The 96,937-nt window shown below is 39.1% G+C and carries 91 protein-coding genes and 2 tRNA genes (1 of these 93 running past the window's edge); 55 read left to right on the top strand and 38 right to left on the bottom strand.

What is annotated here, in order from left to right; translation table 11 throughout:
• Nucleotides 1-142: 142 nt before the first annotated feature.
• Both JXQ92_RS14625 and JXQ92_RS14620 read right to left on the bottom strand, forming a co-directional pair.
• Nucleotides 143-448 carry a GIY-YIG nuclease family protein gene (locus tag JXQ92_RS14625; protein ID WP_421987365.1) on the bottom strand — a complete coding sequence of 102 codons (306 nt, stop codon included), beginning with the start codon at nt 446-448 and terminating at the stop codon, nt 143-145.
• 19 nt (nt 449-467) lie between these two features.
• Nucleotides 468-542 (bottom strand) — tRNA-Val (locus tag JXQ92_RS14620).
• 158 nt (nt 543-700) lie between these two features.
• Between JXQ92_RS14620 and JXQ92_RS14615 the strand changes: the two genes are divergently transcribed.
• Genes JXQ92_RS14615 through JXQ92_RS14600 form a run of 4 tightly spaced genes read left to right on the top strand, consistent with a single transcriptional unit; the run spans nt 701 to nt 5,810 of the window.
• Nucleotides 701-1,192 (top strand): RNA polymerase sigma factor, encoded by a 492-nt coding sequence (locus JXQ92_RS14615; protein ID WP_421987364.1) that lies wholly within the window; start codon nt 701-703, stop codon nt 1,190-1,192.
• 13 nt (nt 1,193-1,205) lie between these two features.
• Nucleotides 1,206-2,108 carry a FecR family protein gene (locus tag JXQ92_RS14610; RefSeq protein WP_421987363.1) on the top strand — a complete coding sequence of 301 codons (903 nt, stop codon included), beginning with the start codon at nt 1,206-1,208 and terminating at the stop codon, nt 2,106-2,108.
• Nucleotides 2,108-4,810, top strand: coding sequence for a TonB-dependent receptor domain-containing protein (locus JXQ92_RS14605; RefSeq protein WP_421987362.1), 2,703 nt, complete (start codon nt 2,108-2,110; stop codon nt 4,808-4,810). The genes JXQ92_RS14610 and JXQ92_RS14605 overlap by 1 nt, the downstream gene beginning before the upstream one ends.
• 52 nt (nt 4,811-4,862) lie before the next feature.
• Complete coding sequence (locus JXQ92_RS14600; RefSeq protein WP_421987361.1) at nt 4,863-5,810, top strand: FecR family protein; 948 nt, start codon at nt 4,863-4,865, stop codon at nt 5,808-5,810.
• Nucleotides 5,811-5,906: 96 nt separating this feature from the next.
• On the opposite strand, the gene JXQ92_RS14595 is transcribed toward JXQ92_RS14600, so the two are convergent.
• Nucleotides 5,907-7,193, bottom strand: coding sequence for a UDP-N-acetylmuramoyl-tripeptide--D-alanyl-D-alanine ligase (locus JXQ92_RS14595; protein ID WP_421987360.1), 1,287 nt, complete (start codon nt 7,191-7,193; stop codon nt 5,907-5,909).
• A gap of 103 nt (nt 7,194-7,296) precedes the next feature.
• Here JXQ92_RS14595 and JXQ92_RS14590 point away from each other — a divergent pair, with 103 nt between their 5' ends.
• Nucleotides 7,297-9,456 carry a T9SS type A sorting domain-containing protein gene (locus tag JXQ92_RS14590; protein WP_421987359.1) on the top strand — a complete coding sequence of 720 codons (2,160 nt, stop codon included), beginning with the start codon at nt 7,297-7,299 and terminating at the stop codon, nt 9,454-9,456.
• An 83-nt stretch (nt 9,457-9,539) separates the two neighbouring features.
• Nucleotides 9,540-9,845: a hypothetical protein gene (locus JXQ92_RS14585; protein WP_421987358.1), complete on the top strand. Its 306-nt coding sequence runs from the start codon at nt 9,540-9,542 to the stop codon at nt 9,843-9,845.
• Here JXQ92_RS14585 and JXQ92_RS14580 read toward each other — a convergent pair.
• The 3 genes from JXQ92_RS14580 to JXQ92_RS14570 all read right to left on the bottom strand — a co-directional run bounded on the left by JXQ92_RS14580 (nt 9,842) and on the right by JXQ92_RS14570 (nt 14,751).
• Entirely contained in the window at nt 9,842-10,621 is a 780-nt protein-coding gene (locus tag JXQ92_RS14580) for an amidohydrolase (RefSeq protein ID WP_421987357.1), read from the bottom strand. The two genes, JXQ92_RS14585 and JXQ92_RS14580, sit on opposite strands and share 4 nt — an antisense overlap.
• Before the next feature lie 216 nt (nt 10,622-10,837).
• Entirely contained in the window at nt 10,838-11,980 is a 1,143-nt protein-coding gene (locus tag JXQ92_RS14575; RefSeq protein ID WP_421987356.1) for a methionine aminotransferase, read from the bottom strand.
• Between the two features lie 14 nt (nt 11,981-11,994).
• Nucleotides 11,995-14,751 (bottom strand): prolyl oligopeptidase family serine peptidase, encoded by a 2,757-nt coding sequence (locus JXQ92_RS14570; protein ID WP_421987355.1) that lies wholly within the window; start codon nt 14,749-14,751, stop codon nt 11,995-11,997.
• Nucleotides 14,752-14,901: 150 nt separating this feature from the next.
• Here JXQ92_RS14570 and JXQ92_RS14565 point away from each other — a divergent pair, with 150 nt between their 5' ends.
• The 18 genes from JXQ92_RS14565 (at nt 14,902) to JXQ92_RS14480 (ending at nt 29,367) form a co-directional block, all read left to right on the top strand.
• Nucleotides 14,902-15,672 carry an SGNH/GDSL hydrolase family protein gene (locus tag JXQ92_RS14565; protein WP_421987354.1) on the top strand — a complete coding sequence of 257 codons (771 nt, stop codon included), beginning with the start codon at nt 14,902-14,904 and terminating at the stop codon, nt 15,670-15,672.
• An 82-nt stretch (nt 15,673-15,754) separates the two neighbouring features.
• A complete protein-coding gene (locus tag JXQ92_RS14560; RefSeq protein ID WP_421987353.1) occupies nt 15,755-16,786 on the top strand; it encodes a DUF6090 family protein in 1,032 nt (343 codons plus the stop codon).
• Complete coding sequence (locus JXQ92_RS14555) at nt 16,786-17,514, top strand: hypothetical protein (RefSeq protein ID WP_421987352.1); 729 nt, start codon at nt 16,786-16,788, stop codon at nt 17,512-17,514. Before JXQ92_RS14560 ends, JXQ92_RS14555 begins: the two co-directional genes overlap by 1 nt.
• Nucleotides 17,515-17,876: 362 nt before the next feature.
• A complete protein-coding gene (locus JXQ92_RS14550; RefSeq protein WP_421987351.1) occupies nt 17,877-18,566 on the top strand; it encodes a ceramidase domain-containing protein in 690 nt (229 codons plus the stop codon).
• 87 nt (nt 18,567-18,653) lie between these two features.
• Nucleotides 18,654-20,267 (top strand): glutamate synthase-related protein, encoded by a 1,614-nt coding sequence (locus JXQ92_RS14545; protein ID WP_421987350.1) that lies wholly within the window; start codon nt 18,654-18,656, stop codon nt 20,265-20,267.
• Between the two features lie 12 nt (nt 20,268-20,279).
• On the top strand, nt 20,280-21,506 hold the full coding sequence (locus JXQ92_RS14540) for an NAD(P)-dependent malic enzyme (protein WP_421987349.1): 1,227 nt from the start codon (nt 20,280-20,282) through the stop codon (nt 21,504-21,506).
• Entirely contained in the window at nt 21,499-21,714 is a 216-nt protein-coding gene (locus tag JXQ92_RS14535; RefSeq protein WP_421987348.1) for a hypothetical protein, read from the top strand. The genes JXQ92_RS14540 and JXQ92_RS14535 overlap by 8 nt, the downstream gene beginning before the upstream one ends.
• Complete coding sequence (locus JXQ92_RS14530; protein ID WP_421987347.1) at nt 21,711-22,160, top strand: hypothetical protein; 450 nt, start codon at nt 21,711-21,713, stop codon at nt 22,158-22,160. The genes JXQ92_RS14535 and JXQ92_RS14530 overlap by 4 nt, the downstream gene beginning before the upstream one ends.
• A complete protein-coding gene (locus JXQ92_RS14525) occupies nt 22,157-23,182 on the top strand; it encodes a Rieske 2Fe-2S domain-containing protein (RefSeq protein WP_421987346.1) in 1,026 nt (341 codons plus the stop codon). Before JXQ92_RS14530 ends, JXQ92_RS14525 begins: the two co-directional genes overlap by 4 nt.
• Before the next feature lie 3 nt (nt 23,183-23,185).
• The gene (locus tag JXQ92_RS14520) at nt 23,186-23,971 is read left to right on the top strand and encodes a hypothetical protein (RefSeq protein ID WP_421987345.1); all 786 of its coding nucleotides are present in this window, start codon (nt 23,186-23,188) and stop codon (nt 23,969-23,971) included.
• Entirely contained in the window at nt 23,971-24,369 is a 399-nt protein-coding gene (locus JXQ92_RS14515; protein ID WP_421987344.1) for a DUF2721 domain-containing protein, read from the top strand. Before JXQ92_RS14520 ends, JXQ92_RS14515 begins: the two co-directional genes overlap by 1 nt.
• 3 nt (nt 24,370-24,372) lie before the next feature.
• Nucleotides 24,373-26,319, top strand: coding sequence for a thiamine pyrophosphate-dependent enzyme (locus JXQ92_RS14510; protein ID WP_421987343.1), 1,947 nt, complete (start codon nt 24,373-24,375; stop codon nt 26,317-26,319).
• 54 nt (nt 26,320-26,373) lie between these two features.
• Nucleotides 26,374-26,655, top strand: a complete 282-nt coding sequence (locus JXQ92_RS14505; RefSeq protein ID WP_421987342.1) for a DUF427 domain-containing protein — start codon at nt 26,374-26,376, stop codon at nt 26,653-26,655.
• A gap of 1 nt (nt 26,656) precedes the next feature.
• The gene (locus JXQ92_RS14500; protein ID WP_421987341.1) at nt 26,657-26,929 is read left to right on the top strand and encodes a hypothetical protein; all 273 of its coding nucleotides are present in this window, start codon (nt 26,657-26,659) and stop codon (nt 26,927-26,929) included.
• A 2-nt stretch (nt 26,930-26,931) separates the two neighbouring features.
• Nucleotides 26,932-27,816, top strand: a complete 885-nt coding sequence (locus tag JXQ92_RS14495; RefSeq protein ID WP_421987340.1) for a hypothetical protein — start codon at nt 26,932-26,934, stop codon at nt 27,814-27,816.
• Between the two features lie 12 nt (nt 27,817-27,828).
• Nucleotides 27,829-28,737: a hypothetical protein gene (locus JXQ92_RS14490; RefSeq protein ID WP_421987339.1), complete on the top strand. Its 909-nt coding sequence runs from the start codon at nt 27,829-27,831 to the stop codon at nt 28,735-28,737.
• Between the two features lie 33 nt (nt 28,738-28,770).
• A complete protein-coding gene (locus JXQ92_RS14485; RefSeq protein WP_421987338.1) occupies nt 28,771-28,956 on the top strand; it encodes a hypothetical protein in 186 nt (61 codons plus the stop codon).
• 195 nt (nt 28,957-29,151) lie between these two features.
• The gene (locus tag JXQ92_RS14480; RefSeq protein WP_421987337.1) at nt 29,152-29,367 is read left to right on the top strand and encodes a hypothetical protein; all 216 of its coding nucleotides are present in this window, start codon (nt 29,152-29,154) and stop codon (nt 29,365-29,367) included.
• A gap of 144 nt (nt 29,368-29,511) precedes the next feature.
• Here the strand turns inward: JXQ92_RS14480 and JXQ92_RS14475 are convergent, their stop codons facing one another.
• The 7 genes from JXQ92_RS14475 to JXQ92_RS14445 form a co-directional block, all read right to left on the bottom strand.
• Nucleotides 29,512-31,215, bottom strand: coding sequence for an alanine/glycine:cation symporter family protein (locus JXQ92_RS14475; protein WP_421987336.1), 1,704 nt, complete (start codon nt 31,213-31,215; stop codon nt 29,512-29,514).
• 112 nt (nt 31,216-31,327) lie between these two features.
• Nucleotides 31,328-33,952, bottom strand: a complete 2,625-nt coding sequence (locus JXQ92_RS14470; RefSeq protein ID WP_421987335.1) for an FtsX-like permease family protein — start codon at nt 33,950-33,952, stop codon at nt 31,328-31,330.
• Between the two features lie 26 nt (nt 33,953-33,978).
• The gene (locus tag JXQ92_RS14465) at nt 33,979-34,302 is read right to left on the bottom strand and encodes a PadR family transcriptional regulator (RefSeq protein ID WP_421987334.1); all 324 of its coding nucleotides are present in this window, start codon (nt 34,300-34,302) and stop codon (nt 33,979-33,981) included.
• Between the two features lie 117 nt (nt 34,303-34,419).
• Nucleotides 34,420-34,845, bottom strand: a complete 426-nt coding sequence (locus JXQ92_RS14460) for a Dabb family protein (RefSeq protein ID WP_421987333.1) — start codon at nt 34,843-34,845, stop codon at nt 34,420-34,422.
• A 10-nt stretch (nt 34,846-34,855) separates the two neighbouring features.
• The gene (gene def / locus JXQ92_RS14455) at nt 34,856-35,416 is read right to left on the bottom strand and encodes a peptide deformylase (protein WP_421987332.1); all 561 of its coding nucleotides are present in this window, start codon (nt 35,414-35,416) and stop codon (nt 34,856-34,858) included.
• Between the two features lie 2 nt (nt 35,417-35,418).
• Complete coding sequence (gene ruvX, locus JXQ92_RS14450) at nt 35,419-35,829, bottom strand: Holliday junction resolvase RuvX (RefSeq protein ID WP_421987331.1); 411 nt, start codon at nt 35,827-35,829, stop codon at nt 35,419-35,421.
• On the bottom strand, nt 35,829-36,581 hold the full coding sequence (locus JXQ92_RS14445; protein ID WP_421987330.1) for a hemerythrin domain-containing protein: 753 nt from the start codon (nt 36,579-36,581) through the stop codon (nt 35,829-35,831). The genes ruvX and JXQ92_RS14445 overlap by 1 nt, the downstream gene beginning before the upstream one ends.
• Before the next feature lie 167 nt (nt 36,582-36,748).
• On the opposite strand from JXQ92_RS14445, the gene JXQ92_RS14440 reads away from it, so the two are divergent.
• The 5 genes from JXQ92_RS14440 (at nt 36,749) to JXQ92_RS14420 (ending at nt 42,418) form a co-directional block, all read left to right on the top strand.
• Entirely contained in the window at nt 36,749-38,395 is a 1,647-nt protein-coding gene (locus JXQ92_RS14440) for a S41 family peptidase (RefSeq protein ID WP_421987329.1), read from the top strand.
• A 65-nt stretch (nt 38,396-38,460) separates the two neighbouring features.
• Nucleotides 38,461-38,958, top strand: a complete 498-nt coding sequence (locus tag JXQ92_RS14435; RefSeq protein ID WP_421987328.1) for a nuclear transport factor 2 family protein — start codon at nt 38,461-38,463, stop codon at nt 38,956-38,958.
• A 70-nt stretch (nt 38,959-39,028) separates the two neighbouring features.
• Nucleotides 39,029-40,246, top strand: coding sequence for a sialidase family protein (locus JXQ92_RS14430; RefSeq protein WP_421987327.1), 1,218 nt, complete (start codon nt 39,029-39,031; stop codon nt 40,244-40,246).
• 366 nt (nt 40,247-40,612) lie between these two features.
• On the top strand, nt 40,613-41,374 hold the full coding sequence (locus JXQ92_RS14425; RefSeq protein ID WP_421987326.1) for a DUF6503 family protein: 762 nt from the start codon (nt 40,613-40,615) through the stop codon (nt 41,372-41,374).
• Between the two features lie 108 nt (nt 41,375-41,482).
• On the top strand, nt 41,483-42,418 hold the full coding sequence (locus JXQ92_RS14420; protein ID WP_421987325.1) for a carbon-nitrogen hydrolase family protein: 936 nt from the start codon (nt 41,483-41,485) through the stop codon (nt 42,416-42,418).
• Between the two features lie 41 nt (nt 42,419-42,459).
• On the opposite strand, the gene JXQ92_RS14415 is transcribed toward JXQ92_RS14420, so the two are convergent.
• The 5 genes from JXQ92_RS14415 to JXQ92_RS14395 all read right to left on the bottom strand — a co-directional run bounded on the left by JXQ92_RS14415 (nt 42,460) and on the right by JXQ92_RS14395 (nt 46,394).
• A complete protein-coding gene (locus tag JXQ92_RS14415) occupies nt 42,460-43,068 on the bottom strand; it encodes a LolA family protein (protein WP_421987324.1) in 609 nt (202 codons plus the stop codon).
• A 138-nt stretch (nt 43,069-43,206) separates the two neighbouring features.
• On the bottom strand, nt 43,207-44,142 hold the full coding sequence (locus tag JXQ92_RS14410) for a hypothetical protein (RefSeq protein WP_421987323.1): 936 nt from the start codon (nt 44,140-44,142) through the stop codon (nt 43,207-43,209).
• A gap of 28 nt (nt 44,143-44,170) precedes the next feature.
• Nucleotides 44,171-44,965 (bottom strand): hypothetical protein, encoded by a 795-nt coding sequence (locus JXQ92_RS14405; protein WP_421987322.1) that lies wholly within the window; start codon nt 44,963-44,965, stop codon nt 44,171-44,173.
• 4 nt (nt 44,966-44,969) lie between these two features.
• The gene (locus JXQ92_RS14400) at nt 44,970-45,839 is read right to left on the bottom strand and encodes a DUF4097 family beta strand repeat-containing protein (RefSeq protein ID WP_421987321.1); all 870 of its coding nucleotides are present in this window, start codon (nt 45,837-45,839) and stop codon (nt 44,970-44,972) included.
• A gap of 18 nt (nt 45,840-45,857) precedes the next feature.
• On the bottom strand, nt 45,858-46,394 hold the full coding sequence (locus JXQ92_RS14395) for an RNA polymerase sigma factor (RefSeq protein WP_421987320.1): 537 nt from the start codon (nt 46,392-46,394) through the stop codon (nt 45,858-45,860).
• 313 nt (nt 46,395-46,707) lie between these two features.
• On the opposite strand from JXQ92_RS14395, the gene JXQ92_RS14390 reads away from it, so the two are divergent.
• The 3 genes from JXQ92_RS14390 (at nt 46,708) to JXQ92_RS14380 (ending at nt 48,817) form a co-directional block, all read left to right on the top strand.
• Nucleotides 46,708-46,881 carry a hypothetical protein gene (locus JXQ92_RS14390; protein ID WP_421987319.1) on the top strand — a complete coding sequence of 58 codons (174 nt, stop codon included), beginning with the start codon at nt 46,708-46,710 and terminating at the stop codon, nt 46,879-46,881.
• 3 nt (nt 46,882-46,884) lie between these two features.
• Complete coding sequence (locus JXQ92_RS14385) at nt 46,885-47,856, top strand: MBL fold metallo-hydrolase (RefSeq protein ID WP_421987318.1); 972 nt, start codon at nt 46,885-46,887, stop codon at nt 47,854-47,856.
• 133 nt (nt 47,857-47,989) lie between these two features.
• Nucleotides 47,990-48,817 carry a mechanosensitive ion channel family protein gene (locus tag JXQ92_RS14380; protein WP_421987317.1) on the top strand — a complete coding sequence of 276 codons (828 nt, stop codon included), beginning with the start codon at nt 47,990-47,992 and terminating at the stop codon, nt 48,815-48,817.
• 241 nt (nt 48,818-49,058) lie between these two features.
• On the opposite strand, the gene tsf is transcribed toward JXQ92_RS14380, so the two are convergent.
• The 9 genes from tsf to JXQ92_RS14335 all read right to left on the bottom strand — a co-directional run bounded on the left by tsf (nt 49,059) and on the right by JXQ92_RS14335 (nt 56,270).
• Nucleotides 49,059-49,889 (bottom strand): translation elongation factor Ts, encoded by an 831-nt coding sequence (gene tsf / locus JXQ92_RS14375; RefSeq protein ID WP_421987316.1) that lies wholly within the window; start codon nt 49,887-49,889, stop codon nt 49,059-49,061.
• Nucleotides 49,890-49,984: 95 nt separating this feature from the next.
• Nucleotides 49,985-50,755, bottom strand: coding sequence for a 30S ribosomal protein S2 (rpsB, locus tag JXQ92_RS14370; RefSeq protein ID WP_421987315.1), 771 nt, complete (start codon nt 50,753-50,755; stop codon nt 49,985-49,987).
• A 24-nt stretch (nt 50,756-50,779) separates the two neighbouring features.
• The gene (rpsI, locus tag JXQ92_RS14365; protein ID WP_421987314.1) at nt 50,780-51,166 is read right to left on the bottom strand and encodes a 30S ribosomal protein S9; all 387 of its coding nucleotides are present in this window, start codon (nt 51,164-51,166) and stop codon (nt 50,780-50,782) included.
• Nucleotides 51,167-51,176: 10 nt separating this feature from the next.
• Entirely contained in the window at nt 51,177-51,620 is a 444-nt protein-coding gene (gene rplM, locus JXQ92_RS14360; RefSeq protein WP_421987313.1) for a 50S ribosomal protein L13, read from the bottom strand.
• A 176-nt stretch (nt 51,621-51,796) separates the two neighbouring features.
• On the bottom strand, nt 51,797-52,507 hold the full coding sequence (locus JXQ92_RS14355) for an RluA family pseudouridine synthase (protein WP_421987312.1): 711 nt from the start codon (nt 52,505-52,507) through the stop codon (nt 51,797-51,799).
• A gap of 23 nt (nt 52,508-52,530) precedes the next feature.
• On the bottom strand, nt 52,531-53,625 hold the full coding sequence (locus JXQ92_RS14350) for a sensor histidine kinase (protein WP_421987311.1): 1,095 nt from the start codon (nt 53,623-53,625) through the stop codon (nt 52,531-52,533).
• A gap of 2 nt (nt 53,626-53,627) precedes the next feature.
• Nucleotides 53,628-54,317, bottom strand: coding sequence for a response regulator transcription factor (locus JXQ92_RS14345; RefSeq protein WP_421987310.1), 690 nt, complete (start codon nt 54,315-54,317; stop codon nt 53,628-53,630).
• Between the two features lie 62 nt (nt 54,318-54,379).
• Nucleotides 54,380-55,186: a DUF3108 domain-containing protein gene (locus JXQ92_RS14340; RefSeq protein WP_421987309.1), complete on the bottom strand. Its 807-nt coding sequence runs from the start codon at nt 55,184-55,186 to the stop codon at nt 54,380-54,382.
• A 43-nt stretch (nt 55,187-55,229) separates the two neighbouring features.
• A complete protein-coding gene (locus JXQ92_RS14335) occupies nt 55,230-56,270 on the bottom strand; it encodes an aminopeptidase (RefSeq protein ID WP_421987308.1) in 1,041 nt (346 codons plus the stop codon).
• 91 nt (nt 56,271-56,361) lie between these two features.
• Between JXQ92_RS14335 and recA the strand changes: the two genes are divergently transcribed.
• From recA to JXQ92_RS14295, 8 genes are read left to right on the top strand one after another with little or no spacing between them, the layout of a single operon-like run.
• Nucleotides 56,362-57,381, top strand: a complete 1,020-nt coding sequence (gene recA / locus JXQ92_RS14330; protein WP_421987307.1) for a recombinase RecA — start codon at nt 56,362-56,364, stop codon at nt 57,379-57,381.
• A 10-nt stretch (nt 57,382-57,391) separates the two neighbouring features.
• On the top strand, nt 57,392-58,057 hold the full coding sequence (locus JXQ92_RS14325) for a 2-C-methyl-D-erythritol 4-phosphate cytidylyltransferase (RefSeq protein ID WP_421987306.1): 666 nt from the start codon (nt 57,392-57,394) through the stop codon (nt 58,055-58,057).
• Between the two features lie 51 nt (nt 58,058-58,108).
• Nucleotides 58,109-58,891 (top strand): 3-keto-disaccharide hydrolase, encoded by a 783-nt coding sequence (locus tag JXQ92_RS14320; RefSeq protein ID WP_421987305.1) that lies wholly within the window; start codon nt 58,109-58,111, stop codon nt 58,889-58,891.
• Nucleotides 58,892-58,937: 46 nt separating this feature from the next.
• Nucleotides 58,938-60,167 (top strand): MFS transporter, encoded by a 1,230-nt coding sequence (locus JXQ92_RS14315; protein ID WP_421987304.1) that lies wholly within the window; start codon nt 58,938-58,940, stop codon nt 60,165-60,167.
• Nucleotides 60,168-60,170: 3 nt separating this feature from the next.
• Entirely contained in the window at nt 60,171-61,307 is a 1,137-nt protein-coding gene (locus JXQ92_RS14310) for a Gfo/Idh/MocA family protein (protein WP_421987303.1), read from the top strand.
• Between the two features lie 5 nt (nt 61,308-61,312).
• The gene (locus tag JXQ92_RS14305) at nt 61,313-62,365 is read left to right on the top strand and encodes a sugar phosphate isomerase/epimerase family protein (protein ID WP_421987378.1); all 1,053 of its coding nucleotides are present in this window, start codon (nt 61,313-61,315) and stop codon (nt 62,363-62,365) included.
• Entirely contained in the window at nt 62,362-63,093 is a 732-nt protein-coding gene (locus JXQ92_RS14300; RefSeq protein ID WP_421987302.1) for a 3-keto-disaccharide hydrolase, read from the top strand. Before JXQ92_RS14305 ends, JXQ92_RS14300 begins: the two co-directional genes overlap by 4 nt.
• Nucleotide 63,094: 1 nt before the next feature.
• Complete coding sequence (locus JXQ92_RS14295) at nt 63,095-63,439, top strand: DUF1801 domain-containing protein (protein WP_421987301.1); 345 nt, start codon at nt 63,095-63,097, stop codon at nt 63,437-63,439.
• Between the two features lie 176 nt (nt 63,440-63,615).
• Here JXQ92_RS14295 and JXQ92_RS14290 read toward each other — a convergent pair whose 3' ends face one another.
• The gene (locus JXQ92_RS14290) at nt 63,616-63,828 is read right to left on the bottom strand and encodes a response regulator transcription factor (protein ID WP_421987300.1); all 213 of its coding nucleotides are present in this window, start codon (nt 63,826-63,828) and stop codon (nt 63,616-63,618) included.
• Between the two features lie 236 nt (nt 63,829-64,064).
• Between JXQ92_RS14290 and JXQ92_RS14285 the strand changes: the two genes are divergently transcribed.
• Genes JXQ92_RS14285 through JXQ92_RS14275 form a run of 3 tightly spaced genes read left to right on the top strand, consistent with a single transcriptional unit; the run spans nt 64,065 to nt 66,951 of the window.
• Nucleotides 64,065-64,553, top strand: a complete 489-nt coding sequence (locus JXQ92_RS14285) for a hypothetical protein (RefSeq protein WP_421987299.1) — start codon at nt 64,065-64,067, stop codon at nt 64,551-64,553.
• A gap of 6 nt (nt 64,554-64,559) precedes the next feature.
• Nucleotides 64,560-66,308: a tetratricopeptide repeat-containing sensor histidine kinase gene (locus tag JXQ92_RS14280; protein WP_421987298.1), complete on the top strand. Its 1,749-nt coding sequence runs from the start codon at nt 64,560-64,562 to the stop codon at nt 66,306-66,308.
• Nucleotides 66,301-66,951, top strand: coding sequence for a response regulator (locus JXQ92_RS14275; protein WP_421987297.1), 651 nt, complete (start codon nt 66,301-66,303; stop codon nt 66,949-66,951). Before JXQ92_RS14280 ends, JXQ92_RS14275 begins: the two co-directional genes overlap by 8 nt.
• 74 nt (nt 66,952-67,025) lie before the next feature.
• On the opposite strand, the gene JXQ92_RS14270 is transcribed toward JXQ92_RS14275, so the two are convergent.
• The 4 genes from JXQ92_RS14270 to JXQ92_RS14255 all read right to left on the bottom strand — a co-directional run bounded on the left by JXQ92_RS14270 (nt 67,026) and on the right by JXQ92_RS14255 (nt 71,150).
• Nucleotides 67,026-67,649, bottom strand: coding sequence for a gluconate 2-dehydrogenase subunit 3 family protein (locus tag JXQ92_RS14270; RefSeq protein WP_421987296.1), 624 nt, complete (start codon nt 67,647-67,649; stop codon nt 67,026-67,028).
• Between the two features lie 3 nt (nt 67,650-67,652).
• Complete coding sequence (locus JXQ92_RS14265) at nt 67,653-69,404, bottom strand: GMC oxidoreductase (protein ID WP_421987295.1); 1,752 nt, start codon at nt 69,402-69,404, stop codon at nt 67,653-67,655.
• 171 nt (nt 69,405-69,575) lie between these two features.
• A complete protein-coding gene (locus JXQ92_RS14260) occupies nt 69,576-69,797 on the bottom strand; it encodes a DUF2795 domain-containing protein (protein WP_015329640.1) in 222 nt (73 codons plus the stop codon).
• 120 nt (nt 69,798-69,917) lie between these two features.
• The gene (locus JXQ92_RS14255) at nt 69,918-71,150 is read right to left on the bottom strand and encodes a DUF349 domain-containing protein (protein ID WP_421987294.1); all 1,233 of its coding nucleotides are present in this window, start codon (nt 71,148-71,150) and stop codon (nt 69,918-69,920) included.
• A gap of 100 nt (nt 71,151-71,250) precedes the next feature.
• On the opposite strand from JXQ92_RS14255, the gene ettA reads away from it, so the two are divergent.
• A complete protein-coding gene (ettA, locus tag JXQ92_RS14250) occupies nt 71,251-72,930 on the top strand; it encodes an energy-dependent translational throttle protein EttA (protein ID WP_421987293.1) in 1,680 nt (559 codons plus the stop codon).
• 51 nt (nt 72,931-72,981) lie between these two features.
• A complete protein-coding gene (locus tag JXQ92_RS14245; protein ID WP_421987292.1) occupies nt 72,982-73,710 on the top strand; it encodes a hypothetical protein in 729 nt (242 codons plus the stop codon).
• On the opposite strand, the gene JXQ92_RS14240 is transcribed toward JXQ92_RS14245, so the two are convergent.
• Nucleotides 73,694-74,098 (bottom strand): OsmC family protein, encoded by a 405-nt coding sequence (locus tag JXQ92_RS14240; RefSeq protein WP_421987291.1) that lies wholly within the window; start codon nt 74,096-74,098, stop codon nt 73,694-73,696. The two genes, JXQ92_RS14245 and JXQ92_RS14240, sit on opposite strands and share 17 nt — an antisense overlap.
• 59 nt (nt 74,099-74,157) lie before the next feature.
• Here JXQ92_RS14240 and JXQ92_RS14235 point away from each other — a divergent pair, with 59 nt between their 5' ends.
• From JXQ92_RS14235 to JXQ92_RS14220, 4 genes are all read left to right on the top strand, one after another.
• Nucleotides 74,158-74,883 carry a hypothetical protein gene (locus JXQ92_RS14235; RefSeq protein WP_421987290.1) on the top strand — a complete coding sequence of 242 codons (726 nt, stop codon included), beginning with the start codon at nt 74,158-74,160 and terminating at the stop codon, nt 74,881-74,883.
• A 67-nt stretch (nt 74,884-74,950) separates the two neighbouring features.
• Entirely contained in the window at nt 74,951-75,835 is an 885-nt protein-coding gene (gene lipA, locus JXQ92_RS14230) for a lipoyl synthase (protein WP_421987289.1), read from the top strand.
• A 122-nt stretch (nt 75,836-75,957) separates the two neighbouring features.
• Nucleotides 75,958-76,299, top strand: coding sequence for a PadR family transcriptional regulator (locus JXQ92_RS14225; RefSeq protein WP_421987288.1), 342 nt, complete (start codon nt 75,958-75,960; stop codon nt 76,297-76,299).
• A complete protein-coding gene (locus JXQ92_RS14220; RefSeq protein ID WP_421987287.1) occupies nt 76,296-76,886 on the top strand; it encodes a hypothetical protein in 591 nt (196 codons plus the stop codon). Before JXQ92_RS14225 ends, JXQ92_RS14220 begins: the two co-directional genes overlap by 4 nt.
• Nucleotides 76,887-77,021: 135 nt before the next feature.
• Here JXQ92_RS14220 and JXQ92_RS14215 read toward each other — a convergent pair whose 3' ends face one another.
• Nucleotides 77,022-86,042 carry an Ig-like domain-containing protein gene (locus tag JXQ92_RS14215; RefSeq protein ID WP_421987286.1) on the bottom strand — a complete coding sequence of 3,007 codons (9,021 nt, stop codon included), beginning with the start codon at nt 86,040-86,042 and terminating at the stop codon, nt 77,022-77,024.
• 333 nt (nt 86,043-86,375) lie between these two features.
• A complete protein-coding gene (gene gcvP / locus JXQ92_RS14210; protein WP_421987285.1) occupies nt 86,376-89,273 on the bottom strand; it encodes an aminomethyl-transferring glycine dehydrogenase in 2,898 nt (965 codons plus the stop codon).
• 182 nt (nt 89,274-89,455) lie between these two features.
• On the opposite strand from gcvP, the gene JXQ92_RS14205 reads away from it, so the two are divergent.
• Nucleotides 89,456-90,931, top strand: a complete 1,476-nt coding sequence (locus tag JXQ92_RS14205; protein WP_421987284.1) for a M28 family peptidase — start codon at nt 89,456-89,458, stop codon at nt 90,929-90,931.
• A gap of 70 nt (nt 90,932-91,001) precedes the next feature.
• Nucleotides 91,002-91,916, top strand: coding sequence for a hypothetical protein (locus JXQ92_RS14200; RefSeq protein ID WP_421987283.1), 915 nt, complete (start codon nt 91,002-91,004; stop codon nt 91,914-91,916).
• 20 nt (nt 91,917-91,936) lie between these two features.
• Here JXQ92_RS14200 and JXQ92_RS14195 read toward each other — a convergent pair whose 3' ends face one another.
• The gene (locus JXQ92_RS14195) at nt 91,937-92,812 is read right to left on the bottom strand and encodes a DUF4097 family beta strand repeat-containing protein (protein WP_421987282.1); all 876 of its coding nucleotides are present in this window, start codon (nt 92,810-92,812) and stop codon (nt 91,937-91,939) included.
• A gap of 73 nt (nt 92,813-92,885) precedes the next feature.
• A complete protein-coding gene (locus JXQ92_RS14190) occupies nt 92,886-94,157 on the bottom strand; it encodes a DEAD/DEAH box helicase (RefSeq protein ID WP_421987281.1) in 1,272 nt (423 codons plus the stop codon).
• A gap of 116 nt (nt 94,158-94,273) precedes the next feature.
• On the opposite strand from JXQ92_RS14190, the gene JXQ92_RS14185 reads away from it, so the two are divergent.
• The 4 genes from JXQ92_RS14185 (at nt 94,274) to JXQ92_RS14170 (ending at nt 96,818) form a co-directional block, all read left to right on the top strand.
• Entirely contained in the window at nt 94,274-95,611 is a 1,338-nt protein-coding gene (locus tag JXQ92_RS14185; RefSeq protein ID WP_421987280.1) for a dihydroorotase, read from the top strand.
• A 76-nt stretch (nt 95,612-95,687) separates the two neighbouring features.
• Nucleotides 95,688-95,763 (top strand) — tRNA-His (locus JXQ92_RS14180).
• Between the two features lie 307 nt (nt 95,764-96,070).
• Nucleotides 96,071-96,415, top strand: coding sequence for a hypothetical protein (locus tag JXQ92_RS14175; protein WP_421987279.1), 345 nt, complete (start codon nt 96,071-96,073; stop codon nt 96,413-96,415).
• Nucleotides 96,416-96,485: 70 nt separating this feature from the next.
• Entirely contained in the window at nt 96,486-96,818 is a 333-nt protein-coding gene (locus JXQ92_RS14170) for a hypothetical protein (RefSeq protein ID WP_069833627.1), read from the top strand.
• Here the strand turns inward: JXQ92_RS14170 and JXQ92_RS14165 are convergent.
• On the bottom strand, nt 96,815-96,937 hold the 3' portion of the coding sequence (locus JXQ92_RS14165; RefSeq protein ID WP_421987278.1) for a tetratricopeptide repeat protein. The gene runs 1,200 nt beyond the window's last position; 123 of the gene's 1,323 nt are visible here — the last part of the coding sequence; its start codon lies off the right edge, out of view — the gene reads right to left on this strand; it ends in the stop codon at nt 96,815-96,817. The genes JXQ92_RS14170 and JXQ92_RS14165 overlap by 4 nt on opposite strands.

Genomic DNA, 96,937 nt, shown 5'->3' with positions numbered 1-96,937 from the left:
GTTTCCCCAATGTAAAATCGGTCAATATTGATAGAGTATATTATATAAACAAAGTGCATAGAAACAAAAAAAGCAGCCATATCTGACTGCTTTTTGGTGTGGGCGCTGAGGGTCCCGAAGCTTCGGGACGAACCTCATTTGATCAAAGATGTCTGTCAGTGATGTCTTTCTGCATGTTTTCATTGTCACTTAGGCGTTTTATAAAAGCCGTGCTCTTTTGCTTTTTAATAAAAGCCTCTACTCTGCGAGCGTGTGATCTGTCCATGCACTGAAGTGTCAAGTAAAATGACCAATCTGATGCTTGAGATGTGAACGATCCTTTGAAAAACGAACTGTTGTGCTGATCTAGCCGAGTATCTAAATCTTCCGTTTCCCCAATGTAAAATCGGTCAATATTGATAGAGTATATTATATAAACAAAGTGCATAGAAACAAAAAAAGCAGCCATATCTGACTGCTTTTTGGTGTGGGCGCTGAGGGATTCGAACCCCCGACCCCCTCGGTGTAAACGAGGTGCTCTGAACCAACTGAGCTAAGCGCCCTTGTAATTGGGTGTGCAAAGGTAATATGGGTTTTCATTTATGCAAATCCTTGACTCAAATTATTTCAAAAAAATAAAGACATTAATCTCTAACCTCCTTTTAACAATCGGAAACCGTATTTTTCACTATCTTGCTTGTCACCAAACACTGACTGCTAAATGACGCTTGCCGAATTCAAGGGCATTTTTGATCAATATCGTACGCCGATCAAAAATTTCTTGTATTACAAATCGGGAGATTTAGACCAAAGCGAAGACCTTACACAAGATGTCTTTATAAAGCTTTGGGATAAGCGAGATGAAATACAGATGGACACTGTAAAAAGTTATCTGTACACCATTGCTAATAATATGCTACTTAACAAAATCAGACATGACAAAGTGGTAATTAGTTTCGCCGAGAAGAATAAAAATCAGCAAGAGGCTTACTCTCCAGAATTTCAACTTGAAGAGAAGGAGTTTAAAGAAGAATTAGAACAAGTCATCGGCGCAATGCCCGAAAAACAACGCGAAGTATTCTTAATGAATAGAATCGAAGAGATGACTTATAAAGAAATAGCAGACAGACTTGAATTAAGCGTCAAAGCCGTAGAAAAGCGAATGCATGGCGCATTAGGGCATTTAAGAGAGCATATCAAATATAAAATTTGATTATTTATCACTGGTGAAAGAGGACAACATCATAAAACAATGGCTCCAAGAGGAAAAAACAGCTGACAACTTTCAGCAGTTAGAAAAAGCTATTGCCCTTTCTCAAAATTTAGAAGTGCCTTCTAATAAATCACATGAAGATGCTTGGGCAGATTTACTCAATAATATCAATACAAAAACAACGGACAACGAACACCTCTTCGTTCCACAGTCAAAAAATTACAAACAGTTTTTCTACTACGCGGCTAGCATTGTCGCTATTATTTTCATTGGATATTTTGGTTTACAAAACACGCCAGAACCAACTGTCTATAGTACTGGCTTAGCTGTCACCGAGACGCAGTTTCTACCTGATAATTCTGAAATAACGATAAACGCTAGTAGTTCCATTTCTCTCATGGAAGAAAAATGGGCTGAAGAAAGAACATTGAGTCTAAGTGGCGAGGCCTTCTTCGATGTAATTCCCGGAAGCAAATTTACAGTACTTACAGAATTAGGAGACATCAGTGTGTTAGGAACTTCTTTTAATGTATTTGTAAGAGAAGACATACTCAAGGTTTCTACTTTTTCTGGTAAAGTGAGAGTAGAGAGTGGTGAAAATTCGACGATTCTGCTGAAGGGAGATGAACTTGTTTTTGATAGTAACAAAGACGAATGGAATGTGAAAAGATTTAGTGAAAATCAGACCGCAACGTGGCGATCGGGCAGTTTTCACTTTGAATCCACTCCGCTCGACAAAGTTATCGAAGCGCTAGAAAGACAATTTGCCATTGAAATAGAAGTTGATAGAGATGTTGACCAGAATATTTACTCGGGTTATTTCAGTAAAACTGACTTAAAAGAAGCATTACAACTCGTATTTACCCCTATGGGAATGCAGTTTAAGATCGACGGTAATAAAGTAAATGTTTATTAGTGAGAACACTTCTTTGCTTTCTCTTTGCACTTATTACATGTTGCCTCTTAGCACAAGACGTAAATAGGATCAAGATTACAGAACGCCTAGACGATGTGTCATTAGGAAAAGTTCTCCGATTGCTTCGCAACAAGTATGATCTGAAAATTGCATATGATGATGCACTAATCACTGGAATTACCGTAGACGGTGCTTATACCGGTCTTTCCGTGACGAACTTTTTAGATCAAATTCTAAAAAACAAAGGCATTGATTATCAGCTTTTGAATGGCAAAATATTGCTTACTCCCAAACGCGTCGATCTCGATATCAATACGCCTAGTCTTTATGACCTTACTGTATTTGGTTCGGTGGTAGATGCCAACACTGGCGAGAACCTGCCCAATGCTCTAGTGCGGGTGCGAGGCTCCACCAAAGGCACATCCACCAATAAAGACGGCTACTTTATTCTACCAGAAGTACCAACGGACACCAGTACGATTGAAGTATCTTACTTAGGCTTTAAAAAGGCCGAAATCAAACTAGCTCCTGGCAAAAATAAGAGTACTCTAAGGTTCTTAATGGAAGAAAGTGCTTTGGAATTATCAGAATTTGTTGTGGTTGAAAACCTGAGAAAAACCGTAAGTTATGGTGATGAAATTTCTCAGATGACTATCGATCCAGAGAATCTTTCTGCACTACCAAGCTTAGGTGAATTCGATATTTTCAGATCACTACAATTACTTCCAGGCATCAGCGGAACGGATGAAACCTCATCCGCGCTGACAATTAGAAACAGTCCATCTGCTCACAACCTAGTGCTCTTCGACGGTTTTACCATTTACCGTCTTGACCACTTCTTTGGAGTATATAGTGCCGTAAACGCCGATGCTGTTAGAAACATTCAAGTGTACAAAGGTGGTTTCGGAGCTAAGTACGGAGGGCGTGTTTCTGGCGTGGTAGATATTACCGGTAAAACAGGTAGTTTTAATGAACCCAATTATTCTTTAGGGGTGAACTTACTAAGTGCCCGCTTTAGTGCCAACGTTCCTATCGATGGTGGACAGGGTGCGCTTCACTTTAGTGCCAGAAGAGCTTATACCGACATTATTCGCAGTAAGCTCTTTGAAAACTTATACCGCAATTTTAGGGATGGATCGAATGATTTAGATGGCATAAACGCTGCGGATGTCTTGCGCCCAGATTTTCATTTTTATGACATGAACTTGAAAACGACTTATAAATTCAGTGATAAAGATATCGTGAGCTTATCGGCCTATCGAGGGAAAGATATTTTGGATGCAAACTTTGAGGATATCTTCAGAGACGACAATAATAATATCACGAGGATTCAAGAGGTAGAAGAACATGCTGATTGGGGTAATACTGGCCTAGGTTTGATGTGGTCGAGGAATTGGGGAGCTAATTTTAATTCGAACTTACAACTAGCCTATTCAAATCATTTCTATCGGTACAATTATTCTGATACAACCAGTGATGCCAACGGAAATGTTAGACGTTCATATGATTTAGATAGGTTTAACAATGTAAGAGATATTCAAGTAAACCTTAGAAATGAGGCATTTTTAGGCAATAAGCACAAAGTAGATTTTGGCGTTAACTATTCTAATTTGGATGTAACCAGTGAGCTGATGATTAACGACCAAGAAAGACTATCGGGAAGGCTTTTTAATGGAGGCGGAAGTTTGCTTTCACTTTATACTTCTGACAAGTACTATCTCACCGGAAAGCTGCTTATTACCCCAGGGATTAGGTACAATTTATCAAGTGTGTCGAACAAAGGATTTCTTTCACACCGGCTTGCTGCTATTTATCAATTCAATCAACACTTTGAAATCAAAGCATCAACCGGTAAGTACTATCAAATCATAAGAGAACAGACTTTTGATGACCCCTTCACGAATGCGCAAGATGGCTGGATAATTTCTGACCAAGACAATCAATCTACCCCAAATAGTTTGTCAATTTTAGATGCAAATCATTGGATTGCCGGATTCCAATATCAGAAAAACAACCTCACGATTGATGTTGAGTTTTACTCCAAACAAATTAGTGGTCTTAACGAAAATATTGTCTCCTACATCTACAACCCAATTACCGATACTAGGAGTCCGAGGATAAACGATGCAGGGGGAACGAGCAACATTATTGGGGTTGATTTCTTAGTTCAAAAAGAAATTGGCAATTATCAAGGTTGGCTCTCCTATACGCGCAGTAAGGCAACCAATCAATTTGCGAGTATTAACGATGGTGATGAGATTCCTGCAAGAGAAGACCAGAGGAACGAACTAAAGCTTGTAAACATTTTGGAGTTAGCTGACTGGAACCTTTCTGCCACTTGGACTTACGGTAGTGGACGGCCTTTTTACGAACCTCAAATTACCTTTATTACCGATAGCCAAGGGAATACCATAAATTATGATGTAAACAACAGAACAAAAACAATTACTCGACTACCTGCTTATCACCGATTGGATGTTTCAGTGGCTAGAAAATTTGAGAATGAATACATGAAAGGAGAATTCGGTATTTCTATCCTCAACGCTTATAATCGACTCAATATCCAAAGTCGTAGATTGAATAGAGAGGCTTTAAATAACCTTATCGATGAGAACCCAAGTGGGGCACTTCCCGCGAACCTATATCGCAACATTGCCTTGCTCGATTTCACCCCTTCGATCTTCCTAAATCTTTATTTCTAAATTTTAAAAAAATAGGTAGGGTACGCTTTACTTTCCGTGTACTACTATTGAAATGGGAAACAACCAGCACCTTGACCAATGGGAGCGCTCATGGCTAGAAAGAGAAATTTCTTCGGCTGAAGCGTCGAAAATGGCCTCTAACGAGGACAATTTCGAGTTATTGGACAAGTTTGTCTCAGCAAGTGCTGGCTTGAAAGTTGAAGAAACAACTGACCATCAGCAAGCATGGGAAAAATTAGAGGCTGCCATTAGTCAACAGGAAGAAACTAAGGTTATTCCAATCTATAGAAATTATTGGCTCAGAGGAATTGCAGCGTCACTCCTACTCATTGCAGCAACATTCTTCATTTTAGATCCTTTCGCACCAAACACTATTGAAATAGACACAGCGCTAGCTGAAACGGAAAAAGTTTATTTACCAGATAGTTCAATCATTCACCTAAATGCAGAATCTAAAATATCTTATGTCTCAAATAATTGGGATGAAGATCGAATTGTGGAATTAGAGGGTGAAGCTTTCTTTGAGGTAAAACGAGGAAGCAATTTCATGGTGTCAACTAGTCATGGAACCGTTGAAGTTTTAGGTACTAGTTTCAATGTCAGGTCTCGTGGAAAACAGCTCATAGTAGCCTGTAAAACTGGCAAGGTAAGAGTAACCTCATTCGACAAGGGCACGCAACAAATTTTAACGCCTGGTCTTCAAACCAGAATAAAAAACAACGAAGTAGAAGTTCCAGAAGAAACTAATCTCGGTGCCATTGATTCTTGGAGAAAAGGCGAGTACTTCTTAGAAAGCGTTTCTATAAGAGAGGGTTTTGAAGAACTGGAAAGAATTTTCGATTTGGAAGTTGTTCACGAACTTCCGGAACTAGAACTAGAAAGACCGGGGAACTGGGATTTCGATAAAAATAATTTAACAGAATCAATTCAGACGATCACAGTCACCATGGGCTTGACGCATAGATTCGAAGGCAACAAGATAATATTCGAGAAAAAGTGATATTAAAGATAAGGTGATCAAGGACTTTGATTAAGCAGAACTTGACACCGATTCTTAGGTTGAGGTTGAGGGATGGGTGGTGCCATCCCTCTTTTTTTATGCCAAATGATCTAAAAGTGTTTCTAAGCTCATTCCACGAGATCCTTTAATCAATATGGTGCTGTTTGAAATCGGATTTGACTTTAAATAGGCTTGAAATGCTTCTTTGGTTTTCCAATAATGTGCTTTCTTATTGCCCAGTATTCCAGCCTGCATTAATTCACCGCACAAATGAACCTGATCAAAACCGAGCGTTTTAGTTAGCAAGCCAACAGCTTCATGCTCTTTTGGAGCATCCTCTCCTAGCTCAAACATATCACCCAGAATCACCACTTTTGACTCGCTCTTCAATTCTGCAAAATGAGATAAAGAAGCAGCCATAGATGAAGGATTGGCGTTATACGCATCGAGTATAATCGTATTGGAATCCTTTTTTATAATCTGAGATCGATTATTATCTGGGTCATACGCAGCTACTGCCTCCAACGCACCTATGGCGGGTACTTCAAAGTATTTACCAATGCAAAGTGCCGCACACATGTTTTCAAAATTGTAGGCACCTGTTAAATGCGTTTCAGCTTCAAAACCATCTTCCGTTTTCAACTTTAAAACTGGCTGACTACCTAGCAACTCCGCATGAAAATAATCTCCTTTCGAAGGATAGTAATAAGGTGATTTCATCCGCCTCTTCGCAATATGAGATAGAACCTCGCTATTAGAATTAACAAAGATTACGCCTTCTTTTTTAATAAGGTGATAATACAATTCAGACTTGCCACGGATTATACCTTCCACTCCACCAAAACCTTCTAAGTGGGCCTTGCCAATATTGGTGATCATGCCATGAGTGGGATCAGCTATGCCACACAACTCAGCAATGTCGCCCACCTTGTTGGCTCCCATTTCTATAATGGCAATTTCCACCGACCGATCGATTTGTAAAAGGGTTAGCGGAACGCCAATATGATTGTTGAAATTACCTTTGGTGGCGTGAACTATATATTTCTTCGCCAATACATCTCTTAAGAGTTCTTTGGTAGTCGTTTTTCCATTCGATCCGGTAATGCCTATAAACGGAATTGAAAACTGATTCCGATGATGGTTTCCCAGTTTCTGTAGGGCTAATAGGGTATCATCAACAACAAAATAGCGATCATCTTTAGCAAAAGCTTCATCATCAATAACAACAAGCCCTGCACCTTTTTCTAAAGCTTGGTCAGCAAAACGATTGGCATCGAAATTTGGTCCTTTAAGTCCGAACCAAATATTGCCAGATTTTATAGTCCTAGTGTCTGTTGACACGCCCGTACTTTTCAAAAAAGCAGCGTAGAGTTGATCAATCATAAAACTTTGTTGTAAAGATTGAAGCAAGATAATACACAGAAAGGCAAAAACTGCGTTGAATAGAATTGAAACGACAGAATTTTCGCTTTACCTTGTCACATCAATGAGATCGACCCTTCTCCTATTCCTATTCCTGCTGCCAATTAGCCTGAAAGGTCAGTTTGAATTTCGGTATAGAACCGACATTCCGGTTTCTGAAAATGGTGCTTTAAAGACTCGCGCATGGGAAGGGGGATTAAATGCCGCCCAATTCCAAACCTTAGACTTAAACGATGACGGCACTTTAGATTTGGTGATTTACAATCGTATTTCGAGAGATATTGAAACGTATTTAAATGTAAACGATAGCTATATCTGGAGTCCGCAATTCGCCTATCAATTCCCATCTGATGTAGTTCATTGGCTAATTCTAAAAGATTATGATTGCGATGGCCTTAAAGACCTCTTTACCAGCACGGCCTTGGGCATAAAAGTTTATAAAAATACGAGTGCTGGAGGCGAGCTATCTTGGGAAGAGGCCGAACCCTTTCTCCGATTCGATGCTGGGACGAATATTCAAGTAAGCCCTTCAGATATTCCAGGTATTGTAGATGTAAATGGCGACGGTGCTTTAGACATTCTGACTTACCGGTTTGGAACAGCCAGCAGTGTAGATTATTTCGAAAATACAGGCGTTTGTGGCGATTTAACTTTTACGCGTGCTGAAAGGCAGTGGGGTGGTTTTGAAGAATGTGATTGCGACAGTTTTGCTTTTGGTGGCACGGCCTGTCCTACTACCAACGCGGCAAATGTTCCATTCGATGCAAGCGATCAAGAAGCCATTCAACATGCAGGTGGTAAAACTATTTTGCCATTCGATGCAGATAACGATGGAGATATTGACATTATCAGTTCGGATGAATTTTGTGAAACCCTTTACTTTCTAGAAAACGTAGGCGATCAGAATAACGCTGTCATGAGCTCCGTTTTGAGCTATCCCATCAATAACCCTGCGGCCTTTAGTATTTTCCCTAGTGCCTTTTTAGCCGATGTCAATTTTGATGGTTTAGAAGACCTTTTAATCTCTACTAATGCCGATGAGAATATTGGTAATCAAATAAGACTCGACAACAATATTAAAGTTTATAGCAATATAGGTTCGGCTACAGTTCCCGATTTTGATCAAGTTTCTACCCCATTTCTTCAAAATGAAATGATCGATTTGGGCGAAAATGCTTATCCTGCTTTCGTAGACCTAGATAGTGATGGGGATCAAGACTTAGTTGTAGGTAATAAAGGCACATTATCAGGAAATACGGTTCAGGCTAATATGACCTTTTTCAATAATGAAGGAAATCAATTCTCTCCCGATTTCAACTTATTCGACAACGACTTCCTCGGTTTTTCTGCAGCTGAAGTCAGCCATTTGAAACCACAATTTATCGACGCTGATGGTGACGGAGACCAGGATCTTTTCTATCAGGCAACAACCAACGGAAATGACACACGAATTTTCTATCGAGAAGCTTCAACCGCAAGTACATTCGGCTTACCCATTGAAATTTTCTCAAATTCAACCTTAGATGATAACCCGTTCTTCTATGACGTCAATGACGATGGTGATCTGGATTTGCTTATAGGCAGAAGGCTTGGAAATTTATCGCTATTTATAAATCAAGGTGGTTTTAATTTTGGAACAGAATTACCTGATTTTGGAGGTATCACTACAGATTTCCAAGGGCTTAACCTTTGGCCTCATATAACCGACCTTAATGGCGATGGTGTTGATGAATTCATTACGATTAATTCATCTGGCGTACTTAGTATTTATAATGGCCCAATAGATGAGAACTTTGTGGCAAACAACCCGATTGAGAATGTTTTAAACATTAATAATGAGACTTTTTCAACCGGCTTTGGCAGGCAAAATAGTATTGCAAGTGGCGACATTTTCAACACAGGCAGACCAGCCTTAATTATTGGCAGTGGTAAAGGTGGTTTATACCTTTTAGAGAATTTGAGCACTGGCGGTAATGGAGGTGATGATATTCAGGTTGCCGTTTCCCCTAACCCTACTAGCGATAGAATTTCGGTAATTACCAATGTGAATGGTGTAGCAGAGGTTTATAATATTCTCGGTCAGAAGAAGTTTTTCAACATTAATATCCAAAGTGGGCAAGCCAAATCACTTGACTTAAGCAGCCTTTCAATCGGCATATATATTCTAAGAATTGTAAGTAGTGAGAATCAATCTACCACGAAGAAAATACTCGTTTACCGATGATATTATACCTCTACTTACAGATAAAACCCCTTGCGCAAATCAATTTCGCATCACCTTTAGGCACATGGATCAAGTCAAAGAATATGGACGTTTTAATCGCTGAATTGGACAATCATTCCGAAACTTATTTAACAAGTCAGGCCCTACCGCTAATCGAAAGAGCGGAGCAAGTTATACTCCATATTGAATGTCTTAACAAGGAGGAACTAGGCCCTTTAAAAGTGCTTTTTGAAGGCTTAAGAAAACATAAAAAACTCGCGAATTGTGTGTTTTCTGGAGAACACGCTGGACTAGAACAAATGCTGAAAATGCTGAGGATACCTTATAAGCCTTATGAAGGTTTAGAAAGCGCTCAAAAGCTTATTGAAGGAATTCTGACGGATTCTTAATTCAATGTAAAAGCATCTGCATCGAGCTGGGCTGGAAATTTAGCTCTAAAAGCATCTAATTCATCCTTACTCAAATTGATCGTAATAATCTCCTCTTTGTCCGAGAAAGCCAAGGTATCGCCTTTAAAAGAATACGCTCCTGAATGGCCGTTGTATGGGATGTCATTTCCATCAGAACCCACACGGTTTAGTCCAATAGCATAGGATACGTTTTCTATTGCACGAGCCTTTAATAAAGCATCCCATGCAGAAACGCGAACCGCCGGCCAATTGGCCACATAGAGTACTAAATCATAGGCCAGATTTACATTTCTAGACCAAACCGGGAAACGCAAATCATAACAAATTAGTGGGCATATTTTCCACCCTTTCCATTCCACTATTAGCTGATCTGTGCCTTCAGCAAAATAATCATGCTCATCGGCCATTCTGAAAAGATGACGCTTGTCGTAAGACTTGTATTCACCATCTGGCTGCATCCAGATCAATCGATTATATACATGTCCTTTTTCACGTACTATATAGGACCCCGTAACCACTGCCTTTGTCTGTGCAGACATCTGCCTCATCCACTTAAACGTGGTTAAGTTCATAGGTTCACTTACCCCTTCATACTCCATGGTAAACCCGGTCTGGAACATCTCAGGCAAAACAATGATATCCGTTTGCCCTTCAATTTCCCATATCTTCTCTTCGAACATGGCCAAATTAGCCGCTGGTTGCCTCCAATAGATATCGGATTGTATCAAAGTAAGTCTTAGGTCTTGATTTTGCACACAGCAATATTAGAAGCTCATTCGTGAAACGCAAAGTAAAAATTAAATGTAAACCTATCCATCTCGGAGGGCAGGCGTCCACGGTCAGCGTGACCATCGACTAAAAACTGCTTTTAATCACCAAAAAAGCCACCTCGATGGTTTTGACGGTGGCGATCTTTTCTTTTGTTACTTTTCTTTGGACGTGCAAAGAAAAGTAAGGAATGCTAATACACGTTAAAGCTTACAAAGCTTTTTGGCAGCTGCAGCGAGCGTTTCCTCTCCTTTCGCGAAGCAAAAACGAAGCACTTTATTGTCCTGTTTGTCTTGATAAAAGACGGACATAGGAATAGTGGCTACGCCAATTTCTTTTGTCATCCATTCAGCAAATTCAACATCCCCTTTATCGCTAATAGCCTTATAATTCATCAATTGGAAGTAAGTCCCCTTAGCCGGAATAGGTTTGAAATTAGAGCTCGCCATTTTATTCAAAAAGAAGTCTCTTTTTTGCTGATACATCGGGGCAACAGATTCATAATTCGAAGCATTCGATAGATAATCGGCAATGGCATACTGCGTGGCTGTGTGAATGGTAAAAGTATTGTATTGATGCACCTTTCTAACCTCGACTATAATTTCAGAAGGTGCAATAAGATATCCCATCCGCCAACCTGTGGCGTGAAAGGTCTTTCCGAATGAAGAAGTTACTATACTCCTGCTTCTGAGTGCCTCTGAACGCAATACAGACTGATGCAATTCACCGTCAAAAACGATATGCTCATATACTTCATCAGACAAAATGAAAATATCCGTACCCGCGGTCAGGCTTTCTAGGTTCCTTAAATCATCCTCAGAAATTATAGCCCCACTTGGGTTGTGCGGCGAATTGATCATGATCATCTTCGTTCGATTTGTGATCTTCTTTCGCACCTCGTCCCAATCTATGCTATAATCCTCTTTTCTCAATGGCACACCGATCGCCTTGGCACCTTGTAAATTGACAATAGGCTCATATGCATCATAAGCAGGATCCATAATGATAACTTCATCATCAGCATGAATTAAAGCGTTTATGGTACTATTAATAGCCTCAATTGCCCCACAAGTCACCGTAATTTCCTGATCTTCATTTGGTCGCCAGCCATAGCACCTCTCGGTCTTATCGGCAATAGCCTTTCTAAGCACAGGCACCCCCGGCATTGGTGCATATTGATTAAAACCTTGTTGCATATAATAGTGAACCCGATTAATAAGTTCTGGAGAAACAGGGAAATCCGGAAAACCTTGTGCTAGGTTGATAGCATTATAGTCATTGGCCATTTTCGACATGATCGAAAAAATGGTAGTGCCGACGTTAGGCAACTTGGAGTTGATTTGCATAAAATTTCTACCGTTTATTTATGATCAGTAAGTTCCAAGCCCTGATTAATTCCTTTTTCTATCGCTGGTACTCCTCTTTCCATCCAAACTGGCTTTGGTGCTCCTTTTAAGTAATAATCAAAAAACTGGGCCATTCGGATATTAAAGTCAAGTCGGTTTTGTCTTTTAAGTGGCCAGTGTGGTTCTCCATTATAGTTCAAAAACCAAGAAGGCTTGCCTAATCTTCTTAAGGCCGTGAACATTTCAATCCCTTGATACCACGGCACATGACCGTCAGCATCATTGTGCATAATGAGTAAAGGTGTATTAACCTTATCCATATTGAAGATTGGAGAATTCTCTATAAACCGTGCAGGGTATTCCCACGGCGTGCCGCCAATTCTACTTTGTGTATGTTCATACTGAAACTGACGGCTTAGGCCTGTCCACCAACGGATTCCGCCATAGGCACTGATCATGTTAGGTACTGGAGCTCCAGCTTCGGCCGCTTTAAAAATATCAGTTTTAGTTACCAAATAAGCGATCTGATAACCTCCCCAGCTGTGTCCTTGTACACCAATATTATCCTTATCGATAAAGCCTTTTTCTACAAGTGCAGTAACACCTGGAATGACACTATTCAAGGCGCTTTCTCCTGGATAACCGATGCGATAATTAACGTCTGGATTAAAAATCACATACCCTCGGCTAGTATAAAAACTGTAGCTAATTGTAGATCTGCCAGCTGCTGGTGGGCGGTGGGAGTACAAGCCATTAGAACTCTTTTCGTAGAAATTCACAATCATTGGGTACTTCTTGTTCGGATCGAAATTCTCTGGTTTTATCAGCATGCCAGAAAGCAATTCTCCGTCTAAAGACGTCCATTGAACCAATTCAGCCGTACCCCAGTTATACTCGACCTGTTGAGGATTGGCATCTGAAATTTGTTTAGATGATTTAAAACTAAGGTCGGAATAGTGAATATTAGGAAACGCCTCAAAAGACTGTTTAGTAAACATTACATGATCGTCGTCTTGCGCCTTTACAGGTCGGCCATAGCTAAACGGGCCTGTTAACAATTGGCTTCCGCGACCATTTCGAGCATTATAAGAATAGTAGCCGCTATGTTTATTAGTGTCGTTGAAAGTGGTCAGCAACCATTTTCCCTTAGGGTCAATAGCACGGGCTTCGTTGTCCAAACGTACGTATCGGTAAGTAATACCTGTTTCACGACCTTTGGTTAACCTTTCACCTTGACCATTTTCAGGGTTGAATGACCAGATGTCGTACCGATCGTAAACCAAGAAACGTTCATCATTTTCTGTCCATCCGGCTGAACCATATGAACTCGGGAAGTTTGGAGAGTCATTCAATTCATTATAGAAGACTTTACCACTTGTCAGATCCTGTCTTTTCCCTGTCGTAACATTATAAGTAAACCAAGTACTATCCGCCGAACTATAACCAAATGCATACTTTCCTGCTGGACTAAAACTAATACCACCTCTAATCTCTTTTAAGGCCACTTTTGCCTCCCCAGTAGATACATTTACGAGTGTGTAGTCTCTGTAAGTCCCTCCCTGCCATTGACTTTGTAGTTGATATGGTAATGAGGTATTTACTAGGGCCAGATTTGCATTTCCTTCATTTCCTAAGCTAGCATTCGGATATTCAGTTGTTGCTAACTGGACAAGCTTATTGTTTTCATTTAAATGTATGGCTGTTAAATAAGACTTTCGCTTATCGTTTTCTACTTGTAATTCCTGAACCGTATAAAGCCTAGGTTCGTCATAAGTCCAAACTTCTACATTAACTATTTCCTCGTCTATTAGAGAGGTATCTTGAATAATTGGCGGTGTTGCCAAACCGAAGAATAGTTTTGTTTCATCTTCAGAGTAGCTAATATTTCCATCTGAAGAAACACGATATCCCTTTGGCGCAGAGGTCTGGTCGACAACCTTTTCGGCCTGATCCATACCTTCTTTCCAACTGTAAAGTGCATTGGGTCTTACTAAAGCTTTTGTTGTATCCAAGTCAGCTACAAAGGCTAATTTCTCTCCAGAATTACTGATGGTCAGTTTAGAATACTTCGCTTTTTTAGCTGTAAATACTGGTTTTGGTGCTGAAGCATCCAGTTCATTTATGTATACGCCTGGGCTCTGAATTGTACTAACCCCAGTGGTTATAAAGGTTAGCCTTTTGCCTTCATTGGCAAACTTATAATCGTTCACATACTTCAGAGTATCTTGTTTGCCGGACCTTAAGTCTCTCAACACCACATGATAGCCATTTTTACTACTCGCTTTTTTGTCTTTATCGCCTCCTTTTACCGCATTGGCTGTTAGTTGATAGGCCAAATAACCTCCCCATTTCGCTGGTGTTTTATACCCTCTCACATGAGGTATTTTCAGCAAACTCTTATCATTCACGTTATAAATCGCTAAGGTATCGGTAGGCATATCGTCCCTTTTGGTTTTCTGACGTTTCAATTCCTTTACATCGGCTTGCCAAGGCTTGATCGTAAAAAACACATAGTCAGAATTAAAGTCAAAACGTCCATTCTCACTTCTCTCATGTGAAAAAAGTAGTTCGCCATTACTATCCTTTATTTTAAAATGATTATCTGCTTCACCCTTCTCTAGAGAGTAAATAATCAATTCGCCATTACGAGAAATTCGTTGGCCTTGAATAGTATTCCAGATTTCGAAATCAGGATGATCGAGTATTTTTTTCTGCCCAAATGCAGTAAAACATGTGAGCAGGCAAATGATGATTATTAAGTTGGCTTTCATAAGAATAAAGGTTTCAATAGCCCTAAGTTAAGGTTCAAGGCATAACCCCAATCTCTTTTTTTATAATTGGTGTTTTTCCAAAGACAAATCTGTGCTTCGTGTTTGTTATCAGCCTCTTAAAACTTATTTTTCCAAGGTTAAGCGCACAATATGAATGCACGGTATGTATTTGGGGTCATTCTGGCTGTTCCTCTGCTTCCCCTGATGTATTATCAAGGGAAACGGATCAAGAAAAATATACCTCGACTACCTGAGGCCAAGGGGAATTCTGGACGCGTAAACTATCCTTCTGATCAAACAATTCGTTTGCTATGCCTTGGAGAAAGCACGATGGCCGGTGTTGGTGTTAACACGCAAGAAGAAGGCTTGCCGGGAGCCATTTCCAGTGAGTTATCTCAACTATTAAAAGCCAACATAGAGTGGAAAGTCTATGCTAAAAGTGGATATACGGCTAAAACACTTAACCAAAAGCTAGTCCCAAAAATCGATGAGACACCTGATATTATAGCTATCAGCTTAGGTGGAAATGATGCGTTTACGCTGAATAGCCCTAAGAAATGGAAAAAAGACATTCAACTGCTCATCGACAACCTAAGAATTCGGTTTCCTCACACACCAATCGTTTTTATGAATATGCCCATCATTAAAGAATTTCCGGCTTTTACCCCCGCCATTAGGTTTGTGGTGGGTGGCTTAGTAGAGATTCTAGGAGATGTGCTGACTGAAGTTGTGGCTCAAAATGATGGGGTTTATTTTTCATCGGAGAAAATGGACTTGGAAGTTTGGTCTAAGCGATATAACGTAAAAGAAGACAAATCATCCTTCTTTAGTGATGGAGTACATCCGGCAAAACTCACCTATCAAGTTTGGGGGAAAGATTTTGCCCGATTTATACATAGAGTCGTTATTTCTAAACACTAATGATTTCTGGCATTTCGAAATGCCGCCTGCTTCTTACTTATCAGAAAATCATTAGTTTAGGAGACATTTTCAGCCAAAACTAATGTTTAATTTCCTCCGCAAATTCAGAAGAAACAATTCTTCAAAATACTTCAAATACGCCTTTGGTGAGATCATACTTGTTGTCATCGGGATTTTGATTGCTTTGAGCATTAGCAATTGGAATGAAAACCGTAAAAAAAGGCAAAGAACGGAGACCATACTCAGTCAAATCATAGAGGAACTCAAATTAGATATTCAGACCTTTAATGCGCTTGAAAATGAGTTCCATGAAAAGGATTCATTGATTGATGTATTTCTTCAATCAGATTTTAGCATAGCCTCTAGCCAAAATCTTGATAGCGCGGAATTCATTGATTTAATCAGGACCTATATTCCTTTTCAAATCCATAATCGTGGCTTTCAACTTTTAATGGATCATACGGATGAAATACAAGATTCTTATGCAGAAGAGGTGGAACAACTCATTATTCTTTATCAAGATGCCGCAGGAGGAATTGAAACATTTATGGATGGTTTACTTGAAGTATTAGAAGAGCATAAAAAATATAAGTACGAAAATTTCGATTGGTATGCCCAAGGAAGCCTTACTCTAATAACTCCTGACGCTGAGTATTCCTATTATATGCGGAACCCCAAGTATAGAAATTACATGGCAGTGTATCGTGAAATGTATTTTAACCTTGTCATTTATACTAGATGGTTTGTAGACCTCTCTTTTCAGTCAATTGACGATCTAAATGATAAAATGGGAATTGAAAATAAAGATACTGAAATATTTAAGCGCGTTCCTCTTGAACTAAGTCAAGTCTTGTCAGGTGATTTTTTGGACAGTGACCAGAACATCATAAAAATCATTTTAAAAGACAACAAACTGATCAATAGGACATTCGAGGAATTTCCCGAAGAATATCGTGCCAATCAAGAGCAATTCTATGTAGAAGAATTGAGGTATTTGGGAGACAGTGCTTTCTATTTTAATCCGGTTTATGACCTAAAACTTAATGCTGATATGACTTTAAGTTTGACCGAAGTATTCGATAGATCTAAAACCCTTTTCAAAAAGAAAGACTAATGTTTAATTTCCTCCGCAAATTCAGAAGAAACAATTCTTCAAAATACTTCAAATACGCCTTTGGTGAAATCTTCCTCGTTGTATTTGGGATTCTAATTGCACTAGCCATAAGTGACTGGAATGACGACCGAAAAAAAGCACAGACTTATAAAAAGTTCTATGCTAACATGGCCAAAGAGTTTCATTTAGTATTGGAGCAAATCGAAAATAACCTTTTACCCAACAATGAATTTCTAATTGAGAAATTAGAACGTTCCTTAAACGTAATAGACCAAAAGCCACCTCACTATTTGGATACATTGGGAAACCACATCGGCGCGGTAGGAACGGCTTGGCAGGCAAGATTGTCGCTACCCGTATTCAATGAATTTAAGGACGGTGCACTTTTCAATGACATTTCTGATTTTGAGCTAAAAACAAACCTCGCTGAACTTGAACAAGCCATTAACTACTTAGAAACATTCGACGAAGTTATTGTCGATCAATACCTCAATACCATTGAACCCTATATCATCAAACATTTGAATTATTCCCGAACATCGCTTCCAATATATAGTGAACGTTTTATTATTGGCGGCCCTGTCAATGATTTAGAAGAGGTAGCCACTAGTTTAGAGCTATGGAATATTCTAACGCTTAAACTCGAAGCAGAAAGTGGGAAAACAATACTTTTAAGTAGCCTTAAGACTGCCCTACAGAAATGCATAGAAAAGATTAACGAGAACTAAACATACTCAACTTCTTCAGAAAATTTCAACATTGCGAAACCAAGAATAGAAGGCTAAACACACTACTCTTTGAATTTTCTTCGAAACTCGAAACAATTTTCATCAACATACTGATTTATAGACCGTAAGCTCACTCTTCCATATCAGTAGTTTGTTGGTTTAGAGTATAAGTACTATTGATGATAATTTAGTTAAAACCACTGATATGAGCTTAAAATGGCCCTATTGACAAAAGTCTAAGGGCCATTTACTTTATTGCTCTTTTTGAATAAAAAATCATCCTTATTCTTATAAAACAGTAGTTTTTGAAAAAAGGCCAAATTACTGCAACTCTGCATGGTCTTTGATAGTTAGATAGCAGAATGATTTTTGGACCAGATCAAATTACGGATGGCGGGCCTTGGTACGCTGAAACGCACATCACCGATAACCTTATCGTTGAACCATGGAATGCATTCTCTTCCTTGGCCATTGCTGCACCTGCCATTTACTTTCTATGGAAAATCCGAAAGCGCCCGAAGCAATACGGTTTTCTATTAGCCTGTATCCCCTTCTTATTTCTAAATGGTATAGGAAGTACGCTCTTTCACGGCCTTAGAACTTCGCGCATCTTCCTGTTGATGGATTTTTTACCTGCACTAATCCTCACCCTAATGATCACCATCTATTTTTGGTCAAGGGTATTGCCAAAGTGGTGGATGAGTATAGCGGTAATCATCCCGATCTTTTTACTCCGTTTTGGGGTTATCGATCTTATACCCGGGCAAGGGGGCATTAATACTTCCTATATGATTAGTGGTGCTGCTTTCTTAATACCCGTCTTCCTAATCCTCAGAAAGTACGAATTCAAGAAATCTTGGGACATAGTATTAGGAGCCCTCTGTTTTGTTCTAGCCATTTATTTTAGGCAGGTAGACAAAGATTTTACAGATACTGTCGCATTTGGCACACATTTCTTATGGCATATATTCTCAGGTATTGGTGCCTTCTTATTGGCAGACTATCTGTATTTCATTCGTAAAAACGAACTAGCTGCAAAACCAATTAAGTAATTATCCTTCTGGTATTGTCATTTAAACTACAGCATTTCATTTTGAGAATGAATTACTTAGCTTTAGTTAAACATAGACTATTTTTTTATGCAGAAGCCAACCGTAGTCGCCACTTTTTCGGCGCTAGTTGAAAGACAACCCACGCATGCCCTTGTTTCAAAAACTGATCTCGTAGTAATCCGATATGGAGATGAAGTATCAGTGCTATATGGACGATGCCTCCACCGAGGCGCCTTACTTTCTGATGGTCATGTAGATGGCGATAATTTAATTTGCGGTTTACATAACTGGGACTATAGAATAGACACAGGCGTGAGCGAGTACAACAATAGCGAAGTGCTTAACAAATTCACGGCAGTTGTAAAAGATGACGAAGTAATAGTTGACGAAAGCGAGATTGCTGAGTTTGAGGTAGCTAACCCAGCGCCTTTTAATAGAGATCAATATTTAGGGGCTTATGCAGATACGCACCCAGAAGCTACCGAACCTTATACGCGATATATTAAAGAATTAGCACAAAATGGCTTAAAAAACTGGGGGCATCACGGCCCTACAGAAGCAATGGGTGTAGACAGAACAACGCTTCCAAAATGGGAAGACATTCAGTTCTTACCTGCCCAATTATCAAGAAGACCTTTGCTAGATGAAGAATCCGTTGGATCAAAAACCATTATTGGTCCAAACGCTAAAAAACCACTAGAATTAGACATCCCCATTTTTGTTTCTGACATGTCCTTTGGTGCGCTTTCAAGAGAGGCTAAAGTGGCACTCGCAAAAGGAGCGGAAATGGCAGGGACTGGAATTTGCTCTGGTGAAGGCGGCATGTTGCCTGACGAACAAGAAAGCAATACCAGATACTTTTATGAATTGGCCTCGGCACAATTCGGATTCTCTTGGGATAAACTAAAGAAAGTACAAGCCTTCCATTTCAAAGGAGGTCAGGGTGCAAAAACTGGTACTGGAGGTCATTTACCAGGACATAAAGTTTCAAAAGAAATTGCCGAAGTAAGAGGCCTCAACGAAGGAGAATCTGCTATTTCTCCAGCAACTTTTCCAGATTTCCATGGTGTTCAGGACTTTAAAGATTTTACTGAAAAAGTAAGAGAAGTAACTGGCGGAATTCCTGTAGGATTTAAAATTTCTGCCGCACGACTTGAAGAGGATATTGACTTTGCCTTAGAAGTTGGGGTTGACTATATCATTTTAGACGGTCGCGGAGGTGGAACCGGTGCAGCGCCGACTATTCTTAGAGATAATATTAATGTACCGACTATTCCTGCACTTGCTCGAGCGCGAAAGCATCTAGACAATAGAAAAGCGCACGGCGTAAGTCTAGTAATTACCGGAGGTTTAAGAGTAGCTGAAGATTTTGCCAAAGCCATGATGATGGGCGCCGATGCCATTGCTGTTTCGAATTCTGCCCTTCAAGCGATCGGTTGTTTAGGAATGCGGGCATGTAATACGAATAACTGCCCTGTTGGAATTGCCACTCAAAAAGAGAATTTAAGACAGCGGCTAATCATTCAATCTTCTGCGAAACAATTGAACAATTACTTCAATGCAACCAACGATTTAATGAAAGTAGTAGCCAGGTCTTGCGGGCACGATGATTTTACAAAATTTAATGCTTCAGACCTAAGTACTTTCAATTGGGATATCCATAAATTGACAGGAATCCCATATGCCGGGGTAAATCCTTAAGCAAAAAAATTAATGGACGATATATATAAGCGATCGGTTGCCTTGCACGAAGAAATGCAGGGTAAAATTGAAGTCACCAATAAAATTGCTGTAGACAGTACAGACACTTTGTCTTTAGTCTATTCACCGGGCGTAGCTCAGCCCTGTTTAGAAATTGAGAAAGAGCCGGAAAGAGCGTACGACCTAACCATGAAAGGCAATACCATTGCCGTTGTCACCAATGGTACAGCTGTTTTGGGCTTGGGAGATATTGGACCTTTAGCTTCACTTCCGGTAATGGAGGGGAAAGCCATGCTCTTTAAAAAATTTGCTGGTATTAATGCCGTGCCCATTTGCATAGAAAGTACCAATACTAGACACATCATTGAAACCATCACGCGAATTGCCCCTTCTTTTGGTGGCATCAACCTAGAAGACATCAAAGCCCCAGAAAGCTTCGAAATTGAGGAAAAACTTCAAGGGCTTGGTATCCCGGTTTTTCACGACGATCAGCATGGAACGGCTATTGTAACGCTAGCTGCCCTTGTTAATGCTGCCAAGGTGAAGAACATGAAGCTCAGCGACATGAAAGTGGTCATTAATGGCGCAGGTGCTGCTGGTATTGCCATTGCTAAGCTATTAAGGTGTTTTGATATTGATTCTGAATTATGCGTTTCGGTAAAACAATTGATTGTTTGCGATAGCAAAGGCGCTATTCATAGATTCCGTCACGATTTAAATAAGGCAAAAACCGAACTCCTTAAATATTCGAACTTTGATGATGTAAAAGGCGATATCCATGAGGTAATAAAAGATGCCGATGTTTTTGTTGGTGTCAGCAAAGGCAATTTGCTTACTCAAGAGGATATTAAGAACATGGCGCCAGATCCAGTGATTTTTGCCATGGCCAACCCAACACCAGAAATACTACCGGAAGAATGTTTTTTAGCTGGCGCCTCAATTGTAGGTACCGGCAGAAGCGATTACCCTAACCAAATCAATAACGTACTGGCCTTCCCTGGTATTTTCAAAGGTGCCTTAGCCGCCAGAGCCGCTACTATTAGTACCGAAATGAAACTAGCTGCCGCTTATGCCATTGCCAGATATGTTGAAACACCAACCAAGGAAATGGTAATTCCTTCAGCGCTTGACACTTCTCTAGCGCATGTGGTCTCTGATGCGGTTGAGCAAGCGGTTTACCGAGAAAGAGAATTAGAAAAGAAAATAGCAGCTGCAGAGGCTGGTGAAATGAATGACTGAAACACTTGCTAGCATATTATTGATCGTTTTAGGCCTATATATTCTAATTGGCCTCATCTTTTACATTCCTTTTATAAAAACGGGAGTCCATAAAATAGATGGTGGCGTTAAAGACGCACCTGTATTTATGAAAATACTGATACTTCCGGGTACAGTGGCACTCTGGCCAATTCTATTGAATAAAGTAAAGAAAGGAGAACCATCATGAATGTGAAATTGAGAAAGCGGCACCGCTATATTTGGATGGTGATGGGCATAGCCTTACCGCTGCTTTGCCTTGAGGCCATTGAAGGCATTCCGAATAATGTAATCGCCGATATTCCGAGACATTCTTGTCCAGGAAGTATTACTAGTTGTGGTGATTACAATCATTCAGATTACTATCATGCGATTCAGGTTACTACTAAAACCATCGACTCTCTTACTAACTTTAAAATTGTGGTCAAACAGCCTATTAAGTCTGCCTTCACAACTCTTTATTTAGACCCGTCAGGAGAAAAGACAACTAGTTCGATACTGATAGGACAGCTGAGCCAAATGGGGGATTACAACTACCAAATTCCAACCGATATGGTGAACGGTTCATTTACCTTATTCTTTTATGATGAGCTGAATGACAAAATTTTTCACGAAGAAAGATTTATAGAAGAATGAGTGTAAACTATGCCGGCATATTATGGAATAAGCAAAAGAAGATTTATGATACAATCCTCTTTGTTTTCGTTCTAGGCTACCTAGCGCTATACGTTGTTTTTACTGGTTTGTTCAACCCAGAACTCACCGCCGAAACCATGATCATTAGGGCTACAGCTACCTTGGCCTTGTTGCTCTTGCATGTCATTCTAGGCATTGGGCCCTTGGCACGTTTAAATTCTAAGTTCCTGCCACTTTTATACAACAGAAGACACTTAGGAGTAACCATGTTTTTTGTGGCGTTGGTTCATGGTATTTTCAGCATACTACAATTCCATTCATTGGGTAGTAAAAACCCTTTGATTTCCCTGTTTACTTCTAATGGTAGCTACAATAGTTTAGTTGAATTCCCATTTCAAGTATTAGGCTTTTTCGCACTGATCATCTTCTTTTTGATGGCAGCAACGAGTCATGATTTCTGGCTAAAAAACTTAAGCCCTAAAGTATGGAAAGCCCTCCACATGATGGTTTATTTAGCCTATGCACTGATCATTATGCATGTCATGTTAGGCGTTGTGCAATTAGAGTCATCACCCTTTATTTATGGCGCTTTAATGATGGGACTTATGGTGATTATTGCTTTACACTTTGCCTCTTCCATCAGATCGGGCCGTGGACTGCATTTAACGTCACAAGGATACTATTACGCCTGTAATTTAGATGATATTAAAGATGATTGTGCCAAGGTGATCACCCTAAACGGAGAGAACATTGCCATTTTTAAGTACGATGGTAAGTTATCGGCCATTAATAATATCTGTAAACATCAGAACGGACCGCTTGGTGAAGGTAAAGTAATTGACGGTTGTGTCACTTGTCCTTGGCATGGCTATCAATACGAGCCACACAATGGTACTTCTCCCCCACCTTTCACTGAGAAAGTTTCCACTTACTTGCTAAGACTTGATGGTGAAAAAGTATTTGTTGACCCGACACCTCAACCTGAAGGAACTGCCTTAGAACCGATAATATTTGAAGCTTAAGTTATGAAAGACGAATTCTACATCGGTTACTTACCAAAAGCACCCAAGCGGATCGCCCGATTTGTGATGGTGTTCGTGCTCCTACTTTTTGTAGTTATGGGTTCAGTATCCTTTTTTCTATCAACTTCTCACGATCATATCAATAATGGTACTTACGAGTATGGTGAACTGACCGAATTAAAGGGAGTTATTCAGATGGAACCTGTGCCGCACATCCGCGTGCTAGCGGATGACGCAGGCAAAGTAGGGAAAAATATCATGCTGATTGACTTTGGTAAGTTCGGAGCGAGAAGTTCAGTCGAGAAGATGCAAGAAAAAACTGGCGGCAATATTAGTGATTTTGAAGTCACCATTAGAGGCACATTAGTTTATCAAGACGGTTTTACCCTTCTGGAATTAACTGAAAAAGACAAAGCTTTATTGAATCACCAACCACTAAATAATTCTACTCGATACGAAGCCATTACATCTAATTCAACTTCGGTTTCTTTAATGGGGGAAATTGTTGACCCAAAATGTTATTTCGGTTCTATGAAGCCCGCACAAAACAAACCTCATAAATCATGTGCCAGTCTCTGCATCGCTGGTGGAATTCCTCCCGTTTATGTTGTTCAAACTGAACAGCAGTTAGCAGAATATTACATTATTAAAGGAGTGAATGGGGAAGATATCAATAATGAAATTCTCGATTTTGTAGCAGAGGGAGTCAATATTCAAGGTAAAGTAGAAAAACACAATGAGTGGAATATTATCTACATAGACCCTTCGCAAATTCAACGACTTAACTAATGGACAACTGGGTAATTCCTTTAACACTTTTACCCGGAATCGGCATGATGATCATGTCTACCTCCAATCTCGCTACTGCCATTAGTACCGAAATCAACAATTTGCTCGAGCGGCAAGATTGTAAACCGACACTCATAGAGAAGAAAATTTCGCAAATGTCGCTACTCAACGTAGCGATGGTTTGTCTTTACATCAGTGCAGCAGTTTTTGCTGTTGCCGGACTTATCGAAGGCATTTTTAAGCTTCGAACGGAGATGCACGATGGCACGCTTCACCAATTATTATTGGTAATTGGGATAGCGGCACTCGTGATCGCCTCATTGCTTCTCATTACTTTTTCAATGCGCGCCGTACGCATTAAACGCAACCAATTTTTAAACAGTATCCATAAAGACTGAACCATGGCTAAAAAAATGAAATGGCACAAAGTGCTCGAAAACGTTAATGATCTTCCAGAAGGTCGGGTAATGTCGGCCAACGCAGAACACCAAGTGGTATGTTTAACTCATTTTGAAGGCAAGTTTTCGGCACTCGACAACCGATGTCCTCACCAAGGCGGGCCTTTAGGAGAAGGGAGTATTGAAAACGGTCTACTTAGGTGCCCATGGCATGGCTGGGACTATCACCCGTGTACGGGTTTAGCGCCGGGCTATGACGACGGCGTAGCCACATTTCTTACTAAAGTGGAAGACGATGCCGTGTATGTAGGCATTGAAGAAGAAGCGCCACATGAAGCCACTATCTCAGACCTAATGGCTGAAACGATGGTCAACTGGGGCGTTACAAAAGTATTTGGCATGGTTGGCCATTCTAACCTTGGTTTTGCTGATGCCATGCGCAGACAAGAGGAAAAGGGCAAGTTAAATTTTTATGGAATCAGACATGAAGGCGCTGCGGCTTTTGCAGCATCTGCCTATGGAAAACTCACTGGAAAGCCAGCCGCTTGTTTTGCTATAGCCGGACCAGGTTCTACCAATATGTTTACAGGTTTATGGGACGCTAAAGTAGATAGAGCACCCATTCTGGCCTTAACTGGTCAAGTAGCTACGCAAGTAATCGGAACAGGTAACTTTCAGGAAGTAGACTTGGTAAAAGCATTTGGTGCCGTTGCAGAATTCAATCATGCCACCCAAAGTTCGAGTAAACATGCCGAACTCATGGGCACTGCAATCAAGCATGCCATTCTAAAAAGAGATGTTTCTCATTTAACATTCCCTGATGAAGTTCAAGAACTTCCTGCCCCTGAAAATACTGCTCCAGGAACACCAGATGGTCGGATGACTCCACTTAAGATTGCACCACCGCAAGAAAGTCTAGATGAGGCATTGGATTTATTTAAAAAATCAAAAAAACCAGCGATCATTGTTGGTCATGGTGCAAGATTTAATATGCCGGCGATTATAGAATTTGCAGAAAGTATTAATGCCCCTGTAATGACCACATTTAAGGCAAAAGGTCAGATTGCAGATAACCACCCATTAGGCTGTGGTGTACTCGGAAGAAGCGGAACTCCAATAGCCTCATGGTTTATGAATGAAGCAGACATGCTTTGTGTATTCGGTGCTTCTTTCTCAAATCATACGGGTATTACTGATCATATCCCAACTATTCAAGTAGACTTCGATCCGCTAGCCTTGAGTAAATTCCACAAAATAGACGTACCAGTTTGGGGTGAAATCTCAGTAACTGTTGACTTGCTAAAAAAAGGACTCGCAGACAAAACTCATGCGGTAGATAGACGGGCGGAAGTAGCCAAACGATGGGCAATCTGGAAGTCGGAAAAAGCCAAAAGATTATTAGAAGATCATGGAAACGGGGTAAGCTCAATTGCCGTCTTCGAGGCCATGAATAAGCTGACGCCAGAAAATGCCGTGATATGTGCCGACGTTGGAAACAATGCCTATTCTTTAGGTCGCTATTTCGAGACTAGACAACACACATTCTTAATGTCAGGCTATTTAGGGTCTATCGGTTTTGGCTTTCCTGCCGCTATGGGTGCTTGGGCCGCTGTCGGCGACTCCAGACCCGTGATCGCGGTAGCTGGTGATGGTGGTTTCTGTCAGTATTTAGCTGAAATTACAACGGCTGTTAAATACAACATGCCCATCAAATTGATCTTATTGAATAATTCCGAATTAGGAAAAATATCCAAAGAACAGCGCGCTGGAGAATTTGACGTTTGGGCTACTGAACTACACAACCCGAACTTCTCCGATTATGCCAATAGTTGTGGCGCATTAGGTATTAGAGTAGAAAAGAAAGAAGAATTGGAAGATGCAATGAGACGTGTTATGGAACACGATGGGCCAGCCATGTTGGAGATTATGACAGATGTAGGACTTATCTAATGGAACGTTCTCAGAGCGGGTTCGGTTTATTAGTCACTATTAAACAAATCAAAGATGAAAGCAATTTGGAATGATGAAGTAATCGCTGAAAGCAACGAAACGGTAGTAGTAGAAGGAAATCATTACTTCCCTCATGATTCTATCAATAAGGAATACTATAAGCCAAGTAATACACAGTCCAACTGTCCTTGGAAAGGAATGGCTAGCTACTATACAGTAGAAGTTAACGGTTCCGAAAATCCTGATGCCGCTTGGTACTACCCTGAAACCTCAGAATTAGCCAAAGGCATTAAGAACTACGTCGCCTTTTGGAAAGGTGTGAAGATAGAGGACTAGCATGGGACTGTTTCATTGGAAAAAGAACCCTCTTCCAACACCAGAAGGTGTTTGTCCAAATTGTTGGGGTCGCCAAGAATATGGCGGCAGAGCGATTGACCTAATGGAGGATAAACAAATAGATGTAAACAACAGTGCTTCGCGACATGCTTTTATACAAGAATTTGTCGTAAATCATGTGAGCGGTATTCAATTGAAGAAACATGGACAGGGATACGTTTGCCCTACATGCCAAACTGAATACAATAAAGAGCTCAAAGAGATAAGTAGATAATTATGAGCCTTGCTTCAATTAAATCCAATTGGTCACTATTAAGTAGCGAAGATCCAAAGAGTTTAGCTCCAGCTATTGAGCAAATTCACCGCGGTGTACAATTCATCGCCATGGCAGGAAAACACTACGTGAAAAATGTTCCTGACGATAGTCACACAAATCTAAGGTGGCTGCCACGCGAAGAAGTACTTGCAGGTAATTGGATTAGAGAACGCAATGGTAATTTTAGGTTTGCTATACGATCAAAGGACCTCACCTTGATTGTCTATAACGCGAATATGGAGCCTGCTTCAACATTTGCGCTCAATGGCAAAACGAATGAAGAAGCACTAGTATGGGTAAAAGAACAGTTGACTTCCTTCGGCAAGGATGCTGCTTTAATGAAAATGGATATTCACTACGATATTCCACCTCATGAAACCGATAACGGATCGCCATATCAATTTCAAAACGCAACACGCTTCGCGGAGACGGCAAAACATCGTGCAAACAGTGACTTAGCGCTTGCTTATTTTGCAAAGGCTTATAAAACGGCTTCTACGGTTAGAACATGGCCTCATCACTTCGATCACGGGGTATATATACCGATGGTTTTTGATGATGCAGGTAATGCCACTAAGTCGTTTAGTATAGGTATGGGAATTCCAGATCCAGCGAGCGACGAGCCTTATTACTACATTACCACCTGGTCAAAAGCAGGAGACAACGAATACAAAAACCTTCCTCCTTTACCTTCTGGTGAATGGATAAGTGCACCATTTAATGGCGCAGTACTGAAGGCTTCAGAAATTGTAAAATCAAAATCTGCAGCGCAACAATCTAAAATCGTAATGGATTTCTTGAAAGCAGGAATTGCGGCTTCGCAGAAAGTGCTTGGTATTGAATAATTCTAGGTTTTTATGAAGAAAATAGCCGCTCTCAACCTATTCACTTCTTTATTTATCTGTTTAATAACCAGTTGTACAAACTCAGAGAAGGCCAACAAAGTTGCGCTCACAGATGAAGCACAAAATAGAATTCAATCTTATTCAGAAGAATTAATTGGGAGTATCAACAATTTCGAATTTTCAATAATCAATAATAGCTGGGATTACTCGGCCTTTAGGGTAAGAGTCTCTGAAAAAATTAACAAAACTCAACGAAGTGTTTTGAATCACATTTTCGATGATAATCTGAGAATGACGATTAAATCTGGAAACCTCAGTATTGTTCATCGCATAAATTCAGAAAAAGGGCACGTCTCATTAATAAGGCTAAAACATTTCGAATATTATTCAGAACTGACATTACTATTAACTTATGACGGGTATTTCAATTTCTTTAAATATCGAATTGAATTCATTCAAAACAGTCCAAAACTGACCGATTACTACGATTACTCTGAAAACTTGTGGTATAGTGAAAAAATTAAAAGTGTACTTGAATTAAACTCAAAATACATTGCCCATTCACCTGAAAGACGACAGGCTAACCTGGCTTTAGACCAGTCCAGGTTAGCACTTCAAGCAGGAGATACATTAGAGGCGCTGTATTTATTATATGATATTCCGGACTCCCATTCTAAAGGCAATTCATTGAGCTTGAGAAAACTGGGTTTAGCAGTAACTTTAGGGGACTCAATTTTCTCAGACGTACTATTCACAGAATTTGATAGAAATCAGAGTACTTTTATGAAGTACCTCTATCACTATTATGAAAGTGACACAACTAATCTGAAACTGACCATCAATCTACTTTCAAAGCAGCTTGGCGGTTCTTCAAAGCTAGACTCACTTTTTGAACAAGGATATCTCTGGAATATCAAATAGTTAGAATATGCTGAGTCTAGTAAATAACGACAAATGAACGCACCTACCGAAATAGATGGCGCAAAGGTTCTTCTTACCATCATTTTAAATGATTCCTATGTGCCAACCGGTTTTACAACTCATTATGCAAAAGGGTTTGAAAATTTGAATAGACTTGCCATATGTAAATATGATGAAGACCCTGAATTCTATTTATTCTATTGTGATTCTGATTGGTAGTATTAAATGATACTGCTCATGATTCAAAACAACTTGCCATCCAACAAGCAGAATTAGAGTTTGAAGGAACAGCCAGGATTTGGGTTTCTAATGGATAGAAGTGTTAATTTGGGTTCCATTCCAATGTAGAAATTGAATGATTAAATCATCTTCAATCACTTCAGTTGAATACGCTTTATTATAAAAGGAAACAAATTGAAGCTTGACGATAACATATTCGAACATTTCGAGAAGTTTATCAAACTCTCTGACGAGCTAAAGGCAGCACTTGACGAGCGTTTAAAGCCTGTTATTTTCGAAAAAGGCGAAATGGTCTTGAGCGCCGATCGCGTTTGTACCGAGAGTTATTTTATTAAAAAGGGAATTCTGAGGACCTATTTCCTTAAAGATGGAAAAGAAGTAAGGATTTAATAATCACTATGAGCACAGAGTCATTGAAGGGAATCATTCGGCGCCTTTAGAACATTTAAATCTAGTTTTCGATTTTTTAGAAAAGCACTTCCCCGTTGAAAAAAATTAATAAAAAAAGCCCCTCGAATAATCGAGGGGCTTTTTTTATTCTGGTGTTTTCACATCCGGAAACTCTTTCTTAAATCCTTTCCAATAATCGGAAATGGTGGATTTCATTTCTTTTCTTAGCCAGAATAAACCGACTAAGTTGGGTAGTGTCATTAATGCGATTGTAATGCCTGACAGTGTCCAAATAATTGTGGTATCCTGAAATGAGGCCAAGAAAAAAGCAACCACATATACGATTCTGAAATACTTTACGGATCCTGAACCCCAGAGGAATGTCATCGCTCTATCGCCGTAATATGACCAAGAAATAGCTGTACTAAAGGCGAAAAGTAACAGGCCAATAGAGACGATGTACTTTCCATAGTCTCCAAAGAATCCTTTTGTAAAGGCTACAGCCGTTAATGGGGCACTGTGTATTAATGACAAGCCTTCAAAGGTTTCATCAGAATCAACAGGTCTACCATCTTCTACTAGAATAATTCCGGTAAAAGGCTCATTAACATCATTCATTACCATTACTTCCTCTGCTAAAGATCTCGCATGAATAATGGTCGCATCAGTTGTAATTTTTCCTGCCTTCACATCTAAAGGACCATTGAATAACGCTAATTCATTGACTCCTCCAATATGTTCTGCCAATTGCTTCACACCTTCGTCGTTATCATCAGTAAAACTTGATCCTGCCAATATTTCCATATCTGCAGACTGAAAAACGTTTTGATGCTTTTCATTCCACACGCCTGATGAAAGTAGTGTTAAACCTGTAATGGTACAGATAATAATTGTATCAATAAATGGCTCTAAGATGGCCACCATTCCTTCAGATACTGGCTCATGTGCTTTCGCTGATGCGTGTGCAATTGGTGCGCTACCTTGACCAGCTTCGTTTGAGAATAAACCTCTGTTCACACCACGATCGAAAGCATACCAAATTGTACCGCCAAGGAAACCACCTGCCGCAGCAGATCCTGTGAATATATCTCCTACTATAGCTGCTAATGATGGTAAGAGGTTATCTAGGTTCGCGAGTATAACTGCAAAACAACCTATGAAATAAATTAAGGCCATTGCAGGCACTAACTTCTCGGTAATAGCAGCAATTCGCTTAATACCTCCTATGATAACAATACCTAAAAGTACGGCAAGAACAGCACCTGTAATCCAAAGTTCTATGCCGAAAGTGGCTTGAATAGAAGTAGAAATACTATTTATTTGTGGTAAACTACCCGTTCCGAAAGCTGATAGAACAGTGGCTATGGCAAAGATTATTGCTAGCCATTTCATATTCACTTTTTTACCGCTAAGCATAAAGTCAGCATTCTTCATATAGTACATCGGCCCGCCCGCCATTGTACCATCCTTTGCTTTCTCTCTATACTTATGCGACAGTGTTACTTCGACAAATTTGGTGCACATACCAATTCCAGCTGTCACGAGCATCCAGAATAAGGCTGCTGGACCTCCTAAATGGAGCGCTAATGCTACACCTGCGATATTACCGGTGCCTACGGTTCCAGAAAGTGCGGTAGTAAGTGCTTGAAAATGTGATGTATCTCCTTCATCATCTTTTCTATCAAATTTTCCTTTCACCACTTTTATGGCAAAACCGAAAAATCTTATCTGTGGAAATTTAAGATAGATGGTAAAGAAAAGGCCCACACCCAAAAGAGCGAATGGAAACCAACCGGCACTACCAATATAACTATCAATTAAACTCAGGAAATCATCTACTTGCTGCATATCAACTGCTCAAATTTTACGAACGAAGCCACAAAAATAGGGATTATGCCTTCTCGGCAAAGACATAATCCCTATTGATACATTTTATCCATGACCTTTCGGCATGATACGACTAATGATCGGACAAGTATTTCACTGGATTAGCAGACGCAACTTTAAAACTTTGACCTCCAACACTAACCAAAGTAATCAGGATGGAAATTAGGCCTGCGGTTAAGAAAATTGTCCAAGAAATACTGATTGGAAAGGCAAACCCTTGCAGCCATTCTTGCATAGCCAAATAACTGAGTGGAAGTGCTACCGCCATAGCGATAAGAAAAATTAAGACAAATTGGGTACTAAACCTTGCTAGTATTTCCCCTATTGTAGCGCCTAATACTTTTCTGATACTAATTTCTCTGGAGTGCCTTTCAGCCATGAACGAGACAAGACCGACAAGGCCAAGAATTGTTAAGAAAATTCCAATAACCGAAAACCCGATCACCACCCTAACGAACTTCCTTTCATCTCCATAAAGGCTGGCAAAGGATTGATCCACAAACTGAAAATCAAGCGGCTGGTCACTGTATTCTCGCCAAATTTTATCAATACCATCTAAGGCACCCGTTACTTGATCGGTAGCTAATCGGATAATCAAGTTATCTGGACTTGACCTAGAACCTGGAGGAATTAGCACATAGGCAGTAGGTGCAACAGCTGAATGAAGGGAGTTATAATGTAAATCTTCAATGACGCCTGCCACAATTCTAGCGTCTGAATCCAACTGTACTTTTTTGGCTTCTAAATTTTCCCAGCCCGTTTTCTTAAAAGCAGATTCATTTAACAAGCACACTACAGTGGAATCCGAAACAACCTGTTTAGAGAGATCCCTTCCCATTAATAACTTAGCCTCTATTGTTTCTAAGTAATCATAATCAATTGCAACTAAATGTATTAAGGAAGCTTCTTCATCCAATTTCCCATCCCAAGCAAAGCCCATAGTATTGTTCATAGCACTAGGTAAACTTTCTCCAGAGGCTGAAATCATATTAACTCCATCTATTTTACTCATCCTCTCCTTTATTACCATTAGTTTGTCTTGCATTCCACGATCATCTACAGGTATAGAGATCAGTTGATCCGCGTTGAACCCCTTATCAAATTGATTGATATGATTCATTTGATTAACGACTATAAGTGTACTTGAAATCAAAAAGGCGGCTATCGAGAATTGTAGAAGCACTTGCACCTTCCTAATCCATGACTTAGTGCCTAGCGCACCTAACTTATTACCGCGAATAACATCGACTGGCCGGAAACGATTCATTACTACGGCTGGATACAATCCTGAGGTGACCAATATTCCTAAAAAGGTAAATCCTAAAACCGCGAGAACTGGTATTTGAAAGATATCTCCCGCTGTCATATTCTTCTCAACAACATCATTAAAAATTGGCAAAACTAATAGCGCCAAATTAACCGCTAGAAGGAGCGCTATAGAAACCTGAAATGTACACTCTATAAAGAACTGGCGAGCCACTTGCCTTCTAGTTCCACCGAAAACTTTTCGCATGCCAACTTCCTTCCCTCTTAGTGAAGATTTCGCAGTAGTTAGATTCACATAGTTGATAGATGCTGCTAACAATATCATAATGGCAACAAAGCCGAATAAGTAGATATAATCTTTGTTACCCTTTTCGGTTCTACCATGTATATCTGATGAATTTAGTCGTATATCAACAATTGGCTGGAATATGATACCATTGAATTCCGAAGAACCTTTGCTTCGGTATTTTTCAAAAAAGCCGGGCACTTTTGCTTCAACAGTGGCTAAATCAGCTTCAGACTCGAGTTTAACATAGCTTTGCAGCCAATTCAAACCCCACCAGTTGTCGAATTTCCCATACATCTCTCTAGCTGTGGACATAGAACCTAGAAAATCGAATTGTATATGGGAATTGGTAGGAATATCTTCAATTACCCCTGTCACCTTCATTAAGAACTCCTTATTACCATCGTATACTTTAATTGGGAATTGTTCTCCAACTACATCTAACCTGTCGAAGTATCTCAATGCTTTCGATGCTGTAATGACGATGCTATTTGGTTCGGCGAGCATGGTACTTCTATCTCCTTGTAGCACTTCGAAGCTGAAAAAACTCATAAAGTTCTCGTCTGCCCAATAGAACCCATTTTCCAAAAAGTTTTGCCCCGCTTGTCTAATCAGCACCCCATCTTGGCCCATTCTGGTATGCGCCTTTATTTCTGGGAAATCCGAGCCCATGTTTACTTTCCAAGGGGACGGTGCTGAATCGAACTTATCTCCAGATTTAGGGTTATGGTTTACTAGTCGATAGATGTTCTCATGATCTGCATGAAATTTATCAAAGCTCAATTCATCTAAAATATAAAGTGAAATGAGTAATGAACTTAGAATCCCTATGGTCAGTCCTGCAGCATTAAGGGATGAATACCATATATTTTTTTTAAACTGTCTGGCGGCAACCTTCAAGTAGTTTAGCAAAAGCATGTTGTTGTTTTTTTCCATTTCATTGATTCGTTTTAACCTAAAAAGCCTGAAATAGGCAATCACATCATATAAGTAAAAGAGTCTCGCCTTTCGTATTCCTTGCCGCGCTACTCTTCTATCAAACCATTCATGCAAATCGCCCTGTACTTCTTCTAAATATTTAGAAGAGCAGTACCACTCTAAAAAGCGATCGACCAAGCGTGGTGGTTTGTTTTTGTTTATTTCCATCTTATTTGTCGAACTAATAAGAAAAATTAAAATTTATAATCTGGCATCATCTTCCACATTCTGTTTCTCATTTCTTTGGCTTGACTAAGCACTTCGAAACCGGAAGCTGTAATTCTATACAATCGCTTTCTTCTACCTCCTCGTTCACCGGTTGTTCCTCCCATATAAGATTCTAAGTACCCTTTCTTTTCTAAACGATAAAGCGCTGTATGTACTGTTGAGAGTGTAATTGATCTACCTGTCTGTTCTTCTATCTCGGCCCCTATTGTTACACTATAAGCACTGTTTATCAACAAGGCACAGGTGAGCAAAACAAGCTCTTCGAATTCTCCTAGATGTGTTCCTTTCATAAAGTATAATATTCCAGTCACAAATAAACGTAACTTATTTCACTCTTATTTGTCAAACTAATATAATACAATACTCTGAAAAAAAGTATTAGTTACAAAATGGACTATAAAAATTGGCTAGTTATTGCTGATGTCAGTGACCATTACACGCTCCCAGATATCGGAGTGATCTTCGATCATTTGTAAATGAATCGGTGCTTGCTGATAGAACTCTTGAGCTTCTAAGTCCTTAAAATGAAAAACTACAGCATAGTCATAAGTATTTTCTATTACCTCCCTTGTAGTAGGTGCCGGAGCTCCTGCGTGAAAGAATTTTACGGTTTCGATTTCTGCCAAACGATCAGCTCCTTTTTTAAAGTCAGCAATTTGTTCTTCTGTTGCTGAGTCTTTGAACCAAAAGTAAGCGGTATGTACGAATGGGTTTTCTAGTCTTTCTACACTTTTAGCAGAAACAACAGAGACAGTAGCATCACTTACTTTTGCCTGGCAACCTGCCAATAAAAGGCTTATTGTAAAGGTGGAAAGGAGTATTATCTTTTTCATAGGCCAATAACTATTTCTTGATAGGAAACTTCATTCGGTACTTCACATTGACATTTCCTTTAGAGATACCAATTAATTTAGACCTCAACATTTGTTTCTTCAATCCCTTGATGTAATCTGTAAAAAGCACACCGTCTAAATGATCATACTCATGTTGGATCACACGGGCTGTTAAATCATCAAATTCTTCTTCATGAGGGTTCCATAACTCATCGTAATAGTGAATCGTCAGTTTTTCTGGACGCAAAATTTCACCATGAACATCTGGGATACTTAAGCAGCCTTCTTCAAAGCTCCATTCATTGCCATATTCATCAAGGATCTCTGGGTTAATAAAAGCTCTTTTAATTCCTTTATTACTTTCTTCATCCGAATTCATCTGAGTCGAATCGATAACGAAAATACGATGTGAAAGTCCTATTTGTGGAGCTGCTAAACCAACACCATTGGCATTGTACATGGTTTCAAACATGTTTTCAACTAGCGTAGTAAGGTCTTCCGAATCTTTCGGGTAGTCTTCTGCTTCTTTTCTAAGTACGTTATCGCCAAAGGCAACAATGGGGTAAATCATATTTATCTGCTTTCTAGGTAGGATTGGAGAATAATTGTTGCACTGACTTTGTCAATGTTCCCTTTTTCTCTTCTATCCTTCTTTTTCATACCTCCTGCTATCATGGCATCAAGCGCCATTTTGGAAGTATATCTTTCGTCATGCAAATAAACAGGTTTTTCAGGAAAGTGTTTTTTAAGTAGCCTATGAAATTGTTGTACCAATGGAGTTGCATTGGTTGGCGTACCATCTAGTTTTTTAGGAAAGCCAAGTACAAACTCAGAAACACCCTCTTGCTCATCGTATTTCTTAAGAAAAGCAATGACATCCTTAGAGTGAATAGTGTCTAAAGCTGATGCAATAATTTGTAAGGGATCGGTGACCGCTAAACCAACACGCTTGGTTCCGTAATCAATGGCTAAGATTCTACCCATTAATTGAGTTTAGAAAAGTCGTAAAACTTCAATTTAGCTAGCCGTTCGAGCTGAAGTGCCTTAGGAAAAAGAATTTCATCTTCAATTTTAGCATGAATCAATAAATCTTTCTCAAATCTCTCCAATTCGGTGTATAGTACCTTAATGTGCAGGTCTGCCTCTTCACAATATTGATAGTTGTTGGTAAATTTTCTAAATCCTTCCATTTCACTTTCATGCACTTCGTGTTCCAAAGCGAATTCTTTAACAGAGAATTTCTCCATTAAGTAATATATCTCTGAAGAGGGCTTTTCATCTACCATGAATTTACTAAGTCTATTGACATAGCTAAACATGGTATCTTCTTCCTCATGAATATGATGAATAAAGTCTTCCACAAACATTGGGAAAATTGATTTCAGGTCACTAGACAACGATTTATAGCGGAAATTCACATCTTTTATTCCATCAATAAGTTGGCCGATATAAGGCAGTCGTTTTTTGATGAAGACATAATGCGCATGTTTCAGGTATTCAGTAACCAATTCTGGTGGGTACGCCTTTAGCTGATTTTGAGTGGCCGCACTTTCATCAGTCACAAGCTCTAAGCTCTTAATAACGGATTGAGCATCTAAGCCATGATTGGCACAAACGTCTTCTAAAGTTTCCTCCTTATAATCGTAAAATTTCACACCAAAATAGTAGAGCACAGAAGCTCTTACATGGTTTTCTGAAACAAGATCAGTGATGGTACTTTTTAATAAATGATTCATAAAAAAGAGGTATAAACGAAACTAACAATTTTGGCTCAGAATATTCTCAACAGCCACAAGTAAAATTATTGAACACAAACAAACAGCATCCGTTACAATCATACTATGACATTTATCCATGTTTTCGCGCCAAATGTATATTTTTACGGATTAATTAAAGGTCGAAAGTGAACGAACATAAAAACTCATCATACCACATAAGGCTTCCCATTCTATTAACTATTGCTATTATTATAGGAATAGTGATTGGGTCAGAATTTGCCGAGCCAAAACAAGACAAGAAATACCTGAGTTCAATTCAAAAATTCAGAGAGCTTCTTGAGTATATCGAAAACGACTATGTTGATTCAGTAGATACAGAATCTCTTATTGAGGAGTCTATTGAGAACATGTTGGATAAACTAGATCCACATACTGTCTACATTCCACCGAAAGATAGAGAATTGAGTGCTTCACAACTGCGTGCCACTTATGATGGCATTGGGGTAGAATTTAACTTACTAAGGGACACACTTTATGTTGTTAACCCTCTGCCTGGTGGCCCTTCAGAGAAAGCGGGAATTATTGCAGGTGATAAAATAGTGTCAGTCGATGGAGAGAATATAGCGGGAATTGGCGTGAATAATCGTGTGGTATACGACATGCTGAGAGGTCCGAGAGGTTCGAGGGTAAATGTGGGTGTAGTCAGACGAAATGAAGAAGAAATACTTGATATTGAATTAGAGCGTGGCGCAATTCCACAATATTCTTTAGACGCCAGTTATATGGTTGAAGATGGGATGGGCTATATAAAAGTCAATCGCTTTGCCGAAACTACTTATGACGAATTTAAAGCGGCGCTTGAAGAACTTAAGGCGCAAGGCATGACGAAGCTTATTCTAGACCTTCAGAATAATACTGGCGGATATATGAGCGCTGCTATTCGAATGTCTGATGAATTTTTAAATGAAGGTGAACTTATTGTGAGTCAAAAAGGTCAAAGCGTCAAATATGACAGCGAGGCTAAATCCACTGAGAACGGAATTTTCAAAGATGGCGCCTTGGTTGTATTGGTGAATGAAGGAAGTGCCTCAGCATCGGAAATCGTAGCAGGTGCTTTGCAAGATAACGATCGTGCCTTAGTGATCGGAAGGCGATCTTTCGGGAAAGGGTTGGTGCAACTCCCCTTCGACCTAAAGGATGGATCGGAATTAAGAATGACCATCGCTAGGTATTATACCCCAAGCGGTCGATCTATTCAAAAGCCTTATGATGATGGTGAAAAGAGCTATGATGCCGATTATTATAATCGCTACACTTCGGGAGAGCTGTTTGTCAAGGATAGTGTTCAATTTGATGAGAATTTGGCTTATAAAACCCTTAAAGGCCGAACCGTTTATGGTGGTGGAGGCATAATGCCTGACTACTTTGTAGCCTTGGATACTACCGATAACAGCATTTATGTGAATAGACTTGTCAACAGCAATGCCATGAGGGAATTCACCTTAGATTATCGTGATGATCATCCGGAATTGAAGGAAATGTCGTTTGAAGACTACAACGAAAACTTTAAAGTATCTGCAGACATGCTTCGTGAAGTTGTAGCCCTTGGAGTGAAAAAAGGTATTCGATTCAACAAAAAACAATTTGATAAATCGAGAGAGCTTTTGAGTTATTTAATAAAGGCGCGCATTGCTCGTGACATTTTCGATGACGATGCTTTTTATATGATTTACAACGAGACGAATGAAATTTATCGACAGGCCATTGAACTTTTTAATAATCCGGATCTGCTTAAGAACCAGACGAATGGATCACTGCTTCAGACGCGCTAGTAGATAAGTTTCAGGCGTTCATAAGAAAGTGAACCACCTCTCGTTCTCAACAAAAGGTCATTAAAATGAGAGTAATTTATTATTTAGTAGTACTGGTGCTTTCCAGTAATTTGTATGCACAGAATGGTGATAAGGAAGCCATCAATAAAGATGTTTGGTACAACTTTATGCAAGCCTATCAGGATTTAGATGCCAGTCTTTTTAATCAAATCCATACGGATGATGTGGTTCGGGTACTTGCAGACCAAAAAGAACTTTTAAATGGACAAGAATACAAGGATAAAAACCTTGATAACTTTAACCGATGGAATTCTCAACGCCTTAAACAAAGGATTGACTTTAGTTTTTACGATCGCATTCAAAAGGGCAATACGGCCTATGAAACCGGTATCTATAAGATTACACGTTATCAAGGCGGTAAGTCAAAGTCCTTCTATGGTAAATTCAATGTTATGCTGAAGAAAGTAGCTGGCATTTGGAAGATTAGCATGGATAGAGATACCAGTGAAAACAATACAATCGATGAAACTGACTTTGAAAAAGGTGATGTTTTGACTTATTGAAAGCCTTACTTTTTCAATTTCTGACCTAGTTCATTTCTCATTTGTTACTTTTACTTTAAAGTAACAGTATATGAGACAGTACTTACTCCTCTTTATCTCCCTACTACTTTTAGGATGCCAAGGCACACAAAAAGATCAGTATAGCATTGAACTAATTAATACGCCTGCTGATGAAAATGCCTTAGCACCAAGGTTATTTAGATCTGACAAAGGACAGGTATATATGTCTTGGTTAGAGAAAAAAGTCAAGAATACTCAGCTTAAATTTTCGATGCTTGAAGATGGTTCTTGGACCCAGCCAAAGCTCATAAGTGAAGGAGAAAATTGGTTCGTCAATTGGGCCGATTTCCCGTCAATCATTGAAAATAACGGTACTTTATCTGCTCATTGGCTAGAAAAGCGTGCCGAAGGAACTTATGATTATGACGTAAAAGTTTCTCAGTCGAAAGACCAAGGCATCTCTTGGTCTACACCTTTCACTCCACACAAGGACAGCATAGCAGCAGAACATGGTTTCGTAAGCATGCTTCCTCTTCATGATCAGGACAACTTTCTGACCTGGTTAGATGGAAGAAATACCAAGGCGATGAACCATGATGCACATAACGAAGGCCATGGAGGTTCAGGGGCAATGACGATAAGAGCTGGCATTTTTAATGATAATGGCGACATGCTGAATGATTGGGAACTGGATGCAAGAACTTGCGATTGTTGTCAAACGACTACTGCTTTAACCGCTAGCGGACCTATAGTGGCCTATCGCAATAGATCGGATGAAGAGATCAGAGACATATACATTAGCCGTCTTATTGACGATGCTTGGTCAGAACCGGCCCCAGTTTACAATGACAATTGGAAAATTAGTGGTTGCCCTGTTAATGGCCCGTCTTTGGTGGCAAATGGTGACAATGTTGCCATAGCATGGTTCACGGCAGCAGCGGGATTTGGTCAGGTAAAAATGGCCATTTCAAAAAATTCAGGTGCCAGCTTTAGCGCACCTACCATTCTTAGTGAAGGAAATACCAATGGACGCGTTGGAACTACTCTGTTAGAAAACGGGCATATTATAATTAGCTGGATGGAGACTAGCGCTGAACTAGCTTCAATTTTAATTGCTGAATTCGATGAAGATGGAAAAGAGTTAAATCGAAAAACCATAGCGCAAACCGACTCATCTCGAGGAAGTGGTTTTCCGGTCATCACAAATATTGATAATAATCTGGTAGTGGCTTGGACGGAATCTGGAGAAAGCTCATTAATCAAAACAGCATTTATTACGCTGAACTAATGAAGCAAATGAAAGTATTGCTCCTAGCTTTTGTAGTAGGGCATGAAGTTCAAAATGTACAAATACCAATTCGATAGTATTACTATTTCACTACCATTTTATACATAATCGTATAATTATATGATTTAGCCAGAAATATTTGTCGGTGTCAGATTTTTAAATTTCCTTCGAAATGTATTGGAAACGCTTTAGCAGTAAAGCTTTCCTTAAAGAAAATCTAGAGGTTCCATAGCCTCTGGTATTGTGTGTGTTTATTGGCCACCCCGATGATGTTGGGGTGGTTTTTTTATGCCTTCAGTTTGAGTAATTTGGAATTTTAAAGGCCATATAATTGTTAAGCCATCGTAAATATTCAAAAGCGTCACTATGCCTAAGTACTACTATTTAATGCTCATTATTCTTTTGGCTTTCTCTTGTACCTCAAAACAAGAGAAAACAGCGGCTACTGAAGTAAAATCTCAGGCTCAAAGTATAATAGACCAATCCATAGCTTTTCACAGAATGGGATCGCTGAACGATGCTTCTTTTTCGCTCACTTTCCGTGATATTGATTATACGTATAAGAATAGCAATGGCATGTATGAGTACACCAGAACTCAGACTGATTCTACAGGGGCAATCATTATTGATAGGATGAATAATGATACTTTACGCCGGACTGTCGATGGTGTGGAGCCGGAAATAGAGGATGAAAAAAGGGCGGCTTATACCCGCTCTGTAAACTCTGTTATATACTTTTTCAGACTTCCTTTTGGCCTTAACGATCCAGCGGTTACTAAGGAATACATAGGAGAAACCTCAATTAAAGGCAGGGCTTACCATGAAATAAAAGTCACTTTCGCTCAAGATGGTGGCGGTGAAGACTTTGATGATGTATTCCTTTATTGGTTCGACAAGGAAGACAGTAGTATGGACTATCTAGCTTATTTATACCATACTGACGAGGGTGGCATGCGGTTTAGAGAAGCGATCAACCCACGTAGGGTTAATGGAATGCTTATCCAGGATTACATCAATTTTAAACCCGAGAACGAAGACATTGACATAATGACGATAGACGAGCTCTTTAATGAGAATAAACTCATTGAACTTTCAAAAATCATCAATGAAAACGTGGTCATTAATTAGGATGATGCGCTAGCATCAACTTCTACCATTTTGGCTATAATGGTAAGAAGCTGACCATACAGTCAATTGTAATTTCTAATAAACTTCAAGATTGATTATAATCGAATCATGAATAAGATAGTGACCATTGGTGTTGTCCAATCCGCACCTGAATATTTAGACATTGAAAAGTCTTTAGAAAAGGTCGAAAGCCTACTAAAGGAGGCAGCTAATCAAGGAGCCGATCTTGTATGTTTTGGAGAAACTTGGTTTACAGGTTACCCTGCTTGGATTGACTATTGTGATGAATATGCCAAATGGGATTTTCGGCCAACTAAAGCAGTATTTGCCAAAACCTATGAAAATAGCCTTGATGTAAAAGGAGCTGAAGTTGCTCAGATTGGTAAATGGGCAAAAGAACTTGGTCTTACCATTGTCATGGGTATCAACGAAAAAGTTGCTACCGGAGCTGGTAACGGCACTATTTATAATAGTCTACTTACCTGGGGCGACAATGGCGAAATAGCCAATCACCATAGAAAATTAATGCCAACGCATACTGAAAGACTATTATATGGTCAAGGTGACGGTGCTGGATTAAAATCTGTTGAAACGAAATTCGGTCGCGTTGGTGGTCTAATTTGTTGGGAACACTGGATGCCATTAACACGACAGACAATGCACAATTCTGGTGAAGATATTCACATAGCCGTGTGGCCAAAAGTTCACGAAATGCTGCAAATCGCAACCCGATCTTATGCTTTTGAAGGAAGATGTTTTGCCGTGGGAGTTGGTCAAATAATGCGCGTAAAAGATATTCCAGAAGAGCTTTCACTTCCTGAAGAATTAGCAAAGCATCCTGAGCACTTATTACTAAACGGAGGTAGCTGCATAGTTGGCCCTGATGGTCATTACGTAATGGAGCCTATTTGGGATAAAGAGGGTGTTTTTACAGCAGAGGTAGATTTAAACCGTTGTATTGAAGAAAAAATGGCACTAGATGTAACCGGCCACTATCAGAGAAATGACGTTTTTGATCTAAATGTCGATAAGAAAAGAAAGTAACATATGGCCTGCTTTCCAATAAAGCAGGCGTTGCATATTTACTACTTACACCCCTTTCGTTCGTCTATTTTCTCTTCATATTCTTTTGGATTGATTATGAACTTAGTGCCAGCTGTGTTTGTACTAAAATTTGACAAGATAAATTTGTGGGCCGTACCGAAATCGTCCGTAGCGGTTATGGCAGTAAGATTACCGTCTTTGGTTTCAACAAAGACTTCAACATAAGGCATTTCATTATTTGGTCTTAACCGAATATTTAAACCTTCAATAACTCCTTTATGATCTTTGGTAAAAAATGTTGTTATCGCGCCAAAATCAACAATGGACTCTGTATTCTGACCTGCACAGAAGTAAAGAATCTGGGAATGGTCTTCCTCTTTAGTACCGATGTATTCTGTTGTACCATCATTCAACCAAGTTTCATTAGGGCCAAAAGTCATGATATACTTATCTCCTTCAACTACAAGAACGCCGTTTTGCGTATTGCTAAAACCCATTCTTTCATTTACTGACTCATAAGTCACATTGAGCTTATAGGCTGGTACTTGACCATATTTTTCAAGAATAGACATTAATCTGGCGCTGGCATCTTGGGCTTGGGCCGTTACAGTAATTAATAGAATAGCGAGTATTGAAAAACCTCTTTTCATAGAAATCATATCTTAATTGTCATTAATATAAGAAAGCGAAGTGATGGTACAACCATAGGTTGCTTGATTGAGGAATTCAAAAATAAAAAAATCCTACGAATTTTCACTCGTAGGATTCATTAGTCGTGTTAATTTTAATTAGTTCTTTCGAATATAGACATTACCATTTCTTGTCTTCATAGTAACTTTCGGTCCACCACCATTTAGATCACCTTGCACCCAGTTTTCAAACTTGATACTATAACCCCCTCTGCTTCCATTCTTATTGGTAACCGGCTCTGGCTGAGATAAGTCGAATGATTCAAAATCGGTGAATATGTCTCTGTTTGTTTTCATTCTTGCTGAAAACTTGGTACCACCAGGAACTGAGATATCTACATCACCATTGTAAGTTTCAAAACTCATCGGTGTGTCAGGTGTCACTTTATTAAAGTCAATTTTAATAGAGCCATTGTACGTCGATGCTGAAACGGCTCCTCCAACGTCCTTCATTGTTATAGGTCCGTTGTAACTTTCAATATCAAATTCTCCCGTAACACCTTCTACTACAATAAAGCCATTGTTGTAAGCGTCAAGTTTTAAGTCGAAGTTTCTTGGTACCTGAACAACAAAATCAACCCTTGTATTCCAACCATCGCTATCTACTTTAACCTTATTATTATTTTCTGAGGCATCGAAGTTGAAACCGCCATTGCTAATCAATCGCATACCGTTTTCTGATTTCTTCTGCTCGACTTTTTTACCATACTTAATGACCTTTACTTTTACAGTTGGTCCATCATAACCTGTTACGGTTAATCTTCCATTTCTCGATGCCAAATCTAGAAAACCTCTTTCTCCAGGTCTTGAAAGTGGTATTTCAAATTCTTGAGTTGCTTGCTCTTGGAGCTTCCCTTTATCCTTGTTCTTATACTTCACTTTGTCGAAGCTTTCAAAAACGTTTTCTATTGCGATTTCCGCCATTTCTTCAACACTCGCTTCAATTGCCTTCGTATCTACCTGAACATCTATTTGTTGTGCCGTTAATGGGTTGGTTAGAACACCAATTACTAAAGCACCGATTATTGTTTTCATATTATTCATTTCTAATTCCTTTTTTTGATTACATGATTTTGTTCACACTCTCACGCAACGTTGTTTTCACCTCTTCAGGGGTATACTCTCCATCAATTATACTGTTAAACTCACTTACTGCTTTAGACTCTTGCAATTGAACCATTAGTTCTGCTAAAGCCACCTGCATCAGTGGTGATTCTTGTTGGCTAATGCTATTGATCAAACCCTCTCTTATAGCCGGATCATCCGCATATTCGGCTAACAAATTCAGTGCTGCCATACGCACATTAGTACTCTCATCACTATTTAATGTTACAAACATAGCATCTGTTACTTCAGCATTCGAACTCACGAGTTCACTGCTCATTTGTACACCTTTTAATCTTTTGGTGACTGATTCTTCTTCTAACATCGACATCATCATCATTTCTTGCATATCGGCCATTTGCGCTGAAAGATCAGTCAATTGCCCTTGATATACTGAACTAGTTAACGTTCGGCCAATTACTACCCCAAAAACTAAGACCGCCATTCCGAAAGCAAGGCGCCCTCTGCTAGTTCCCAAGAAGAAATGCCAAATCGATTCCCAACTAAAATTATTTGATTGACGGTTCTGCTTCTCTTTGGCTGCATTAAGCCGGGTATAAAAACCTTCAGCCATAGCGTCGCTCGGAATGGGTTCACTTGTACTCATCATTTTGCCTTGAAGTTCACTTAAAGCTTTCACTTCTTGCATATCGATAAGCCCTTCAGCCACATAGGCATCAAACTCTTGCCTTCTCTTTTCAGAAAGACTTCCGTCGATATATTCGGTGATCAATGACATGTACTGCTCTTCCATTACCTTATTTTTTCTTGCTAATTCTGATGTCGCCATTCAAAGTCTCAAACTCGAAAGAAGGTCCACCTTCTCCAATTTGATAACCATTAGAATTTGAGATCTTATACATTGTCCCGCGTCCGGAAGATGTTTTCATCACCTTAGGCGCAACCTTGCTATCAAAGTCAAAATCACTATATACTTTACCCCATTGAGATTGGAAGTTAAAAGTAGCATTAGAACGATCTGGTGCTGAAATCAAGATATCGCCGTTTACGGTTGAAAAACTGGCAAACTCTGTTGGCATCTTAGTATATGAAGCTTCAATCACTCCATTTACTGTACTAGCCTTGGTATTGCTTTGTATATTCTCTAGTGTAATATCTCCATTTACATTACCAGCATAAACCTCACCATTCACGTTTTTGATACTTACATCTCCATCATTCACGGTAGATATCTTTACGCTGATGCCTTCAGGGACTCTTACCTTATAATCTAGCTTATAAGAATACTTAGATCGGCGTCTTTTACCATTCCAATCCCATCCGCAATCCAAAGGGTCATCCTTTTCTCTGATTTGTTGGTCAGGAAATTCAAAATTCACTTTTGCAAAGTCATCACCTTCACTAATTAGCATTTTAACTTCTTCCATACCTGTCTTAACATCAGCATTGCTTCTTGCCGATATCTGTTTCTTCAATTCTATTTCTATTGTATTTCCGTTATAAGCTTCTACATCTACGTTTCCGTTGATATTGCAAACTGCAAACCAAAACTCCTTGGAACTATCGTTGACCTTTAGACTCTTTTTGATTACCTCACTGTCACGTTGCCCTAAAAGCACCGAGCAGGACAGTATCAACAAGACCATTATGTTAAATATTTTTTTCATCGTTTTGCTATTTTGAGTTCATTTCGAATTCACAAAATCTAGCTTTTCATATTGCGTTTTTAGATCTTTCAAAGCCCTAAAAATTCGCACCTTCACAGCACTTTCAGTAATCTCCAAGACTTCCGCTATATCCTGATATCGCATACCTTGATATTTGCTCAACACCAAAACCTCGCGTTTTTCAGGACTAAGTTTCCCAAGCGCCATTTGGAGTATATCCAACTGTTCTTTTTTGATTCTTTGTGCTTCTGCATTAAAATCATCTCTGAAATATTTATCCGTTACTTCTGGATCTTCTTTGTAACCCATTTTCTTTTGCTTCTTGTAATGATCGGCAAACAGGTTTCGAGCCATATGATACATCCAAGTCGTAAACTTGCCATCCCCCTTATAGGTGTGACTGTATTTCATCATTCGAACAAACACATTCTGCACAAGATCTTCGCTAATGGCGCCATCAGAGGTCAAACGATAAAAGAACCCGTATAGAGGCCTGTTATGGCGTTCGAAAAGCAAGCCAAGTTGATCGATTTGGCCAGCCTTGACCTTGAGCATTAATGTGTTGTCTGAGAGTGAATCCAATGTTTTGTTTTGAGAATTCAGTGGGGGAAACTGGTGCTTTTAAAAATGGTTACACGAGAATTTACATTTTTTTGTAAATAACTCATTCCCTTTGATTTAAGCTAAAAAAAGATGAACCACATAATTTTATATGCCAATCAGTATTTGTTTTTATGTGAGGAAACCTTAATTTCATACACCTATCAAATACTTTTAACACTTCAAAGAATGGATTGCTTAAGGTGCATCTAACTAATGCAAAACAGCCTTACGCAGTTATTTTCGAGAAAACCCAAATAACCAACCCATGGAATTGACAAGCGAACAACTACAAACTGAAATTGATGCCCTAAATAGCAAATTGACTGGCGACATGTTTGCCGATATGGACATTAAAGACGAAATCCACAACCTGACGATGAAGTTGAACGGCATTAAGCCAATGGACTCTCATTTCGAATGCGTTGGCTGTGGTAGCTAATTTATGAAAGCGCCTTTTTCAACCTTAAACTTAGAGCCTCTTCTGGCTCTTTTTTTATTCATAGGCCTATCTGCATGTCAGACCAAGCCTGAATACGTATCGACAGATTTACCAAAAGATGAACCTTTCTTAATTGTTTTAGGCGTAGCTCAAGACGCAGGTTATCCCCAGGCTGGGCAGCAGAAAGAATGGCAACTCATTAAAGAAGGAAAAGCAAGAAAAACTTACGCCGTTTCTTTAGGCTTGATCGATCCGATTACAAAAAAGCGCTGGCTCATTGAGGCAACCCCTGATTTTAAAGAGCAACTCCAACTGATGGATCAAGTATCGACCACAAATGCTTATCCGTACGATGGTATTTTCTTAACGCATGCCCATATGGGACACTATACAGGTCTAATGCACATGGGCAGAGAAGCCATGGGCACAAAGGCTACTCATGTATATGCGATGCCGAAAATGACTGATTTCCTTACCAATAATGGACCATGGAGTCAGCTAGTCACCCTTAATAACATCTTACTAAAACCTCTGGTAAATCAAGAAGCGACAGATTTAGGGTCTTTTAAAATCACACCTTATCTCGTACCTCACCGAGATGAGTTTAGCGAAACTGTTGGCTATAAAATAGAAGCTAATAGCAAGTCCATTCTGTTTATTCCAGATATAGATAAGTGGGAGAAATGGGATATTGATATAAAAGAACTCATTAAATCAGTAGACGCTGCGTTGTTAGATGCCTCTTTCTTTAAGAATGGGGAGATTCCTGGCCGAGATATGCGTGAAATTCCCCACCCTTTTGTTGAAGAAAGTATGGCTTTATTTGAAAGTCTCAGTCCTGAAGACAAAAGCAAAGTTCACTTCATTCATTTTAATCACACCAATCCTCTGCTTTTTCCAAACAGTCCAGAGCATAAATCTGTGTTAGAATCAGGTTACCAAGTGGCTAGAGAAGGACAAGTTTTTACCTTTTAATGTTTTATTCCCAAAATTGGATTGCTGGTCAAATATGAGACAGCATTATTGTGTAAACCTAGCAAAGGCGAGCATTAAAGCTATTGTTTAGAAAGGCATACGACTTGCATCACGAGTTTGAACTAAAAAACTAATGATGGAATTCGATTTCGAAAAATACTATGATCAAGCAGTAGAATTGATCATGCAGCGTGGCCCAAAAATTCTTTTGGCCATTCTAGTCTTAATTATTGGCTTAAGACTAATAAAGTTTGTCGTCAAACTACTCAACAAAACATTTGAAGCGCGAAATATTGACATTACGCTTCGTCCATTTATTTCAAACCTGATCAACTGGATTCTCAAGGTACTCTTGATAGTTACCGTTGCAGACATGATCGGTATAGAAAACACTTCATTTGTAGCCATAATTGGTGCGGCTGGTTTGGCCATTGGCTTCGCCCTACAGGGTACATTAGCAAATTTTGCAGGAGGCGTTCTCATCCTTATTTTCAAACCATTTAAGGTTGGGGACTTAATCGAAGGACAAGGGCATCTAGGCGTGGTTGAAGAAATTGAAATCTTTGTTACTAAAATTTTAACACCAGATAACAGGTTGGTGATTATTCCTAACGGAGCCCTTTCTAACGGTAGCTTAAAAAATCTTACTGCAAAAGATAGTGTTCGTGTTGACTTAACGATAGGAATCGCTTACGATGAGAATATTAAGGAGGCAAGAAAACTCTTACTTGATGTAATGAGCAAGCATGAAAAAGTGATTCAAGAACCTGCACCATTTGTAGGTGTTTCTGAACTTGCAGATAGTGCAATCAACTTGGCTGTTCGCCCATGGTGTAACCCTGCAGATTATTGGGATGTATATTTTGATATACTAGAAGGTTCTAAAGACGCGCTAGATGGTGCTGGCATTACGATACCATTCCCACAAAGAGATGTACACTTATATGAGCACAAGTCTTAAAAAGGTATTTAATTAAATAAAAGCCCCTTCTTATTATTAAGAAGGGGCTTTTTTTGAAATAGTGTAAACTAAGAGATGAAACAAGCGCTCATACTGAAGGAAGGATGACTGAAGAGTGCAAAAGCATAATTTTTGAGATTTTTCATTTTGCTCTGCTCCTTTCAAAATGACGATACGAAAAGGCATAAAAAAAGCGGTTCCGAAATTCGGAACCGCTTTTGATTTTATTAGCTCGGAGTAATTATCCGATAGATACTCTTTTGAAAGCAGAAACTGTCAAACCTTTGTTTACAGAATCTAAGTACTGCGCTACAGACTGCTTAGGCTCTTTCACGAATGACTGGCTTAGCAAAGTGTTCTCTTTGAAGAACTTCTGTAGTTTACCTTGTGCAATTTTATCAAGGATAGCTTCTGGCTTACCTTCTTGACGTGCTTGCTCTTTTCCGATCTCGATTTCTTTCTCAACAACAGTTGCATCAACACCGTCTTTATCTAAAGCAACAGGGTTCATAGCAGCAACTTGCATTCCTACATCTTTACCAGCATCTAAAACATCCGCATCACCAGCACCAGTCATAGCAACTAGTACACCTAACTTACCATTAGAGTGGATGTAAGAAGCTACTTTCTCAGCAGAAAGACGCTCGTAAGAAGTTACGTCAAGTTTCTCACCAATTTTTCCTAGTAACTCAGTTACTTTATCCTGAACGTTAAGTTCACCAAGGCTTAAAGCTTTAAGGGCTTCAAGGTCAGCAGGAGCGTTTGCCATTGCTGCGTCAGCGATCTCATTGCCTAGCGCTTGAAAGTCTTCGTTTTTAGCAACGAAATCAGTTTCGCAAGTAAACGCAATCATGATTGCACCAGATGCATCATCATTTGTTCTTACAAAAACAGAACCTTCAGTAGTTGCTCTATCCGCTCTTTTTTCAGAAAGTTTCTGGCCTTTTTTTCTAAGGAATTCAATTGCCTTATCGAAGTCGCCGTCAGCTTCTACCAATGCCTTTTTACAATCCATCATGCCGGCACCGGTCATTTGTCTTAGTTTGTTAACTTCTTGTGCTGTAATAGCCATTTTATTCGTTTTTTATTAATTACAGATTGGTCTAAACAAAAAATGAACATCGAAGCGAATCCAATGTTCAGTTTTGTATAAGCTTTTATCAATATTTATGCTTCTTGTTTATCAGTTGCCTGATCTACAGCTTTCTTTTCTTCTTCTGCCTTCTCTCTCTCCTTCTGCTCTTTATCTTCCTTACGAGAAGACAATCCTTCTTCTATTGCTTTACCGAAAGCATGTGTGATGATTTCAATCGACTTGAATGCATCATCATTACCAGGGATAGCAAAATCAACTTGAGTAGGGTCAGAGTTAGTATCGCATAGTGCAAAAACAGGAATGTTTAATTTCTTTGCTTCTGCTACTGCGATGTGCTCTCTTTTAACATCGATTACGAAAAGTGCCGCTGGAAGTCTTGTTAGGTCAGTAATACCGCCTAATAATCTTTCTAACTTCGCCTTTTCACGAGTTTTCATAAGACGCTCACGCTTTGCTAATACTTTGAAACTATCGTCTTTCATCAGCTTATCAATACCAGCTAATTTTTTCAACGATTTCCTCATTGTGGCAAAGTTGGTAAGCATACCGCCTAACCATCTTTCAGTTACAAATGGCATGTTCAATCTTTGCGCTTCTTCAGAAACGATAGCTCTCGCTTGTTTCTTAGTAGCAACAAACATCACTTTCCTTCCGGAACGAACGATGCTCCTAACAGCATTTGATGCTTCTTCGAGGCTGTTAAGGGTTTTATTAAGATCGATAATATGGATACCATTCTTCTCCATGAAGATGTAAGGTGCCATACGTGGATCCCACTTTCTCGTCAAGTGTCCAAAATGAACACCAGCATCAAGTAAGTCTTTGTTAGTAATTTTTGACATTATATAATTTGAAATTAATTCGAATTAACGTTTCGAGAATTGGAATGATCTTCTCGCTTTTCTTCTTCCTGGCTTTTTACGCTCCACCATTCTTGGGTCACGTGTCATGAAACCTTCAGATTTCAATGCTGGTCTAAACTCAGCATCAACTTCACAAAGTGCTCTTGAAATCGCCAATCTGATAGCTTCTGCTTGACCAGTTGGTCCGCCGCCATCAACATTGATTTTAAGATCGAAATTTCCTGCTTGCTCTACCTTTACTAAAGGTTGCTTCACAATAATTTCTAGAACATCTGAGTTGAAGTAATCTTGAACTGTTTTGCCATTCACTACAATATCGCCATTACCTGACTGCATATATAGTCTTGCTACAGATGTCTTTCTTCTTCCGATTGTATTTATTACGTCCATAGTAAGGATATTATAGTTCTACTGCTTTTGGTTGTTGAGCTTCGTGCGGATGCTCAGTTCCTTCATAAACAAATAGGTTAGTGAAGAGTGTTCTTCCTAATCTATTCTTAGGCAACATACCTCTAACAGCTCTTTCTACTAATAATGTAGAAGATTTCTCCATAAGCTGTCTTGGTGTAGTTGATTTTTGACCTCCAGGGTAGCCAGTGTAAGAGAAATAAACTCTATCAGTCCATTTCTTACCTGTCATCCTTACTTTGTCTGCATTAATAACGATAACGTTATCACCGCAATCAACGTGAGGCGTATAGCTAGGCTTGTTTTTCCCTCTAATAATCTTGGCTACTTCACTTGCCAGCCTACCTAATACTTTTGAATCGGCATCTACAACAACCCACTGCTTATCTGCAGTCGCCTTATTGGCCGATAATGTCTTATAACTTAGCGTATCCACTTCAGTATATTTTATTGACTTTTAATACTTTATTCAGTCCTCCCTTAAAAAGGGACACAAAGATAGAAGTTTGCTTTTTGAATTCCAACCCTAGTATTAATAATTCTTACACACTTTTCACTACTAAAGTCAGATCGTGTCAAATCAGGTTAAGAATGCATTAAAAGGCCCTTTTACTATCTCTTATTAATGCTTAATTGTTTGTATAGCACCCTTAAATCTTTTGGATATTCAGCCTCCACTGTTACTTTTTCTCCACTACTATCAAAAGTCAGTGCATTTGCATGTAAAGCGAAACGTTTTATCAGGGGTTGTTCCTCTGTATCTCGCTTCAACTTATAGTTCCTTTTAATTTGAGATAAGTATAAATCCTCGCCCCCATACATGTCGTCATTTATAAGAGGTGCATTCTTTTTAGAGAGGTGTATTCTTATCTGGTGCATTCTGCCAGTTTTGGGAACGCAAGACACTAACGAATGGTTTTTGAATAACTCCACGGTATTCAACGTTGTTTGCGCTGGCTTTCCAATAGCATAATCAATTTTAGTAACCCCTTTATTCAAGGCATAGATCGGTAAGTCGACAAGTTCATCCCTGAATTCATGAATTCCATTGACGAAGGCATGATACAATTTCTTAATTGTTCTATGTTCGAACTGAAGTGACGCGTGCCGATAGGCCTCTTTATCTTTTGCAAAAAGTATACAACCAGACGTTTCCTTGTCCAAGCGGTGGCATGCCGACAATGACTCACTGAACTTCTTAGCAAGCTTTTGAAGATTCATCGGATCATTCCTATCTTCTAAACTTGCCATAAAAGGCGGTTTATTGACGACTAAGAAGCTGTCGTCTTCATGGATTATTAAGGATTCGAATTTGATTTTCATGAAGGGCACAAAAGTAAGAAGATCTATTGATCTTCCGACATCATTTCAAGCTCAAGACGAGCTTCTTCTTCCATTTCCGCAGTACTTTGACCAATTGGTAGTTTAAAACTAAAAACAGAACCTTCATTGACGGTACTCTGAACACTTATAGATGTATTATGAGCCTCTAATACATGTTTTACAATGGCAAGACCTAAGCCGGTTCCTCCACTTTCTTTTGACCGTGATTTATCGACCCGAAAGAACCTTTCAAAAATTCTATCTATATCTTCTGGCGGAATACCAACTCCGGTATCTCTAACAATAACTTGGATAAAGTCTTGTTCAACATTAAATCCCACCTGGATATTTCCTTTATCGGTATATTTAATGGCATTCGATACAAGATTAACGAGAACACGATAAATTCTTATTGCATCAGCATGAACGAAAATAGGATTGGGATACTCCTCATCCATACGAATTTTGAGTCCTTTCTTTTCCACTTTATTCTCAAGCTGATCGATTACTTCTCTGGCCGTTGCAATGATATTAAAATGCTCGAAATGCATCTTGATTTCTCCAGTTTCAATCTGAGAAAGGGTCAGTAAATCATGTATTAGTGAATCTAAATTATCCAAACTCTTAGCAGCCCGTTTTAAAAAGCGTTTTCTAACACGTTTATCGTTTACGGCACCGTCTAATAGGGTATGAACAAAGCCTTGTGCAGCAAAGACCGGTGTCTTCAATTCGTGACTCACATCAGCCAAAAACTCTCGCCTAAAAACCTCTAGCTTCCTTAAATCTTCTATTTCCTTATTTCGATTTACACCATAGGTTAAAATCTCTCGGTTAATACGCTTTAAAGGATTGGTACTGGTAGAAGTATCATCTTGGTCGATAAAAGAGAAGTCTTTCTTTCTCATTTTATTCAACACCTTATATATCTCTCCTATTTCCTTAAATACAAGAAACTCGAAGGTGACGTATACAAGTAAATAGGTGGCTGCAAAGGAAAGCAAACCCGCTACGAGCAAGCTTTGCATTGAAACATCAGGTACCAGAGATAAAAATGCGGTAGTAACGCCAGATACAACAGCTGCTAGAATTAATGCTACAACTCTGGAATTGAATAACATGGTTAAGCTATATCGAACTTATACCCTACTCCTTTAACAGTAGAAATATATCCTTCACCAATTTTCTCTCTTACTTTTCTAATGTGAACGTCTACAGTTCTGGCCAAAACATATACATCTGTTCCCCAAATATTTTGGAGTAACTCATCTCTACTAAAAACCTTGTTGGGGTGCTGCGCTAAAAAGTAAAGTAATTCGAATTCCTTTTTCGGAAGGGTAAATTGATCATCACCAATACTCACTGTGTAACTTGATCGGTCTATCGTAAGGTTTCCAGCCACAATCTGTGGTTTCTTCTTGCTGCTCTTGCTTTCCTTTCTGAAAAGTGCACTGATTCTACTCATAAGTGCACGAGGCTTAATGGGCTTTGTGATATAATCGTCGGCACCAGCTTCAAATGCTGCAACCTCAGAATATTCTTCAGTTCGGGCAGTTAAAAAAGTAACGTGCGCGTCGGACATATCTGGGAGCTCCCGAATTTGACGACAGGTTTCCACGCCATCTTGTTGGGGCATCATTATGTCTAACAAAATAAGGTCTGGGCTGAATTTCTTACAGATTGAAACTGCCTTCATACCGTCTTCTGCTGTTTCTACTTCATAGCCTTCCTTCTTCAAGTTGTATTTTAGAAGTTCTAGAATATCTAGATCATCGTCTACAACTAGTACTTTTGGAGATTGCTTACTTGTCATGGATTTTGCTGTTATTAAACAAAGATATACGAATTATATCCTTGTGTACAACAATTTTTAAATCACTGAACAATGGCCATTGGATGCTTCAGGTTTTGTGCCTTCTTAAGTTCCACTTTTAGATACCCTACGTAGATTTTAGCCTGAAATTTGAGAGGGATTTTATTCAAATCGTCCGACAGCCAAACTTTTAATGTATTATCTTCTTCAAAAAGGCTATCCTTTTCAATAATAGGTACAAGTACAACTGACTTCACCTTGCCAAACTTGGTTTTAATCACCTCTCGACCGGTAAATTTCACTCGGAATGGCTGCTCTTTTTCATCAAAAAAGGTTGAAACAGTGATAATTTCACCGATTTTCAATTTATCGAAATCAATAGACCTTAAATAATAATACCCTGTAACCATGTCTTGCACATGATGTGGAATGGCGTACTCTTCTCTTTTTTCTAACTTCTTTGTTTCCTTATGTAGTTTAGTGACTAGTACAGAGTCTTTATCATGATCGAAGTATAAAATCTCATTCTTTCGAAATCTGCCTTCTCTTATATATCTGTAAAACTGCTGAGGAATTAACTGAGTAGTATCGTAATAGGTACCCCAATTATCTCGAACTGGTGAGAATAGATCGAACATACCTGAAGTTTTCGCATTGATATCGATTTTCCATGTTGGCCGATCATTTACAGAATAAATGATATTGCTCACGTTAAATGATACTTCAGCGGCTTTAATAAAACCAATTGACGCTTTCATTTGGAGAAATTCTCCAGATTGAAATGGCATATCTTTGGTCAGCTGATAGTCTTGACTAAAGCCTAAGTGAAATAGGATAAGAATGTAAAAACAAAAAATACTCTTCCTCATACTCAATTTTCTGCCAAGGGTGACAAACGCCGTACCAGATTTATCATAACGACGGAAAGCGCTTTTTGAGATCTTCTAAATACGCTAGCAGATCGCTGCCATACTTGTCTCTGAATTCTGCTTCTAATTCGTCTTGTTGGGAGTTATATCGAAGCAGCGACATAAAGAAAGTATTATTTGGCGTAAAATCATCGAAATAGGTCATATAACGCTTAGACTTAAACGGAACCTGTCTGAAATCTACTTTAATCTGTTCAATCATATCATCTTTTAGAGTCTGCTTTTCCGATAACGCTATTTCTCCCATGTTTCTATATAAGGAATCTAACTTTTGAGATGCTCCCAATAAATAGGTTCTAAACAGTACCTCATCCTTGTTACTCGCAATAAAGCCAATCACCTCTTCGCTATCCTTACCATACTTTTCTTCTAAAAAAAGCACTGCACCTTTATCACCTATAAAGGAGGCAAGGTTCTCATTAAAGGTTACAGAGTCTTTAACGAACAACGTACCGTGAGTTAGTTCATGTATAATCAAACTAGCTAAATCTCCTTCCGACCTGTTGAGCATATTCGAAAGCACGGGATCTTTAAACCACCCAAGAGTAGACCAGCCTCCAGCCGTTCTAAGTCCTACATCTAACCCCTCCTCTTCTTTTATTCTGTTAGATTCTTCTACTGCCTTCTCTCTTACAAAGTATCCTTTGTATGGAAACTTACCCACAAATGGGAATTTCCAAGTTCTAGGCTTGAAGAAAAATGGATCACAGGCGGTAACCACAAACATGGAAGCCTTTCCTTCTTGATCGAAGATGGTAGAATAGTTTTCGGAAAAATTTATACCGAGTTTTTCAAATGCAAACTTTTTAGACTCTAGAATTACCTGAACCTTCTTTTTTTGCTCCGCTGTAGTTGTCGAGTCAGAAAGGAATTCTTCTAACGGAACTGACTGGTTTACAACCTTTAATTGTCCACGAAGTTGCATCATTCCATAGTTGACCAATTCAAATTGCCAAACCACAAAAACAACAATTAAAACTGCCAGTGCAATGCCTACTTTTTTTAAGATTTTCTTCACCTTCATCTAATACGAAAATTAGGGATAATGGATGGTTGTGTATTGAACTCTTTACCACTATCTTCACAAACTATTCAAGATAAAATACCCCATAAAGATGAGTGAGAATTCCGAAAAATTAAAGGCATTACAATTAACTATAGACAAGCTTGAAAAATCTTACGGCAAAGGTGCTGTAATGAAGCTTAGTGATAACAAGGTAGAAGACTTACCATCAATCCCCACCGGTTCTCTTGGATTAGACATTGCACTCGGTATTGGCGGTATTCCTAGAGGTAGAGTCATAGAAATTTATGGCCCAGAATCTTCTGGTAAAACCACTTTAACGATGCACTGTATAGCCGAAGCACAAAGAAAAGGCGGATTAGCCGCTTTTATTGATGCTGAACATGCTTTTGATAAAGGTTATGCTGAAAAACTCGGTATTGATACTGAAAATCTACTAATCTCTCAACCCGACAACGGTGAGCAGGCTTTAGAGATTGCTGAGCATTTAATCAGATCAGGTGCATTAGACATTATTGTAATTGACTCTGTAGCTGCACTGGTGCCTAAAGCAGAAATAGAAGGCGAAATGGGCGATAGCAAAATGGGGCTTCAAGCACGATTGATGTCTCAGGCTTTGAGAAAACTTACTGGTACTATCAATAAAACTGGGTGTGCATGTATTTTCATTAACCAGCTGAGAGAAAAAATTGGTGTAATGTTCGGCAACCCTGAGACAACAACGGGTGGTAATGCGTTGAAGTTTTACGCTTCAGTAAGACTTGATATCAGAAGAATAGGTCAGATCAAAGAAAGTGCTGACAACATAATGGGTAACAGAACTCGTGTTAAAGTGGTTAAGAATAAAGTTTCTCCTCCATTTAAAGTAGTTGAGTTCGACATTATGTATGGTCAAGGAATTTCTAAATCTGGGGAAATACTCGATATCGGGGTTGAATTTGAAATCATCAAAAAAGCAGGCTCTTGGTTCTCTTACAATGGCGAAAAACTTGGTCAGGGTAGAGATGCTGTTAAAAGGTTAATCGAAGACAACCCTGAACTAGCAGAAGAATTAGAAACCAAGATTAAAGCAGTTATCAACGGAGATGTAGAAGCTGCACCAGCAGAATAAGACAATAGTCTTGCAAAAATTTGCCATCATAGTAGCAGGCGGAACTGGATCACGCATGCAAAGTGAGTTACCCAAGCAGTTTATAGAACTTGCCGGAAAACCCATTTTGATGCACACTATTGAAGCTTACTACTTTGATGACATTGAAATAATTCTTGTACTTCCGGTAAATGAATTAATCCAATGGAAAAATCTTTGCATTCAGCATAACTTTAAAATCCCTCATACAATATCAGAAGGTGGTGCAACGCGCTTCAATTCTGTTAAAAATGGACTCTCGGAAATAAATAGTTCTACGGGAATAGTCGCAATTCATGACGGAGTAAGACCGCTGATCAAAAGATCTATCATTAAGCAGTCTTTCCTCATAGCTGAAGAAAAAGGTAATGCCATTGCAGCAGTAGCTTCCAAAGACTCATTAAGGGAAATTACATCGACTGGAAACAAATCGGTTGACAGATCTACCTTTCAGCTTATCCAGACGCCCCAAACCTTTAGAACCGAACTAATTACAAAGGCTTTTGAAACAGAAGAACTAAGTACCTTCACCGATGATGCTTCCGTATTAGAGCACTTTGGGGAAACCATCAATCTAATTGAAGGTGATTACCGCAATATTAAAATCACAACTCCCGAAGATTTATTGATCGCCGAATCTTTATTCAGCCATAACTAGGCACTTGAATTCAGTAAGATTTTCCCTATCTTATTGCTCTAATTTTTTAACATGAAACGCGCCTTTATAAACACCTCTTTCTTGGGGCTTGTTTTTCTTTGCCTTCTATCCTGTAATTCTAAGGAAGATGAATGGATTCAGCTTTTTAACGGGAAAGACCTTGACGGATGGACACCAAAGATCACAGGTTACGATGTCGGCGAAAACTACGGCAATACATTCCGCGTTGTTGACGGCCTTCTTACTGTTTCATATGACAAATACTATCGTTTTGAAAATCGATTTGGCCATCTTTTTTATAAAGATAAATTCTCAGATTACTTGTTAAGAATTGAATACCGTTTCATCGGCGAACAAGCAGAAGGTGGCGAGCAATGGGCATTGAAGAATAGCGGAGTTATGCTCCACGCTCAATCTCCAGAATCCATGAATAACCAGCAAGATTTCCCAATTTCTTTAGAAGCTCAATTTTTAGGTGGCTTAAACAATGGAGAAAGACCAACCGGTAGCCTTTGCACTCCTGGCACACATGTAGATATTGACAATGAGTTTACGGAAAGACACTGCATAACTTCCAATGCACCTACTTTTCACGGAGAAGAGTGGGTAACAATCGATATTTTAGTTAGAAACAATCAAGAAATCGCACATATAATTGAAGGCGATACGATTATAAAATATACCAACCCTATCATAGGAGGTGGGGTAGTGAATAACTTTAAAGAATCAGCTAAAGCGGATGGTAAAGAATTAAAAGAAGGTTTTATAGCGCTGCAAAGCGAAAGTCACCCGATACAATTTAGAACGGTGATGCTTAAAGACCTTTCAAAATAATCGCTGAGCATTTTTAGATCAGCAAAGACTACTAAAACTAATAACTATGAGTTTAAATAATTCAATTAACAAGAGTAGGCTATTTACGGCAAGTTGCATGGCTTTGACGGTTACGTCAATGACCTTTGCCATTAGAGCAGGTATATTAGGCCAACTCGGTACTGATTTTGGACTAACGGACACCCAACTTGGTTTCGTTAATTCAATGGCATTTCTTGGTTTCCCAATCGCTACAATAATAGGCGGATTGATTTATAACACCTTTGGCCCTAAGAAACTGATGCTTGTGGCATTCATTTCTCACATCATTGGTTTAGTACTCACAATTTTCGCAGGTGACTTCTGGACACTACTTATTTCTACTTTCTTTATTGGTTTTGCGAATGGTACTGTTGAAGCGGCTTGTAACCCTATGATTGCCGATATGAATAGTGGCAATAAGACTACTATGCTAAACAGATTCCATGTCTGGTTCCCAGGTGGCATAGTAATCGGGTCATTGGCTTCTAAATTTATGACTGATTTTGACCTCGGTTGGCAACTTCAGATTGCCTTGATGTTAGTTCCTACTTTGATTTATGGATACCTTTTCTTCGGACAGACTTTCCCTGTAAACGAGAGTGCCGAAAACAACACTTCTAAAAATATTAAGAGCCTAGTATCACCACTGTTCCTATTTATGGTGATTTGTATGACTCTTACTGCTACTGCAGAACTAGGTACACAACAATGGGTAGAAAGAATACTTGGAAACACTGGAGCTAGTCCAATGCTTATCCTAGCACTGGTTACTGGGTTAATGGCCGTCGGAAGGTTCTTTGCAGGTCCAGTTATTAAAAGATTCAATCCTGCAGGCGTATTGTGGGGCTCGTCAATCATTGCAACACTTGCCATCTACCTCATGAGTTCGGCAACTGGTGGAATGGTCTATGTAGCAGCTATCCTATTTGCAATTGGCGTAATGTACTTCTGGCCAACAATGATCGGTTTTGTTGGTGAATATGTTCCAAGTACCGGAGCACTTGGCATGTCGCTTATTGGTGGTGCAGGTATGTTTGCTACCAGTATTTGGCAACCTGTTATTGGAGGTTGGTTAGATGCTGAACGCGCTGTAGCCATAGATGCGGGTATGACATCAGAAGCTGCAGAACTTGCAGCCGGACAAGCCACATTAGGCAACATTGTTTATTTCCCAGCCATACTTGTGGTGTTATTTGGCCTATTATTTTTAAACCGAAAGAAAATAGAGAAACAAAGAGTACCTCAAACACACTAAGAAATGAGTAAAATAAGACTTGGAATGATTGGAGGAGGCCTCTCCTCTTTCATCGGCATAGTTCATAGAATAGCATCCTATATTGGTGAAGAATATACACTAGTAGGTGGTGCCTTCGACACTGATTATGACAACGCAATAAAGTTCGCTAATAAACTTGAACTAGACGTTAATCGAACCTACCCTAACATTGATACCTTCATTGAAAAAGAATCAGCACTTCCTGCAGACGAAAGGATAGAAGCTGTGGTAGTGGTAACCCCAAATTTCTTACACTACCCGATGGCTAAGCAGCTGATTCAGGCAGGATTTCATGTGATTTGTGAAAAACCTGTTACTAATACCGCCGCAGAAGCTATAGAACTTGAAGAACTTGTTAATAAGCACAAAGTAGTCTTTGCCCTTACCCATACTTATACTGGTTACCCAATGGTGAGGCAAATGAAATCCATGATTGCGGAAGGGATTATTGGAGATGTTCAGAAGGTAGATTCTCAATACTATCAAGGATGGATTAACCCAGTGATTCACGACCCCGAGAAACGAAAAAGTGTTTGGCGCCTAGATCCTGCAAAAGCAGGTCAAAGTTGCTGTATGGGAGATATTGGTGTTCATGCCTTCAATATGATCGAATACACTACTGGTTTAAAAACACTCAAAGTACTTTCAGACCTTAATACCCTTTACGAAGACAATCCTTTAGATATAGATGGCACGGCGATGCTTCGGTTCGAAAATGATGTTCGTGGATTAGTTCGCGCAAGCCAGATTGCCACAGCAGAAGAAAACAGCCTAAGAATTTCAGTTTATGGTACAAAAGGGGCATTAAAATGGGAACAAGAAGATCCTAATTACTTATACCATTTACAGGATGGCGAACCCGTAAGAGTATTAAAACCAGGCCATGTATATGCGAGTGAATTTGCACAACAAAGCACTAAAATGGCTCCAGGTCATCCAGAAGGAATATTCGATTCTATGGCCAACCTCTATGTAGGTGCAGCTAAAGCCATTCGAGGAGAAGATTATATAGACGGTGCCTTCCCTACCATAAGAGATGGCGTACGCGGAATGAAATTTATTGAAGCAGTACTTGCCTCAGATAAAAACGGAAATTCTTGGACAGAAATTGACGACTAACCATGATGAAAACAATCAAAGGACCAGCAATATTCTTGGCACAATTTGCCGATGACCAACCACCGTTCAATTCTTTGGCTGGAATGGCGGAATGGGCAAGCGCTCTTGGCTATAAAGCCGTACAAATTCCAACTTGGGATGCTCGCCTGATTGACCTTGATAAAGCGGCCGAAAGCAAGACTTATTGCGATGAATTGAAAGGTACACTTGCAGAACATAACTTAGAAGTGAGCGAACTATCGACTCATTTACAAGGGCAACTGGTAGCAGTGCACCCTGCATATGAAGAGTTATTTAAAGGGTTTGCTCCAAAAGGCCTAAACAAAAAACAGCGTAACCATTGGGCGATCGATCAGGTGAAAAAAGCGGCAGTTGCCTCAAAAAACCTAGGTATTAACGTACACGCTACATTTTCAGGCGCACTAGTATGGCCTTATTTTTACAATTGGCCTCAACGCCCTTCCGGACTTATAGAAAAAGGCTTTCAGGAATTAGCCAAACGCTGGATGTCTATTTTAAATCATTTCGATGAACAAGGTGTAGACGTTTGTTACGAAGTTCACGCTGGTGAAGACCTTCATGACGGTACTTCTTTCGAAATGTTTTACGAAGCCACCAATAAGCACAATAGAGTTAAACTTCTTTATGATCCTTCTCATTTCGTCTTACAACAACTAGATTATCTGGCCTACATTGATCATTATCATGAGTTCATCAGAATGTTCCATGTCAAGGATGCCGAATTTAATCCCAATGGTAAATCAGGTGTTTACGGCGGGTATCAAGATTGGGGTGATAGACCAGGTAGATTTCGCTCTATTGGCGATGGGCAAGTAGACTTCCAAAGTATCTTCTCGAAACTTACACAGTACGGATATGATGGCTGGGCAGTGCTCGAATGGGAATGCTGTATCAAATCGCCTGAACAAGGCGCCCGAGAAGGTGCAGAATACATAAAGGACTTTATAATTGAGGCTACTGAAAAAAGCTTTGATGATTTTGCTGACGCCGGTATAAGTGATGATGAATTTAAAAACCTATTAGGCATAGAAGAATGAGAAAATATACATTAACCTCCCTCCTAACTTTATTTTGTGTACTTGCCATGGCGCAGGTGAAAGACCCAAAAGCCACAGAAGTTTACGACCCAGTTCCTAAAAAGGTAAGTCCTGGCATGAATGGCACAGCGCCATCCGATGCCATCGTGCTTTTCGATGGAAAATCCCTTAATGAGTGGAAATCTCGAAAAAATGGAAATGCAGCCGGATGGAAAGTAGAAAACGGCTATATGGAAGTGGTTAAAGGCACAGGTGATATTATGACAAAGCGTCAATTTGGAGACATTCAACTCCATATTGAGTGGTCGGCACCAACGGAAATTGTCGGAGAAGGTCAAGGAAGAGGAAATTCGGGCGTTTTCCTTCAAGAACGTTACGAGGTTCAAGTATTGGATAGTTATGTAAGTACTACTTATTCTAATGGGCAAGCTGCATCGCTATACAAGCAAAGTATCCCACTAGTGAATGCTACAGTAGCGCCTGGTGAATGGAATGTTTATGATATAATATTTCATGCGCCGCAATTCAATAAGGATGGCATCAAGGTAGCCGATGGCTATGTAACGGTAATGCACAATGGCATCGTTGTTCAAAATCATCAGAGGTTACTCGGTACTACAGAATATATTGGTTTCCCTAAAAACCCTGCGCATGGAGACGGGGCCATTATTCTTCAAGACCACGGTAATCCTGTAAGGTTTAGAAACATTTGGTTAAGAGAGCTCTAGTATGCTAAGAGATCTAGACAATTGGTACCTGAATAAATCAGAACCGAATAAAAGTTGTCTGCAAGCTCTTAGAATTTGGATTCAAAATTCAGACGAACAAATAACAGAGGCATGGAAATATCGCATGCCTTTTTTTTGTTTCAAGGGTAAAATGTTTTGCTACCTGTGGGTTGACAAAAAAAGTCATCAACCCTATATCGGTATTGTAAAAGGAAATCAGATTAAACACAAAGCACTTCTTCAAGAAAAGAGAGCCAAAATGAAAATTCTTCCTATCAACCCAAATAAAGATTTGCCAATCGGTTTGATCGGAGCGTTACTAGAAAAAGCAAAGACATTTTACTAAAAAACCCCTTCTAAAACACTGCTGCTCTAGAAAGGGGTTTTTAAAGATAAATAATCGACTACTATTATTTACTGACAAAATGAGGTATCAATTTCTACTGAAAAACTGATACCTAGTGTTTTAAAATAGGTGCCGACTGCTCGACACCTAAGAAAATACCAAGCGCAGCTCGACTGCTAGATTAAGCCTTGCCTGATACATGTAGCCACTAGTGCTGTAGTGTTGCGTGCTTGTGACTTTTTTAAAATGTTTTTTAAATGTGTTCTCACTGTGAATTCAGAAACAAAGAGTTCAGTTGCTATATCCTTCGCTCTATTTCCGTCTGCCAACAAATTGATGATCTCAAATTCCCTATTGGTAAAATTGATTACTAGTTGTAAGTGTTTCATTGTCTGTCAGTTTTTATAGTCACTTAAAGGGAGCGATAAATGGACAGATATTTCTAGCCGAATACTTTCAAGAATAGATATAGTAGTTTTCAGCTAGAAGCAAGTGCGAGTAGTAGAAAACCATTAATTGCTTTAATAGACTGATTTAACTAGATGAAAACGATTAATATCCGATATCTTGATTGCTAATGACTCAAAGTCATTGTAGCTTAATTGTTGATCCAAACACTATTATCATGACTGACAAAAACAGTATGAGCACAATTGGTACTCCCTTGAAGAAAGTCAAGGATTTACCCAAGAGCATTATTACCCATATGCCATTTATAATGTTCCGTCCATTTCTAAAAGCCCATAATGGAAATGAGTATATCATTATGGATTTTCTTTATTTCTACAAGAACTTAAGAGTCACTAGTCCTTATCAAGACGGCCAGTACTTTGACGAGCTGCCTGAAGGAAATGTATTAAAGTTCAATGCTGAGGCATTTGATAAGAGCATAAAGAATATGGTAGTGAAAAACACTTACTATTTTAAAAAAGATCTAAAATCTAATACGCTATTTTTTAGAATGCTGGCGAGTCAAGAAACGATAAACGCTTATAATAAAGCTAACCCTAAAAATCCGATCGGTGGTGGGGATTTCATTGATAGAGATACCGGCTTGCCTTCATTCTTTACTAACGATTGTGAGATTGGAATCCCGCCTGTACCACCAACCTAGTAAACCTTGAAAACATTAAAGACCAAATTACAATTAGCATTAATGCTGCTTGTCTTTGTTGTTAATTTGAGCTTAAGTCAGGCTATAAACCTTGATAGCCTAAAAACTGTCTTCGACGAAAGTCCGAATGCAGAAACAGGCATGCTACTATTGAAGAGGGCATTGGCTTTAGATCCAGAGTTATCAAAACAGTATTTAAGCAAAGTAAATGCCCTATTAAAAACGGAAGATGAATTCTTGGACTACAGAGTTTTTAGAGGTGACCTTTATAATAAAAACTTAAAATATGATAGTGCCGTCAAAGTATATACTGATCTATTAGTTGATTTGAAAGGATCCGATAAGTTATCGCTATATGCGGATCTTAACGATAAGATTGGTATAATCTACGTTCAGCTTAGAGAACATCAGCAGGCACTCGACTATATCAGCGAAGCCTTAGCAATTAGGGAGGAAAATGAACTTACATCTGAGCTTCCGAAGTCTTATTACTATTATGGAGCCGCTCAATTTAGACTTGGAAAACATCAAGAAGCTGCCAATAACTTTCAAAAAGGAATTTTAACTGTAAAGGATGACACCCAAAAACCTCTACTTGCTAACACTTATTATATGTTGGCCAATAGCCTCCAGATTCTAAATTCTTATGATAGTGCTCTATATTATTTTGGATTTGCAAAAGAGTTATATGATGAACTGGAGTTAGATCAGTTAAAAATTGGTCTAAATACTGAAATTGCCCAGGTCTACATATTAAAACAACAGTTTGCAGAAGCCAAAGTAATTCTTGAGGACAATTTAGAGGACCTAAAAGCCTTCAACGATTGGGGAGCGTACAATCGCATATACTCATTATTGACCGATGTCTATGCGGCAGAAGGCAACTATCGCAAAGCACTAGAGTACCAAAAACAGAAATTTGACACTGTTGTCTCTTTCCTAGTGAGTCAAAGGACAGAATCAGTCGCCCAAATCACAGAAGATTTTCGGACCGACAAACAACTCGATGAAGCAGAAGAGGAAGCTGTTTCAGCTACACAAAGGGCCCAAATGTTCGGGTTGATTATCGTTATACTGGCTATAGTTCTGATCATTAGCTATTTGCTTTTTACCCGAGCAATACAAAAGAAACAACTTGAGAACCTACAAGCCATGGTAATTGGCGAGGAAAATGAGCGCAAGAGAGTGGCTAAGGATTTACATGATGGCATTGGTGTTTTGCTAACAGGAATTAAACTTAGACTGAGCAGTTTTCAAGATAAGGTCTCCGCACAGTCAGACTTTAAAGATTCTCTTGATCAAATTGATAATGCTTGCACCGAAGTACGTCGGATTTCTCACAACATGGTACCGGCTAGCCTGACAAAACTTGGTTTACAAGAAGCAATTCTTGACCTTCTGGATAACGTAAGTGCTTCTACGGATATACTAATAGAAGAAACTTTTGACTATGAAGAGGGAGCACTTGCAGAAGAGAAAGAGGTGCTCTTATACCGTATAGTACAAGAGTTGGTGAATAACAGCCTTAAATACGCAAATCCAGACAAATTAGAGTTGTCGATCTCAAAATCAAATAATGATTACTTGCTCAAATATGCTGACAATGGCAAAGGTTTCGATAAATCGAAGGTAAAGCTCGGCCTAGGGTTAAAAAGCATTGCCTCTAGGGTAAATATTTTGAAAGGCAAACTCTCTTTCGATAGTGACCCAAGTACTGGAACGGCATTTAATATCACGATCCCTCAATATGGATAAGATTAAAATCATGGTAGTTGATGATCATCAAGTGATCATCGACGGTATGGAAGCCATTATCAACAATACAAACGATTTAGAGTTTGTTGGTGGGGCACTTAACGGGCATCAGGTGATAGAAGCTATAGAGCAAGAAAAAGACGTTGATCTAATTCTCATGGATATTAATATGCCTGAGATGGATGGTCTTGAATGTACGTCATACCTCAATAAGCACCACCCTGATATTCGGGTGATCGCGCTAAGCATGCATGACAACCCTAGACTTGCAAAGCGAATGATTAAAAATGGCGCTTTTGGTTTCTTACTTAAGAATTCCAGCAAGGAAAATATTCTTATGGCAATTGCTGAAGTTTCTAAGGGCAAGAATTTCTTCGATCCTCAGTTAATGTCAGCATTTTTTGATGCTGGAAATAAAAAATCCTCCAGCAGCTTCGGAAAGAAAGACTTATTGACGAAAAGAGAGTTAGAGATAATCCAGCTTATTTGTCAGGAAAAAACAACTGGAGAAATTGCGGACGAATTATCGATCAGCACGCATACTGTTGAAAGTCATCGAGCGAATATATTATTGAAACTTGAACTTAAAAACTCTGTCGGCTTGGCGAAATGGGCTATCCAAAACGAGGTTTACGAACTTTAGAAAATCGCGTCTACTTATAATAAAAAAGCCTCTCCGATGATTTCGAAGAGGCTTATTCTTTTATAAAGACTCTATCAAACGCTAGACCAAGATTTTTGCCCAGCTTCGTAAGGAATACATCCTTCATATTTAACTGGTATAGGATCATATCTCATAACGGTTTCTCCTACCAATTCTGAAGTAAAATAACTATTGAAAGTCGCGTCAACTACGCTTGTCACGAAGTGAGCTTCCACAAATTCATCAGATTTCTCTCCAGCGTCCTTAAAGGTCTCTCTATAATTCTTAAGAATCTCAGGTTGCTCATTGTACTTCTTGTAATAAGCATTTATTACATCGGTTACTTGAGGCGTTGTTGCCTTATTAAAGGAAACCTCAGCATTGCCTTTGAAGTTTTCTACAAATACGGCTAACCCTCTTTTAAAATAACTTGCTTCCTCTTCAGTACTGAAAAGACTGAAAGCTTCATCTAAATGAGCAGGAACACCCGCCTCAATAGCACCAGGAGTAGTTGTTTTAGGGGCAATACCTTCACAAATTTTCTCCATTTGTGCAGCTTCTTCAGGTGTAAAGAAAACCGGGATCCAATCTACAGTAGGGGTAGCAGTACAACTCTGCAATGACCCAAATAGTAAGCTGGAAGAAAATAGTGCGGCAGAACCGTACCCTATGTTTTTGATTGCTTTTCTTCTTTCCATGATCTATAGTTTTCCTTTTTTTACTTGATCTGCGGCATAATTAGCTGCTCTAGCAGAAAATGCCATGTAACCCAATGACGGGTTGTGACAAGCTGCTGAAGTCATAAATGCTCCATCAGTTACAAAAACGTTTTTACATGCGTGCACCTGATTCCATTTGTTTAGAACGGATGTTTTTGGGTCGCGTCCCATTCTAGCCGTTCCCATTTCATGAATACCTAAACCCATGTGGGGGCCATTGTCATAAGTACCGACGTTTTTAAAGCCTGCGGCTTCAAGCATTTCAGCACCAGCTGATGCCATATCTTTTCGCATTTCATATTCATTCTCATGAAAATTACCTGCGTCGAATCTTACTTGAGGTAATCCCCAAACATCAAGATTTTCATAGTCTAGCATCATGTAGTTTTTGTGTTGGGGAAGTACCTCACCAAAACCACCGAAGCCCATAGTCCAGCTACCTGGTTCCATTAGCATATCTTTAATATTGCCACCTACTCGCGTATTACGCATTTCAGCAATATTTCGGCCCCAGCCATCACGACCAGCACCACCTTGATAGCCATACCCTCTTATGAAGTTCTTCATATTAGAGCTTCCGCCTAGATTTCTAAACCTTGGAATGTAAATACCATTGGCTCTTCTGCCTTTAAAGTATTTATCCTCGTATCCTTCTACTGTTGAATAAGCACCAACGCCTAAGTGATGATCCATGATATTATGACCTAGTTCGCCACTATCGTTACCCAAACCGTTTGGAAATCTTTCGCTCTTAGACTGCATTAAAATACTTGCAGAGGCAATTGCCGAAGCACATAGGAAAATGACTTTAGCATAATATTCTGTTGACTCCTTAGTATTCTGATCTATGGCTCTAACTCCTGTAGCCTTCCCTGTGCTATCATCGTACATAACTTCATGTACAATAGCATCAGTTTGAATTTCGAGGTTACCACTTTGCACGCCTGCTGGAAGTGTTGATGACAAACTGGAGAAATAACCACCGTAAGGACAGCCTCTCATGCATCTGTTTCTCATCAAACACTGGCTTCTTCCTCCTGGATTCTTATGATCAGGCTGCGAATTAGCCAATGGCTCGGTTAAATGGGCAGTTCTTCCTATAGTTACCCATCTGTTATTCCACTTGCTCTCAACTGCTTTTTTAAAGTCTTTCTCCACACAATTCATTTGCATTGGCGGAAGGAATTTACCATCTGGTAATTGCTTAAACCCTCTGTTTTCACCACTTACTCCGATATAACGTTCTACATAGTCGTACCATGGTTTAATATCTTTGTAGCGCACTGGCCAGTCTACTCCAAATCCGTCTTTACGGTTTGCAGTAAAATCAATATCACTAAGGCGATAGCTCTGCCTTCCCCAAGTAATAGACCTTCCACCAAGGTGGTAGCCACGCATCCAGTCGAAGCGTGTATCTTCTTGATAAGGGTGTTCACTATCTTTTACAAAGAAGTGTCTGTGTGCCACATTAGTGGTGTATCCTGTTCTGTTTTGCTTAGGATAGTCTTTTTCTATTTCTTCTTTTTTGGTTCTACCACGATTTGGTAAGTCCCAGGTATCCATAGTAGCCGTGTGGTAGTCTTTGATGTGTTCGATCTTTCGACCACGTTCGAGTACCAGTGTCTTTAAGCCATTTTCACTAAGTTCTTTAGCTGCCCAGCCTCCACTGATTCCCGAGCCTACCACAATTGCATCATAGGTTCTCTCCTGCTTTGCTTTAAGGTTTAAGTTCATTGAGAATAGTATTGAGTAAAAAATTGTACAATCTTATCCAGCGCGATTTATTTGGATAGATTAGAAATATAAGCAGAAAGCTTTAAAAAAAACAGAAGGCTTTGATTGCTGGGCGCGATGCCTTAGGGTAGGTAAATAAAAAAGCCTCGAGGTTATCGAGGCTTAAAATCTTTAGTATTCATCTTCATTAAAGAAGAAGTCGTCTTTGGTCGGGTAATCCGGCCAAATTTCTTCAATACTTTCATACGGTTGTCCATCATCTTCAAGTTCTTGAAGGTTTTCTACAACCTCTAAAGGAGCTCCTGAGCGAATGGAGAAATCAATCAACTCATCCTTAGTAGCCGGCCATGGGGCATCTTCTAAGTATGATGCTAGTTCTAGTGTCCAGTACATATATCTTCCTGTTTCTTTGGCGTGCAAAAGAATAGAATAAATTTCTAAAATTCAAATGCTTAAAAGCAAATATTTCATCGCAGCTACTTGAATTACTAAAAGCTTATCCTCATCTGCTTATTAGCTGTTTTTCAGTTCTTGCAAGATACCTTTTTTCACTTCAACCTTCCTTTTTTGTTGGTTCAGCTTCTTTTCCAACAGTCCATCGAGCCCTTTAGCCATGCTAAATTTCCCTAAGTTCTCTTCAAAAGTGTGTAGCTCATTTATATCTCGCTCCATCAATCCTCTCAACAACCGAATACGAAGTTTTTTTAGTTCATCTTCAGAACTATCCTTTTTAGATTTTTTTAAAACCAGCGAATTCAAGAACTGCTTTTCTGAAATGGAGTCAGATAAAAAAAGATATTGTTCGAAGATCGCATCACTTACCTTTTTATCAACTGGGCCTATGCCTTTCCACGCTTTCTGAATTTGATGTAATTGTATACTTGGTACGACTGTCCTGTTAGCTTCAACAAGTTTTTCGATGAGTGCTTCCTTCGCCCTGAGATTATCCTTAGTACTGGCCTTTTTCTTTGTTTTATCTAGCTTCCTAGCATTATTTAATGCCGCTTTAATTGTTGTTTGAAACGCTTGCCAGAATAAGTTATGCTGGGTTGGTTTTATCTTCGGTAGACTTTTCCATTCTTCAGTATATGTATGAATGGCTGTTTTTAACTCATTCAACCCATCAATTTTCTTAAGAGCTTCTGCTTTTTTAACAAAAGAAACGTAATCCTCTTCTTTCTCGGCCATCATCTTATCTAAGTCGGCATAGAAAGCCGCTCGACTATCATAAAAGAATTTGATCAGTTCGGTATAGGCACCTTCTATGGCCTCTTTTTGATCAACACCTACAGCACCTGTTTTAGTCCATTTGGTTTGGATTTCCTTTACCCCCAAAGAAGCCGTTTTCCATTCACTACTTTTTGCGACAGTTTTTAGTTCTTCCAAAAGCGCTGTCTTAATTTGTAAGTTCTTGTGCCTATTCGCTTCTACATAAGCGTTCAACTCTGCTTCAAGTACATCCAACTGTCCATAGAGTTTTTCAAAATCGCCAATAGCATCAAACTGATGAAGTGTTTCCTTTAAATGAAGGACTTTCATAAGGAAAGATCCTTTATTGGTATTCGCACTTATCTTTTCACTAACCGTATTCACCTGCTTTTCGGCTAATTCGAATCGGTCTTCATAATATGACAAGCTTTCTTCTTCAGAGCCTTTAACCTCTCCTATTTCCAAATCAGGAAAATCTAAAAATGCTTTTCTGAATACTTTACCGTCCTTAATATATCCGTAGACTAACTTTTCCAATGCTGTGATTTTTCAATTCGCGCTCGAAATTAGTTAATTCAATTTATTGCGCTGAATTCAAGGATATTTTTTAGCATATTTGATCCAAAATCAGCCAAAAATGAGTGATAACAAGATAATTTTTTCAATGGCAGGGGTAAATAAGATCTACCCACCCAAGAAACAAGTACTTAAAAACATATACCTATCTTTTTTCTATGGTGCTAAAATCGGCGTTTTAGGATTGAACGGTTCAGGTAAATCATCATTGCTCAGGATTATTGCTGGAATGGATAAGGAATACCAAGGAGAAGTGGTTTTCTCGCCAGGTTATTCTGTGGGTATGCTCGAACAAGAGCCTGATTTAGATCTTAATAAAACCGTACGACAGGTGGTTGAAGAAGGGGCTCAGGAAACGGTTGATTTATTAAAAGAATTCGAAGATATCAACCTTAAGTTTGCCGATCCAGGCGTACTTGCTGATCCAGATGCCATGGAAAAACTGATTGAGGATCAGGGTAAAGTGCAAGAAAAACTGGATCAAGTAAGTGCTTGGGATTTAGATTCGCGATTGGATAGAGCCATGGATGCGCTTAGGACTCCTCCTGCAGATGCGCCAATTAAAAACTTATCGGGTGGTGAAAAAAGAAGAGTAGCCCTATGCCGACTTCTAATTCAAGAACCAGATGTGCTTTTACTTGATGAACCTACCAACCATTTAGATGCTGAATCTGTTCATTGGCTAGAGCAACACTTAAGACAATACAAAGGCACTGTAATAGCGGTAACGCACGATAGGTATTTCCTTGATAATGTAGCTGGCTGGATTTTAGAGCTTGATAGAGGTGAAGGCATTCCTTGGGAAGGAAACTATTCTTCTTGGTTAGACCAAAAACAAAAAAGACTTGCTGATGAAGAGAAGTCTGAGTCTAAAAGGCAAAAAACCTTACAAAGAGAATTAGAATGGGTTCGCATGTCGCCGAAAGGAAGACAAGCGAAATCAAAAGCCCGTTTAGGGGCTTACGACAAATTGGTAGGCCAAGAGGGTAAGGAAAGAGAACAGAAATTGGAGCTTTATATTCCTGCCGGCCCAAGGCTTGGAAATAAGGTTATTGAAGCTAAAGGAGTTTCTAAAGCCTTTGGTGATAAACTGTTATATGAAAACCTTGAGTTTTCATTACCGCAAGGAGGAATTGTCGGAATTATTGGTCCAAATGGAGCAGGTAAAACCACGCTTTTCAATCTGATCACAGGAAGAGAAACACCGGATACTGGAGATTTTGAAGTTGGCTCAACCGTCGACATTGCCTACGTTGATCAGGAGCACACGCAACTGGATCCTAATAAAACAGTTTGGGAAGTTATTTCTGAAGGCAATGAATTAATCAACCTTGGAGGAAAAGAAATTAATTCCAGAGCCTATGTCAGTAGATTCAATTTTAATGGTAATGATCAAAACAAAAAAGTAAGCGAGCTTTCGGGTGGCATGAGAAATAGGGTGCATTTAGCTTTAACACTTAAGCAAGGTGCCAATCTGTTATTACTAGATGAGCCTACCAATGACTTGGATGTAAATACGCTGAGGGCATTGGAAGAAGGTATAGAGAACTTTGGAGGGTGCGCAGTAATAATTTCTCACGATAGATGGTTCTTAGATAGAGTTTGTACTCACATTCTAGCATTTGAAGGAGATTCTCAGGTTTATTGGTTCGAAGGTACCTACTCAGATTATGAGGAAAACCGTAAAAAACGCTTAGGGGATGTAGATCCTACAAGAATTCGATACAAGAAGCTTGGTTGATAAACTGTTTCTTTTTGATTAAATTTAGTTAGAGGTGATATGAGGATAGATATGAAAAAGATAAAAATATTGATCATGCTACTTTGTGCAATGAGCTTTTCGGCTCTAGGACAGGTAACAGGAAGTAGTGTAACAGGAAGTGCAATATCAGGTACTGGAGGAAGTGATCTAAGGATTGGTACAAACGGAAGAATTTCAGTAAGATCGAGACTGCCAGAGGCAAAAGCGGTTATTGATTATTCTCCTTATGTTTATGAAAAAGGTCGTCAAACAACTATTCTATTATTAAAAGGCGATACAGTGAGTGGTAACTTCTTGTATAATATGGAGACTGAAGCCTTGGAAGATGCATTTTCTGATAGAATCATCCCATGGAATATTGTTAAGTCTTTCAGCTTTGCAGCACAAGGAGATTTAGACGCCGTAAACTTCACCAATACCAAACTCATCTGGCCAGAAAATCAATATGGCGGCTTTATGCAAGACGTAAGTTCCTCGCCATTTGTTAAGGTGAAGCACTACCTAGAATTTATTCCGAGTAATTATGATCCAACTACTGAAATTGGTTCCATGAACGATGACATCAAGGCGTTCAGCACTCGTTATTTGAAGTTGAATAATAAATGGGTTGTCCTTCCTGATACTAAAACAGCATTCTATAACCTATTTGGAAGTTATTCTGATCAACTCAGAAAATATGCACGTAAAAACAAGCTCAAAGTAAAAAACCCTGAGCATGTTGGTGAAATGGTTTCTTGGGTAGCTAGAAATAAAAATTAATTTCTTGCTCCAATTCGGGATGAAGGCTTAAAGCAACGGGACAGTTTTTTCCAATTCCTTTTAGCCATTCTCTATCCCTCTCGTCAACAGGGCAATTGTCCCAATGAAATTCGACCTGAAGGGCAGAAATTCTTCTAGGACTTGCAGACATTACTTTAGTAGTTTCCAGATGCAAACCAGTCATATCAATTCCTTTCTTTTCTCCGGCAATGGCCATAACGGTCATCATGCAACTGCCAAGCGCTGCGGCCACGGCATCGGTCGGCGAGAAAGTCTCCCCTTTTCCGTTGTTATCAACTGGGGCATCGGTAAGCAATTGATTACCAGATTTTACATGGATTGCAGACGTTCTCAAAGCGCCTTCGTATTTAGATTTGATCGTAGCCATAAACTAAGCAGGATAATTTTTCGTTAATTTAGAGACCATTATAATACCGTCAAAACTGTATGACTTCTATTACAAAAAGCACCGTTTTACTTCTCCTATTTGTGCTAAGCTTTAGTGCAGTTGCACAGCAATCAGGCAGTTTAGTCGACGAAGAATACACTTCAGAAAATGTCTTCGGAATTAATAAGGCTACCAACGGAGGACTGCTTAGCGGCTTCTACTATAGACAATCTAAGGTTATAAGCGATGGAAATCTTGTCAATTACGGTATAGAGTTGGTCAATATTAAGCATGCTAGAGAAACTAAAGAAACTACAGTTACCGGAAGTTCTTTCGTATTTGGAAAATCTAATTACTTTTTGGCACTAAGACCTACTTACGGTAGAGAAAAAATATTATTCAAAAAGGCGCCCCAACAAGGTGCTAGAATTACTGCCATGGCGGCCGCAGGGCCTTCAATTGGAATAGAAGTACCATATTTCCTTGAATTTAATGGCAACAGAAAAGAGCAATACAACCCTGATGACCCTAGTCATGCTCGGAACTTCATTATTGGAACAGCAGGTCCATTCAGAGGCCTTGGCAGGTCTAAATTTGTGCTTGGCGCCCACGCAAAAGCTTCCCTCACATTTGAAACTAACTCCACCAAAAAGAAAGTTTTTGGTGTAGAAGTTGGCATGTCTTTAGACATTTATACCCGTGAAATCAACATTATCCCTGAATCCGATAATAATAGCGCTTTTCTTGCCGGATTTGTAGCTATTTATTTCGGTAAAAGAAGATAAGCCTTAAGCACATCTTTTTTGGAACCTTTGCCTTACCTTTGTGTTTCTATAGTCATAGGAGAAAGATATGATAGAACTACCTGTCGTTTCGAAGGAAACAGTTGAAAGAAGACGTAAGAAACCAGATTGGCTTCGTGTAAAACTGCCAATAGGTCCTGAGTATGCAAAAGTCCGCAAGCTCGTTGATAATTATAAACTTCATACTATTTGTGAGAGCGGCAATTGCCCAAATATGGGGGAATGCTGGGGTGCAGGTACTGCTACCTTTATGATTTTAGGGAACGTCTGTACAAGGTCTTGCTCTTTTTGCGCAGTTGCTACTGGAAGACCTCCGGAATATGATACTGAAGAGCCAAAGCGTGTTGCCGAAGCTATTAAGTTAATGGGCGTAAAACATGCGGTAATTACATCGGTAAATAGAGATGAGTTAAAGGATAGAGGTGCTGAGGTTTGGTACCAAACAGTGGTTCAAACCAAAGAACTTAGTCCTGCTACAACCATTGAAACTTTAATTCCTGACGTAAAAGGAAACTGGGAAGCACTTTATAGAATGATCGACGCCGGTCAAGAAGTAGTTTCACATAACATGGAAACTGTTAAGGACCTTTATCGCCGTGTGAGACCTCAAGCCAAATACGATAGAAGCTTAGAAGAGCTTAATCGCATTAAAGAATACGGAAAAAGATCTAAATCTGGTGCGATGCTCGGTCTTGGAGAAACAGACGATCAGGTATTTAAGCTAATGGATGACTTGGCGGAAGTAAAGCTAGACATCCTGACACTAGGCCAATACCTTCAGCCTACTAAAATGCACCATGAAGTTATTGACTATGTTCACCCTGATAAATTCGAATTCTTTAAGGAAGAAGGATTAAAAAGAGGCATTAAGTATGTTGAATCCGGACCTTTGGTTAGATCTTCTTACCATGCTGAGAGACATGTGCATGTTTAGTCGATTGACTATTCGTCAATAGAACAAAGTACAAAGATATATTTGAGAATTATGAAGCCGCTAAATGCGGCTTTTTTTATTATTAATTTGATATACATAGATTTATGATGTATTATTGTTCTATGTATTCAAGAGAACTATTAAAAGGAATTCTAAAACCTATCATTCTTAAACTTCTTTCAGAACAGAATAGAATGTATGGTTATGAGATCGTCCAGCACGTAAAAGCTAAGTCTGAGGGTAAAATTCTCATCAAAGAAGGATCACTATATCCAAGTCTGCATGCCTTAACCAAAGAAGGTTATTTACAAACGGAATCAGTCAATGTGGGAAATCGAACAAGAAAATACTACAGCCTTACAAAAAAAGGCAATGGCCTTCTAAGCATGTCTGTAGCAGAAGTTCTTGACTTTAGGGCCACGTTAGGTTTACTATTTGAGAATAAAAAACCAGCGCTATCATGATTACTAATCAACAAGCAAATGAAATCAGGAACTTCTTGAGTCAAGAGAATTTTACCGATAAAGATCTTATTGACGATTTGGTCGATCACATTTCAAGCGAAATTGAACTACTCCTAGAAGATGAAAAAACATCATTTGACGAAGCTTTCGAATTAGCAAGAAGAAAAACATTGCCTACTAACGCTAATGAAATAGAAAAGGATTTAAAAATTTTAACCACAAAAACTCCAAATATCATGATTAAGAAAACAGCTTATATCGGTGGATACCTGAGTGCTTTATTGTTCAGTCTAGCTATCCTGTTTACCATACTATCATTTCAAAATGAATCTATGACAGATAGCAGAAGAGAAAGCATGTCAAAACAATATATTCTGATGGATATAGACCGAAAAATAAGCAAAGAAGAAAGGATTGACATATTTAGTAATTACAATAAGGAAACAGCGCTTTTAAACCTTAAAGCTATTGAACAAAGGTCTAATAGTCAGATGCTCTTAATCATTTCAATACTTCTCTTTGGTATTACCTTTCTACCTTATAAATTTTACCTGGGGTTTAAAAGAAGTGAGCTCCAATTCAATTAATTAGCAATGATTTAAAAGAAGCAGCAAAGCAATAGCATTTATTTGCTTGTTAATAGTGCCGAATGGATTAACATACAGAAAGCCGAACAACCTAATGGTTCGGCTTTCTGTATGTTATAATATGGTTACTAACTGTTACTTCTTAAGGACAACCTTGATATATTTCACTCCGGTAGTATGCCTTACATTTAGTAGATAAACACCATTCCCTCGCAAGCTTAAGTTAACTTTCGTCTCTAAGCCTATATTGCTAGATTTATTGTAGATCACTTTACCTTGCATATCGTAAAGAAGAATCGAATGTACTTTTTCTGGGTCATTCACTTTTACCGTAAATACTCCCGTTGACGGGTTCGGGTATGCGATTATATCTAAGGCCTCTTCTTCTGATTGAACCTCTTCTTCTTCTGTTAAAAATATCTCCTCATTTACACTAGATCCTTCGGTATTATTTATCGTAAAGTTCCATGTATTTACTGTAAACAAACCATTAATGTTATTGTCGCCATCATCGACCAAAGCATCCTTGCTTAAATGAACCAACAGTTCTTGACCACTAGGTAGGCCTAAAGGCAAATCAAAACTAAGTGTATTGTTCTGCACTAAGACTGAAGCATCATTAACATCTACCTGATATTGAATTGAAATATCACTCTTCTTGAAGATACGCAACTTACCACTGCCTTTGAATACATCTTCGCTAAAGGTGGCAGTGAAAGTAGCTTCTTCCATGGCTGTTCCATCATCTACTGGATTCAAGCTAGTAATCGCCGGTGATGGATCTGGTACTATGGTAATGTTCCAAGTATCAGTATCGAATATTGATCCGATCTCGTTTCCTCCTTGGTCTTCTAATGATTGACCAGCAAAATGAATGAACAATTCTTCTCCTGTTGGCAACGACGCAGGAAGGTCTAACGAAACAGTACCACCCGATAGCTCTATACTCTCATCTGTAATCTCTTTACTATAAACCACAGACAGGTCATTCTTTCTGAAAATCCTAAGCTTGCCATTCGCCTTTTCTACAGATTCATTAAAGGTAACCGTTATGGTCTCTCCAGGAAGGGCAGTACCACCATCTGCTGGGCTCAAACTAGAGATCTCCGGTGATGGATCTGGTACTATGGTAATGTTCCAGGTTTCGGAATCGAATATTGATCCGATCTGGTTTCCTCTTTGGTCTTCTAATGATTGAGCAGCAAAATGAATAATCAATTCTTCTCCTGTTGGCAAATAAGAAGGAAGGTCAAATGAAACGGTACTACCTGACACCACTATATTCTCATCAGTAATCTCTCGATTATAGACTACTGATTGATTGCTCTTGCGGAAAATCCTTAGCCTACCGCTCGCCTTCTCTACTGACTCATTGAAGGTAACCGTAACAGTCTCTCTTGGAAGAGCAGTTCCACCATCTATTGGACTCAAAGTAGCAATCTCTGGTGATGGGTCTGGAACTATGGTAATGTTCCAGGTCTCAGAGTCGAATATTGATCCGATCTGGTTTCCTCTATCATCTTCTAATGATTGAGCAGCAAAATGAACAAACAATTCTTCTCCTGTTGGCAAATATGTAGGAAGGTCAAACGAAACGGTACTACCTGACACCACAATACTCTCATCTGTAATCTCTCGGCTATAGACAATTGATTGATCACTCTTGCGGAAAACCCTTAGCCTACCATTCGCCTTTTCTACAGACTCATTGAAGGTGACTGTTACCGTCTCTCTTTGAAAGGCAGTTCCACCATCTACTGGACTCAAACTAGAAATCTCTGGCGATGGATCAGGTACTATGGCAATGTTCCAAGTTTCATTATCGAATATTGCTCCGATCTCATTTCCTCTTTGGTCTTCTAATGATTGAGCAGCAAAATGAATAATCAACTCTTCTCCTGTTGGCAATGATGCAGGCAGGTCTAATGAAACAGTATTACCTGACACCACAATACTCTCATCTGTAATCTCACGGTCATAGACCACTGATTGATCACTCTTGCGGAAAATCCTTAGCCTTCCATTTCCCTTCTCTACTGATTCATTGAAAGTGACCGTTACCGTCTCTCCAGGAAGGGCTATCCCACCATCTTCTGGGCTCAAACTAGTAATCTCTGGTGATGGGTCTGGTACTATCGTAATGTTCCAAGTATCATTGTCGAATATTGCTCCGATCCCGTTTCCTCCTTGATCCTCTATTGATTGAGCAGCAAAATGAATAAACAATTCTTCTCCTGTTGGTAAGGATGAAGGAAGGTCTAGTGAAACGCTACTACCTGTCACCACTATATTTTCATCTGTAATATCTCGGCCATAGACCTCTGAACCATCACTCTTTCGATAAATTCTTAGCCTACCATTTCCCTTCTCTACTGATTCATTGAAGGTGACTGTTGCTGTCTCACCAGGAAAGACTGTTCCACCATCTACCGGGCTCAAACTAGAAATTACTGGAGATGGGTCTGGTACTATCGTAATGTTCCAAGTATCCGTATTAAATATTGATCCGATCTCGTTTCCTCCTTCGTCTATTAATGATTGAGCAGCAAAATGAATGATCAATTCTTCTCCTGTTGGTAAGAATGAAGGTAAGTCTAGTGAAACGGTACTACCAGATACCACTATACTCTCATCGGTAATCTCTTGGTTATAAACCATTGATTGATCACTCTTGCGGAAAATCCTTAGTCGACCATGCGCCTTTTTTACTGATTCACTGAAGGTAACCGTTACTGTCTCTCCTGGAGCGGCTGATCCACCATTACTTGGGCTCAAACTAGAAATCTCTGGCGATGGATCTGGCATGATAGTAAAGTTCCAAGTCTCCGAGTTAAATATTGATCCAATCTGATTTCCTTGTCGGTCTTCTAATGATTGAGCAGCAAAATGAACGAATAATTCTTCTCCTATTGGCAAGGATGAAGGAAGGTCTAACGAAACAATACTCCCAAACACTACTATGCTCTCATCCGTAATTTCTCGCTCATAGACTATTGATTGATCACCCTTTCTGTAAATCCTTAACTTTCCATTCCCCTTAGCTATTGGTTCATTGAAGTCGATCATTATCTTTTCTCGGGGACGCGCTGTTCCACCATCTACTGGGCTCAAACTAGAGATTTCTGGCGATGGGTCTGGTACTAAAGTAATGTTCCAAGTTTCATTATCGAATATTGCTCCTATCTCATTTCCATCTTGGTCTTCTAATGATTGAGCAGCAAAATGAACGAACAATTCTTCTCCTATTGGCAATGAAGCAGGAAGGTCTAATGAAACGGTGCTTCCAGACACTACTACATCCTGATCATTAATCTCTCGATCATATACCACAGATAGATCACTCTTTCTGAAAATCCTTAGCTTTCCATTTCCCTTCTCTACGGATTCATTGAAGGTTACCATTATCGTCTCTTCAGGAAGCGTTGTCCCACCATCTACCGGACTCAAACTAGAAATCTCTGGTGATGGGTTTTCTACTACTATAATGTTCCATGTTTCAGAGTCGAAAATCGATCCAATCTCATTTCCTGCCTGATCTTCTAATGATTGAGCGGCAAAATGAATAAACAATTCCTCTCCTAATGGCAACGATTCAGGAAGATCTAATGAAACGGTACTACCTAATACGTCTATTCTTTCATCAGTAATATCTAGGTCATATACCAGGGATAGATCACTCTTTCGGAAAAACCTCAGCTTACCACTATTCGGAAAAATAGGCTGATCAAATGTTGCTGTAATTGTAGTAAAAGCTAAAACTTCACTACCGTCTTCAGGACTCAGACTTACGAGTTTTGGTGAAGTTATATCTGGAAAATTAAAGGTCTCATTTTGGAAAACAAGATTCCCTTCAAACAATCTCTTCACGCCGCCCGGTGCCAATTTACCCATGGGTAATTGATCTCCATTTGAAAACCAATGGATGTTGCTTCCAGTATTAAGGTCTGCAGTTACAAATGCATTTGGACCTTCACCGTACCATCTATCAAAGTTTCCAGTAAAATCAATGTCCTTATCAAATAAGACTTTCCAATCTACACCATCAAAATAAAAATGAGTTGGCTTAAGTTCTCCGAAGGTCATATAAGTCATATATAACTTATCGCCGTCAGCAGAATATCCAGAAACAGCGCCACGGCCACTTGAGAAGGATTCGGCTAAGGACAATTCACGGAGGTTTTCACTTCCTAATCCATCAGCTTGTAATTGGCTAATAAATATTTGATGAAGATCCGTAACATCTAATACTGATTGATAATTAGAATCAAACTCTATATTAATTAAACCATTATCTCCACCGATAAAAATATGCTCATTATTGGTAACAAATATCATTTCAGGGTCCGAAGGGTTAGCCTGAGCAGGAGTCTGGCTATAAATAGCCTTCACAGGGTCATCACCTGGTGTTATTTTCTTTATTACTATTTTATTTTCATTTCTATCAAGATAGGTGTAAAATACACCTTGAGCATTTCCATATGTACAAGAATAACATGCTATTAACGACGACAAATACTTCTCATTTTCTTGCAAGACCCAGTTATTACTAGTAAAATCATAAAAAAGTATGTCATCTGGTTGTATGTCTATGTTGCTGATCACATTACCATTTACGTCTGTCAAACCAATGATAACTGGTATGAACAAAATATCGTTACCATAAGCCATTGCCGCGTTAGCAATAGAGAAGTTTGTCGAAATAGAATTGGCAAGACTCCTCCACCTTTTGGTATTCTTATCAAATTCAGTAATGAAATTGGAATAGACATTAATAATACGCGCAGCGTCTTCAAAAGACCTAACAGGCTCCGCTCCTTCCGCCAGAGGGTCTTTGATTATATTATCTGACCAACGATCTAAAGCATTAAAATCAGTCATTTGCAATTGAACATTCTCAACCTTTAAATCAGTGGAACTTGTTAGGCTGATATCAAAAGTATACTCATTCTCACTGTTTAAGTCAAAGTACTCTCCTAATTCAAATGACTGGCTCCATGGTGTTCCAAAAGTTGACGAAGTGGCAGCCAATGGAACGGTAACGGACTGAACTACTTCTTCTGAAATCACAGCATCAACCTCTATGCTACTAAAATCGATTTGGTGAGTCGGCATTCCATTAAACTGGTTATATAATGAAACTTCTATCCTACCATCAATTGGGAAGTTCTTAACTCCATTAAAGGGTTTAGAAACTTCTATGCTTGTCGATCCAACAATTTCCGAGGGTATCGGTAGATTTTTAAAGGTATCAGGGTAAAGTGTCCCCCATCTTCTTTTATCTAAATAAGCAATACCCTGACCATGGCCAAAACTAGCTAAGGTCTTTTCATACTGTAGAAATGAAAACAGCTCCTCATTAGTAACAGAACTCTCTAGATTACCCAGCGCACCATTTTCTCTAGACTTATTAATTATAACCAATGCATCTTCGGTTCTACCTACGTTAAGATACGCTTCGGCCAATAGTAATTCCTTTTCAAGTAAATCTATCTCTGGTACTTTCGATGTAAAGCCGTCTAAAAATTCCTCGTAACGGTGGAATGAATAATTAGAGAAGAAATAATAACCTCTATCTGCAGAAAAACTAACACCGTTGTTATATCGAAAATATTCATTAAACCTTGCGTCATCACTTACCACCTCTGGCAATGAACTAACACCATCTGGATAAGGATAGACCCCTCCTATATCCTTTGTAGACTCATTAGCCATCATATTCACTACACGTTGACTTGCACGTGCCCACAGAGGGTTTTGGCCTTGAATCAAAATCCTTGACCACCAGATAATTCCATCACCCTGAATAGAAAGATCTTCTTCGATTCCATTGCCAAGTAGTTCTATTACTTTTTCCCAATCAAGGTCGTCATCACCCCTGGAAGAGTTCATAATGAACCGTGCGGCATAAGTATTTATAATTTGTACAAAACCTTCATTAGAAATATCATTACCATTTATCCAATTATTTGGCAAAACGAAATCACCAGCTTCAGCAAATTCTTTCGCTAGTTCGAAGTGTCCGATACTTACTTCTAAAATCTCTTGATAAGATTTTAGATTATAATCAGGTGAACTCGTTTCAAAATCATATAGGTAGGCCTCATTAAAGTGGTTGGCCAGTATCCCATAAGTATAGCCTGTCACAAAATGTATGAAGGCCATATTTCTATTATAATCAAAATCACTTGAGTTTTGGCCATCAAATAATTCAACACTGACTCCCAAGTTCTGATAAACCTGCGACCAAATTGATAAGTTATTTCTAGAAGTGGTTACGTCAATGTCTTCTGAAGGTAATCTTGGAATTTGACCAAAATCTCGCATACCCCAGTTACCCCATGAAGAACTTAGTTCTTCTGCAGCTACGGAAAATGGCATGTCCAAACTTTGTCTCAGAATTCTCCAAGAGCTGTTAAAATGTCGATCTAGTGCTTCTTGTGAATAGGAAACATCCAAATCTCCTGTTTCAGATCCGTTATCAGAAAAATTAAAACTCTCATTTTGGAAAACAAGACGTCCGTCTGATATTCCAGTGACTATCCCTGGTCCTAATTTACCCATTGCCAATTGTTCCCCATTTGAAAACCAATGAATATTACTACCTGTAATCAAGTCTGCCGTTACAAAAGCATTTACACCCTCTCCATACCATCTGTCTAAGCCTCCCGTAAAATCAATCTCCTCATCAAATAATAAGTGCCAATCGACACCATCAAAATAAAAATGACTCGGCTTGGGATCTCCATATGTCATATATGACATATATAACTCATTTCCATCGGGAGAATACGCAGAAACAGCACCGCGACCGCTTTCGAAAGATTCTGCTAAGAACAATTCAAGGAGGTTCTCACTTCCTAAACCATCGGCTTGTAATTGGCTAATAAATGTTTGATGGAGATCCGTGACCCCATTGACTGTTTCATAATTAGCGTCAAACTCAATTTTTGTTAAACCATTATCTCCTCCAATAAAAACATACCCGTTGGTAGCAAATATCATCTCAGGGTCCTGAGGGTTAGCTTGAGTAGGGGTTTGACTATAAAGAGTCTCTACAGGATCATCCCCCGATGTTATTTTCTTTAGTACTATTTGATTATTTTCCCCATCAAGATAAGTATAAAATACACCTTGGCCGTTTCCATATGTACAAGAATAACAGTCTACTAACGACCCTGAATACTTCTCACCTTCTCGTAAGACCCAATTATCACTCGTAAAATCATAAAAAAGTATGTCTTGTGGTTCTGTGTTACTAATCACATTACCATTTGCTTCTGTCAAACTATTGATAACTGGTATAAACAAAATGTCATTTCCATAAGCTAAAGAAGCTTGTGTAATAGAGAAGTTAGTTGAAACAGAATTGGCAAGATTACTCCACTCATTGGTGGCCTTATCAAAGACAGTAATATGATTGAAATAGATATTTATAACACGAGCCTCATCTTCAAAAAACCTTACTGGCTCAGCCCCTTGTGCTAGTGGGTCAATTAGCGCATTGTTTGACCAACGATCTAAAGCATCAAAATCAGTCATTTGTAATTGAAAACCCTCAATTTTCGAAACACTTAAATCGGAAGAACTTGTCAGGCTAATATCAAATGAATATTCATTTTCACTGCTTAAGTTGATGTAATCTCCTATTTCAATTGACTGACTCACGGTGGCTCCGTCATTAGATGAAGTAGCGTTCAATGGAATAATAAATGATACTACTTCATTTTCTGAAATAGTAGCATCTACCTTTAGCTCCCCTTGATGAGTCGGTATTCCATTAAATTGGTTATAAAATGAAACTTCGATTGAGCCATCTATTGGGAAATTCTTTACGCCATTAAAAGGCTTAGAGACTCCAACTAGTCTTGTTGATTCTTTATTTTCCGATGGTATAGGGAGCTCTTCAAAAGTATCTGGATAAAGTGTGCCCCACCTTCTTTTATCGAAATATGCAACATCATGTCCAAAACTGGCTAGAGTTTTTTCATACTGTAGAAATGAGATTAATTCCTCATTGCTTATGGGGCTCGTGAGATTATCCAACTCTCCAATTTCTCTAGAGCTATTAATTATTTCCAATGCTTCTTGTGCTCTACCAACATTGAGCAAAGCTTCTGCCAGCAGCAGTTCTTTTTCAATCAAATCAATTTCAGGCACTTTGGTGTTAAAGCCTTCTAGAAATTCTGGGTACCGATTAAAATTATACATCGAAAAAAAATGATATCCCCTGTCCGCAGCAAATGAAACACTAGAGTTATATACAAAGTAATCATTGAACCTCCTGTCATCGCTCGTTACCTCAGGTAGAGAACTAACTCCCTCAGGATAAGGGTAAACACCTCCCGCACTCTTCGATGACTCATCGGCCATCATATTTATTACGCGCTGACTAACACGTGCCCAGACAGCTTGTTGACCTTGTATTAACGTCCTAGACCACCATACATTTCCGTCACCTTGGATTGAGAGATCTTCTTCAATTCCATTATTAAGTAATGCAATTACGTTTTCCCAATCAACTTCCTCGTCACCTCTAGCACTATTCATAATGAATCTTGCAGCATAAGTCTTTATAATCTTTATAAAATCTTCATTAGAAATATCATTACCATTGATCCAATTAGTCGGTAATGAAAAATCTCCAGCTTCAGCAAACGCTTTCGCACTTTCAAAGTGTTCCATACTAACTGCTAAAATCTCTTGATAAGATTTTAAACTATAATCAGGCAACATGTTTTCAAAATCATATGTGTAAGCCTCATCAAACAAGCTTGCCAGTACCCCATAAGTATGGCCTGCCACAAAGTGCATGTAGGACATATTTCTGTTATAGTCAACATCATTTGGATTTTGACTCCTGAATAATTGAGCACTCTCACCTAAACTAGCATAAGAATCTCTCCAAATAATTGAGTTGTTTCTAGTAGAGGTTGCATCAATGTCTTCGGAAGGTATTCTAGGAATATTACCAAAATCTCGCATCCCCCAATTACTCCATGAAGAACTTAATTCTTCTGCTGCAACAGAAAATGGCATGGACCTATCCTGCCTCAAGATTTTCCAAGAATTTAAAAAATGTTGATCTAGACTTTCTTGAGAGAAAGAAACTGTAGTCAAGGAACATACAAACAGTAGTAGAAGTAATATTTTTTTCATAGAGATTTCTGGTCAGGATATTTAGCCTTTGAAATTACTATTTTTTATCAAAACTAGAAATTACTTTTTTTAAAATATTTCTAGGCAAAACACAAAAAAATCTGTTTTACACAGTTGACCTTAATTATTGGAAAACTCTCTTTTGAACGAACTTTTGGTTGCATAATACACTCCCTAAAATCAACACTTCAGATTCAATTCCGTAAAGCCTATTATTTGTTTAGTAATTCTTATGAGAGCATGGAAAAGTAAGCAATTACAAATTGCGATAAAACAAAAAAGGCCCCGACAAGTCGGGGCCTTTTTCTAATCTCCTAGTTTGCAACTTTAATCTTAAGCCATGGCTTCTTCCTCGGCATAATCCGAAACAGGAATACAACTACACATTAGATTTCTATCACCGTACGCAGAATCAATTCTACCCACCGTTGGCCAAAATTTCGATTGCCTTACATATGGTGCAGGATATACTGCCTTTTCTCTTCCGTATGGTTTATCCCAATTCTCTGATAATGCCAAACCTGCCGTATGAGGTGCGTTCGTCAAAACATTATTCCCAACTTCTGCTTCTCCGTTAGCGATTTCAGCGATTTCTGCTCGAATGCTCAACATAGCATCACAAAAACGATCTAATTCCGCTTGTGATTCAGATTCAGTTGGCTCAATCATAACTGTACCTGCTACTGGGAAAGAAACTGTTGGTGCGTGGAATCCATAATCCATCAATCGCTTAGCGATATCTTCGACTTCAACCCCCACCGATTTAAACTCTCTGCAATCAACAATCATTTCATGTGCGCATCTTCCTTTTGATCCTGTATAAAGGATTGGGAATTCTTGCTCTAATCTTGCTTTGATATAGTTTGCATTAAGAATGGCAATTTTCGTTGCGTTAGTCAATCCTTCAGGGCCCATCAACGCGATATAGGCATAAGAGATTGTCAAAATACTTGCGCTTCCCCATGCTGCACCAGAAATGGCTGTAATCGCTTGATCTCCTCCTGCTTTCACTACTGGACTACCAGGTAAGAATGGTGCTAAATGTGCTCCAACTCCGATAGGTCCCATGCCGGGGCCTCCACCACCATGTGGAATACAGAATGTCTTATGCAGGTTTAGGTGACATACATCGGCTCCTATCAAACCTGGACTCGTCAGACCTACTTGCGCGTTCATGTTGGCTCCATCCATATAGACTTGACCACCATGTTCATGGATTAAGGCGCAAATATCTATTATACCTTCTTCAAATACGCCGTGTGTTGAAGGATAAGTAACCATTAGCGCTGCTAAGTTCTCGCTATGTTCTTCCGCTTTTGCTTTAAGATCGTCAAGGTCAATATTACCTCTCTCATCACATTTCACTAAAACAACTTTCATCCCTGCCATTACTGCAGAAGCGGGGTTAGTTCCGTGTGCTGAAGTAGGAATAATAGCTACATCCCTATGGTGATCTCCACGACTTTGGTGATAAGCTCTGATCACCATTAAACCTGCATATTCTCCTTGAGCGCCAGAATTCGGCTGTAAAGAAACATCGGCGAAACCAGTGATTTCGGACAACCACGTAACTAATTCTTTGAACATCTGCTGATAGCCTCCTGTCTGATCGGCAGGAGCAAATGGATGAATATTTCCAAACTCAGGCCATGTAACCGGAACCATTTCAGCGGTAGCATTCAATTTCATGGTACAAGAACCGAGAGAAATCATTGAATGAACTAATGATAAGTCTTTGTTCTCTAATCGCTTAATGTATCTGAGCATTTCGTGCTCTGAGTGATATTGGTTGAATACAGGATGAGTTAAAAAGTCCGAAGTTCTTTTCAAAGTCTCTGGAAAATCTATTTCCACTGCTTTGGCAAGTGTCTCAAGGTCTAAGTTCTGGCTATTTCCAGTCGCTTCTGCAAACACATCTAGAACAGTTTGTAAATCGGCTAATCCCGTTGTTTCATCCACCGAAATACCTACATCTCCGTTTTCGAAGTACCTGAAGTTTATCTCTTTTGATTCAGCAATGCTTCTGATCTGATCAGAGTGATCTGTTTTCACCCGTATCGTATCGAAGAAAACATCATTGAGTTGTTCTACGCCCAAACTAGTTAAAGCATTAGCTAGTAATTTTGCAGAACCATGTATTTTTTGAGCTATGGCTGTAAGTCCTTTTGGGCCATGATATACACCATACATTCCAGCCATAACACCCAATAAAACTTGAGCTGTACAAATATTTGAAGTGGCTTTTTCTCTTCTAATGTGCTGTTCGCGGGTTTGAAGTGCCATTCTGTAAGCCTTGTTTCCATGGCTATCAACAGAAACACCTATGATTCTACCTGGAATTTGTCTTTTGTATGCTTCTTGTGTTGCAAAATACGCGGCATGAGGTCCACCAAATCCCATTGGCACGCCAAAACGCTGAGTAGTCCCTACAACGGCATCGGCGCCCATTTCACCTGGAGGTGTTAATAGGGTCAGAGACATTAAGTCAGCCGCGGCTACAACAAAAACATTTTGCTCTTTCGCTGCTGCCGTAAATGCAGTTAAATCTTTTACATTACCATCTCCACCAGGATACTGATAGAGTACACCGTATAAATTCTGATCCGTCAAATCAACCTTATCGATTTCTCCTATTTCTAATTCAATCCCTACGGGAATGGCTCTTGTTTTCAATACGTCGAGCGTCTGTGGGAAGGTGTTTTGATCAACGAAAAACTTGTTCGCTTTTTTCTTATCTTTTTTTCTAAGGCCAGCAAACATAGTCATTGCTTCAGCAGCAGCTGTTGATTCGTCTAAGAGCGAAGCGTTAGCAATTGGCATACCGGTTAAATCGATTACCAATGTTTGGAAGTTTATTAAAGCCTCAAGTCTGCCTTGTGCAATTTCTGCCTGGTAAGGCGTGTAGGCTGTATACCATCCTGGATTCTCAAGAATATTTCTTTGGATAACGCCAGGTACAACTGTGCCATAGTATCCCATTCCGATGTAAGACTTAAAGAGCTTATTTTTCGAAGCGGTCTTTTTTAAGTCATTTAAGAATTGAAATTCAGACTTTGCGGCAGGCAGGTTCATTGCCCCACTCATTCTAATGTTTTCAGGAACAGTTTGGTCTATTAAAGTATCTAAGCTATCGGCACCGATAACTTTCAACATAGATTCAATTTCTGATGCTTGAGGGCTATTATGACGATCCTCAAATTTAGGGGCTTGTGTTATATCAATTTTTGTCATTTCCGAATTTCATTGATTGTTATTTCCTCTTCCAAAAGTTGCACAAATGTAAGAGACAAAGGGTTGATTTCCTTACATATCCGATCAAAAAAGCCATCCGTCTAAATAAGATTTTCGTGGGCTTTTAAAATATTGATTAGCTTTAGGCACTTAAAAAACTGTGATAACAAATTGTTTATAAAATGAGGAAATTAAAGGTATCCTTTTTAGGATTAATGGCACTCGGTTTTAGTGTAGCTGCACAAGATGCATCTATTAAGTACGCTAAAACGATTACGCCAGAGCAAATGAGAGAAAAGCTTACAGTACTTGCTTCGGACGAATTCGAAGGTAGAGAAACTGGTACTGAGGGACAGAAGAAAGCTTCCGCTTTTCTAGAAAACTTCTACAAAGAAATTGGTCTTCAAGGACCTGCTGATGGTACTTATCGTCAAAAATTCAGCATGTACCAGTCTGATTGGACTGATGTGTACATCAAAGGAAAAGGCGGAAAGAAAAAGAACGGTGTTGACTTCATCTTTGCCGGAAGTGCTAATATGGCTAAGGAAATGAAATTACCTACCATGTTTATTGGAAACGGTTCAGACATAGCAAATATGGACGTAACTGGTAAAGGTGTAATGATTGCGGGTGCTTCAAGAGAAACGCTCGGTAAACTGAGAGAATCAGGTGCCAAAGCAATATTTATCATGAGCGGCAATGATGAGCAGTTTATGCAAACTATGCCAAGGCAAGCAAGATTCAGACTTAAAGGTCGTCTAAGATTTAACAAAGAGCTGACTGGCAACGAAAGCATCATCTTTTACATTACTAAGAAGATGGGGTCTGAATTGTTGAATACTTCTGTGGAAAAATTAGACGCAAACATGGATTCTCCGGCTAGTATCAAGGAGAGAAATGTTCGTTTTCAGGTAAAAGAAAAAGTAGCTGAGCTTAAAACAGAAAATATGGTTGCTTTCCTTGAAGGTACAGACTTGAAGGACGAGGTATTGGTTATTTCTTCTCACTATGACCACATCGGCCAGAATGAGGATGGTACAGTTATTAACAACGGTGCTGATGATGATGGATCAGGTACTACTGGTGTTATGGAAATTGCCGAAGCATTTGCTCAAGCGGCTAACGAAGGAAACAGACCAAGGAGAAGTATCCTTTTCTTAAATGTTACAGGTGAAGAAAAAGGTCTTTTAGGATCGGCATACTATGCTGACAACCCTCTTTTCCCAATCGAAAACACTGTAAACAACCTTAACATTGACATGATCGGTCGTGTAGATCCTGATCATGAGAGTGATAGAGATTATGTTTACGCTATAGGTTCAGAAAAGCTTTCAAGCCATTTGAAGATCATTTCTGAGTATGCTAATATTACATATACTGGTTTGAATTTAGATTATCGTTACGACGACCCTAAAGACACTAACCGTTTCTACTACAGATCAGATCACTATAACTTTGCTAAAAAAGGTATTCCGATCATTTTCTACTTCAATGGTGTTCATGCAGACTACCACAGGCCTTCTGATACGGTTGATAAAATTGAATTTGACGTAATGGCTAAAAGAGCTAGACTGGTTTTTCATACGGCTTGGATTCTTGCTAACAGAAATGATAGAACTCCTGTCGACAGAACTGATGACATGGACTATAACAGATAATAAGCGCTATTTACTTTTGTGAATAACATGAATTTGAGGCTACTTTATGGTAGCCTCTTTTTTTATACCTATGACAAAGACACTTCATATTTTAAACGGTGATAGCACCTTAAACATTTTTAAAGCTTCAGGAATAGAGGGAGATACTTTTGTTTGGAGAGAAGTACTGAGTAATGGGCCTGTTCATAGCAACTTTGCTAGCGAGGAATTCTGGCAACAAAGAGATCAGTTTATGTCAAAGGAATTCGACATAGCTTCTGGCAAGTATAAAGAAGCCCTGCAGCGCCCTTTTCAAACTTTGACTGATAACCTGATTGACTACAGTGAAATTACCCTATGGTTTGAATATGACCTTTTTTGTCAAATCAATATGATTGCTTTAATGCACTGGCTCAACAAGTTCTCTTATCAGGGAACCGCAACTTTGGTGTGCATAGGAAAAATAGATGATTCAGGTAAGTTGTATGGTTTGGGGGAGTTATCAGCCGACACTTATCAAGATTTTTTTAATACAAGGGTAAAACTCGGTACAAGAGAATACGATTATGCTTCAGATCTGTATGAAGTGTACTGCTCAAACGCTCCTGACGATCTTTATAATTATGTTTTGATGCCATTCGGAGAGTTGTCGTATTTACCCGCTGCTCTGGAAAGTCACTTCAGAAGATTTCCTTCTTTGCAAACTGGATTCACAGAAATTGAGGAGCAGTTTATCAACTTTATTAATGCTGGTGAAACTGATAAAATGAAGCTAATCGGTAAAATGCTAAGGTGGCAAACTCATCAAGGATTCGGGGACTTACAATACATCAATATTTTGGAAAGGATGAAGCCTGTATTCAATGATTTTGAAAAATTAGATTTACCATCGGAACCCGATTCGAGCCTCATTTCAAGAGACTATTTCTTAGGGGGTGCCAATGTTAATGAATGGCTTTGGGACATGGAAGAAGAAACGCTGATCCCAAGGGAACCAGCGTCTTAAAAATAATTCTTTAGTGGATTCTAATTGCTTGTTGAGAGGCGCACTCGTCCGTCCTCAATTCTTATATCAACTTTAGCATCACCTCCAGGTAATTCGAGTCTTGAACGTCTTTCTGATTTTTGAATGGTATCATAATCGGATGATGCAGAAATTCTACCATCGTCTTTCGTAACGTTAAATTCACCGCCACCACCTAATACAGTAAAATCAATGCTTGCATCGTCACCAACGAGTTCATAGTCTCCATTTTTAGCTAAAGTTGTTTCCACCGAAACGCTACCATCTTCAGCATCTAACTCCATTCTATCGAATGCACCATTTCTTATATCTACGTCGCCATCATCGGCTTTTACATAGATAGTTCCTCGACCCCCGTCCATTTTCAAATCGCCATCTTCTAACTCTATGTCAAAGTTATCGCCATTGCAATCCAACAATTCTACATCACCATCATCTGTTTCAATAGAAATTGCTCCATTTACACTTCGGATTACGTAATCATCGTCATCACCTTTAATCCTTAATGAACCAGTTTCAGGCATTTCAATCTCAATTTCATAATCAATTCTTCTTGATCCGATTTGAATACTGACTCCTCTACTCGTTCTTTCAGTGATGTATAAATCACCACTTTTTTCTTCAACCTCTATATCAAAGGAACTTCTTCTTGATCTTATTCCACGTACAACTTCGGTACGTTGTATATCCACATGAACATCTGAGCGCTTGGAGCCGGTAATTTTAATATTGGCATCAGATGTATTCATATGCACCGTGCCATCGGCTGCGAGCTTATAAACTCTATCTAGATTGAATTCTGAATCGTCTTGAGCTGATACTTGGCTTGTCGCCAAAATCAGTACAAAAAGGCTTGTGAATAGTAACTTGATTTTCATAATATCTTGAGTTGTTTAATTTTTGACAACAGCAAGATACATATTTGCATGGGTTCTGACCAAAAGGAAATGGTCACTTCTTTCTTCTTCCTGATTGGCCTCGCCTTCCTCCTGATCTTTTTTGACCTTTCCCAGGCTTATCAAAACTCTTTTTCTTTTCATGAAAAGCTCCTTTAAAATCAGGGTCCGCCTTTCTTCGAATATTATCTAAAGTTCTGTTAATCTCTTGTTGTTCGGCGAAAGGTGTTTTTTCAATCGCCACGCCTTCAGGTATCGGTTGTTTAAGAATTTCTTCTTTAATCAGTGCTTCAATTTTCGGCACATGGTGCATTTCTAGCTCATTTGCGAAAGTAATTGCAACTCCTTCTTGTTCTGCTCTTCCTGTTCTCCCTATTCTATGCACATAGTCTTCGTAAATAATGGGCAGATCAAAGTTAACCACATGACTGACCATGGATACATCCATACCGCGCGCAGTGACATCAGTTGAAACTAAAACACGCACATGACCTTCCTTGAACTCATCCATTGCGTTTATTCGAGAGTTCTGTCCTTTATTGGCATGAATTACTCGAATTAGTCCAAAAGACTTTCGGCTTAAAAAATGAGCTATGTTATCGGCCACCGTTTTAGTTTTTACAAAAACGATCACTCGCTCAAAAGTACTATCTGAAAGAAAGTGACTTAATAGATTTAGCTTAGTTCTGAAGTTTGGTACTTCATAAAGCACCTGATCAATTGTTTCGGCAACAGTAGCTTGTGGTGCTACTTCAATTCTTTCTGGGTACTCTAAAAACTCTTCCGTCAGCTTCACCACTTTATCGTGCATGGTTGCGGAAAACAGCATATTCTGACGTTTGGTGGGGATCAGCTCTAAAATATTTCTGATCTGCGGCATAAAGCCCATATCCATCATCTTGTCGGCCTCATCCAAAATTAGAGTTTTAATACTTCGAGGATAAATTGCTCCCTTCTTATATAAGTCTAAAAACCTTCCAGGTGTACTGATTAGGATATCGCAACCTTGCTCTAAACTTTCTAGTTGTTGTTTTGGTCCCAAACCACCATAAAGTGTAACTATTCTTAAATCGGTGTATTTGGCCAATGATGTGAAATGCGCAGAAATTTGTATCACTAACTCGCGAGTTGGCGCCAGTATTAATGCTCTTGGAGAGTCTCCTTGGGCATATTTTACCTTCATGATAAGTGGAGTAGCGAAGGCTAGCGTTTTACCGGTCCCTGTTTGGGCAATTCCTAAAAGGTCATGGCCGGCAAGCGCAACAGGTATGGCTTTTTGCTGAATTTCCGTAGGTTTAGAAAAGCCTAAGTCACCGATTGCATTCAAAATCTGCCGATTTAATTTAAGATCATTAAAATTTTGAATTTCTACTCCCATTTTAAGTTGATTCGTGCTTGCTTTACAGCGCAATTACGCGAAACAGTCTGCAAAATAAAATCATTATGTCATCCATCCTGATACTCAACGGAACCCTAGTCAACGAAAACCAGATTTTCGAAGCTGATATTTACATAGAAAACAACCTAATTCATACTATAGGTAAAGATTTACAGCATAAGAAAGCCGATAAAGTAATTGATGCTACTGGAAAAATGATCATACCTGGGTTGATTGATGACCAGGTTCATTTTAGACAGCCTGGGTTAACGCATAAAGCAGAAATTTATACTGAATCTAGGGCCGCTGTAGCTGGTGGTATCACTTCTTTCATGGAAATGCCAAACACGGTTCCAAATACTTTGACTCAAGAATTACTTCAGGATAAATATGACATTGCTGCAAAAAATAGCATAGCGAATTACAGTTTCTTTATGGGAGCTTCAAATGATAATTTAGATGAGGTATTAAAGACTGATCCACGAAATGTATGTGGCGTTAAGGTGTTCATGGGCTCATCTACTGGCAATATGCTCGTTGATAACCAAAAAACACTTGAAGGCATTTTTGCTAATTCCCCTACCTTAATTGCTACTCATTGTGAGTCTGAAGAAGTGATTCAAAGAAATATTCTGAAGGCAAAAGCGCAGTATGGGGAAGATGTACCTATTGCCATGCATCCTATCATTAGAGACGAAGAAGCTTGCTATGCGTCTTCTTCTTTTGCAGTAGACTTAGCCCGAAAAAATGGAGCTAGACTACATATTCTTCATATATCTACCGCCAAGGAACTCGCGTTATTCGATAATCATATTCCTTTAAAAGAGAAGAAAATCACTGCTGAAGCATGCGTACATCATTTATGGTTTTCAGATGAAGACTATGCTGAGAAAGGGACTTTTATAAAGTGGAATCCTGCTGTTAAAAAGTCTACTGATCGAGATGCCATACTTCAAGCGGTAATAGAAAACAAGATTGATGTGATCGCAACAGACCATGCACCGCATACTTTGGAAGAAAAACAAAACTCCTATTTCTCTGCTCCTTCAGGAGGCCCCTTAGTTCAGCATTGCTTGCCTGCACTATTAGACCTTCACCACCAAGGGAAAATTACGCTAGAAAAAATAGTTGAAAAAACATCTCATGCCGTAGCAGATTTATTCGATATTGAAAAAAGAGGTTACTTAAAAGAAGGCTTCTTTGCCGATATAGCGATTTTTGACATGAATTCTGAGTATGCAGTAAATAAGGAAAACCTTCTCTATAAGTGTCAATGGTCACCTTTTGAAGGACATACTTTTAAATCGACTGTTAGCCATACCATTGTAAATGGGAAATTGGTCTATGATAAAGGAATCGTTCAAGAAGTGGGAACTGGAAGTCGACTTCAGTTTGATAGATAAAATTTAGTATTTACTCTTTTGCAATTTAAATGTGATCATTTACTTTTGCACACCCTTACAGAGCTGTAAGGAATATGGTGGTTGTAGCTCAGTTGGTTAGAGCATCGGTTTGTGGTACCGAGGGTCGTGGGTTCGAGCCCCATCTTCCACCCATTTTAAAAAGAGTTTCTTAAAAGGAAACTCTTTTTTTTATACCCTCACCACCAATCAATATTTTTTTAGCCCATTATTATCCCTTGAATAATAAATTTAATTGGCCAGTTAGAGAGAAAGAATAATAGTTACCCATTAAATCAATGATCCATTTATAAATATTCATATACGCTTGATGTCTTTCAACAACTACAGCCCATCATAAATAGTGTAAAAGGTAGAAGGGCTTTCCCGACATTTAACTAATTTCATAACACTCCTCGGAGAAGTAAATTTATAATAGAAGGAAATTAAAATGCTTTGGAATTGAAAAACAATAAATTCGATGACAAAAACACACAGCCTACTTTAAATAAACTACAACCCGATTACACAAAACACTTAAATGGTAACTTGGCCGATAACCTTTGCAAGCTGGTAGACGCTGAGTTTTATGCTGAAGAATTCGAATTTGTTTTCCAACTTTTGGAGGCAAAACTGAGGTCAACTGATTCTATTGCACTTAAGTCAGACTTAGAAAGGGTACGTCTAAATTGCAAAGAAAGATGGCATGATCTAGTCGAACATGCCCATTCAATCGATAAAGGGCAGATAAAGTCTGCTGCAAGCCATCAAGTTACTGCGCTAATAGAAGTAATAGAAGAGTCTTAATCAGTCCACAAAATAGAATCTCTTTATGCGATTCGTTAAGTGATTAGTCAAATTATTTTATCTTAGAGTAATGGATCTGGATCAACATCCTGGAAAAAAAATTAAGTGGATTATTGAGCATTTTGAAAATGGCAATACGGCTGCTTTCGCACGTAAGGTTTCCTTAAAAGCCCCTACCGTTGATGCATACTTACGGGAAAACACTAAACCGGGATACGATGCGATTCAAGGGATTCTTAGAGCTTATCCTGAAATCAATATCCATTGGTTTATTCTAAATCAAGGACCAATTAAAAGGGAACTGAGCGATACAGAGTTAGATGCGCTAGAAGAAAATCACAGACTTAGAACTGGGATTCAAGAATTATATGAATTGTATGTAGAGGGAAATAAAGAAGCTTAGTCTCTTCTTATTCTTTCTAGAATTTCGTTGGCTACAGAGGCCCTATCTAACTTTAAGCTTTCTTCAAGGACACGCTCTCTTCTTCGATTGAAACTCACTTGTACTGTGTAAACTAATAA

It is taken from the genome of Roseivirga sp. (genome assembly GCF_049099775.1).
Classification (GTDB): domain Bacteria; phylum Bacteroidota; class Bacteroidia; order Cytophagales; family Cyclobacteriaceae; genus Roseivirga.
This window is presented reverse-complemented; position numbering and strand designations above follow the sequence as displayed.

What these genes read in the sequence shown, in the direction of transcription:
- rpsI (WP_421987314.1), bottom strand. Translation starts at nt 51,166, where the DNA reads ATGGACGTAATAAATACAATCGGAAGAAGAAAGACATCTGTAGCAAGA.
- JXQ92_RS14340 (WP_421987309.1), bottom strand. Translation starts at nt 55,186, where the DNA reads ATGAGGAAGAGTATTTTTTGTTTTTACATTCTTATCCTATTTCACTTA.
- JXQ92_RS14245 (WP_421987292.1), top strand. Translation starts at nt 72,982, where the DNA reads ATGAAAAAGATAAAAATATTGATCATGCTACTTTGTGCAATGAGCTTT.
- JXQ92_RS14545 (WP_421987350.1), top strand. Translation starts at nt 18,654, where the DNA reads ATGCAGAAGCCAACCGTAGTCGCCACTTTTTCGGCGCTAGTTGAAAGA.
- JXQ92_RS14405 (WP_421987322.1), bottom strand. Translation starts at nt 44,965, where the DNA reads ATGGAAGAGCAGTACATGTCATTGATCACCGAATATATCGACGGAAGT.
- JXQ92_RS14240 (WP_421987291.1), bottom strand. Translation starts at nt 74,098, where the DNA reads ATGGCTACGATCAAATCTAAATACGAAGGCGCTTTGAGAACGTCTGCA.
- lipA (WP_421987289.1), top strand. Translation starts at nt 74,951, where the DNA reads ATGATAGAACTACCTGTCGTTTCGAAGGAAACAGTTGAAAGAAGACGT.
- ettA (WP_421987293.1), top strand. Translation starts at nt 71,251, where the DNA reads ATGAGTGATAACAAGATAATTTTTTCAATGGCAGGGGTAAATAAGATC.
- JXQ92_RS14305 (WP_421987378.1), top strand. Translation starts at nt 61,313, where the DNA reads ATGAAAACAATCAAAGGACCAGCAATATTCTTGGCACAATTTGCCGAT.
- JXQ92_RS14390 (WP_421987319.1), top strand. Translation starts at nt 46,708, where the DNA reads ATGGAATTGACAAGCGAACAACTACAAACTGAAATTGATGCCCTAAAT.
- JXQ92_RS14275 (WP_421987297.1), top strand. Translation starts at nt 66,301, where the DNA reads ATGGATAAGATTAAAATCATGGTAGTTGATGATCATCAAGTGATCATC.
- JXQ92_RS14505 (WP_421987342.1), top strand. Translation starts at nt 26,374, where the DNA reads ATGAAAGCAATTTGGAATGATGAAGTAATCGCTGAAAGCAACGAAACG.
- JXQ92_RS14345 (WP_421987310.1), bottom strand. Translation starts at nt 54,317, where the DNA reads ATGACAAGTAAGCAATCTCCAAAAGTACTAGTTGTAGACGATGATCTA.
- JXQ92_RS14380 (WP_421987317.1), top strand. Translation starts at nt 47,990, where the DNA reads ATGATGGAATTCGATTTCGAAAAATACTATGATCAAGCAGTAGAATTG.
- JXQ92_RS14385 (WP_421987318.1), top strand. Translation starts at nt 46,885, where the DNA reads ATGAAAGCGCCTTTTTCAACCTTAAACTTAGAGCCTCTTCTGGCTCTT.
- JXQ92_RS14260 (WP_015329640.1), bottom strand. Translation starts at nt 69,797, where the DNA reads ATGTACTGGACACTAGAACTAGCATCATACTTAGAAGATGCCCCATGG.
- JXQ92_RS14400 (WP_421987321.1), bottom strand. Translation starts at nt 45,839, where the DNA reads ATGAAAAAAATATTTAACATAATGGTCTTGTTGATACTGTCCTGCTCG.
- JXQ92_RS14600 (WP_421987361.1), top strand. Translation starts at nt 4,863, where the DNA reads ATGGGAAACAACCAGCACCTTGACCAATGGGAGCGCTCATGGCTAGAA.
- JXQ92_RS14465 (WP_421987334.1), bottom strand. Translation starts at nt 34,302, where the DNA reads ATGAAAGGAACACATCTAGGAGAATTCGAAGAGCTTGTTTTGCTCACC.
- JXQ92_RS14410 (WP_421987323.1), bottom strand. Translation starts at nt 44,142, where the DNA reads ATGAAAACAATAATCGGTGCTTTAGTAATTGGTGTTCTAACCAACCCA.
- JXQ92_RS14490 (WP_421987339.1), top strand. Translation starts at nt 27,829, where the DNA reads ATGAAGAAAATAGCCGCTCTCAACCTATTCACTTCTTTATTTATCTGT.
- JXQ92_RS14515 (WP_421987344.1), top strand. Translation starts at nt 23,971, where the DNA reads ATGGACAACTGGGTAATTCCTTTAACACTTTTACCCGGAATCGGCATG.
- JXQ92_RS14265 (WP_421987295.1), bottom strand. Translation starts at nt 69,404, where the DNA reads ATGAACTTAAACCTTAAAGCAAAGCAGGAGAGAACCTATGATGCAATT.
- JXQ92_RS14555 (WP_421987352.1), top strand. Translation starts at nt 16,786, where the DNA reads ATGTTTAATTTCCTCCGCAAATTCAGAAGAAACAATTCTTCAAAATAC.
- JXQ92_RS14285 (WP_421987299.1), top strand. Translation starts at nt 64,065, where the DNA reads ATGACTGACAAAAACAGTATGAGCACAATTGGTACTCCCTTGAAGAAA.
- JXQ92_RS14430 (WP_421987327.1), top strand. Translation starts at nt 39,029, where the DNA reads ATGAGACAGTACTTACTCCTCTTTATCTCCCTACTACTTTTAGGATGC.
- JXQ92_RS14295 (WP_421987301.1), top strand. Translation starts at nt 63,095, where the DNA reads ATGCTAAGAGATCTAGACAATTGGTACCTGAATAAATCAGAACCGAAT.
- JXQ92_RS14220 (WP_421987287.1), top strand. Translation starts at nt 76,296, where the DNA reads ATGATTACTAATCAACAAGCAAATGAAATCAGGAACTTCTTGAGTCAA.
- JXQ92_RS14550 (WP_421987351.1), top strand. Translation starts at nt 17,877, where the DNA reads ATGATTTTTGGACCAGATCAAATTACGGATGGCGGGCCTTGGTACGCT.
- tsf (WP_421987316.1), bottom strand. Translation starts at nt 49,889, where the DNA reads ATGGCTATTACAGCACAAGAAGTTAACAAACTAAGACAAATGACCGGT.
- JXQ92_RS14530 (WP_421987347.1), top strand. Translation starts at nt 21,711, where the DNA reads ATGAATGTGAAATTGAGAAAGCGGCACCGCTATATTTGGATGGTGATG.
- JXQ92_RS14290 (WP_421987300.1), bottom strand. Translation starts at nt 63,828, where the DNA reads ATGAAACACTTACAACTAGTAATCAATTTTACCAATAGGGAATTTGAG.
- JXQ92_RS14575 (WP_421987356.1), bottom strand. Translation starts at nt 11,980, where the DNA reads ATGCAAATCAACTCCAAGTTGCCTAACGTCGGCACTACCATTTTTTCG.
- JXQ92_RS14510 (WP_421987343.1), top strand. Translation starts at nt 24,373, where the DNA reads ATGGCTAAAAAAATGAAATGGCACAAAGTGCTCGAAAACGTTAATGAT.
- JXQ92_RS14625 (WP_421987365.1), bottom strand. Translation starts at nt 448, where the DNA reads ATGGCTGCTTTTTTTGTTTCTATGCACTTTGTTTATATAATATACTCT.
- JXQ92_RS14235 (WP_421987290.1), top strand. Translation starts at nt 74,158, where the DNA reads ATGACTTCTATTACAAAAAGCACCGTTTTACTTCTCCTATTTGTGCTA.
- JXQ92_RS14315 (WP_421987304.1), top strand. Translation starts at nt 58,938, where the DNA reads ATGAGTTTAAATAATTCAATTAACAAGAGTAGGCTATTTACGGCAAGT.
- JXQ92_RS14475 (WP_421987336.1), bottom strand. Translation starts at nt 31,215, where the DNA reads ATGCAGCAAGTAGATGATTTCCTGAGTTTAATTGATAGTTATATTGGT.
- JXQ92_RS14525 (WP_421987346.1), top strand. Translation starts at nt 22,157, where the DNA reads ATGAGTGTAAACTATGCCGGCATATTATGGAATAAGCAAAAGAAGATT.
- JXQ92_RS14205 (WP_421987284.1), top strand. Translation starts at nt 89,456, where the DNA reads ATGAGGAAATTAAAGGTATCCTTTTTAGGATTAATGGCACTCGGTTTT.
- JXQ92_RS14615 (WP_421987364.1), top strand. Translation starts at nt 701, where the DNA reads ATGACGCTTGCCGAATTCAAGGGCATTTTTGATCAATATCGTACGCCG.
- JXQ92_RS14495 (WP_421987340.1), top strand. Translation starts at nt 26,932, where the DNA reads ATGAGCCTTGCTTCAATTAAATCCAATTGGTCACTATTAAGTAGCGAA.
- JXQ92_RS14470 (WP_421987335.1), bottom strand. Translation starts at nt 33,952, where the DNA reads ATGGAAATAAACAAAAACAAACCACCACGCTTGGTCGATCGCTTTTTA.
- gcvP (WP_421987285.1), bottom strand. Translation starts at nt 89,273, where the DNA reads ATGACAAAAATTGATATAACACAAGCCCCTAAATTTGAGGATCGTCAT.
- JXQ92_RS14560 (WP_421987353.1), top strand. Translation starts at nt 15,755, where the DNA reads ATGTTTAATTTCCTCCGCAAATTCAGAAGAAACAATTCTTCAAAATAC.
- JXQ92_RS14520 (WP_421987345.1), top strand. Translation starts at nt 23,186, where the DNA reads ATGAAAGACGAATTCTACATCGGTTACTTACCAAAAGCACCCAAGCGG.
- JXQ92_RS14565 (WP_421987354.1), top strand. Translation starts at nt 14,902, where the DNA reads ATGAATGCACGGTATGTATTTGGGGTCATTCTGGCTGTTCCTCTGCTT.
- JXQ92_RS14415 (WP_421987324.1), bottom strand. Translation starts at nt 43,068, where the DNA reads ATGAAAAGAGGTTTTTCAATACTCGCTATTCTATTAATTACTGTAACG.
- JXQ92_RS14535 (WP_421987348.1), top strand. Translation starts at nt 21,499, where the DNA reads ATGACTGAAACACTTGCTAGCATATTATTGATCGTTTTAGGCCTATAT.
- JXQ92_RS14420 (WP_421987325.1), top strand. Translation starts at nt 41,483, where the DNA reads ATGAATAAGATAGTGACCATTGGTGTTGTCCAATCCGCACCTGAATAT.
- JXQ92_RS14570 (WP_421987355.1), bottom strand. Translation starts at nt 14,751, where the DNA reads ATGAAAGCCAACTTAATAATCATCATTTGCCTGCTCACATGTTTTACT.
- JXQ92_RS14270 (WP_421987296.1), bottom strand. Translation starts at nt 67,649, where the DNA reads ATGGAAAGAAGAAAAGCAATCAAAAACATAGGGTACGGTTCTGCCGCA.
- JXQ92_RS14590 (WP_421987359.1), top strand. Translation starts at nt 7,297, where the DNA reads ATGAGATCGACCCTTCTCCTATTCCTATTCCTGCTGCCAATTAGCCTG.
- JXQ92_RS14355 (WP_421987312.1), bottom strand. Translation starts at nt 52,507, where the DNA reads ATGAAAATCAAATTCGAATCCTTAATAATCCATGAAGACGACAGCTTC.
- JXQ92_RS14500 (WP_421987341.1), top strand. Translation starts at nt 26,657, where the DNA reads ATGGGACTGTTTCATTGGAAAAAGAACCCTCTTCCAACACCAGAAGGT.
- JXQ92_RS14185 (WP_421987280.1), top strand. Translation starts at nt 94,274, where the DNA reads ATGTCATCCATCCTGATACTCAACGGAACCCTAGTCAACGAAAACCAG.
- rpsB (WP_421987315.1), bottom strand. Translation starts at nt 50,755, where the DNA reads ATGTCAAAAATTACTAACAAAGACTTACTTGATGCTGGTGTTCATTTT.
- JXQ92_RS14215 (WP_421987286.1), bottom strand. Translation starts at nt 86,042, where the DNA reads ATGAAAAAAATATTACTTCTACTACTGTTTGTATGTTCCTTGACTACA.
- JXQ92_RS14335 (WP_421987308.1), bottom strand. Translation starts at nt 56,270, where the DNA reads ATGAAGGTGAAGAAAATCTTAAAAAAAGTAGGCATTGCACTGGCAGTT.
- JXQ92_RS14460 (WP_421987333.1), bottom strand. Translation starts at nt 34,845, where the DNA reads ATGAAAAAGATAATACTCCTTTCCACCTTTACAATAAGCCTTTTATTG.
- ruvX (WP_421987331.1), bottom strand. Translation starts at nt 35,829, where the DNA reads ATGGGTAGAATCTTAGCCATTGATTACGGAACCAAGCGTGTTGGTTTA.
- JXQ92_RS14395 (WP_421987320.1), bottom strand. Translation starts at nt 46,394, where the DNA reads ATGCTCAAGGTCAAGGCTGGCCAAATCGATCAACTTGGCTTGCTTTTC.
- JXQ92_RS14585 (WP_421987358.1), top strand. Translation starts at nt 9,540, where the DNA reads ATGGACGTTTTAATCGCTGAATTGGACAATCATTCCGAAACTTATTTA.
- JXQ92_RS14225 (WP_421987288.1), top strand. Translation starts at nt 75,958, where the DNA reads ATGTATTCAAGAGAACTATTAAAAGGAATTCTAAAACCTATCATTCTT.
- JXQ92_RS14595 (WP_421987360.1), bottom strand. Translation starts at nt 7,193, where the DNA reads ATGATTGATCAACTCTACGCTGCTTTTTTGAAAAGTACGGGCGTGTCA.
- JXQ92_RS14195 (WP_421987282.1), bottom strand. Translation starts at nt 92,812, where the DNA reads ATGAAAATCAAGTTACTATTCACAAGCCTTTTTGTACTGATTTTGGCG.
- JXQ92_RS14300 (WP_421987302.1), top strand. Translation starts at nt 62,362, where the DNA reads ATGAGAAAATATACATTAACCTCCCTCCTAACTTTATTTTGTGTACTT.
- JXQ92_RS14485 (WP_421987338.1), top strand. Translation starts at nt 28,771, where the DNA reads ATGAACGCACCTACCGAAATAGATGGCGCAAAGGTTCTTCTTACCATC.
- JXQ92_RS14320 (WP_421987305.1), top strand. Translation starts at nt 58,109, where the DNA reads ATGAAACGCGCCTTTATAAACACCTCTTTCTTGGGGCTTGTTTTTCTT.
- JXQ92_RS14435 (WP_421987328.1), top strand. Translation starts at nt 38,461, where the DNA reads ATGAGAGTAATTTATTATTTAGTAGTACTGGTGCTTTCCAGTAATTTG.
- JXQ92_RS14445 (WP_421987330.1), bottom strand. Translation starts at nt 36,581, where the DNA reads ATGAATCATTTATTAAAAAGTACCATCACTGATCTTGTTTCAGAAAAC.
- JXQ92_RS14425 (WP_421987326.1), top strand. Translation starts at nt 40,613, where the DNA reads ATGCCTAAGTACTACTATTTAATGCTCATTATTCTTTTGGCTTTCTCT.
- def (WP_421987332.1), bottom strand. Translation starts at nt 35,416, where the DNA reads ATGATTTACCCCATTGTTGCCTTTGGCGATAACGTACTTAGAAAAGAA.
- JXQ92_RS14310 (WP_421987303.1), top strand. Translation starts at nt 60,171, where the DNA reads ATGAGTAAAATAAGACTTGGAATGATTGGAGGAGGCCTCTCCTCTTTC.
- JXQ92_RS14170 (WP_069833627.1), top strand. Translation starts at nt 96,486, where the DNA reads ATGGATCTGGATCAACATCCTGGAAAAAAAATTAAGTGGATTATTGAG.
- JXQ92_RS14200 (WP_421987283.1), top strand. Translation starts at nt 91,002, where the DNA reads ATGACAAAGACACTTCATATTTTAAACGGTGATAGCACCTTAAACATT.
- JXQ92_RS14540 (WP_421987349.1), top strand. Translation starts at nt 20,280, where the DNA reads ATGGACGATATATATAAGCGATCGGTTGCCTTGCACGAAGAAATGCAG.
- recA (WP_421987307.1), top strand. Translation starts at nt 56,362, where the DNA reads ATGAGTGAGAATTCCGAAAAATTAAAGGCATTACAATTAACTATAGAC.
- JXQ92_RS14350 (WP_421987311.1), bottom strand. Translation starts at nt 53,625, where the DNA reads ATGTTATTCAATTCCAGAGTTGTAGCATTAATTCTAGCAGCTGTTGTA.